This is a genomic window from Streptomyces wuyuanensis (assembly GCF_900103455.1).
In the GTDB taxonomy this organism is placed as follows: Bacteria; Actinomycetota; Actinomycetes; order Streptomycetales; family Streptomycetaceae; genus Streptomyces; species Streptomyces wuyuanensis.
The window spans coordinates 1-115,343 of record NZ_FNHI01000025.1 but is presented as its reverse complement, the minus strand read 5'-3'; the positions used below and the strand labels follow the sequence as shown (position 1 = coordinate 115,343).

The 115,343-nt window shown below is 72.1% G+C and carries 97 protein-coding genes, 2 tRNA genes, 1 other RNA gene and 1 pseudogene (1 of these 101 running past the window's edge); 34 read left to right on the top strand and 67 right to left on the bottom strand.

The window, feature by feature from the left end; translation table 11 throughout:
- From BLT82_RS30040 to BLT82_RS30010, 7 genes are all read left to right on the top strand, one after another.
- Positions 1-117 carry the end of an ABC transporter permease gene (locus BLT82_RS30040; protein WP_093660509.1) on the top strand. Its footprint begins 684 nt before the window's first position, so the window shows 117 of its 801 coding nt (coding positions 685-801); its start codon lies off the left edge, out of view; it ends in the stop codon at positions 115-117.
- Positions 118-301: 184 nt separating this feature from the next.
- Positions 302-1,114, top strand: coding sequence for an ABC transporter permease (locus BLT82_RS30035; protein WP_244529748.1), 813 nt, complete (start codon positions 302-304; stop codon positions 1,112-1,114).
- 3 nt (positions 1,115-1,117) lie between these two features.
- Entirely contained in the window at positions 1,118-2,122 is a 1,005-nt protein-coding gene (locus BLT82_RS30030; protein WP_093660507.1) for an ABC transporter ATP-binding protein, read from the top strand.
- A 26-nt stretch (positions 2,123-2,148) separates the two neighbouring features.
- A complete protein-coding gene (locus BLT82_RS30025; protein WP_093660505.1) occupies positions 2,149-2,859 on the top strand; it encodes a DUF1707 SHOCT-like domain-containing protein in 711 nt (236 codons plus the stop codon).
- Between the two features lie 104 nt (positions 2,860-2,963).
- Positions 2,964-3,614, top strand: coding sequence for an HNH endonuclease signature motif containing protein (locus BLT82_RS30020; RefSeq protein WP_093660503.1), 651 nt, complete (start codon positions 2,964-2,966; stop codon positions 3,612-3,614).
- Positions 3,611-4,147, top strand: coding sequence for an HNH endonuclease signature motif containing protein (locus tag BLT82_RS30015; protein WP_167746128.1), 537 nt, complete (start codon positions 3,611-3,613; stop codon positions 4,145-4,147). Before BLT82_RS30020 ends, BLT82_RS30015 begins: the two co-directional genes overlap by 4 nt.
- A gap of 55 nt (positions 4,148-4,202) precedes the next feature.
- Positions 4,203-4,275: transfer RNA gene (locus BLT82_RS30010), tRNA-Leu, on the top strand.
- Positions 4,276-4,331: 56 nt separating this feature from the next.
- On the opposite strand, the gene rdgB is transcribed toward BLT82_RS30010, so the two are convergent.
- The 4 genes from rdgB to BLT82_RS29990 form a co-directional block, all read right to left on the bottom strand.
- Positions 4,332-4,934: an RdgB/HAM1 family non-canonical purine NTP pyrophosphatase gene (gene rdgB, locus BLT82_RS30005; RefSeq protein WP_093660501.1), complete on the bottom strand. Its 603-nt coding sequence runs from the start codon at positions 4,932-4,934 to the stop codon at positions 4,332-4,334.
- A 256-nt stretch (positions 4,935-5,190) separates the two neighbouring features.
- Positions 5,191-5,568 carry a hypothetical protein gene (locus tag BLT82_RS30000; protein WP_093660499.1) on the bottom strand — a complete coding sequence of 126 codons (378 nt, stop codon included), beginning with the start codon at positions 5,566-5,568 and terminating at the stop codon, positions 5,191-5,193.
- A gap of 163 nt (positions 5,569-5,731) precedes the next feature.
- A complete protein-coding gene (gene rph, locus BLT82_RS29995; protein ID WP_093660497.1) occupies positions 5,732-6,469 on the bottom strand; it encodes a ribonuclease PH in 738 nt (245 codons plus the stop codon).
- 145 nt (positions 6,470-6,614) lie between these two features.
- On the bottom strand, positions 6,615-6,848 hold the full coding sequence (locus tag BLT82_RS29990) for a PTS sugar transporter subunit IIB (protein WP_093660495.1): 234 nt from the start codon (positions 6,846-6,848) through the stop codon (positions 6,615-6,617).
- Between the two features lie 273 nt (positions 6,849-7,121).
- On the opposite strand from BLT82_RS29990, the gene BLT82_RS29985 reads away from it, so the two are divergent.
- A complete protein-coding gene (locus BLT82_RS29985; RefSeq protein WP_093660493.1) occupies positions 7,122-8,417 on the top strand; it encodes a PTS transporter subunit EIIC in 1,296 nt (431 codons plus the stop codon).
- 480 nt (positions 8,418-8,897) lie between these two features.
- On the top strand, positions 8,898-10,172 hold the full coding sequence (locus tag BLT82_RS29980; RefSeq protein WP_093660491.1) for a PTS transporter subunit EIIC: 1,275 nt from the start codon (positions 8,898-8,900) through the stop codon (positions 10,170-10,172).
- An 81-nt stretch (positions 10,173-10,253) separates the two neighbouring features.
- On the opposite strand, the gene BLT82_RS29975 is transcribed toward BLT82_RS29980, so the two are convergent.
- The 3 genes from BLT82_RS29975 to BLT82_RS29965 all read right to left on the bottom strand — a co-directional run bounded on the left by BLT82_RS29975 (position 10,254) and on the right by BLT82_RS29965 (position 13,295).
- Positions 10,254-10,673 carry a universal stress protein gene (locus BLT82_RS29975; protein WP_093660489.1) on the bottom strand — a complete coding sequence of 140 codons (420 nt, stop codon included), beginning with the start codon at positions 10,671-10,673 and terminating at the stop codon, positions 10,254-10,256.
- 1 nt (position 10,674) lies between these two features.
- The gene (locus BLT82_RS29970; RefSeq protein ID WP_244529737.1) at positions 10,675-12,258 is read right to left on the bottom strand and encodes an APC family permease; all 1,584 of its coding nucleotides are present in this window, start codon (positions 12,256-12,258) and stop codon (positions 10,675-10,677) included.
- Positions 12,259-12,542: 284 nt separating this feature from the next.
- Positions 12,543-13,295 (bottom strand): MBL fold metallo-hydrolase, encoded by a 753-nt coding sequence (locus tag BLT82_RS29965; protein WP_093660487.1) that lies wholly within the window; start codon positions 13,293-13,295, stop codon positions 12,543-12,545.
- A 243-nt stretch (positions 13,296-13,538) separates the two neighbouring features.
- On the opposite strand from BLT82_RS29965, the gene BLT82_RS29960 reads away from it, so the two are divergent.
- A complete protein-coding gene (locus tag BLT82_RS29960; RefSeq protein ID WP_208868087.1) occupies positions 13,539-14,045 on the top strand; it encodes a type II toxin-antitoxin system PemK/MazF family toxin in 507 nt (168 codons plus the stop codon).
- A 310-nt stretch (positions 14,046-14,355) separates the two neighbouring features.
- On the opposite strand, the gene BLT82_RS29955 is transcribed toward BLT82_RS29960, so the two are convergent.
- From BLT82_RS29955 to BLT82_RS29940, 5 genes are all read right to left on the bottom strand, one after another.
- Positions 14,356-15,306 (bottom strand): PLP-dependent cysteine synthase family protein, encoded by a 951-nt coding sequence (locus BLT82_RS29955; protein WP_093660485.1) that lies wholly within the window; start codon positions 15,304-15,306, stop codon positions 14,356-14,358.
- A 15-nt stretch (positions 15,307-15,321) separates the two neighbouring features.
- On the bottom strand, positions 15,322-15,609 hold the full coding sequence (locus tag BLT82_RS29950) for a MoaD/ThiS family protein (RefSeq protein ID WP_093660483.1): 288 nt from the start codon (positions 15,607-15,609) through the stop codon (positions 15,322-15,324).
- Positions 15,610-15,714: 105 nt separating this feature from the next.
- Positions 15,715-15,840, bottom strand: a complete 126-nt coding sequence (locus BLT82_RS38615) for a putative leader peptide (protein ID WP_280142509.1) — start codon at positions 15,838-15,840, stop codon at positions 15,715-15,717.
- Between the two features lie 87 nt (positions 15,841-15,927).
- Positions 15,928-16,350 (bottom strand): M67 family metallopeptidase, encoded by a 423-nt coding sequence (locus BLT82_RS29945; protein ID WP_093660481.1) that lies wholly within the window; start codon positions 16,348-16,350, stop codon positions 15,928-15,930.
- A gap of 58 nt (positions 16,351-16,408) precedes the next feature.
- Entirely contained in the window at positions 16,409-17,158 is a 750-nt protein-coding gene (locus tag BLT82_RS29940) for a TetR/AcrR family transcriptional regulator (RefSeq protein WP_107490282.1), read from the bottom strand.
- Between the two features lie 149 nt (positions 17,159-17,307).
- Here BLT82_RS29940 and BLT82_RS29935 point away from each other — a divergent pair, with 149 nt between their 5' ends.
- Complete coding sequence (locus BLT82_RS29935) at positions 17,308-19,791, top strand: MMPL family transporter (RefSeq protein ID WP_093660479.1); 2,484 nt, start codon at positions 17,308-17,310, stop codon at positions 19,789-19,791.
- Positions 19,788-20,474 carry an LmeA family phospholipid-binding protein gene (locus BLT82_RS29930; RefSeq protein WP_244529727.1) on the top strand — a complete coding sequence of 229 codons (687 nt, stop codon included), beginning with the start codon at positions 19,788-19,790 and terminating at the stop codon, positions 20,472-20,474. Before BLT82_RS29935 ends, BLT82_RS29930 begins: the two co-directional genes overlap by 4 nt.
- Before the next feature lie 95 nt (positions 20,475-20,569).
- Here BLT82_RS29930 and BLT82_RS29925 read toward each other — a convergent pair whose 3' ends face one another.
- From BLT82_RS29925 to clpS, 3 genes are all read right to left on the bottom strand, one after another.
- Entirely contained in the window at positions 20,570-22,009 is a 1,440-nt protein-coding gene (locus tag BLT82_RS29925; protein ID WP_093660477.1) for an amino acid permease, read from the bottom strand.
- Positions 22,010-22,474: 465 nt separating this feature from the next.
- Complete coding sequence (locus BLT82_RS29920) at positions 22,475-23,071, bottom strand: DUF2017 domain-containing protein (protein WP_093660475.1); 597 nt, start codon at positions 23,069-23,071, stop codon at positions 22,475-22,477.
- Entirely contained in the window at positions 23,071-23,382 is a 312-nt protein-coding gene (gene clpS, locus BLT82_RS29915) for an ATP-dependent Clp protease adapter ClpS (protein ID WP_093660473.1), read from the bottom strand. Before clpS ends, BLT82_RS29920 begins: the two co-directional genes overlap by 1 nt.
- A gap of 92 nt (positions 23,383-23,474) precedes the next feature.
- On the opposite strand from clpS, the gene BLT82_RS29910 reads away from it, so the two are divergent.
- Positions 23,475-24,806 carry a nicotinate phosphoribosyltransferase gene (locus BLT82_RS29910; RefSeq protein WP_093660471.1) on the top strand — a complete coding sequence of 444 codons (1,332 nt, stop codon included), beginning with the start codon at positions 23,475-23,477 and terminating at the stop codon, positions 24,804-24,806.
- 148 nt (positions 24,807-24,954) lie between these two features.
- Positions 24,955-25,539 (top strand): nicotinamidase, encoded by a 585-nt coding sequence (locus BLT82_RS29905; RefSeq protein WP_093660469.1) that lies wholly within the window; start codon positions 24,955-24,957, stop codon positions 25,537-25,539.
- Positions 25,540-25,661: 122 nt separating this feature from the next.
- Here the strand turns inward: BLT82_RS29905 and BLT82_RS29900 are convergent, their stop codons facing one another.
- Positions 25,662-25,976, bottom strand: coding sequence for a hypothetical protein (locus BLT82_RS29900; RefSeq protein ID WP_093660467.1), 315 nt, complete (start codon positions 25,974-25,976; stop codon positions 25,662-25,664).
- Between the two features lie 340 nt (positions 25,977-26,316).
- Positions 26,317-28,749: an immune inhibitor A domain-containing protein gene (locus BLT82_RS29895; protein ID WP_093660465.1), complete on the bottom strand. Its 2,433-nt coding sequence runs from the start codon at positions 28,747-28,749 to the stop codon at positions 26,317-26,319.
- 428 nt (positions 28,750-29,177) lie between these two features.
- On the opposite strand from BLT82_RS29895, the gene BLT82_RS29890 reads away from it, so the two are divergent.
- Entirely contained in the window at positions 29,178-29,492 is a 315-nt protein-coding gene (locus BLT82_RS29890) for a hypothetical protein (RefSeq protein ID WP_093660463.1), read from the top strand.
- On the opposite strand, the gene BLT82_RS37630 is transcribed toward BLT82_RS29890, so the two are convergent.
- Positions 29,478-30,275, bottom strand: a complete 798-nt coding sequence (locus BLT82_RS37630) for an RDD family protein (protein WP_208868086.1) — start codon at positions 30,273-30,275, stop codon at positions 29,478-29,480. The genes BLT82_RS29890 and BLT82_RS37630 overlap by 15 nt on opposite strands.
- Positions 30,276-30,361: 86 nt before the next feature.
- On the bottom strand, positions 30,362-31,924 hold the full coding sequence (locus tag BLT82_RS29880; RefSeq protein WP_093660459.1) for an RDD family protein: 1,563 nt from the start codon (positions 31,922-31,924) through the stop codon (positions 30,362-30,364).
- Positions 31,925-32,189: 265 nt separating this feature from the next.
- Between BLT82_RS29880 and BLT82_RS29875 the strand changes: the two genes are divergently transcribed.
- Entirely contained in the window at positions 32,190-32,693 is a 504-nt protein-coding gene (locus BLT82_RS29875; RefSeq protein ID WP_093660457.1) for an SsgA family sporulation/cell division regulator, read from the top strand.
- Between the two features lie 117 nt (positions 32,694-32,810).
- Here BLT82_RS29875 and BLT82_RS29870 read toward each other — a convergent pair whose 3' ends face one another.
- Together BLT82_RS29870 and BLT82_RS29865 are read right to left on the bottom strand one after the other, a co-directional pair.
- Entirely contained in the window at positions 32,811-33,200 is a 390-nt protein-coding gene (locus BLT82_RS29870) for a VOC family protein (protein ID WP_093660455.1), read from the bottom strand.
- A 127-nt stretch (positions 33,201-33,327) separates the two neighbouring features.
- Entirely contained in the window at positions 33,328-34,695 is a 1,368-nt protein-coding gene (locus tag BLT82_RS29865; protein WP_093660575.1) for an FAD-binding oxidoreductase, read from the bottom strand.
- 109 nt (positions 34,696-34,804) lie between these two features.
- On the opposite strand from BLT82_RS29865, the gene BLT82_RS29860 reads away from it, so the two are divergent.
- Positions 34,805-36,490, top strand: coding sequence for a tetratricopeptide repeat protein (locus BLT82_RS29860; protein ID WP_244529726.1), 1,686 nt, complete (start codon positions 34,805-34,807; stop codon positions 36,488-36,490).
- Positions 36,491-36,594: 104 nt separating this feature from the next.
- On the opposite strand, the gene nthA is transcribed toward BLT82_RS29860, so the two are convergent.
- The 4 genes from nthA to hppD form a co-directional block, all read right to left on the bottom strand.
- Entirely contained in the window at positions 36,595-37,182 is a 588-nt protein-coding gene (gene nthA, locus BLT82_RS29855; protein ID WP_093660451.1) for a nitrile hydratase subunit alpha, read from the bottom strand.
- Positions 37,179-37,529 (bottom strand): SH3-like domain-containing protein, encoded by a 351-nt coding sequence (locus BLT82_RS38730; protein WP_093660449.1) that lies wholly within the window; start codon positions 37,527-37,529, stop codon positions 37,179-37,181. Before BLT82_RS38730 ends, nthA begins: the two co-directional genes overlap by 4 nt.
- Positions 37,522-37,803, bottom strand: a complete 282-nt coding sequence (locus BLT82_RS38725) for an SH3-like domain-containing protein (RefSeq protein ID WP_093660447.1) — start codon at positions 37,801-37,803, stop codon at positions 37,522-37,524. Before BLT82_RS38725 ends, BLT82_RS38730 begins: the two co-directional genes overlap by 8 nt.
- Positions 37,804-37,893: 90 nt before the next feature.
- A complete protein-coding gene (hppD, locus tag BLT82_RS29840) occupies positions 37,894-39,039 on the bottom strand; it encodes a 4-hydroxyphenylpyruvate dioxygenase (RefSeq protein ID WP_093660445.1) in 1,146 nt (381 codons plus the stop codon).
- Between the two features lie 122 nt (positions 39,040-39,161).
- Between hppD and BLT82_RS29835 the strand changes: the two genes are divergently transcribed.
- Positions 39,162-39,635, top strand: coding sequence for an Lrp/AsnC family transcriptional regulator (locus BLT82_RS29835; RefSeq protein WP_093660443.1), 474 nt, complete (start codon positions 39,162-39,164; stop codon positions 39,633-39,635).
- A gap of 145 nt (positions 39,636-39,780) precedes the next feature.
- Here BLT82_RS29835 and BLT82_RS29830 read toward each other — a convergent pair whose 3' ends face one another.
- The 6 genes from BLT82_RS29830 to BLT82_RS29805 all read right to left on the bottom strand — a co-directional run bounded on the left by BLT82_RS29830 (position 39,781) and on the right by BLT82_RS29805 (position 46,438).
- On the bottom strand, positions 39,781-40,578 hold the full coding sequence (locus BLT82_RS29830; protein ID WP_093660441.1) for a S16 family serine protease: 798 nt from the start codon (positions 40,576-40,578) through the stop codon (positions 39,781-39,783).
- Between the two features lie 325 nt (positions 40,579-40,903).
- On the bottom strand, positions 40,904-41,545 hold the full coding sequence (locus BLT82_RS29825) for an IclR family transcriptional regulator (RefSeq protein WP_093660439.1): 642 nt from the start codon (positions 41,543-41,545) through the stop codon (positions 40,904-40,906).
- Positions 41,546-42,139: 594 nt separating this feature from the next.
- Positions 42,140-43,924, bottom strand: a complete 1,785-nt coding sequence (locus BLT82_RS29820) for a DEAD/DEAH box helicase (protein ID WP_093660437.1) — start codon at positions 43,922-43,924, stop codon at positions 42,140-42,142.
- A gap of 160 nt (positions 43,925-44,084) precedes the next feature.
- On the bottom strand, positions 44,085-44,480 hold the full coding sequence (locus tag BLT82_RS29815) for a type II toxin-antitoxin system death-on-curing family toxin (RefSeq protein ID WP_093660435.1): 396 nt from the start codon (positions 44,478-44,480) through the stop codon (positions 44,085-44,087).
- Positions 44,477-44,677 carry a hypothetical protein gene (locus BLT82_RS29810; RefSeq protein ID WP_093660433.1) on the bottom strand — a complete coding sequence of 67 codons (201 nt, stop codon included), beginning with the start codon at positions 44,675-44,677 and terminating at the stop codon, positions 44,477-44,479. The genes BLT82_RS29815 and BLT82_RS29810 overlap by 4 nt, the downstream gene beginning before the upstream one ends.
- Positions 44,678-44,923: 246 nt before the next feature.
- On the bottom strand, positions 44,924-46,438 hold the full coding sequence (locus tag BLT82_RS29805; protein WP_093660431.1) for an MFS transporter: 1,515 nt from the start codon (positions 46,436-46,438) through the stop codon (positions 44,924-44,926).
- A gap of 312 nt (positions 46,439-46,750) precedes the next feature.
- On the opposite strand from BLT82_RS29805, the gene BLT82_RS29800 reads away from it, so the two are divergent.
- Positions 46,751-46,825, top strand: a tRNA-Cys gene (locus BLT82_RS29800).
- 158 nt (positions 46,826-46,983) lie between these two features.
- Here BLT82_RS29800 and BLT82_RS29795 read toward each other — a convergent pair.
- Positions 46,984-47,376: a hypothetical protein gene (locus BLT82_RS29795; protein WP_093660429.1), complete on the bottom strand. Its 393-nt coding sequence runs from the start codon at positions 47,374-47,376 to the stop codon at positions 46,984-46,986.
- A gap of 210 nt (positions 47,377-47,586) precedes the next feature.
- Between BLT82_RS29795 and BLT82_RS29790 the strand changes: the two genes are divergently transcribed.
- The 3 genes from BLT82_RS29790 (at position 47,587) to BLT82_RS29780 (ending at position 52,819) form a co-directional block, all read left to right on the top strand.
- Positions 47,587-48,459 carry a protein kinase family protein gene (locus BLT82_RS29790; protein ID WP_244529725.1) on the top strand — a complete coding sequence of 291 codons (873 nt, stop codon included), beginning with the start codon at positions 47,587-47,589 and terminating at the stop codon, positions 48,457-48,459.
- 2 nt (positions 48,460-48,461) lie between these two features.
- Positions 48,462-50,648 (top strand): serine/threonine-protein kinase, encoded by a 2,187-nt coding sequence (locus tag BLT82_RS29785; RefSeq protein WP_093660425.1) that lies wholly within the window; start codon positions 48,462-48,464, stop codon positions 50,646-50,648.
- 161 nt (positions 50,649-50,809) lie between these two features.
- Positions 50,810-52,819 carry a protein kinase domain-containing protein gene (locus BLT82_RS29780; RefSeq protein ID WP_093660423.1) on the top strand — a complete coding sequence of 670 codons (2,010 nt, stop codon included), beginning with the start codon at positions 50,810-50,812 and terminating at the stop codon, positions 52,817-52,819.
- A gap of 57 nt (positions 52,820-52,876) precedes the next feature.
- Here BLT82_RS29780 and BLT82_RS29775 read toward each other — a convergent pair whose 3' ends face one another.
- The 9 genes from BLT82_RS29775 to BLT82_RS29735 all read right to left on the bottom strand — a co-directional run bounded on the left by BLT82_RS29775 (position 52,877) and on the right by BLT82_RS29735 (position 64,370).
- Positions 52,877-55,180 carry a xanthine dehydrogenase family protein molybdopterin-binding subunit gene (locus BLT82_RS29775; RefSeq protein ID WP_093660421.1) on the bottom strand — a complete coding sequence of 768 codons (2,304 nt, stop codon included), beginning with the start codon at positions 55,178-55,180 and terminating at the stop codon, positions 52,877-52,879.
- Positions 55,177-57,042, bottom strand: a complete 1,866-nt coding sequence (locus BLT82_RS29770; protein ID WP_093660419.1) for a 2Fe-2S iron-sulfur cluster-binding protein — start codon at positions 57,040-57,042, stop codon at positions 55,177-55,179. The genes BLT82_RS29775 and BLT82_RS29770 overlap by 4 nt, the downstream gene beginning before the upstream one ends.
- On the bottom strand, positions 57,039-57,917 hold the full coding sequence (locus BLT82_RS29765) for an FAD binding domain-containing protein (RefSeq protein WP_093660417.1): 879 nt from the start codon (positions 57,915-57,917) through the stop codon (positions 57,039-57,041). Before BLT82_RS29765 ends, BLT82_RS29770 begins: the two co-directional genes overlap by 4 nt.
- A 286-nt stretch (positions 57,918-58,203) precedes the next feature.
- Entirely contained in the window at positions 58,204-59,901 is a 1,698-nt protein-coding gene (locus BLT82_RS29760; protein WP_093660415.1) for a beta-N-acetylhexosaminidase, read from the bottom strand.
- Positions 59,902-59,905: 4 nt separating this feature from the next.
- The gene (locus tag BLT82_RS29755; protein WP_093660573.1) at positions 59,906-60,757 is read right to left on the bottom strand and encodes a carbohydrate ABC transporter permease; all 852 of its coding nucleotides are present in this window, start codon (positions 60,755-60,757) and stop codon (positions 59,906-59,908) included.
- Positions 60,758-60,798: 41 nt separating this feature from the next.
- Positions 60,799-61,899, bottom strand: coding sequence for a carbohydrate ABC transporter permease (locus tag BLT82_RS29750; protein WP_244529723.1), 1,101 nt, complete (start codon positions 61,897-61,899; stop codon positions 60,799-60,801).
- A 5-nt stretch (positions 61,900-61,904) separates the two neighbouring features.
- The gene (locus BLT82_RS29745) at positions 61,905-63,209 is read right to left on the bottom strand and encodes an extracellular solute-binding protein (protein ID WP_093660413.1); all 1,305 of its coding nucleotides are present in this window, start codon (positions 63,207-63,209) and stop codon (positions 61,905-61,907) included.
- A gap of 282 nt (positions 63,210-63,491) precedes the next feature.
- Positions 63,492-63,779, bottom strand: coding sequence for a DUF3039 domain-containing protein (locus BLT82_RS29740; RefSeq protein WP_063835429.1), 288 nt, complete (start codon positions 63,777-63,779; stop codon positions 63,492-63,494).
- Between the two features lie 30 nt (positions 63,780-63,809).
- On the bottom strand, positions 63,810-64,370 hold the full coding sequence (locus BLT82_RS29735; protein WP_093660411.1) for a YqgE/AlgH family protein: 561 nt from the start codon (positions 64,368-64,370) through the stop codon (positions 63,810-63,812).
- Between the two features lie 287 nt (positions 64,371-64,657).
- On the opposite strand from BLT82_RS29735, the gene murA reads away from it, so the two are divergent.
- Positions 64,658-65,998 (top strand): UDP-N-acetylglucosamine 1-carboxyvinyltransferase, encoded by a 1,341-nt coding sequence (gene murA / locus BLT82_RS29730; protein WP_093660409.1) that lies wholly within the window; start codon positions 64,658-64,660, stop codon positions 65,996-65,998.
- Between the two features lie 505 nt (positions 65,999-66,503).
- Here murA and BLT82_RS29725 read toward each other — a convergent pair.
- From BLT82_RS29725 to BLT82_RS29670, 12 genes are all read right to left on the bottom strand, one after another.
- Positions 66,504-66,785 (bottom strand): HU family DNA-binding protein, encoded by a 282-nt coding sequence (locus BLT82_RS29725; RefSeq protein ID WP_093660571.1) that lies wholly within the window; start codon positions 66,783-66,785, stop codon positions 66,504-66,506.
- A 354-nt stretch (positions 66,786-67,139) separates the two neighbouring features.
- Complete coding sequence (locus tag BLT82_RS29720; RefSeq protein ID WP_093660407.1) at positions 67,140-68,573, bottom strand: NAD-dependent malic enzyme; 1,434 nt, start codon at positions 68,571-68,573, stop codon at positions 67,140-67,142.
- A 523-nt stretch (positions 68,574-69,096) separates the two neighbouring features.
- Positions 69,097-71,382, bottom strand: coding sequence for a HelD family protein (locus BLT82_RS29715; RefSeq protein WP_093660405.1), 2,286 nt, complete (start codon positions 71,380-71,382; stop codon positions 69,097-69,099).
- A gap of 103 nt (positions 71,383-71,485) precedes the next feature.
- Positions 71,486-72,340 carry an anti-sigma factor family protein gene (locus BLT82_RS29710; protein ID WP_093660403.1) on the bottom strand — a complete coding sequence of 285 codons (855 nt, stop codon included), beginning with the start codon at positions 72,338-72,340 and terminating at the stop codon, positions 71,486-71,488.
- Positions 72,337-72,924 carry a sigma-70 family RNA polymerase sigma factor gene (locus tag BLT82_RS29705; RefSeq protein ID WP_093660401.1) on the bottom strand — a complete coding sequence of 196 codons (588 nt, stop codon included), beginning with the start codon at positions 72,922-72,924 and terminating at the stop codon, positions 72,337-72,339. Before BLT82_RS29705 ends, BLT82_RS29710 begins: the two co-directional genes overlap by 4 nt.
- Positions 72,925-73,108: 184 nt before the next feature.
- Complete coding sequence (locus BLT82_RS29700; protein WP_093660399.1) at positions 73,109-73,732, bottom strand: CGNR zinc finger domain-containing protein; 624 nt, start codon at positions 73,730-73,732, stop codon at positions 73,109-73,111.
- A gap of 197 nt (positions 73,733-73,929) precedes the next feature.
- Positions 73,930-75,084, bottom strand: coding sequence for a uroporphyrinogen-III synthase (locus tag BLT82_RS29695; RefSeq protein WP_093660397.1), 1,155 nt, complete (start codon positions 75,082-75,084; stop codon positions 73,930-73,932).
- A gap of 75 nt (positions 75,085-75,159) precedes the next feature.
- Positions 75,160-76,512 carry a nitrate/nitrite transporter gene (locus tag BLT82_RS29690; protein WP_093660395.1) on the bottom strand — a complete coding sequence of 451 codons (1,353 nt, stop codon included), beginning with the start codon at positions 76,510-76,512 and terminating at the stop codon, positions 75,160-75,162.
- Between the two features lie 107 nt (positions 76,513-76,619).
- Positions 76,620-77,888 carry an acyltransferase family protein gene (locus tag BLT82_RS29685; RefSeq protein WP_093660393.1) on the bottom strand — a complete coding sequence of 423 codons (1,269 nt, stop codon included), beginning with the start codon at positions 77,886-77,888 and terminating at the stop codon, positions 76,620-76,622.
- Positions 77,885-80,008 carry a bifunctional polysaccharide deacetylase/glycosyltransferase family 2 protein gene (locus tag BLT82_RS29680; RefSeq protein WP_093660391.1) on the bottom strand — a complete coding sequence of 708 codons (2,124 nt, stop codon included), beginning with the start codon at positions 80,006-80,008 and terminating at the stop codon, positions 77,885-77,887. The genes BLT82_RS29685 and BLT82_RS29680 overlap by 4 nt, the downstream gene beginning before the upstream one ends.
- Positions 80,009-80,083: 75 nt before the next feature.
- Positions 80,084-80,800, bottom strand: a complete 717-nt coding sequence (locus BLT82_RS29675) for a hypothetical protein (RefSeq protein ID WP_244529752.1) — start codon at positions 80,798-80,800, stop codon at positions 80,084-80,086.
- A gap of 160 nt (positions 80,801-80,960) precedes the next feature.
- Positions 80,961-81,926: a LysR family transcriptional regulator gene (locus tag BLT82_RS29670; protein ID WP_093660389.1), complete on the bottom strand. Its 966-nt coding sequence runs from the start codon at positions 81,924-81,926 to the stop codon at positions 80,961-80,963.
- Positions 81,927-82,008: 82 nt separating this feature from the next.
- Here BLT82_RS29670 and BLT82_RS29665 point away from each other — a divergent pair, with 82 nt between their 5' ends.
- Entirely contained in the window at positions 82,009-83,286 is a 1,278-nt protein-coding gene (locus BLT82_RS29665; RefSeq protein ID WP_404205518.1) for an MFS transporter, read from the top strand.
- A gap of 60 nt (positions 83,287-83,346) precedes the next feature.
- Here BLT82_RS29665 and ssrA read toward each other — a convergent pair.
- From ssrA to ftsE, 5 genes are all read right to left on the bottom strand, one after another.
- Positions 83,347-83,716: a transfer-messenger RNA gene (gene ssrA / locus BLT82_RS29660) on the bottom strand.
- A gap of 93 nt (positions 83,717-83,809) precedes the next feature.
- Positions 83,810-84,289: an SsrA-binding protein SmpB gene (smpB, locus tag BLT82_RS29655; protein WP_093660385.1), complete on the bottom strand. Its 480-nt coding sequence runs from the start codon at positions 84,287-84,289 to the stop codon at positions 83,810-83,812.
- 18 nt (positions 84,290-84,307) lie between these two features.
- On the bottom strand, positions 84,308-85,477 hold the full coding sequence (locus tag BLT82_RS29650; protein ID WP_208868085.1) for a S41 family peptidase: 1,170 nt from the start codon (positions 85,475-85,477) through the stop codon (positions 84,308-84,310).
- A gap of 68 nt (positions 85,478-85,545) precedes the next feature.
- Complete coding sequence (gene ftsX, locus BLT82_RS29645) at positions 85,546-86,463, bottom strand: permease-like cell division protein FtsX (protein ID WP_093660381.1); 918 nt, start codon at positions 86,461-86,463, stop codon at positions 85,546-85,548.
- A 41-nt stretch (positions 86,464-86,504) separates the two neighbouring features.
- On the bottom strand, positions 86,505-87,194 hold the full coding sequence (gene ftsE / locus BLT82_RS29640; RefSeq protein WP_093660379.1) for a cell division ATP-binding protein FtsE: 690 nt from the start codon (positions 87,192-87,194) through the stop codon (positions 86,505-86,507).
- 305 nt (positions 87,195-87,499) lie between these two features.
- Between ftsE and BLT82_RS29635 the strand changes: the two genes are divergently transcribed.
- Entirely contained in the window at positions 87,500-87,691 is a 192-nt protein-coding gene (locus tag BLT82_RS29635; RefSeq protein WP_093660377.1) for a hypothetical protein, read from the top strand.
- Positions 87,692-87,855: 164 nt separating this feature from the next.
- Here BLT82_RS29635 and BLT82_RS29630 read toward each other — a convergent pair whose 3' ends face one another.
- From BLT82_RS29630 to BLT82_RS29605, 6 genes are all read right to left on the bottom strand, one after another.
- Complete coding sequence (locus BLT82_RS29630) at positions 87,856-88,833, bottom strand: hypothetical protein (protein ID WP_093660376.1); 978 nt, start codon at positions 88,831-88,833, stop codon at positions 87,856-87,858.
- A 322-nt stretch (positions 88,834-89,155) separates the two neighbouring features.
- Positions 89,156-89,380, bottom strand: a complete 225-nt coding sequence (locus BLT82_RS29625; protein ID WP_093660374.1) for a DUF397 domain-containing protein — start codon at positions 89,378-89,380, stop codon at positions 89,156-89,158.
- Positions 89,367-90,191: a helix-turn-helix domain-containing protein gene (locus BLT82_RS29620; RefSeq protein ID WP_093660372.1), complete on the bottom strand. Its 825-nt coding sequence runs from the start codon at positions 90,189-90,191 to the stop codon at positions 89,367-89,369. The genes BLT82_RS29625 and BLT82_RS29620 overlap by 14 nt, the downstream gene beginning before the upstream one ends.
- A 181-nt stretch (positions 90,192-90,372) precedes the next feature.
- Positions 90,373-91,479 carry a peptide chain release factor 2 gene (gene prfB, locus BLT82_RS29615; RefSeq protein ID WP_093660370.1) on the bottom strand — a complete coding sequence of 369 codons (1,107 nt, stop codon included), beginning with the start codon at positions 91,477-91,479 and terminating at the stop codon, positions 90,373-90,375.
- 69 nt (positions 91,480-91,548) lie between these two features.
- Positions 91,549-92,784 carry a serine/threonine-protein kinase gene (locus tag BLT82_RS29610; RefSeq protein ID WP_093660368.1) on the bottom strand — a complete coding sequence of 412 codons (1,236 nt, stop codon included), beginning with the start codon at positions 92,782-92,784 and terminating at the stop codon, positions 91,549-91,551.
- A gap of 147 nt (positions 92,785-92,931) precedes the next feature.
- The gene (locus tag BLT82_RS29605) at positions 92,932-94,653 is read right to left on the bottom strand and encodes a serine/threonine-protein kinase (RefSeq protein ID WP_093660366.1); all 1,722 of its coding nucleotides are present in this window, start codon (positions 94,651-94,653) and stop codon (positions 92,932-92,934) included.
- A 409-nt stretch (positions 94,654-95,062) separates the two neighbouring features.
- On the opposite strand from BLT82_RS29605, the gene BLT82_RS29600 reads away from it, so the two are divergent.
- The 5 genes from BLT82_RS29600 to BLT82_RS29580 all read left to right on the top strand — a co-directional run bounded on the left by BLT82_RS29600 (position 95,063) and on the right by BLT82_RS29580 (position 103,913).
- Positions 95,063-98,755 (top strand): FtsK/SpoIIIE domain-containing protein, encoded by a 3,693-nt coding sequence (locus BLT82_RS29600; RefSeq protein ID WP_093660364.1) that lies wholly within the window; start codon positions 95,063-95,065, stop codon positions 98,753-98,755.
- Positions 98,756-98,960: 205 nt separating this feature from the next.
- Entirely contained in the window at positions 98,961-100,337 is a 1,377-nt protein-coding gene (locus BLT82_RS29595; protein WP_208868084.1) for an ABC transporter substrate-binding protein, read from the top strand.
- Between the two features lie 7 nt (positions 100,338-100,344).
- On the top strand, positions 100,345-101,712 hold the full coding sequence (locus BLT82_RS29590; protein WP_093660363.1) for a carbohydrate ABC transporter permease: 1,368 nt from the start codon (positions 100,345-100,347) through the stop codon (positions 101,710-101,712).
- Between the two features lie 203 nt (positions 101,713-101,915).
- Positions 101,916-102,719, top strand: a complete 804-nt coding sequence (locus tag BLT82_RS29585; RefSeq protein ID WP_244529747.1) for a carbohydrate ABC transporter permease — start codon at positions 101,916-101,918, stop codon at positions 102,717-102,719.
- Between the two features lie 216 nt (positions 102,720-102,935).
- Positions 102,936-103,913 carry a class I SAM-dependent methyltransferase gene (locus tag BLT82_RS29580; RefSeq protein ID WP_208868083.1) on the top strand — a complete coding sequence of 326 codons (978 nt, stop codon included), beginning with the start codon at positions 102,936-102,938 and terminating at the stop codon, positions 103,911-103,913.
- A 105-nt stretch (positions 103,914-104,018) separates the two neighbouring features.
- On the opposite strand, the gene BLT82_RS29575 is transcribed toward BLT82_RS29580, so the two are convergent.
- Both BLT82_RS29575 and BLT82_RS29570 read right to left on the bottom strand, forming a co-directional pair.
- A complete protein-coding gene (locus tag BLT82_RS29575) occupies positions 104,019-105,617 on the bottom strand; it encodes a glycosyltransferase (protein WP_107490281.1) in 1,599 nt (532 codons plus the stop codon).
- A gap of 292 nt (positions 105,618-105,909) precedes the next feature.
- Positions 105,910-106,527 carry a TetR/AcrR family transcriptional regulator gene (locus BLT82_RS29570; protein ID WP_208868082.1) on the bottom strand — a complete coding sequence of 206 codons (618 nt, stop codon included), beginning with the start codon at positions 106,525-106,527 and terminating at the stop codon, positions 105,910-105,912.
- A 135-nt stretch (positions 106,528-106,662) separates the two neighbouring features.
- Between BLT82_RS29570 and BLT82_RS29565 the strand changes: the two genes are divergently transcribed.
- The 3 genes and pseudogenes from BLT82_RS29565 (at position 106,663) to BLT82_RS29555 (ending at position 109,661) form a co-directional block, all read left to right on the top strand.
- A complete protein-coding gene (locus BLT82_RS29565) occupies positions 106,663-107,577 on the top strand; it encodes an ABC transporter permease (RefSeq protein WP_404205511.1) in 915 nt (304 codons plus the stop codon).
- Positions 107,578-107,584: 7 nt separating this feature from the next.
- The gene (locus BLT82_RS29560) at positions 107,585-108,403 is read left to right on the top strand and encodes an ABC transporter ATP-binding protein (protein ID WP_404205543.1); all 819 of its coding nucleotides are present in this window, start codon (positions 107,585-107,587) and stop codon (positions 108,401-108,403) included.
- Positions 108,404-108,459: 56 nt separating this feature from the next.
- Positions 108,460-109,661: pseudogene (locus BLT82_RS29555) on the top strand (glycosyltransferase 87 family protein).
- Between the two features lie 60 nt (positions 109,662-109,721).
- Here the strand turns inward: BLT82_RS29555 and BLT82_RS29550 are convergent.
- Positions 109,722-114,665, bottom strand: coding sequence for an NAD-glutamate dehydrogenase (locus BLT82_RS29550; RefSeq protein WP_093660359.1), 4,944 nt, complete (start codon positions 114,663-114,665; stop codon positions 109,722-109,724).
- Between the two features lie 481 nt (positions 114,666-115,146).
- Between BLT82_RS29550 and BLT82_RS29545 the strand changes: the two genes are divergently transcribed.
- A partial coding sequence (locus BLT82_RS29545) for a DJ-1/PfpI family protein (protein ID WP_208868081.1) occupies positions 115,147-115,343 on the top strand: 197 nt, incomplete at its 3' end.

The window sequence follows — 115,343 nt, the reverse complement described above, 5'->3', positions numbered from 1 at the left end:
GGCTGGGGGCTCGTCCACGCCTACGCCTTCCAGGTGGGCTGGGCCGCCGCGCTCCTCGGCGCCGGCCGGCTCGTGCAGTCGGCCGCGACGCGGAGGGTGGTGGTCCAGGGTGGATGAACGACCGCGGACCGGCGGCAGCCCCGACCCCGGCACCCCGCCGCGAACGGCCGGCGGACGCCCGTACGCCGACGGCCCCGGCACGGCCGGACCACCCCCGCCCACCGGACACCTCCGACAGGCCGACGGCCCGCGCCCCGCCGAACACCAGCGGCCCACCGAGCACCCGCGCCCCGCCGACCGCCTGCGCACCCTTCGGTCCGGGCTGCGCGTCTACGGACTCATCGCCGCCATGTGGATGCGCTCCACCATGACCTACCGCGCGTCCTTCGCCATAACCGCCCTCGGGAACCTCGCCGCCACGTCCTTCGACTTCGTCGTCATCCTGCTGATGTTCACGCACGTCGACAGCCTCGCCGGATACAGCCTGCCGGAGATCGCCCTCCTCTACGGAGCGGCCGGAACCGCCTTCGGCCTCGCCGACCTCGCCATGGGCTCCATGGACAGGCTCGGACGACGCGTACGCGACGGAACGCTCGACACCCTCCTCGTGCGGCCCGCCCCCGTACTCGCCCAGGTCGCCGCCGACCGCTTCGCCCTCCGCCGCCTCGGCCGCATCACCCAGGGCCTGCTGGTCCTCGGCTACGCCCTCCTCACCCTCGACATCGCATGGACCCCGCTGAAGGCCGCCATGGTGCCGATGATGCTGCTCAGCGGGGCGGCGATCTTCGCATCCATGTTCGTCGCCGGAGCGGCCTTCCAGTTCGTCGCACAGGACGCCGCCGAAGTGCAGAACTCCTTCACCTACGGCGGCAACACCCTGCTCCAGTACCCGCCCACGGTCTTCGCGAAGGACCTCGTGCGGGGCGTCACCTTCGTCGTACCGCTCGCCTTCGTCAACTGGCTGCCCGCGCTCCACGTCCTCGGCCGCCCCTATCCGCTCGACCTGCCCCACTGGCTCGCCTTCACGCCCCCGCTCGTCGCCGCCCTGTGCTGCGCGCTCGCCGGAGCGGCGTGGCGGGCCGGTCTCCGTACGTACCGCAGCACCGGGAGCTGAACCGTGACCGAGGAAGCCACCGACACCGCAGAGCCCGTCCGGACCGCGGACCTGATCGAGCTGGAAGGCGTGGAGAAGGTCTTCGACGTACGCCGCAGAACGGGCCTGGTGCGCCGCGAGAAGACACGGGTACGGGCCGTCGACGGCATCAGCTTCACCGTGCCGCGCGGCGAGATGGTCGGCTACATCGGCCCCAACGGCGCCGGGAAGTCCACCACCATCAAGATGCTGACGGGCATTCTGACCCCCAGCGGAGGACGGCTGCGCGTCGCCGGGATCGACCCCTCACGCGAACGCACCCGCCTCGCCCGGCGCATCGGCGTCGTCTTCGGACAGCGCACGACACTCTGGTGGGACCTGCCGCTCATCGACTCGTACCGGCTCGTGCACCGCATGTACCGGATCCCGGACGCCCGCTACCGGCAGAACCTGGAACGCTGCGTCGAACTGCTGGACCTCGGCGCCCTGCTGGACGTCCCCGTGCGGCAACTCTCCCTCGGGCAGCGCATGCGCGGCGACATCGCCGCGGCCCTCCTGCACGACCCCGAGGTGCTCTACCTCGACGAACCCACCATCGGTCTCGACGTCGTCTCCAAGGCCAAGGTGCGCGAGTTCCTGCGCGACCTCAACACCGAACGCGCGACGACCGTCCTGCTCACCACCCACGACCTCACCGACATCGAGCAACTCTGCAAGCGCGTCATGGTCATCGACCACGGACGGCTCGTCTACGACGGCACCCTCGCCGGACTCCACGAGGTCGCGCCGGGCGAACGCACCCTCGTCGTCGACCTCGATCGCCGGCTCCCGCCCATCGAGGTCGCGGGCGCGCGGCCGGTACGGGTCGAGGGCCCGCGCCAGTGGCTCGCGTTCCCCGCCTCCGCGTCGGCGGCACCGATCGTCGCCGCCCTCGCCGCCGACTACCCGCTGGTGGACCTGTCGGTGCGGGAGCCCGACATCGAGTCCGTGATCGCGAAGATGTACGCGGAGCGTCCGACGGCGCCGTGAGCGCCCCGATTGACTAGGCTGATCGTATGACGAGCGACCTTCCGGACATGCGGGCCTCCGACGCCGAGCGGGAGCGGATCGCCGAACGGCTGCGGGACGCCGTCGCCGAGGGCCGCCTCGACATGGAAGAGTTCGAGGAACGGCTCGACGCCGCCTACCGGGCCCGTACGCACGGGGAACTGGAACCTCTCGTACGCGATCTCCCGGTACCCGGCGGCAGCCCGGCACCACTCGCCGCCCCGCCGGCCACCGCCGCGGCCGGCACCGTCGACTACACCCGGCGCACCGGCCAACCTCCCACCTCGAAGGGCGCGTTCGCGTTCTGGAGCGGCTTCGGCCGCAAGGGCACCTGGACCGTGGCCCGCAGGTTCACCGCCGTCGTCCTGCAAGGCGGCGGCGAGATCGACCTGCGGGACGCCAACTTCGAGGACCGCGACATCGTCATCCGCTGCTTCACCGTCATGGGCGGCATCCAGGTCACCGTGCCCCCGGACATGCACGTCGACGTCAGGGGCTTCGGCTTCATGGGCGGCTTCGGCGAGGCGGGCTCCGGCGGCGACCCGGACGACATCGCCCCCGGCTCCCCCCGCGTGACCGTCACCGGCTTCGCCCTCATGGGCGGCGTCGGCGTCGAACGCAAGCTCCGCAAGGCCGACAAGCAGCGCCTGAAGGAGGCCCGGCGCCGGGAGCGCCTGGAGAAGCGCGAGAGCGGTGGGACGAAGGACGAGCTGGAGTAGCCGTCCACTCCCTGGAGGCGAACACCCGCGTGACCGTCCGATCGCCGGTTCGTTACTCCGTACGAGGCAACGAACACACGGCCGGTACGGAGGGGGCGCTGCGCATGCCGGTGAGCCCGTACACACGAGAACGCCTGTCGGAGGCGGCAAGGACGTCGCGGACGCTGTCGGAGGCGCTGGGGAAGCTGGGGGTGGAGGCGAGGGGGGCTTCGCGGTCGTACATCCGAGCCCGTATGAAGCGGATGGGCGTGGACACCTCGCACTTCGAGCGGGAGGGAGTGCGGTGGACGAAGGACGTCCTCGAACCCGTGGTCCGGGCGTCGACCAGCGTGACCGAAGTCCTGCGCCGGCTCGGCCTGGACGTGGTCGGCGGCCACCACACGAACATCGGTCGGCGCATCCGCGCCTACGGCATAGACACCTCGCACTTCGGGGCGCCGTCGAGGGCGGGCGCGGGCCGGGGCCCGGCGGCGCCCGGAGGGCTTCTCGTGGAGCAGCCTCCAGAGCATTCCCGGCGGACGGCCGGCCGCCGTCTGCGTCGAGCCCTGGTCGAGTCGGGCGTGCCTGAGCGGTGCGCGCTATGCGGGACCGGACCCGAGTGGTGCGGCCGCCCGCTGCCGCTGGAGGTCGACCACATGGACGGCAACTGGCGCGACAACCGACCCCATAACCTGCGACTGCTCTGCCCCAACTGCCACTCGGTGACGGACACCTACCGGGGACGCGGCAAAGCCCGGCGCCCGGTGCCCTCATGAATCGGGAAGCCCGCGGCATCGGCGTGCCGGATCCACCGCGACGCGCCTACCGCAGGGCGGACGACCGGCCCACGGCGGCGGACCTGGCCACAGCTGTCAGCGCCTCGTGCTCGATGGCCGCGGTGCTGCGCCGCCTGTCGCGGCCCGACAACACCAGTCAGCGCACGAACCTGAAGCGGTGGATCGCCGACGACGGTCTCAGTACCGCCCACTTCCTCGGCCAGGCGCACATGAAGGGCAGACCCGGAACCGTCCCCGCACGACGTGCCGCGGACGTCCTGGTGAAGAGGGAAACGGGGCGGCGCACCAGAACCGCGCACCTGCGGCGCGCGCTCCGGGAGATCGGGGTACCCGACGAGTGCGCCGGGTGCGGCTCCGGCCCCGAATGGCTCGGCCGGCCCTTGACCCTCGAGGTCGATCACATCAACGGCGACCGGCTGGACGATCGCGCCGACAACCTGCGGCTGCTGTGCCCCAACTGCCACGCGACCACCGCCACATGGTGCCGGGGCGGCCGACGCCCCGGCCTCTGAAGGGCCTCTCCGCACCGGATACCGACTGTGCCCAGTACAGTGGGCGCGGAGACGGGCGCCCGTACGCCAAGGGCTGAGCGGCGATCTTTAGGTGGTCGTGTTTGTCGGTTCGAATCCGACCGGGCGCACCTCGACCGAGGGCCCGGCTCGCACCCCGCGAGTCGGGCCTTCGTCCTTGCGGAGCTCAGGCCAGCAGCTCCCGGACCACCGGCACCAGGGCCCGGAACGCCTTCCCGCGGTGGCTGATCGCGTTCTTCTCCTCCGGGCTCAGCTGCGCGCACGTCCGCGTCTCGCCGTCCGGCTGGAGGATCGGGTCGTAGCCGAAGCCGTTCGTGCCGGCCGGGGCGTGGCGCAGGGTGCCTCGCAGGCGCCCCTCGACGACGCGTTCCGTGCCGTCGGGGAGGGCCAGGGCTGCCGCGCAGGCGAAGTGCGCGGCGCGGTGTTCCTCGGCGATGTCGGAGAGCTGGGCGAGGAGCAGTTCGAGGTTGGCCGTGTCGTCGCCGTGGGTGCCGGACCAGCGGGCGGAGAAGATGCCCGGGGCGCCTCCCAGGACGTCGACGCAGAGGCCGGAGTCGTCGGCGACGGCCGGGAGGCCGGTGGCCTGGGCCAGGGCGTGTGCCTTGAGCAGGGCGTTCTCGGCGAAGGTGACGCCGGTTTCCTTGACGTCGGGGATGTCGGGGTAGGCGTCGGCGCCGACGAGTTCGTGGCTGAGGCCTGCGTCGGCGAGGATCGCGTGGAGCTCGGTGATCTTCCCGGGATTGCGGGTGGCGAGGATCAGGCGGGTCATGCGCCCAGTATCGCCGCGCCGGTGAGGGCGAGGGCGCCGTGGGTGGTGTCCACGGCGCCCGGTGGGGGCTCGGCGCCCGCTGGGGAGGTGCGGACCTCGCCGGTTCGGCGCCCGGTGGAGGGTTCGGCCCCCGATGGGGGTTCGGCGCCCGCTCGGGAAGTGCGGAGGCCGCCCGCGTCGGTCGCGGCCCGGGGTGGGCGGAGGCCGCCCGGGTCGGTCGCCCGGGGTGGGCGGAGACCGCCGGATCGGCGTCGGCTCAGGAGGTGCAGACCTTGCCGAGTTCGGTGGCGGCGTCGGTGACCGGCTTGATGTCCGGGGTGGCGTCGCCGTTCTCGACGGACGTGCGGACGTTCTCGACTCCCTTGGAGAGGTCGTCGACGGCCTTGGAGAGGTCGGCGTTGTCCGTGGTGTCCTTGAGGTTGCCGAGTTCCTTGTCGATGTCGTTGAGGGCTTCGGTCAGCTGTGTGGGGTCATCGGAGGCGGTGCCGACGGCCTGGGAGAGCCTGTCGACGCTGGTGGCTATGGCGTCGGCGGTCTTGACGCAGTCCAGAGCCTTGTCGACGGCACCGCAGCCGACGGCTCCGGTGAGCGCGACGGCGGTGACGACGGCGAGTGCGATACGGCGGCTGCGCATGGAGCAGTCCCTCCCCTGTTCTCGGACGGGCGTACGGTTCGGCCCGTACGCCCGTACCTGCTGTGACGCCGGCAGTGGCGTTCTTGGTTGCTTCTTTACCTTCGGAGGACGGCGACGCCCCGGGCCCCTCGCCGAGGGTGCGTCTCTCGGCGGGGGTCGCGGCTCACTCGCCGGCGCTGGTGGCGAGGGCGGCGGTCTGGAGAGCGGCGAGGTCGGCGCAGCCGCCGGTGGCGAGGTCGAGGAGGGCGTTGAGTTCCTTGCGGTCGAAGGGCTCGGCCTCGGCGGTGCCCTGGACCTCGACGAAGCGGCCGTCGCCGGTGCAGACGACGTTCATGTCGGTCTCGGCGCGGACGTCCTCCTCGTAGCAGAGGTCGAGGAGGGGGGTGCCGTCGACGATGCCGACGGAGACGGCGGCGACGGTGCCGGTGAGGGGCTTGCGGCCGGCCTTGACGAGCTTGTTCGCCTGGGCCCATGCGACGGCGTCGGCGAGGGCGACGTAGGCGCCGGTGATGGCGGCGGTGCGGGTGCCGCCGTCGGCCTGGAGGACGTCGCAGTCGAGGACGATGGTGTTCTCGCCGAGGGCCTTGTAGTCGATGACGGCTCGCAGGGACCGGCCGATGAGGCGGGAGATCTCGTGGGTGCGGCCGCCGATCTTGCCGCGGACGGATTCGCGGTCGCCGCGGGTGTTGGTGGAGCGGGGCAGCATGGAGTACTCGGCGGTGACCCAGCCTTCGCCGCTGCCCTTGCGCCAGCGCGGGACGCCTTCGGTGACCGAGGCGGTGCAGAAGACCTTGGTGTCGCCGAAGGAGATGAGGACGGAGCCCTCTGCGTGCTTGCTCCATCCGCGTTCGATGGTGACGGGGCGGAGCTGTTCGGGGGTGCGGCCGTCGATACGAGACATGTGGGGAGCCTATCCGTACGCGCGTGAGGGGCCCGTTCCGGTGTGGAAAGGGCCCCTCACGGGTGAGACCTTCCGGGGTGGACCGGGGTCCGCCGTCAGTGGTGCGGTCTCTCGCGGGTGAGCGGGGAGGCGGCTCGCGCGGGGGTCACATCATGTCTTCGATGTCGGCGGCGATGGGGTCGGCGTCGGTGCCGATGACGACCTGGATGGCGGTGCCCATCTTGACGACGCCGTGGGCGCCGGCGGCCTTCAGCGCGGCCTCGTCGACCTTGCTCGGGTCCACGACCTCGGTGCGGAGGCGGGTGATGCAGCCCTCGACTTCTTCGATGTTGTCGATACCGCCGAGCCCGGCGACGATCTTCTCAGCCTTGCTGGCCATGTCCTTCTCCCTGCTTTCGAGAGGCCCGTTCGGGGCGCTCAGCGCTGCCTCGGCCCACCATCGGTCCGTTTCGTCACGGTAATGCACGGTTGGCCCATCTTCATGGGCGAGTGACCGCCACCTGTCGAATGATGACGATCACCGGCGACCCGCTTCCACGACGGACCTCGGTCGGACCACGGGGGGAAATCCGGGTCGACCCGAGCCGTACGAAAACTGGTCTACACCAGTCTGCAACACCTGCCAAACCAGGCGACTTCCGGGAGGACGCCGATGAGCACCGAGAGCGCGGCCGTACCGCGGCCGTCATGGCGGCACAGGTCGTTCCAGGGGCTCCAGAAGATGGGGCGCAGCCTGCAGCTCCCCATCGCCGTGCTGCCCGCGGCCGGCATCCTCAACCGGCTCGGCCAGCCGGACGTCTTCGGTGACCAGGGGCTCGGCTGGACGAACCTCGCCAAGGTGATGGACGGCGCCGGCGGCGCGTTGCTGGACTCCGGCCTCGGGCTGCCGATGCTCTTCTGCGTGGGTGTCGCGATCGGCATGGCGAAGAAGGCGGACGGCTCGACGGCGCTCGCCGCGGTGGCGGGTTTCCTCGTGTACTACGGCGTGATCCGGGAGTTCCCGGAGGAGTGCATCGACCCCACGACCCCCGTGGCCACCGGCTGCCAGGCGGTGGACGGTTCGATCACGGCCTTCACGTACCAGAATCCCGGGGTCTTCGGCGGGATCGTGATGGGTCTGATGACCGCCTACATCTGGCAGCGCTACCACCGCACGAAGCTGGTGGACTGGCTCGGCTTCTTCAACGGCCGCCGGCTGGTCCCGATCATCATGTCGTTCGTCGCGATCGCGTTCGCGGCGATCTGCCTGTGGGTCTGGCCGCCGATCGGCGGGGCGCTGGAGAGCTTCAGCAACTGGCTGCAGGACCTGGGGTCGTGGGGCGCCGGCATCTTCGGGGTGGCGAACCGTGCGCTGCTGGTGGTGGGGCTGCACCAGTTCCTGAACGTGCCGCTGTGGTTCCAGTTCGGCTCGTACACCAAGCCGGACGGCACGGTGGTGCACGGTGACATCAACATGTTCCTGAACGGGGACCCGAACGCGGGCCTGTTCACCACGGGCTTCTTCCCCATCATGATGTTCGCGCTGCCGGCCGCGGCGCTGGCGATCACGCACTGTGCGAAGCCGCACCGGCGCGCCGAGGTGGGCGGTCTCATGATGTCGGCGGCGCTGACGTCGTTCGTCACGGGCATCACGGAGCCGCTGGAGTACTCGTTCATGTTCGTCGCCCCCGTGCTGTACGCGATCCACGCGGTGCTCACGGGCGTCTCGATGGCCGTGACCTGGACGCTGGGCGTGAAGGACGGCTTCTCGTTCTCGGCGGGCTTCATCGACTACGTGATCAACTGGGGTCTGGCGACGAAACCGTGGCTGATCGTCCCGATCGGCCTGGGCTTCGCGGCGGTGTACTACGCGATCTTCCGCTTCGCGATCACCAAGTTCGACATCAGGACGCCGGGGCGCGAGCCGGACGAGATCGGAGACGAGCTGGAGCGCGAGGTCACCAAGTAGCGGGCGCGGGGCGGAGCGCCGCCCCGCCCACGACCTCGCCCACCGCGGCCGGAGCCGCCGACCGCACGGCGGGCGACGCGCGGCGGGCGAAGGCAGCCGCCCACGGACGCCGGGGGACCGGCGGCGGCACACGGACACGGCGCACCGGCCGGCGGGCGCCCGAGGGGCCGGGGCCGGGCGGCGGCCGCCCGCGGGGGCCCGGACCGGGCGGCGCGCGTCGGGCGGCGGGGGCTTCCGGGCGGCGCCGACGGGGCTCCGACCGGGGCTCCTACGGGGGCTCCGGCAGGGGTGACACGGAGGGCTCTCGGCCCATGACCGAGACCTCGAGAATCGCAGGTTCCTTATCTTTCCCTCACGTGCTACAACTGGTCTACACCTCTGACTGGTGTAGACCATGCGGTCCATACCACCGCATCCCCTGAGACGCCGCCGTCCCCCTCTTCCCCCGGCCGGGCGGCGCCTTGCCCACTGGAGGAAGTTGTGACCACGGCCACCGTCGACACGGCGCCACCCGCCAAGAAATGGGGCTCCGGCCTGTTCCAGGGCCTGCAGAAGGTGGGCCGCAGCCTGCAGCTGCCCATCGCCGTGCTGCCGGCGGCGGGCATCCTGCTGCGCCTCGGCCAGCCCGATGTCTTCGGCAAGGACGGCCTCGGCTGGGACAAGGTCGCCTCGGTGTTCGCCACCGCCGGTGACGCCGTCTTCGCCAACCTGCCCCTGCTGTTCTGCATAGGCGTCGCGATCGGCTTCGCCAAGAAGTCGGACGGGTCCACCGCGCTGGCGGCCCTCGTCGGCTTCCTCGTCTACAAGAACGTCCTCACCGCGTTCCCGGTGACCGAGGCCGTGGTCAACACCACCGCCAACAAGGGCGTCGACGTCGCCGCGACCTACAACAACCCCGGCGTCCTCGGCGGCATCATCATGGGTCTGCTCTCCGCGGTCCTGTGGCAGCGCTACCACCGCACGAAGCTGGTGGACTGGCTCGGCTTCTTCAACGGCCGGCGCCTCGTGCCGATCATCATGGCCTTCGTCGGCGTCATCGTCGGCGTGTTCTTCGGCCTCGTCTGGGAGCCGATCGGCAACGTCATCTCCGACTTCGGCGCGTGGATGACCGGCCTGGGCGCCGGCGGCGCCGGACTGTTCGGCCTCATCAACCGCGCGCTGATCCCGATCGGCATGCACCAGTTCGTGAACACCGTCGCCTGGTTCCAGATCGGCGACTTCACGAACGCCGCCGGCGAGGTCGTCCACGGCGACCTGCACCGCTTCTTCGCCGGTGACCCGGAGGCCGGTCTGTTCATGACGGGCTTCTTCCCGATCATGATGTTCGGTCTCCCGGCCGCCGCTCTGGCCATCGCACACACGGCACGCCCGGAGCGCCGCAAGGCCGTCACCGGCATGATGCTCTCGCTCGCCCTGACGTCGTTCGTCACCGGTGTGACCGAGCCGATCGAGTTCTCGTTCATGTTCATCGCGCCGCTGCTGTACGCGATCCACGCTCTTCTCACCGCCATCTCGATGGCCGTGACCTGGGCGTTCGGCGTCCACGCGGGCTTCACCTTCTCCGCCGGCCTGATCGACCTGGGCCTGGGCTGGAACAAGGCGACGAGTCCATGGCTGATCATCCCGATCGGCCTGTGCTTCGCGGTCGTCTACTACGTGGTCTTCCGCTTCGCGATCACCAAGTTCAACCTGCCGACGCCGGGCCGCGAGTCCGACGAGGAGCTGGCCGAACTCGAGAAGGCCGAGGCGAAGTAGCCCGCCGCGGCCGATGCGCCCGCAGGCCCCCGCTCTCCCGTCCGGAGCGCGGGGGCCTGCGGCCGTTCACCGGCCCGCCGCTCAGCCGTCCTCCGCCGGCACGCACAGCACCGGGACCCGCGAGATGTGCAGCAGCTTGTGCGGGGTCGAGCCCAGGAGGGCGCCGCGCAGCGGGCTCTCGCCGTAACTGCCGACGACGATGACGCGGGCGTCGTGGCGGTCGGCCGCGTCGAGCAGTGCCTCCGCCGGCTTCCGGTCGAGGATCTCCACCGCCGTGGGTACGCCCGCGTCGTCGGCCGCAGCGACCGCGTGCGCGAGGGCGGCCCTGCCGGACTGGCGGATGGCCTCCAGATGCGTGCGGTACTCCTCGCCGAGCGCGCCCGGGGGCGCCGCGCCGAAGACCAGGACGAGCGGCTCGCCGAAGGCGGCGGCCACCTCGATGGCCACCCGCAGCGCCCGCACCGAGCCGGGTGACTCGTCGTATCCGAGGACGACGGCCATCTCACGGCCCTCCGGATCCGTTCCGGTCGGCGCCCGCGCCGGTGCCGGGACCGGTGCCCGAGCGTGAGCCGGTGCCGCGCGCGAGGTCGGGGTCGCAGACGCCGGGGCGCTCGTGCCAGAAGCCGTCGCTCGTCAGCCGGCGCGCGAACATGATCAGCAGTCCCACCACGACGATGAAGATGCCGATGACGAGCGGCGGGCCGAGCCCGAACCACGAGACGCCGCTGTACGAGTTGGCCGGGTCGGACATGTCGATGACGGATTCGACCAGCAGCCACAGCAGCAGCACCGCACCGATCACCGGTCCGACGCCGATGAGCAGGAAGTTGCGCACGCTCTCGGTGAGATGGCGGCGGTAGTAGACGGCGCAGGCGATGCCGGTGAGCGCGTAGTAGAACGCGATGAGCAGTGAGAGCGCGGTGAGCGAGTCGAGCAGGGCGTTCTCGCTGATCTGGCTGACGACGAGGTACCAGACGATGGCGACGATCGCGACGGCCCAGGTGCTGACGTGCGGCGTGTGGAAGCGGGGGTGGATGCGGGCCAGGGCGGCGGGCAGCGCTCCGCGCCTGGCCATGGAGAGCCCGGTGCGGGATGCCGGGATGATCGTCGTCTGGGTCGAGGCGAGCGCGGACGTGGAAACGGCCAGCAGGACGAGCCAGTCCCAGCCCCCGAGGACCTGCCCGGCGAGGGAGGCGAAGATGAACTCCTCCTCGGAGGCGTTCTCTGCGAGGTAGGCGGGCCCGGCGAAGGCGACGACGGCGATGGTGACCGAGAGGTACGTGCCGAGCAGGATGACCGTCGACCAGATGCCGGCCCGTCCGGGGGCGCTGGCGGAGTTCTTGACCTCTTCGGTGAGGTTGACCGCCGACTCCCAGCCCCAGTACATGAAGACGCCCAGCAGCAGGCCCGCGGTCAGTGCGCCGCCGCCCGCCCCGAGGGGATTCAGCCAGCCGATCTGCGGTTCGACGCCGCCGAGCGAGCTGGTGCCCGCGTACACGCGGTGGACCGCCACGACGGCGAACGCGAGGAGCGATGCGACCTGGGCGAGGATGAGCACGTTCTGGACGTGTGCCGAGGCCTCGGTGCCGATGACGCAGATGGCGGTCATGACGAGGATGACCAGCACGGCGAGCAGCTGGCGTACGAAGTCGTTGGACGCCCAGCTGTCGAGGCCCACGGTGAGCAGCCCGAAGCCGACGGCCACGTCGGCGAGGGAGCCGACGACGAGCACACCGGTCATCATGATCGCCCAGCCGCCGAACCAGCCGGCCCAGGGGCCCATGGCGCGGGTCACCCAGGAGAAGGTCGTGCCGCAGTCCTGGTCGACCCGGTTGAGGTAGAAGAAGGCCGATGCGATGAGCAGCATCGGCACGAAGGAGGCGAGGACGACGCCGGGAGCGTAGACGCCGACGAGTGCCACGACCGAGCCGATGACCGCGGCCAGCGAGTACGCGGGTGAGGTCGAGTTGATGCCGATGACGAGCGCGTCGAGGAATCCGATCGCGTTGTGCTTCAGCTCTCCGGGCCCTTCGCGGCTGTGCGAACTGGGCGGCGGAGGGAGCGTGTCCTTGACGTCATCGGCCATGTTTCCTCGCAGATCAGGACGATGTGTCGCTTTTAGGCGAGTTTAGCGGTGTGCGCCGTTCCCGGCCTGCGGAGTGGATCTCCCGCGTCGCGGCGAGATCGCGGTACGGGGCCGAGCCGGCCCCGGCCGGGTCCCCGCCGACCGGGCCAACCGCGGCGGGAAAGGCCGGGTCGGTGCCGGCCGGGGCGAAGGGGGCTGTGCGCGCGGGTGCCGCGACCGCCGCCCCGTGCCGGGCCGGTACCGCACGGCCGTGAAACGGGTCCGGGGCTACGGCCCGAAGCGCCTCACAGCTCGTAGACCGCGCCCGGGGCCGCCAGTTCGACGGGCCCGTCGAAGACCTCCCGCGCGTCCGCAAGATTGCGCTCGGCGTCCGTCCACGGCGGGATGTGGGTCAGCACCAGACGGCCGACCCGTGCGCGGGCGGCGTGTGCGCCGGCCTCGCGGCCGTTGAGGTGGAGGTCCGGGATGTCCTCTTTGCCGTGGGTGAAGGCCGCCTCGCAGAGGAAGAGGTCGGTGCCGTCGGCGAGGTCGACCAGGGGGTCGCAGACGCCGGTGTCCCCGGAGTAGGTCAGGGAGCGGCCGCCGTGCTCGACCCGGATGCCGAAGGTGTCGACGGGATGCGCGACCTTCTCGGCGCGCACGGAGAACGGCCCGATCTCGAAGGCGCCCGGCTTGAGGGTGTGGAAGTCGAAGACCTCGCTCATCGACTTGTCGGACGGGGTGTCGGCGTATGCGGTGGTGAGCCGCTGCTCCGCGCCTTCCGGCGCGTACACCGGGATGGCGTCGCAGCGACCGCCGTCGTGGCGGTAGTAGCGGGCCACGAAGTATCCGCACATGTCGATGCAGTGGTCCGCATGCAGATGACTGAGGAAGATGGCGTCGAGGTCGTAGAGACCGATGTGGCGCTGCAGCTCGCCGAGGGCGCCGTTGCCCATGTCGAGGAGCAGCCGGAAGCCGTCGGCCTCTACGAGATAGCTCGAGCAGGCCGATTCCGCGGACGGGAACGACCCCGAGCAGCCGACGACGGTGAGCTTCATGGAGCTTGAACCTCCGTGGACGGTCGTCCGGTGGACGGGAACGTGGGCGGGTGGCAGGAGTGCCGAGGCGTGCGCAGGGGAGGTCGTGCGGTGCGTCGAGCGTAAGGCGCGAAAGGGTAGAGCGCTCCTTCGCACGTACCCGTTGTGGGGGAACTCACCTGCCCTGTCACCGGATAGGACGACGCGTGACCGGCGAGGGCCCGGCGCGCGCGGCCCGGGATGCGCGCCGGTACCGTCTGGGGTATGGACACGTCGTGGTGGCTCGCGCTCGGCGCAGTGGTGGCGGTCGCGCTGCTGGCGGCCGTGACACGGGTGCGGCCGGGTGCCCGTACCGGGAGGCCCGGCGGGAGACCGCCGCGCAGGGTGCCGACGCGGCCGCGGGGCCGTGCCCCGGGCGGCCGGCCCGGCGGGCCGGCGGAGGGCGCGGCGCGTCCCGGGCCGGCGCGGAGGCCGCAGCCGGGCGAGATCTGGTGGGCGGACGTTCCGTTCGAGGACGGGCCCGGTTCGAAGGACCGTCCGTGCCTGGTCCTGGCCGTGCACGGCGGCGCTGCGCGCGTCGCCAAGATCACCAGCCGCTATCACGACGAGCGTCCGGGCGTGATCCCGCTTCCGCCGGGCACCGTCGGCGACGCACACGGGCGCCCGAGCTTCCTGGAGACGGACGAACTGCGCGATGTCCGGGTCCGGGACTTCCGCCGGCGGGTGGGTGCGGTGGACCCGCTGCTGTGGGACCAGTTGCGTCATCTGTGAGGCGTGTTCGGGACCGCTCCGCCCTGTCGTGTCCCGAGTCGAATGGTCGCCTCACCGTCCCGGGTGCCGCCCGCGCCAGGGTTCCTCGCCCGTCCCGGCGCCGGTACGTCCTCGGCGCCCGGAGTCCGGAGCGGTGCCACCCGGGATCCGGGCGCACCCTGCTCCGGCACCCTGCTCCGGGTTGATCCGCCCGGCCCGGTCCGACCGGATCGGGCTCCGGACCCGTCCCGCGCACGAAGCGCGCCGCGGTCCCGGCGGCCGGCGGCGGCCGTCCTCTCCGGCCCGTGGCCGGCGCCGGCCGCTCGGGGAGTCAGGCCCAGAGCTGGCCCTGGAGGGTTTCGATCGCCGCCTCGGTCGTGGGAGCCGTGTACACGCCGGTGGACAGGTACTTCCAGCCGCCGTCGGCCACGATGAAGACGATGTCCGCCGATTCCCCGGCCTTCAGCGCCTTCTTGCCCACGCCGATCGCCGCGTGCAGGGACGCGCCGGTGGAGACGCCCGCGAAGATGCCCTCCTGCTGGAGGAGCTCCCGGGTGCGGGTGACGGCGTCGGCCGAGCCGACCGAGAAGCGGGTGGTGAGGACGGACGCGTCGTACAGCTCGGGGACGAAGCCCTCGTCGAGGTTGCGCAGTCCGTAGACGAGGTCGTCGTACCGGGGCTCCGCGGCGACGATCTTCACGTCGGGCTTGTGCTCGCGCAGGAAGCGTCCGACGCCCATGAGGGTGCCGGTCGTGCCGAGGCCCGCCACGAAGTGGGTGATCGAGGGCAGGTCGGCAAGGACCTCCGGGCCGGTGGTGGCGTAGTGGGCGCCCGCGTTGTCCGGGTTGCCGTACTGGTAGAGCATCACCCACGACGGATTCTGCGCGGCGAGTTCCTTCGCCACCCGCACGGCCGTGTTGGAGCCGCCCGCCGCGGGCGACGAGATGATCTCGGCGCCCCACATGGCCAGGAGCTGCCGCCGCTCGTGGCTTGTGTTCTCCGGCATCACGCAGACGATCCGGTAGCCCTTGAGCCTGGCCGCCATGGCCAGCGAGATGCCGGTGTTGCCGCTGGTCGGCTCGAGGATCGTGCAGCCGGGCGTGAGGCGCCCGTCCTTCTCCGCCTGCTCGATCATGAAGAGCGCGGGGCGGTCCTTGATCGAGCCGGTCGGGTTGCGGTCCTCCAGCTTGGCCCAGATGCGGACGTCCTCGGAGGGGGACAGCCGGGGCAGCCGGACGAGCGGGGTATTGCCGACCGCGGCGAGCGGGGAGTCGTAGCGCATGGGTTGTCCGGCCGATCAGGCCATACCGCCGGCCACGGCCGGCAGGATCGTCACGCTGTCACCGTCGGACAGCTTGGTGGAGATGCCGTCGAGGAAGCGGACGTCCTCGTCGTTCAGGTAGACGTTCACGAAGCGGCGCAGCTGCTCGCCGTTCGCCTCGTCCACGATCCGGGCCAGGATTCCGGGGTGCCGGGTCTCGAGGTCGGTGAACAGCTCGGCGAGCGTGTCCCCGCTGCCCTCGACGGCCTTGGCGCCGTCGGTGTAGGTGCGGAGGATGGTCGGGATGCGGACCTCGATGGCCATGGCGTGGGCTCCTGTCGGGAGGGACGTAAGTGCGTTGCGTACGGGCGCGCGGCTCGGCCCCCGCGCAGGGGCTTGTGCAGGCTGCCGTGTTCGTCGGCCGTGGGCTCAGGCCGTGCGGCCGGCCGCGCAGCGCGTACAGATGGCGCTGGCCAGGCGGCACAGGTCGACGTGCAGCCGCGCCACGAGCAGCGGCGTGCCCGGCGTCTTCTCGCTCACGTCGTGGGGAACCATGCGGTCATCGTAACGATTCCCGATCCGGCCCCAGGTATGTGATCTCGCATCGTGGACCTGATCCGTTCGCCTGGTGGACGAAATGCCTCAGTACGCCTCGACGACCTCGACGTCCTCCTCGGTGACCTCGCCGTCGACGATCCGGAAGGAGCGGAACTGGAACGGCCCTGCGTCGTCGGTGTCCGCGGTGGAAACGAGCACGTAGTGGGCGCCGGGCTCGTTGGCGTACGAGATGTCGGTGCGGGACGGGTACGCCTCGGTCGCCGTGTGGGAGTGGTAGATGACCACCGGCTCCTCGTCCCGGTCGTCCATCTCCCGGTAGAGCTTGAGCAGGTCCGACGAGTCGAACTCGTAGAACGTGGGCGAGCGGGCGGCGTTGAGCATGGGGATGAAGCGCTCGGGACGCCCCTCGCCGGCGGGCCCCGCGACCACGCCGCACGCCTCGTCGGGGTGGTCCTCGCGGGCGTGGGCGACGATCTGCTCGTACAGGGCCTGGGTGATGGTCAGCATGAGGACGAGAATAGGCGGACGTTCCCCGGATCTGAGATCCGGGGACCATTGCGTGAGATCAGCGGGCCGGAGGCGGTGCGGGGGCGCCGGCCGGCGGCGATGACGGGCCGTCGCCCGCCGCCCGGCCGGCCGGGTCCGGCGCGGGCGCCCGGTCGGTCACGGCGAGCAGCGCGTGCACCGTGGCCTCCATCGTGCGGCGGGCGGCGTCCTGGTCGAGGCCGCTGCTGCGCCAGTGGTACCAGGCACCCCATGTGGTCACCGCGTCCAGGCCGTTGAGCAGGTCCGCACGGCGTTCCCCGGGCAGCCGGTCCAGCTCCTCGGCGAAGACCTCGGCGAGCCGTCGGCGGGCGAAGTCGAGCACCTGACGGGTGGCGAACTCGACCCTCTCGGTCGGGTTCTCCAGCCGCATCATCGTCAGTCGCGCGGGGGTGATCCATTCCAGGATCCGCGCCCGCTGCTCGACGAGCGCGGCCACCCTCGTCTCCCTCGACCCCTCGGCGGGCAGGGGCCCGATGCGCGCGGCCAGCTGGTCGAGCCGCCGGGCGATGGCGGTGTCCTGGAGCTGCCCCATGTCGGCGAAGTGGTGGAACACCAGGCGGCGCGACACCCCGGCCCGCTCGGCCACCCGGTCCGCGGGGAACTGCGTCTCCCCGTCGTCGAGCAGCGAGAGCATCGCGTCGGCGATCTTCTCCCGGGTCCGGCGTCCGCGCTCGGTGCGGCCGTCCCGCGGCGGTCCGCCGCCGGTGCCGGGTTGTGCGTCCGCGGTCTCCGGGGCGCGATCCGGCGCCCGCCGGTCCGACTGGTTCACGTCGGTTCCTCCCATCCCTGCGTTGACATTGTTGCACTCGTGATGCAACCGTGCCGCTTGCACACGGAGTGCAATAACTTCGAGCCCGTTCCGGGCCGCCGCACGAGAGGGCCCACCCCGGCCCGCCGCACGAGAGGGACGGGTTCCTCATGCTCCTGGCCGCAGGGCGCTGGTGCGCCCGCAGACCGAAACGGACCGTGGCCGCCTGGCTGCTGCTGCTCATCTCCCTGGCCGCGGCGGTCGGGGCCTTCGGCAGGGTCACCAGCGAGGCCGTGACCATCCCGGGCAGCGACAGCCAGGCGGCGCGCGACACGGCAGGGGCCTTCGCCGACGCGGCCTCGGGCCGGCAGCCCGTCGTCCTGTACGCACCGGCCGACGCCGCACCGCTCACCTCTTCCGGGCAGCGCAGGGCCGTCGAGGAGGCGGCGCGGGCCATCGAGGGCGTCGACCACGTCGTGGCCGTCACCACCCCGTACGAACCCGCCGGCGGCGGCCTCGGCGCGGACGGCCGCACGGGCCGGCTGACGGTCGAACTCGACGTCGGCGGACGGGACATCACCCCGGAGACCACCCGCGCCATCACGGACGCGGCCGCCCCGGCCGCCCGTGCGGGGATCGAGGTGACGGCCGGCGGGGACCTCGCCGCCGCGGAGGACAAGGGTTCCACCGGGCACAGCGAGGTCATCGGCCTCGCGGCCGCGTTCGTCGTCCTCGCCCTCGGGTTCGGGAGTCTGGTCGCGGCCGGGGTGCCGCTGCTCACGGGAGCGGTCGGGCTGGGCGTGTCCCTGTGCCTGATCGGCCTGGCGGGCCATCTGATGGACATGCCCTCCTCCGGTGCGACCATCGCGGCGATGATCGGCCTCGGCGTCGGCATCGACTACACGCTCTTCTGTCTGACCCGGTTCCGTGAGCTGCTGACGGCCGGGGTGGACGTCGAGGAAGCGGCCGCACGCACCACGGCCGGGTCCGGCAAGGCGGTCGTGTTCGCGGGCAGCGCGGTCGTCGCCGCCCTCGCCGGGCTCGCGTTCGGCGGCCTCCCGCTGCTGCACGCGCTGGCACTCGCGCCGGGCATCGCCGTGCTGGTCGCCATGGCGGCGACGCTCACCCTGCTGCCCGCCGTGCTCTCACTGCTCGGGCCGCGACTCGCGCCCACGGCGCGGGGCGACCGGAAGGCGCGGAACGAGCGCAAGGCGCGGGAGCGGGTCGTACGGCAGGAGCCGGGCGGACGCCAGGAGCCGGACGACCGGGGCGAGCCGGAGGGGGCGGGCACGGCGGCCTCCGGGGCCGGTCGCGCGGAAGCCGCCACTGGCGTACCCGGCCCGGTGCGTCTCCGAGTCCCCGGCGCCGGTAGCGGCACGGACCGTCGCGAAGAGCCCGCGGCCCGGACCGGAGCGGAACGGCCCGAAACCCTCGCGGCCCGCTCGCGGCCGGTGGACGCGCACCCCGGCGCCGGGCCCGCTCCGGCCGGCTGGGGCCGGATCGCCGCGTTCGTCGCCTCCCGGCCGTGGCGCTGCCTCCTGGCCGCGCTCGCTCTGACCGGTGTACTCGCCGTCCCGGCAACTCAGTTGACGTACGGTCAGCTGGACGCGGGCGACAAGGCCGCCGGTACGGCGAGCCGCACCTCGTACGACCGGCTGGCCGACGCCTTCGGTCCCGGCGCCAACGGTCCGCTCCAGGTCGTGTCCACGCTGCCCGACCCCGCCTCCGGCCCGGACGACGCCCGGATCACGGCCGTCTCCGCCGCTCTGCGAACGACCGGCGGCGTCGCGTCCGTCGGGCCCGCGCAGCTGGACGCGAGCGGCACTCGTGTGCGCTGGCAGGTCACGCCCACCACCGCGCCGTCCGACCCGGACACGGTCGAGCTGGTGCACCGGCTGCGGGACGAGACCCTGCCCCGGGCCGGCGCGGACGCCGGCCTGGTGACCCATGTGGGCGGGGCGACGGCCGCCCAGGCCGATCTGAACGAACGGCTCACCGAGCGGATGCCCCTGGTCGTCGGCTTCGTGCTCGCCGTCGCCGCACTGCTTCTGCTCGTCGCCTTCCGCTCGCCGGTCGTCGCGGTGAAGGCGGCGCTGATGAACCTGGTCTCGGTCGCCGCCTCCTACGGGGTGCTCACCGCGGTCTTCCAGTGGGGGTGGGGCGCGACGCTGATCGGGCTCGAAGGGCCGGTGCCGATCCCGGGTTACGTCCCACTGCTGATGTTCGCCGTGCTGTTCGGTCTCGCGATGGACTACGAGGTCTTCCTGCTCAGTGCCGTGCGTGCGGCGTATCTGCGCGACGGTGACAACCGGGGCGCGGTCATCACCGGCCTGGCCGCAACGGGCCGGATCATCACCTCGGCGGCACTGATCATGGTCAGCGTCTTCCTCGGCTACCTGCTGTCCGACGACCCCGTGGTGAAGATGTTCGGCATCGGCCTGGCCACGGCGGTCGCGCTGGACGCCACCGTCGTCCGCGGCGTCCTCGTGCCGGCCACGATGGTCCTGCTCGGCCGGGCGAACTGGTGGCTGCCCGACGCGCTGGACCGGCTGCTTCCGCGGCTGGCGATCGAGGACGACGGCCACGACGACGCGGAGCCGCCCTCCCCCGCGACCGGCGGCGCGCCCCTGGCCGGCACCCGGAGCGCGTCGTGACGCGGCGCCGGGCGGACTGCCGCCGGCGGCTGCTGTGGACGTCCCTCGTGGCGGCCGTGCCGCTCGTGGCGTTGCCGGCGGTCGACCGCGTCTCCGCGAGCGTCGCCGAGAACCGGCTCGCGGAGCGGATCGCCGCGCGGCAGAAGGCGCTGGTCGGCACTCCGCGCGTGAGCATCGACGGCTTCCCGTTCCTGCTGAGCGCGGCGCGGGGGGCCTTTCCGAGCGTGGACGTACGGGCGGACGCCGTGACCGGGGAAGGCCGGCCGGTGCGGGCGTCGGTCGAGCTGCGCGACGTCGCCGAGGGCGGCGGCGGTTACACGGCCGCGTCCGCGGACGCCCGGTTCACGGCGCCGTTCGACTCCCTGGGCGCGGGTCTCGGGGAGGGCGCCATACTCTCGGCGGACGGGGACGGCCGGCTTCGGATCGACCGTGAGGTCCTGGGCCTGCCCCTGACCGTCGTGGCCGAACCGCGGCTGACCGGGCGCACGATCACCGTCGTGCCGGTCGCGGCGTCGTTCGCGGGCCGGCCGGTCGATCCGTCCGGACCTCGCATCTCGGCGGCCTTCACCGCCGCGGAGGTCGTCGTCCCGGATCTGCCGGGCGGTCTCGCGCCGACCCGGGTGTCGGTCGGTGATGCGGGGGTGACGCTCCACGCCGGGGGCAAGAACGTCCGGCTCGCGTGAACGGCGGCCGGCCGGCGTCCCCGAACGGCATCAGGGCCATGCCGGGCGTTCTCCGCCCGCATGGCCCTGATGACCGGTGAGGAGCGAGCCGCTCGCTACTTGACGGCGTCCGCGTACTCGGGGGTGCGCTCGGTCAGCTGCGGGTTGCGCTTCTTGAGGAGCGCCCAGCCGACGGCCAGGCCGATCCCCCAGACCGCGCCCACGACCAGGGAGATCCTGGAGTCCTTGTCGTAGGCGATCATGCCGGTCACGCCGATCAGGAACAGCAGGGCGACCCAGCTGAACTTGGCTCCGCCGGGGGCCGGGAAGGACGAGGCGGGCAGACTGCCGGCCTCGACCGCGCGGCGGTAGCGGATGTGGCTGACGAGGATCATCATCCACGTCCAGATACCGGCCGCGGTGGCCACCGAGACGACGTAGCCGAACGCCTTCTCCGGGACGACGTAGTTGAGGACGACGCCGATGCCCATGAGCGCGACGGAGACGGCGATGCCCACGGCCGGGGTCTTGCGGGCGTTCAGGCGGCCGAAGGCCTTCGGGGCCTCGCCGTTGGACGCCAGGTCGCGCAGCATGCGGCCGGTGGAGTACATGCCGGAGTTGCACGAGGAGAGCGCGGCGGTCAGCACCACGAAGTTGACGATGCCGGCGGCGAGCGGGATGCCGATCTTGTCGAAGGCGTGGACGAACGGGCTCTCGCCCGCGGAGAACTCGGTCCACTTCACGACGGAGAGGATCACCACGAGGGCGCCGACGTAGAAGATGATGATGCGCCAGGGCAGCGTGTTGATGGCCTTGGGGAGCGTCTTCTCGGGGTTCTCGGACTCGCCGGCGGTGACGCCGACCAGTTCGACGGCGAGATAGGCGAACATCACGCCCTGGAGGGTCATCAGGCTGGAGCCGATGCCGTTCGGGAAGATCCCGTCGTGCGCCCAGAGGTTGGAGACCGCGGCGGTGTCACCGGCGTCGGAGAAGCCGAGCGTGAGCACGCCGAGACCGATCACGATCATGCCGATGATCGCGGTGACCTTGACCATCGAGAACCAGAACTCGACCTCGCCGAAGATCTTCACCGAGATCAGGTTGACGCCGAAGAGCACCACCAGGAAGACCAGGGCGCTGACCCACTGTGGGATCTCCGGGAACCAGAAGTGCATGTAGATGGCCGCGGCGGTGAGTTCCGCCATGCCGGTGACGACCCACATGAGCCAGTACGTCCAGCCGGTGACGAACCCGAAGAACGGGCCGAGGAATTCGCGGGCGTACTCCGCGAAGGAACCCGAGACGGGCCGGTACAGCAGCAGTTCGCCCAGCGCGCGCATGATGAAGAAGATGACCACGCCGGCCAGGGCGTACATCAGGATGATGCTGGGGCCGGCCTTGGCGATGTTCGCTCCGGCGCCCATGAAGAGGCCCACGCCGATGGCGCCGCCGATGGCGATCATCTGGACCTGCCGGCTGCCGAGCCCTCGCTCGTAGCCTTCCTGCGGAGTGCCCCCGGCCTCGCCGGCGTGCTTGTCGACCTGCAACGAGGTCATGGTTGATGCGCCTTTCTCCATGCTGATCCGCGCCGACTGGACTCGGCCGCGGACCAGGTCCTGATCCCCCCGGATACCGATGGAGTGCCGCCGGCGGTCTGCCGGTCGAAGCGCCTCCGGGGACATGGGTGGCGTCCCCGGCAGGTCGTGAAGATCTATCACGGCGGCAGCATTGATCGACCCACGGCAATGTGGCGCACACCACTGAAAGAAGCGGACAATTCACACTTGGCGCGGCAAAGACGGGTGACCAAGTGACGTGATCGTTATCCGGATTTGAGTGTCCGTTGAGCGAACACGCGGTGTCCGGGAGGCGTTCACCGGCTACGGCTCGTGACGCATTCCGCGTCCCCGGCACGCCATCCGCTACGGGACGTGACGACATGGCGTCAGGGCCTCGCCTGATTCACGCCGACGCCCGCACCCCGGCCGCCGAACCCCGGGCACCCGCCCGGAATACGGCCGTTACGGCATCAGCGTCTCGACCAGCGTCTCCTGGAGCGCCCCGAGCCAGAGGTACGCCATGACCATCGGCTTGCGCGGATCGGAGTCCGGCAGCCGGTAGAGGTCGCCGGTCTCGTCGTCGTCGGTGACCTCGAGCCGGGTGCCGATGGTCAGCCGCAGGTCGTTGAGCGCTCCGAGCCAGTGCAGCGAGTCCTCGGCGGTGAGTTTGAGAATCGCCCCGCCCTCGCCCGCCGCGGTCAGCGCGTCGAGGTTGCGGACGACGGCGAGGGCGTCGTCGCGCTTGCGGGCGCGCAGGTCGTTCTCCGTGAAACGGCGGAACTCGGCCGAGAACTCCCGGAGTTCCCCGTCCTCGCCCCGATCGGCCTCGGGCTCCCCGTAGGCGTCCGGGAAGAGCCGCGCGAGCGCGGGGTCGGACGGCGGCTCGCTCGGCCCCTCCGCGAAGAGCGCGGCAAGCGGGTCCGCGCCCTCGGCGGGCTCGTCACCGGGGCCGATGAGCTCCAGCAGCTGGACGGCGAGCGAGCGCAGGATGGAGATCTCGACCTCGTCGAGCGCGACGGCGGCGCCGCCGCCCGGCAGTGCTTCGAACTGTCCCGCCATCACTGACGTTCCTGGGAGAGCGTCGCCCACAGCCCGTAGCCGTGCATCGCCTGCACGTCGCGTTCCATTTCCTCGCGGGTGCCGCTGGAGACGACCGCGCGTCCCTTGTGATGGACGTCGAGCATCAGCTTGTGGGCCTTGTCCTTGGGGTAGCCGAAGTACGCCTGGAAAACGTAGGTGACATAGCTCATCAGATTGACCGGATCGTTGTGGACGATCGTCACCCACGGAACGTCGGGTTCGGGTACGGCGAACGTCTCCTCGGCCGACTGGGTCTGCTCGATCTCTAGGGGCACAGTCACTCCACCCATGCTGCCACCCGAGGGGCCCGGTCGCACAAACGCCCCCGCCCGATCCGACGACATCTCGTCACTCTGACGAAATCTGCGCTAGCATCGCTCGTATGAACACTGCGGATCTGGGTCTGCCGGTCTCCGTGCCGTCGACCGCGCTCTTCACCGACCAGTACGAGTTCACGATGCTGCAGGCCGCCCTCAAGGCGGGCACCGCGGACCGCCGGTCGGTCTTCGAGGTCTTCACCCGCCGGCTGCCCGAGGGCCGCCGCTACGGCGTGGTCGCCGGCACCGGACGCGTCCTGGACGCCGTGGAGAACTTCCGCTTCGACGAGGGCGTGCTCGGGTACCTCCGGGACCGCGGCATCGTGGACGAGCCGACGCTGCGGTGGCTGGCCGGCTACCGCTTCAGCGGCGACATCCACGGCTACCCGGAGGGCGAGGTCTACTTCCCCGGCTCGCCGATCCTGCGCGTGGAGGGTTCCTTCGCGGAGTGCGTGCTGCTGGAGACCGTGATCCTCTCGGTCCTCAACCACGACTCGGCGATCGCGGCCGCGGCCTCGCGGATGTCGGCGGCCGCCGTGGGCCGCCGGCTCATCGAGATGGGCGCCCGGCGCACCCATGAGCTCGCCGCAGTCGCCTCCGCGCGCTCGGCGTACGTCGGAGGCTTCGACTCCACCTCCGATCTCGCCGCCGGCTTCCGCTACGGCATCCCCACGGTGGGCACCAGCGCGCACGCCTTCACCCTTCTGCATGACACGGAGCGGGACGCTTTCCGGGCCCAGGTCGATTCGCTCGGGCGCGGCACGACCCTGCTCGTCGACACCTACGACGTAGGCGAGGCCGTCCGTACGGCCGTGGAGATCGCCGGCACCGATCTGGGGGCCGTGCGCATCGACTCCGGGGACCTGCTGATGGTCGCCCACCGGGTGCGCAGGCAGCTCGACGACCTCGGCGCCCGTGACACGAAGATCGTCGTGACGTCCGACCTGGACGAGTACGCGATCGCGTCGCTGGCCGCCGCGCCCGTGGACGCCTACGGCGTGGGTACGCAGCTGGTCACCGGAAGCGGTCACCCGACCTGTTCCATGGTCTACAAGCTGGTCGCCCGCGCCGGCTCGGCCGACCCGGACGCGCCGCTGGTGCCGGTGGCGAAGAAGTCGACCGGCGGGAAACTGTCCGTGGGCGGGCGCAAGTGGGCCGCCCGCCGGCAGGACGAGTACGGCGTCGCCGAGGCCGAGGTGCTCGGCACCGGCCCGGTGCCCGAGTCCCTGGTGGACCGGCAGCTGCTGACGCAGCTGGTCAAGGGCGGTGAGGTCGTCGCCCGTGAACCGTTGGACGCGGCGCGCGAGCGGCACATCGCGGCGCGCGCCGCGCTGCCGATCTCCGCGACCCAGCTGTCCCGCGGCGAGCCGGTGCTTCCCACGGAGTACCTCATGTGAGCCGTATGGACACCAGGTGACCCGAGAGACGACGGCAGCGCAGTTAGCAGGCAAAGGCCCTCTCCCGCAAGGCGATCGAAGTCTCTACCCTCGAAACGTTGCCGCCCGACCGTTCCCCGCCCGCCGCACCCACCGAAGGACACCCGCCATGCACCGCGCATTGATCGTCGTCGACGTTCAGAACGACTTCTGCGAGGGGGGCAGCCTCGCGGTGTCCGGGGGCGCGGACGTCGCCGCCGCCATCACCGACTACATCGGACAGGCCCAGCCCGGCTACCGCCACGTGGTGGCCACCCGCGACCACCACATCGACCCGGGCGGCCACTTCTCCGAGCAGCCCGACTACGTGGACTCGTGGCCGGCGCACTGCGTCGCCGGGACTGAGGGCGTGGGCTTCCACCCGAACTTCGCGCCCGCGGTTGCCTGCGGCTCGGTCGAGGCGGTCTTCGACAAGGGCGCCTACGAGGCGGCGTACAGCGGCTTCGAGGGCACCGACGAGAACGGTGCGACGCTCGCCGAGTGGCTGCGCTCCAGGGACGTGACCGAGGTCGACGTCGTGGGCATCGCCACCGACCATTGTGTGCGCGCCACCTCGCTGGACGCCGTCCGCGAGGGCTTCCGCACGCATGTGCTACTCGACCTCACCGCCGGGGTCTCCGAGGAGACGACGGACCGGGCCCTCGAGCAGATGCGGCAGGCGGGCGTGGAGCTCTCCGGCAAGCCGGTGGTCTGACGCGCGGCGGTCCGTCGCACGGCCGCGGAACGTGCCCCCGGGAGGCTCGCGGCGCGCGCGGCGGGGCGCCGGGCACCGAGGGGCCCGGCGGCGTTCCCCGCCTCCTCCGGCGGGGCCCGGCGCTACGCCCCGCGTGCCGGGCGCAGCAGGGCGCGGATGGGGTGCCAGAGCTCCTGGGAGAGCGGCTCGTGCGTGCGCCAGAGCAGGCCGTCCGGATGGTGCAGCACCGCCGTGATCTCGTCCGGCGTCGGTGGCTCCGCGTTACCGCGCAGATACACCGCCCGCAGCCCCAGGTTCCGCAGTCGCGTCAGGGCGCGCGCACGGTTCGCCGCGTGCACCAGCACACGCACCGTACGACCGCCGCCTGCCGGGTCGGGCAGGCCTATCGCGACCACGACACTGCCTCCTGGCAGCTTGCAGAAACCTCCGCCGGGCACGCCGCATCACTCCCCCGTGAGCTCGCTGTCAATAAGAACTTCGTCAGACGCACCTAAACACGATCGGCCGCCGCCCGCTAGAGGGCATCGGCCGATCATGCTTTGACCTGCAATTTTATTGATCGACATTCGAGGAGGGGCTCTCCTCGGGCTCCCCTTTGGGACATCTCGCCCGCTCCGGGTCCGGGCGAGCGTCAACAAACGGACACCCCGGCGCAAGCTGCTCTCCGGGCACCGGACACCGTCACCGATCATCGCGGGCTCAGAGGCCCGCCGCGACGAAGCGGGGTGCCCGCGCGACGAGCGCGCGGACACCCCGCTCCTTGTGACGTGCTACGTCCTACTTGGCCGAGCGGCCGACCTGGACCGTGATCGTCTGGCCGTTCTTCGGCTCCTTGACGATCGAGATCTTGGTGTTGGTGTTCGGGACCTGAACACCGGCGGTCGGGTTCTCCTCGAACCAGTAGACGCCCTTGCGGTCGTCGAAGACCGAGTTGCCCTTGTGGGCGGCGATCCTCACGGGGACGTCGGCCTTGTGCAGCGTGAGCGCGTCCGAGCGGAAGGTGCTGAACGTGGAGTCGAACGCCTGGATGCGGTTGCGCATCAGCGTGCCGTCGGCCCACTTGAGGGCCTTGGGGTTGGCGTCGATCGGGAGGATCAGACCCTTGCCCGGGTGCTGGCTGGTGTTGTTGTCCTTCTGCGAGGTGTCCCACAGCCAGACCAGCAGGCCGTTCTGGTAGGGGTAGTGCTCCACCCAGCCGTCCTTCGGCGCCTTGAAGCCGAAGTTGTACGGGCCGACCTTGAGGGTCTGGTCGTACGAGACGTACTGGCGGTTCTCGGCGAGGTAGTACTGCTCGTACTCGTCCGTGAAGGACTCACCGATGCGGGAGAAGCCCTTGGCGGTCCAGCCGGCCGCCTCGGTCTCGGCGTTGTCGCTGAAGACCGGGGCGCCGTCCGCGGAGACCACGATGCCGTCCGCCGCGAAGCCCTTGCCCGCCACGCCGCCGTCCGTCTGGTAGCGGAAGCGGACGTCGACCTTCTTGCCGGCGTACGCGTCGAGCGAGTACACGAGCTTCTTGTGCGCGCCCGACGGACCGGTCAGCGCCGGCTTGTCCGAGGCGTCGCGGGTGATCGGGGCGCCGTCGGCGGTGCCGTCCACGGCGTCCCAGTTGGCGCCGCCGTCCGTCGACACCTCGGTGTAGAGGTAGTCGTAGTCGGCCTCGATGTCCCACCAGCCGGTGAGCTCCAGGGACGCCTTGGACTTGCCCGTGAGGTCGACGGAGCGGGTGAGGGTGTTCTTGAGGTCGTCACCCATGTCGCTCCACCACTGCATCGAGCCCTCGGCGGGCTTCACGATGCTGGTGGTGACCTTCTTCTTCGGCAGCTCGACGACGAGGGCCTGCGGGTTCTTGGTGTTGTACTCCGCCACACCCAGCTTGTGGGTGGACTTCGTCGCCGCCTTGGCCTTCGTGTAGTTGAGCCAGCCGAGCTGCAGCTTGTCCCAGGCGTTCATGTCGCCGGGCAGGTCGCCGATGGAGTCCTGGCCGGTGCCGAGCCAGGAGCCGGAGGACATCAGGGACCAGAAGCCGGTGGAGTTCTCGCCGCCGCCGGAGGTGTCGTACAGGTCCGGCAGACCGAGGTCGTGACCGTACTCGTGGGCGAACACGCCCAGGCCGCCGTTCTCCGGCTGCATGGTGTAGTCGCCGACCCAGATTCCGGTGTTGCCGATCTGGGTGCCGCCGGCCTTGTTGTTCGCCGGGCCGGTCTTGCCGGCGTCGGTGCCGTAGGCGTACCAGCGGTGGGCCCACAGGGCGTTCGGGCCCTCGGCGCCGCCGCCGGCCGACTCGTCCTCGCCCGCGTGGACGATCTGGAAGTGGTCGATGTAGCCGTCGGCCTCGTTGAAGTTGCCGTCGGCGTCGAAGTCGTAGCGGTCCCACTGGTCGTACTGCGCCAGGTCGGCCTTGATCTGGGCGTCGGTACGGCCCTTGGCCTTCTGGTCGGCGGTCCAGGCGGTGACGCCGTCACGGACCGTGTCCCAGACGTTGTTGCAGTTGGACTGGCCGCAGTAGTTGGAGCCGTAGCGGGCCTCGTTCCAGTCGACCTTGACCCAGTCCGAGACGGTTCCCTCGACCGAGTACCGGCCGGAGGAGGTGCGCTCGTAGTAGGTCTTCAGCGAGTGCTTGGGGTTCCCCTTCTTGTCCTTGCCCTCGCCGAAGTACAGGTCCTGGAAGTGCTGCCGGTTGTAGTCCTTCTGCCAGGCGGTCGAGTTGTCCACCTTGCGGTCCGGCTGCGCGATCTTGTTGTGCAGCGGGCCCGGGGTGCCGCCGTACTTCTTGACGGGCGGCTTCGGGCCGTCGCCGTCCGGGTCGAACATCGTGGTGTCGTCGACCTTGTCGCCGAACTCCACCAGGATCGTGAAGATCTTGTCGGTCTTCTCCCGGCCGAGCTCGACGTACTTCTTGTCGTCGAGCTTCACGACCTTGGACGCGCCGCGCTTCTGCACGGTCGCGTCCCCGGATATGACCTGCTCCAGCGCCGCCTGGCGCTGCTGCTCCTGCTGCTTGCTGAACGGACCCTCGAGATCGTGGTCCACGTGGCCCTTCTGGGCCTTGTTGTGGTCGGAGCCGGGCGCCGGATCGTGGCGCTCGACCCCGGGGGCCCCGGAGGGCCGGTTCTCGGCCTGGGCCGTGGTGAGTGCCGCGGCCGTTGCCCCTGTCGTGGCCAGTGCCACGAGCACCGCGGACGCTCTGATCGCCCGTCGCTTGCCTGTCACTTGAAGGTGTCCTCCCCCGCGCGCCGGCGTACCGCGGGTCCAAGGAATGTGGGGTGGATCCGCTCGCGGCAGCGCGTCACAAGTGACGACATTCGACCGGAGTTGACGGAGAAAAAACAGACCTTGACTTGAACAGGCCAACTGCACTATGCAGTAGTGCAGTTCCGGATAACGGACGCGCTACGCGCGTTCACGGCCGGGTCCGCTGCGGCGGCCCTCTCGCGACCTGGCCGTCCGGTCAACAGGCGCATCCGCACGGTCAGTTCCTGAGACACGTGACTCGATGCGCCCCCAGTGCACCGGTACCGTGGGTTAGGTCACGCTTACTGCCGGTTCCTCTCGGGCATCCACCCTCGTAGGGTCCCCGGACAGGGCGACTCGCTGCGACACACCACCGACATCGATGCCTTCGAGGGACGGAAACCGTCATGCCGCGTCCGACTGCCGCACAGCTCGCCTACGGTTCGGCCACCGTCGTCGTCTCGACCGTCGCCATGCTCCTGCTCTCCCGCGCGACGACGGCGCTCGGAGTCGCCGTCGTCGGGGTCACCGCTCTCGCCCTGGGCCTGCTCGTCGCCGTGAGCGTGCCGGTGCCGGACAGGGCGAAGGCGGCGCGCACGGCCGGTCGAAGCCGTGCGGCCGCCATCGAGGACCGCTCCCTCCCTGCGGAGTCCGCCGCCCGGATGCCCGTCGCCCACGCGACGGCGGAGCACCGCGTCGGCCAGCATTCAGGGCGCCGTTGACACCACCACCGTCTTGGCGGCCTTGTCGTGCAGACCCTGTTTGTACGGCTTGTCCACCAGAATCAGGATCAGCAGGATCAGCGGCCACAGGCACGGGCAGCAGATCAGCTGCGGCAGCCAGAGCACCACGGCGCGCGTCAGGGACGAGCCGGTGTCGGGCGTGCTCCCGTCGTTGAGCATCGCCACACGCATCTTCATGAGCTTCTTGCCCAGCGTCTGACCCGACTTGCGCACCATCAGGGTGTCGTAGCCGACGTACGCGATGATCGAGATGAGCTGGAACACCCACTGTCCGCCGGTGTTGCTGTTCGCCACCCAGTCGTCGAAGTCGTCGCCCGAGGCGACCCTGTTGTAGATCCCGAACGGGATGCCGATGATCAGCAGGGGAATGGCGACGATCAGCCAGTCGATGATGCGCGCGAGGATGCGCTTGCCGGAGTCGGCGAGCGGGGGCATCCCGTGCAGCGGATCGCCGCCTCCGTAGGGGTCGCCGCCGTACGCGTGCGGATCGTACGGCGGAGGCGGGGCACCGTAGGGCGAGCCGGACCCGGGCGGCGGAGGACCGCCGGGAGGTGGAGCCCCGTGCGGGCCGCCGCCGGGCGGCGGGGTGCCGTAGGGACCGCCGCCGCCCGGCGGCGGCGCACCGTAGGGCCCCTCACTCGGCGGAGGACCACCGGGAGGAGGCTGCCCGCCCGGCGGTGGACCGCCCGGGGGCACGGGCCCCTGCGGCTCCTGGGGCCTCTTGCGGAACGGGTCGTCCTCGGGCGGCTGGTCGTTGCTCATGGGGGCAGTGCACCCCGCCCCGCCGGGCCCCGCAACGGCTCACGAGCCGTTCGGGGGACGGCAGGGCCAACGGGACGAACGGACCGTCAGCCGGCCACGAACGTGTGCGCCGCCTTGTCGTGCCAGCACTGCCGCCACGGGCGGTCGAAGACGCACCACAGCACGTTGAGGACGCCGACGACGAGCACGCCGAGGACGCCGTGCACCAGCCAGCGCAGCAGGGCCGCGACGAACGACGGCGGCTCGTGCGACTCGATGTCGCGCACCTGGAGCCCCAGCAGCTTCTTGCCGAGGGTGCGTCCCCACCTGGTGGTCGGCAGCGCCTCGTAGAGCGTGCCGAGCACGAGCATCGTGATGAGCGAGAGCCCGAGGTGGAAGGCGGTCGTACCGTCGATCAGCCAGACGGTGACCGTCTCCCCGGACAGCTTCGCCGCCTGGATCTTCTCGTCGATGTGCGCCAGCGCGGCGGACACGAACGGGTACGTCGCGGCGCCGACGAGCGCCCCCAGCACGGCGGTGTCGATCAGCCGGGCCGCGAAGCGCCTGCCGAGCGCGGCGGGCCGGGCCGAGGCCTGGGCCTGGGCGGCCAGCAGGAAGGGATCGCTGACCGGTGGCTTCCAGGGGACGACCGGCGGCTCTTCCTCCGGCGTCTGCGCCAGTCGGTGGACCTGCTGTGCCCAGGAGGCGGACCCGCCGCCCGACCCCGCGGACACGGGCGGCTGCTGCGGCCCCGGCTGCTGCGACTGCCGGGTCGACGGCTGCTGGGGCTGCTGCGCGGGCGACGCCGGCTGCTGGGCGGGAACCTGCGGCTGCGCCGGCGCCTGGACGGGCGCCTGTGCCTGTGCCTGTGCCGCACGCTGCTGGGCGGGCTGCTGCTGGGAAGGCGTCATCGCACGCACCGTCATGGTGCCCTCGGCGGGCGGCGTGCCGGGCTGCGGACGCTGGGCGCGGATCGTGACGGTGCCGTCGGCCACCGGCTGCTCCGGCTCCTCGGCGGGCCCGCCGACGCTGCGCACACCGGGCAGGGCGCCACCGGTCGGGTCCGCCCCGGTGCCCGCCGGCTCCGGGGCGCCGTCGGCGAGGGCGGCCCTGCCGGCCGCCCGGTCGAACCGGACTCCCGAGGGTCCGTTGCCGTCGCCGCGGTCCGCTCCCGCCGAGCCTCCCGTACGCGGGTCCTGTGCCGTGGCGCCCGGCTGGTCCCAGGCCTGCCCGGCGACCGGCGCCGAGGCGTCCGCACCGGAGCCCGGCAGCCCTCCGCCGCGCGGGTCCTGGGCCGCGGAGCCCCAGGAGACGCGGCGGTCGCGGTCGCCGCCGAAGCCCGTCTGGCGCGAGGTGTCGGCCTGCCAGGCGGAGAAAGGCTCCGGGCGGCCGCCGGGGGCCGGGTCCGGGTCCTCGTCCAGGAAGACGGGACCCGTCTCCTCGACCGCGGGTACGGCCGGGGCGGCCGGTACCGCCGCCGGGGGCGCGAAGGTCGCGTGTGCCGAGGGCGGGGACGCCGGCATCGTCTCGCCGTCCTTGGGCGCCGGACGGCTCGTGCCCGGCACCCATGCCGTGCCGTTCCAGTACCGGACGTAACCCGGAATGGACGGATCGGGGTAGTAGCCAGGCGTGGGGCTGCCGTCGCCGGTTGCCGGGGTGGGGGCGCTCATCACCGTGGTCCCGTATCTCCTGGAAGACATCGAGGGTATCGAGGGGGTCGATTCAAGGGTCCACATCTATCAGACCGCCGCACCGCGCCGGGCCCGTCCCGGCGTAAGGCCCACTTTCCGGTAACGCTGTGCCGCACTGCCGGGACCGTGCGCCGGGAGACTGAGAAGTTGGTGGCGGAAGTCGCGTAATAGTCGGCGGGGATGGCGCTCTCCCCCTGTGTGGCCCGCTCCAGGGTCCCGTACCGGGAAAGGAAGTCGCAGTCTCATGCACACCGTGGTGGAACGCGAGCTGGAGCTCAAGCTGGTCCTGTCGCCGGAGCGCAGTGTCCCCGTGCCGGCCAGGCTCACCTACCGGGGAGATGACGCGTATGCCGTGCACATCACCTTTCACATCGGGTCCGAGCATCCCGTGCACTGGACGTTCGCCCGTGAACTCCTGGTGGAGGGGGTCTTCCGGGCCTGCGGCGAGGGCGACGTCAGGGTCTGGCCGACGAAGGACGACGGGCGGAGCGTCATCCACATAGCGCTGAGTTCGCCCGACGGCGAGGCCCTGCTGGAGGCCCCCTTTTCGCAGGTGTCGGCGTGGCTGGAGCGGACGCTGCGGGCCGTGCCGCCGGGGACCGAGTCCGAACACCTCGGGTTCGAGACCGAGCTGGCGGAGCTGCTCGCGCCCGCCCCGGCGGACGGCCTGCACGGACGCGGTCCCTCTGCCGCCCTCGGCGGCGACGGCCCCCGGCCCGTCGAGGAGACGAAGGACGGTGAGGCGTAGCCGGAGTGGCCGCGGGACCGCCGGCCCGGCGGGTTCCGGCACGGACGGGCCCGGCGCGCCCGTTCCGGGGGCCTGGGCGGGCCCGTGGACGCGCGAGAACCACGGGAACGACAAGAACTACGGGGACTGGACGTAGGTGTGGGTGATGAACTCGAGGGAATGGCCGTCGGGATCGTCGATGTAGACCCCGCGGCCGCCGAAGTTGTGGTTGATCCGCTGCGGTTCGGCGTGCGCCGGGTCCGCCCAGTAGGAGAGCTCGCGCTCCTTGATCCGGTCGAAGATCTCGTCGAACTCCTCGTCGGTGACGAGGAAGGCGAGGTGCTGCGAGACGATCGGCGAGCCCGGCTGCCCGTCGAGGTAGTCGAGGGTGACGCCGTTGGCGAGCGGGACGCTCGCGAACGGGCCGAAGGGCTTGGGCTCCGGCGCGTCGAGGAGCTCGGTGAGGAAACGGGCCGCGGCGAAGCGATCGCGGCTGTGGACGATGGTGTGGTCGAGACGTGCGGGCACGACTCCTCCTTCTCCTGCTTCTTCATCCTTCTTCCCGTCCGGTCACGCTATGTGGGGAGCCGTACCTCTTTCATCCGGCTCCGGTCCCGGCCCTTGTGGTCCTTCGGACCTAGTTCCGTATCAGGCACTAGAACAACTTGCCGGGATTGAGGATGCCGAGCGGGTCGAAGGTCTTCTTGATGCCCTGCTGCAACTCCACTCCCACCGGGCCGAGTTCGCGCGCGAGCCACTCCTTCTTCAGGACGCCCACGCCGTGTTCGCCGGTGATCGTGCCGCCGAGCTCGAGCCCGAGGGCCATGATCTCGTCGAACGACTCGCGGGCGCGGGCGGATTCGCCGGGGTCGTGGTGGTCGAAGCAGACGACGGGGTGGGTGTTGCCGTCCCCCGCGTGGGCGCAGACACCGATCGTGAGGTCGTACTTCTCCGCGATGGCCGCGGTGCCGTCGAGCATCGCGGCGAGCTGCGAGCGCGGTACGCAGACGTCGTCGATCATCGTCGCGGTCTTGACGGCCTCCAGGGCGGTCAGCGACAGCCGGCGGGCCTGGAGCAGCAGCTCCGACTCGGCCGCGTCCTCGGCGGGGACGACCTGGGTGGCACCCGCCGCCGCGCACAGTTCCCCGACGGCGGCGAGGTCCGGGCCGGGGTCGGGGGTGTCGAACGCGGCGAGGAGCAGCGCCTCGGTGGTGTCCGGGAGGCCCATCTGCGCCATCTCGTTGACGGCCCGGATGGTCGTACGGTCCATGATCTCCAGCAGCGACGGCGTGTGACCGCGCTCCATGATCGCGCAGACGGCGTCGCACGCCGTGGCGGCCGAGGGGAACTCGGCGGCGAGTACGAGCTGCCGGGGCGGCTTGGGCCGGAGTGCGAGCACGGCTTTGACAACGATGCCCAGGCTCCCCTCCGAGCCGACGAAGAGCCGGGTGAGGTCGTATCCGGCGACTCCCTTGGCCGTGCGGCGGCCGGTGCTGAGGAGCCGGCCGTCTGCCAGGACGACCTCGAGTCCGAGGACGTACTCGGCGGTGACGCCGTACTTCACGCAGCACAGTCCGCCGGACGCGGTGCCGATGTTGCCGCCGATGGTGCACATCTCCCAGCTGGACGGATCCGGCGGGTAGTACAGCCCGTGCTCGCCGACGGCGCGCGACAGCACGGCGTTGACGACACCGGGCTCCACCACGGCGATCCGGTCGACCGGGCTGATCTCCAGGATGCGGTCCATCTTGACCAGGGAGAGGACGATGCAGCCGTCGGAGGCGTTGGCCGCGCCGGACAGGCCGGTGCGGGCTCCTTGCGGCACGACGGGGACGCGCAGCTCGGTCGCGGTGCGCATGACGTGCTGGACCTGTTCGACGGTGCGGGGCAGCACCACGACGGCCGGGGTGCCCGCGTCACAGAAGCTCGCCATGTCGTTGCTGTACGAGACCGTGACGTCGGGGTCGGTGATCAGGGCTTCGGGCGGGAGGTTCTCGCTGAGCCGGGAGAGTAGATCGTCCATGATCCCAGATTCGCACCGGGGGCCATCGGTGTGAACCCGTCTGCGATCCGCGTCGCTCCGCCGGGTGTGCACTTCGTGCGGGAGCGGAGGGTGGCGCACAGTGATCGCCATGAAGAAGCGATACGCGCCACTTGCCAGGAATGCCGTGATCGCCTCGCTGGTCGCCGGGGCGGTCGCCACCGGGATCGTGGTCGTCTGGACGGGCGGGGACGACGGGCCGCCGCCGCCCGCACCGGGCCCCGCGGCCCGCACCGTGCTGGCCGAGGGCCCCGGTGCGGCCCTGTCCGCGGCCGAACTGTCGTCGCTGATCGCAGGGCAGGAGCACCGGCTGGCCGGGAATCCCGGCGACCATCTGTCCTGGGCGGTGCTGGGCTCGGCCTACCTGGCACAAGGGGCCCTCCTCGGTGACCGTACGGATTTCCGCCGGGCGGAGAAGGCGCTGCGGCGATCGCTGGAGGCGCTGCCGGGCGAGAAGGGCAACGCGGACGCCCAGCTGGGAATGGCGGCGCTGGCGAACGCCCGGCGGGACTTCGCCACGGCGAGGCGCTGGGCCGAGAGCGTCCGGGCGCGGTCGCCGGAGCAGTGGACCGCGTACCCGGTGCTGATCGACGCCTACAGCGGGCTCGGCTCGTACGGGGCCGCCGCCAAGGCCCTGCGCACGCTGGAGGAGCTGCGCCCCCGCACCGTGCAGACCCTGATGCGGGGCTCCCGGGTCCACCACGACAACGGGCACCACGAGGACGCCGAGGCGCTGGCGGACGAGGCGTCGTCCCGGTCGGGCGGCAAGGCGGAGCGCGCCGCGGCGCAGTACCGGCTCGGCGAGCTGGCCTGGGATCGGGGCGAGCCGAAGGAGGCGGCGGCGTACTTCGACACGGCGCTGCAACTGGAGCCCGGCCACCATCCGTCCCTGGCGGGGCGCGGACGGGCCGCGGCGGCGCTCGGCCGCACGGACGACGCACTGCGGGACTACAGGGCGGCCATCGAACGGGCGCCGATGCCCGAGTACGCACTGCAGGCCGGAGAGCTGTACGAGTCGCTGGGGATGGCCGGTGAGGCGCGGGCGCACTACGAGAAGGTCCGCCGGCTGGCCGCGAAGGCCCGGAAGTACGGCGTGAGCGAGGAGCTGACGCTCGCGCGGTACGAGGCGGACCACGGCCTGGCGAAGGCCGCGGTGCAGCGTCTCGCGCAGGAGTGGAAGCGGGGGCACCGCAGCGCGCACGTCTCGGACGCGCTGGGGTGGGCGCTGTACCGGGCGGGGCGGGCGCAGGAGGGACTGAAGTATCTGAAGCGCGCGACGACGCCGGGGCTCCGCAGTGCGCTGTCCCTGTACCACCAGGGCGAGATCGAGCGCTCACTCGGCCTGCACGGCCCGGCCCGGCGGCACCTGCGGGAGGCGCTGCGCCTCAACCCGTACTTCTCGCCGCTCCTGGTACCGCGTGCGAAGCGCGCTGTCTCGGTCCTGGGCAACCCTCCTCCGGGCGGTCCCGTCGACGTCGAGGGCGAGCCGTGGACGGACGAGGAGCTGCCGCCGGAGGACGAGTCGGCGGAGGACGAAGAGCCGGTGGAGGACCGCGACGACCCGTCCCGCCGCCCGGACGGGGACGCCTCCCGCCAACCCCGCGACTCCGGGTCCGCCCGGCCCCGCGAGCGGGACTCCCGGGAGGCGCGGGAGTCGGGCGAGGCACGGGAGTCGGGAGGAGCACGGGAAACGGGAGAGCCGCGGCAGTCGGGAGAGGCGCGGCCCGGGGAGTCGTCCACGGCGGGTTCGCGCAGGCCGTCACCGTCCGGAACCTGAGGACCGCTGGACCCGCCGCTTCCTGGCGGCGCGCGGCCGTGGCCGGCCGGAACCGCGCTCCGGGCCGGGGCCTCGCCGGGCCGCGGCCGGTCGGCGCCGGAGGCTCAGAGCACCGCCGTCCCGATCAGGGCGTTGCGCGGGACCAGGCGGGCGAGGGCCGGCTCGTCGAGGTGGGAGGTACCGGACGGACGCATCGGGAGGACCATGTAGCGCGTCTCGGAGGTGGAGTCCCAGACCGTGATGCGGGTGGCGTCCGGGAGGCGGACGCCGAACTCCTCCAGGACCGCGCGGGGTTCGCGGACGACGCGGGAGCGGTACGCCTCGCTCTTGTACCAGCTGGGGGACGGCCCCAGGAGGCGTACGGGGTAGCAGGAGCAGAGCGTGCAGACCACGACGTTGTGCGTGTCGGGCGTGTTCTCGACGACGCGCAGCCGCTGCGGCTGGACCCCGCCGGCGGACAGGCCCAGTTCGGCGACGGCGGAGGTGCCGTCGGCGAGGAGCCGGGTGCGGAAGTCCGCGTCGGTCCAGGCTCGTGCGACGACCCGCGCGCCGTTCGCCGGGGAGGCTCCCGACAGGAAGGCGTCCAGGGTCTCGTCGAGCGCCGCGCCGGCCACGATCCCGCGGTCCTCCAGCAGCGTCTCGAGGCGGCGTACCCGCCGGCTGATGTCGGCGTCGGTGTGCCCGCCGGTCATGGCTTCCCGTCCTTTCCACCGGTCTGCGCCCGGGACGTCCCGGGCGCCGCGGCGGCCTCGGCCCGGTCGCCCGGGTCGTCGTCCTCCAGATAGCTCTCGAACAGGTCCAGGACGACGTCGTGGTCGCCCTCGCCCCACAGTTCGCGGGCCGGGAAGCTCACCGCGTACACCTGCTCCAGCGGCGCGTCCCCACGCCCCTGTGCGTTGCGGTCAGCGAGCAGTGCCCGGCCCTCGGGCTCGACGACGGTGCCGCGCTTGCCCCGGGCGTAGCGCGGCAGCCGGGTGTGGTGCGGCGGGTCGTGGTGCACGGTGCGCACACGGGCCCCGGCGGAGAAGCGGTCAGACATCGAGTTCGCCCGCCTCGATCACGCCCTTGCGCTCCAGGAGCGTACGGATCGCGAAGAACCAGCGTTCGTAGTAGGACGCCGCCAGGTAGTCGGCGGGCGCCATGGACTCGATCGCGTCGCGGAACTCGTCGAGGTTGTAGACCTTGCCCGCGATCAGCGCGGAGTTCAGTGCGAAGACCCGGGCCTCCCAGTCGGCGTGGAAGGGCTCCGTGTCGTCGGCGGTGTCGATGGGCCCGAAGCCCTGCAGACCGCCGACGTCGTTGATCCTGGCCATGAGCCGACCATAGCCCCGCACCGAACGCCGCGCGGCCCCACGGGTCAGGTTCCGTGGGGCCGCGGGGACGGAGCCGGACTCCGTACGGGCTTAGAGGTTTCCGCGCTTTTCCTGCTCGCGCTCGATCGCCTCGAAGAGCGCCTTGAAGTTGCCCTTGCCGAAGCCCATCGAACCGTGTCGTTCGATGAGTTCGAAGAAGACCGTCGGCCGGTCCTGCACGGGCTTGGTGAAGATCTGGAGCAGGTAGCCGTCCTCGTCGCGGTCGGCGAGGATCTTCAGCTCACGCAGGGTCTCGATCGGCACCCGGGTGTCGCCGACCCACTCGCCGAGCGTGTCGTAGTACGAGTCGGGCGAGTCCAGGAACCGCACGCCGGCCGCGCGCATCGCACGCACGGTGGAGACGATGTCGTTCGTGGCGAGCGCGATGTGCTGGACGCCGGCCCCGCCGTAGAACTCGAGGTACTCGTCGATCTGCGACTTCTTCTTCGCGATCGCCGGCTCGTTGATCGGGAACTTCACCTTCAGCGTGCCGTCGGCGACGACCTTGGACATCAGCGCCGAGTACTCGGTCGCGATGTCGTCGCCGACGAACTCCTTCATGTTGGTGAAGCCCATGACCTTGTTGTAGAAGGCCACCCACTCGTTCATCTTGCCGAGTTCGACATTGCCCACACAGTGGTCGACGGCCTGGAAGGTCCGCTTGGCCGGGGGCTCGACGATCGGGTCGGCGGCCGAGAAGCCCGGGAGGTACGGGCCGCTGTAGCCGGACCGGTCCACAAGGGTGTGGCGGGTCTTGCCGTACGTGGCGATGGCCGCGAGGACGACGGTGCCGTGCTCGTCCTTGAGCTCGTAGGGCTCCTGGATGCCGCGCGCGCCGTGCTCGGTGGCGTAGGCGTAGGCGGCCCGGGCGTCCGGCACCTCGATGGCCAGGTCGACGACGCCGTCACCGTGCTCGGCGACGTGCTCGGCGAGGAACCGGCCCCAGTCGGAGGACGCCTTGATGACGGAGGTGAACACGAAGCGGGCGGAGCCGTTGGTCAGGACGTAGGAGGCGGTCTCCCGGCTGCCCGTCTCCGGTCCCGCGTAGGCGACCAGCTTCATGCCGAAGGCCGTGGAGTAGTAGTGCGCGGCCTGCTTGGCGTTGCCGACGGCGAAGACGACCGCGTCCATTCCCTTCACCGGGAAGGGGTCGGCCTGCCTGCCGGTCTCAGGGGTGTGATCCAGGGTCTCAGTCATGGCGGCAGACTCCCGCCGATCCACAAGCTGCGCAATAGTTCGTGTATCCGCTGCGCAATATGCTTAGTCGGCGTCCGGTTTGTTCGGGCGACCTGTACAGGATGACCACTCAGGAGGCTGGTGTGGCGATCGATCATCTGGACGGCAGGCTCATCGTGCTGCTCGCACGGGAACCGAGGATCGGGGTCCTGGAGGCGTCCCGCCGGCTGGGCGTCGCGCGCGGAACCGTCCAGGCACGACTGGACCGGCTCCAGTCTCACGGTGTCATCCGCGGTTTCGGCCCGGACGTCGACCCGTCCGCCCTGGGCTACCCGGTGACCGCGTTCGCGACGCTGGAGATCAAGCAGGGGCAGGGCGCCGACGTGCGGGCGCATCTCGCCACGGTTCCCGAGGTGCTCGAACTGCACACGACGACCGGCCACGGCGACATGCTGTGCCGGCTGGTCGCCCGGTCCAACGCTGACCTGCAGCGGGTGATCGACCGCGTCGTCGGGTTCGAGGGCATCGTGCGGGCGTCCACGGCGATCGTGATGGAGAACCCGGTACCGCTGCGGATCATCCCGCTCGTGGAACAGGCCGCGGAGGACGCCCGCTGACGCCGGGGGGCGGGTGAGGGCTCAGGGCCGGAAGGCTCAGGGGCGCGGGTCGAGGGCTCGGGGGCAGGGGGCGCGGGTCGAGGGCTCCGAACCGGAAAGCTCCGGGGGCGCCGGTCGGGGGCTCGGGGGCACCCGCACCGGCCCGTCAGCACTTCGGGACGTCGCCGCCCTTCTGCAGGGTCTTGAGCGACGACACCGCGTCCGTCAGTTCGGTGACCGGGATCAGCGTCATGCCTTCGGGCAGCTGCTCCTCCGCGATGGCGCACTCGGCCTTCGGGACGAGGAACACGGTCGCGCCGTCGCGCGCCGCGGCCTGCGTCTTCAGGGCGACTCCGCCGACCGCGCCGACCTTTCCGTCGGCGTCGATGGTGCCCGTACCGGCGACGTTCCTGCCGCCGGTGAGATCGCCGCCCGCGCCGTCGCCGGCGAGCTTGTCCACGATGCCGAGGGAGAAGAGGAGCCCGGCGCTCGGGCCGCCGACGTCGGCGAGATCAAGGGTGACCTTCACCTTCGCCGGGTCCTTCTTGAGGTAGCCCAGGGCCGCGTCGACCGCGCTGTTCTGGGACTTCCGCATCTCGGCGGTGTTGTGCTTCTCGACCTCCTCGTCGGACTGCCCGGAGGGGTAGACGGAGTCGTGCGGCAGCACGGCCCGGTCCTTGCGGACCCACGCGTCCGCCACGTCGCCGAGATCCACGTCGACCGAGGGTCCGGTCGCCACGATGGTCGTCATCCGCAACTGGCCCTGCGTCTGGCGCACGGGAGCTCCGGTGATCGTGATCACCGGCTTCCCCCGGTCGTTCCCGAGCACGTTCGTGGTCTGCCCGGGCTGGGCCACGGTGAACGGCAGTGGCGCGAGCGCCGCCACCGCGAGCAGCGCGGCGACGGGCACGGCGCAGACGGCGAGGGCCCGGGGACGGGAGAGGCGCGAGAGGCGAGAGAACACGCTGTCAATGTATCGGTCCGCCCAGGGCCCCCGGACCGGGGCCGGGACCCGCCCGGCAGCACGACCGCTCCCGGTTGGGGCCCGGGGCCCGCAGTTGCGAGCCCGGGCCTGCCAGGCGGTCGCGGGACCGGGTGCTCCCGGCAGCTTCCGGGACCGGGAGGTCCGGGCCCAGGCCCGCCCCGCGGCTCCGGGACCGAGTGCTCCCGGCAGCTTCCGGGACCGGCAGGTCCCGACCCAGGCCCGCCCCGCGGCTCCGGGTACTCCCGGCGGCTCCGGAACCGGCAGTTCCCGGCCGGGCCCGCCCGGCGGCTCCGGGACCGGGCGCTCAGCGCAGCGCGTCCGCGACCTCGCGAGCCGCGTCGACGACACGGGGACCCACACGTTCCGGAACCGCGTCCGCCAGCATGACGACGCCGACGCTGCCCTCTATGCCGGTCACCCCGATGAGCGCCGCGGCGGCACCGCTCGCGCCCGCCTCCAGCTCGCCGTGCGTGAGGGTGTACGCGGGCTCGGTGAGACCTCCCTGGCGGGCGGCGAGGATCGCCTTGCCCGCGGCGCCCCGGTCCAGCGGGTGGCGGAACCCGGCCCGGTACGCCACGTGGTAGTCCGTCCACGTCGGCTCGACGACCGCCACCGCAAGCGCCTCCGCCCCGTCGACCAGCGTGAGATGGGCGGTGGCGCCTATGTCCTCGGCGAGGGAGCGCAGCGCCGGCAGCGCCGCCTCCCGTACCAGCGGATGCACCTGACGGCCGAGGCGGAGGACGCCGAGTCCCACCCGGGCCCGGCCGCCCAGGTCGCGGCGGACCAGGGCGTGCTGTTCGAGTGTCGCGAGCAGACGGTAGACGACGGTCCTGTTGACGCCGAGACGGTTGGACAGCTCGGTCACGGTGAGCCCGTGGTCGGTGTCGGCGAGCAGCTTGAGGACACGCAGTCCTCTGTCGAGCGTCTGGGAGGTCTCCGCGGTCACGACGCCCTCTCCTTCGAGGTGAGTGCGGCGACGCTCTCGCGGCTAGCGGCACCGGTCCCATCGGCGACGCACGGAGAGGCCGCCGGCAGGCCATGGCACACCGGCTGCGCTCCGCGGCGGCGCTGCCACGGGGCGTTTCATTTGCGGGGACAGTAGCGAGCCGGTTCGCTCAGCGGAAGACCTCGTCCAGAATCCGGGCGCCGAAGACCCATGCCGCCCGCTATCGATATGCAAGTCGGGACGACCAGCGACTTCACGGGATACATCCCTCTTCGGCCTCGGCCGAAGAGGGCTCCGCCGACGCACGGCAACACGGCCCGGACGACGGACCGGAGGGGCCGCGGCCGACGAACTCGGTCCGCACGGGACGGACTTACGGGATTCACAGGGCGGATGTGCCGGGTGTGGTGCGCGCCCCCACGGTGGACCGGCGCACCGCGACTCCCGTCCACTGCGGCGGCGCCCACCGCAGCGGCACCGACCGCATTGACGCCGGTCCGCGGCGCTGCGGCGCTGGGGCACCGTCCACCCGGCGCACGGAAGCGCGAAGGGGCCCGGGCCGTCCCGCCCGAGCCCCTCGGCCCCTCCGTACGCTCACCGCATACGCGTGGCCCACTCCTGCACCTTCTTGATCCGCTCCCGGATCTGCCCCGCCGTCGCCTCCGCGCTCGGCGGCCCTCCGCACACCCGCCGCAGCTCGGTGTGGATCACCCCGTGCGGCTTGCCGCTCTGGTGGACGTACGCACCCACCATCGTGTTCAGCTGCTTCCGCAGCTCCAGCAGTTCCTTGTGCGAGACCACCGGACGACGTTCGGCGGGCAGTTCCAGCAGATCCGCCTCCGCGTCCGGCTTCTTGCGGCTGTGCGCGATCTGCCGCGCCTGCCGCTTCTGCAGCAGCAGTTGCACCTGGTCCGGTTCCAGCAGGCCCGGGATGCCCAGGTAGTCCTGCTCCTCCTCGCTGCCCGGGTGGGCCTGCATGCCGAACTCGGCGCCGTTGTACATCACCCGGTCGAAGACGGCGTCGGACTCCAGCGCCTCGAAGGGCAGCATGTCCTGTTCGCCGGTGTCCTCGTCCTGCTGCTTGTTCGCCTCGTCCATCTCCTGCTCGGACTCGGCGTAGGGGTCCTCCTCCCCCTCCTTCTTCGGCCGGTCGAGCGCGTGGTCCCGCTCGACCTCCATCTCGTTCGCGAAGCTCAGCAGCATCGGGATCGTCGGCAGGAACACCGACGCCGTCTCGCCGCGCCGCCGCGAGCGGACGAAACGGCCGACGGCCTGGGCGAAGAAGAGGGGGGTGGAGATGGTCGTGGCGTACACGCCGACAGCGAGCCGCGGGACGTCGACGCCCTCGGACACCATCCGGACGGCGACCATCCAGCGGTCCTGGTTTTCGCTGAACTCGTCGATGCGCTTCGACGCTCCCGCGTCGTCGGACAGCACGACGGTCGCCTTCGTGCCGGTGATCTCCCGGATCAGCTTGGCGTAGGCGCGCGCCGAGTCCTGGTCGGAGGCGATGACGAGACCGCCCGCGTCCGGAATCGCCTTCCTGACCTCGCTCAGCCGCTGGTCGGCCGCGCGGAGCACGTTCGGCATCCAGTCGCCGCGCGGGTCGAGTGCGGTGCGCCACGCCTGCGAGACGGCGTCCTTGGTCATCGGCTCGCCGAGCCTGGCGGCCACCTCGTCACCGGCCTTGGTGCGCCAGCGCATGTTGCCGCTGTAGGACAGGAAGATCACGGGGCGGACGACACCGTCGCCGAGGGCGTTGCCGTAGCCGTACGTGTAGTCGGCGGCCGAGCGGCGGATGCCGTCGTTCCCCTCCTCGTACGTGACGAAGGGAATGGGGTTCGTGTCGGAGCGGAAGGGCGTACCGGTGAGGGCGAGACGGCGGGTGGCCGGTTCGAACGCCTCCAGGCACGCCTCTCCCCACGACTTGGAGTCGCCGGCGTGGTGGATCTCGTCGAGGATGACCAGGGTCTTGCGCTGCTCGCTGCGGTTGCGGTGCAGCATCGGGCGCACGCCGACGCCGGCGTAGGTGACGGCGACCCCGTCGTACTCCTTGCTCAGCGGACCGGCGCTGTAGTCCGGGTCCAGCTTGATGCCTATGCGCGCGGCCGCGGCCGCCCACTGCTTCTTCAGATGCTCGGTCGGCGCGACCACGGTGATCTGCTGCACGACGTGGTGGTGCAGCAGCCAGGAGGCGAGGGTGAGCGCGAACGTCGTCTTGCCGGCGCCGGGCGTCGCCACCGCGAGGAAGTCGCGGGGCTGTTCCTGGATGTACTTCTCCATGGCGCCCTGCTGCCAGGCGCGCAGCTTGTTGGCCGTACCCCAGGGAGCACGGCCGGGAAAGGCGGGTGAGAGGTGGTGGGAGGCGGTAGTAGACACGGTCTCCGGTTCGAGGCAGGGCTACGGCGTTACGTACGACAACCGGGCCACCCTACCGGTGCCGCCGCTCCCGGGCGGGCCTCACCGGGCCGCCCCGGGGCGGGGTGAGACCCGCCTCACAGAGCCGGGCCGCCCCGCCGGGCCGGTCGTCCACCGCGGTTCACAGAGTGCGCAGCACGGCCCCGATCAGGGCCGGATCGGTCATCTCGCCGGCCGCGACGGAGACGACCAGGTCGTACGCCCGGTCCTGGTCGACGTTGACGGGGTCGGCGCCGTTGAGGGCGAGGAAGACCGCCGTCGACAGCCACGCCGTGCGCTTGTTGCCGTCGACGAACGGGTGGTTCGAGGCGATGGCGTGCAGCAGGGCGCCTGCCTGCTCCCACAGGTCCGGGTAGGCGGCCACCCCGTACATCCGGGAGCGGGGCCGGTGCACGGCGGACTCCAGGAGACCGCCGGCGCGCAGTTCCGGCGGGTGGCCGCCGAAGGCGAACCGGGCGATCGCCGTCACCTCGGCGACGGTGAGGTGACGCGTCTGGGTCGTGGTCTGGTGGGTCATTCGCCGAGCCTCCTCAGCAGGCCCGCGTGCTGCTGGGCCAGTCGCCCGGCCAGCGCGGCCAGCCGCTCGCTCTGCACCCGCAGATGGTGGTGCACCGCATCGTGCGCGAGCTCCTCCGGAGTCCGGCCCTGGGCGTCCGCGAGGTCGTGCAGTTCGTCGCGTTCCGCGTCCGTGAGGATGATCGTGAGCTCGTGCATGGCCCGATGCTATGCGCGGCCCGTTCCGGCCGCGCGGTGAATCCGGGCCCCGGGGGCACCCCGAGCGCCGTTCCCGTCCGCCCGTGTTCGTCCGCCCGTTCCCGTCCGTTCGTTCCCGTCCGCCTGCCCGTTCCCGTCCGTTCGTTCACGTGCCGCCCAGGGCGGACGTCCGGGGCGCGGCGGGCGGCGGCTGCCCGGCGCCGACCCGGCCGCCGACCGGGCGACCCGGCCTCAGGCGACCCGGCCTCAGGCGGGGCGGCGCTGGTGCAGGCGGGTGGCGACCCAGGCACCGAGCAGCGCGACCGCCGCCATGGGCAGGAAGACGGCGGCGAAGGCGGCCGGGTGGGCGACGCTCTCCGCCCCCGCAGCCGCGACCGCACCGTGGCCGCCCGCCGCTCCCCCGCCCAGCGCGGCGAAGGCGGCGCCGCCCGCGGCCAGCAGCAGGACGTTCGACAGCCCGTCGGAGATCTGGAGCGCGGCGGAGTTGGTACCGGCTTCCGCGGGGGCGGACAGCTTCAGCAGCAGCACGCTGGTCGAGGAGATGACCAGGCCCATGCCGAAGCAGCCCCAGCCCCAGGCGACCCCGACGACCCACACCGGCACGGACGGGATCAGCACGCTCGGTGCCGCCGCGATCGCCGCCGCCACGAGCACCATGCCCGCCACGGTCAGCCGCTCCCGGTACGGCTCCAGCCGCGGCCGGGACTGGACGAACGAGCCCAGCGCCCACGTCGCCCCGCCCACCGCGAGCGACAGGCCCGCCAGCGTCGGCGACAACCCGCGCTGGGTCACGAGCATCAGCGGTACGAAGGACTCCGCCGCGATGAACGACCCGGCGGCCACGCCGCGGAGCAGCACCACCGACGGCAGCCCGCGCGCCGAGCGGAACGTGCCGCGCGGCAGCAGCCCGAGCGCGGCCGGCACGAGCAGCGCGGCACCCGCGGCGGCCGGGGCGAGGGAGAGCCACCGCAGGTCCTGGGCCGCGTACTGGAGCACTCCCGCGCCGAGGGAGATTCCGAACGCCAGCCGGATCCTGCGCCGGTCCAGCGCAGGGACGGGCGCCTCCGGATCCACCGGACCCGACGCCCGCCGCCGTATCGCGGGAGCGGCGAGGGCGAGCGGGACGACGACGAGGACGGGGATGCCGACGAAGACCCAGCGCCAGCCGAGGTGTTCGGTGACCGTCCCGGCCGCGAGCGGACCGACGACGGAGGGGATCACCCAGCTCGCGGCGAACGCGGCCATGATCGTCGGCCGCAGGTGCTCGGGGTAGGCCCGGCCGACGACGACGTACAGGGCGACGATCACCAGGCCGCCGCCGAGCCCCTGGACCGCCCGGCCGGCGATGAACCACCACATCGTCGCGGCGGTGCCGGACAGCAGGAGACCCACGCCGAAGGCGGCGATCCCGGCGGTCAGCGGCCCGAGCGGGCCTCGGCGGTCGGCCCACTGCCCGGACAGCACCATGCCGAACAGGCTGGTCGTGAAGTACGCGGAGAAGGCGAACGCGTACAGCGGCACCCCGTCCAGCTCCCGCGCCGCAACGGGCATGGCCGTACCGACGGCGGTCGCCTCGAACGCGATCAGCAGGACGACGGAGACGATGCCGACACTGAGGGCGCGGAGGCTGCTCCCGAGCACCCCGCCCGTTCCGGCCTCGTCCGTACCGGCAGCGGTGCCGGTCCCGCCGAGGCCGTCACGGGCCTCCTTGACCGCCGCGTCGCCGGTACCGGCCGCGTCACGAGGTTCGAGCGCTGTCATGCGCTCCAGAGTAAGGGGCATGGTCGGGCATGGCCCCTGTCGTGGGGCGGGGTTCGGATCGGCCGTTGGTCCTAGGCCCCGGAGGGGCGGGCCGGTAGCCGGGCTCGCGGGTCCCCGCCCGTCCCGTTCCGGTCAGGCGGCCGGGCGGTGGGCGATCGGCGCGGACACCGCGTCACGCACCGCCCGGGCCCGACGCCCGGCTCCTCCCGCGGGCCGTTCGTGAACGCCGTGTGGCAGTCGCATTGCAGCCCCCGCCCAGGCCTTGAGCGCCCTCTCCGCCGCCGCCTACGGTCGACGCATCGAGAAACACAGGACCGTGTGCCCGAGTGGTTGAGGGGCTCGCCTGCAAAGCGAGTTACGTGGGTTCGAATCCCGCCACGGTCTCCACGCTGACGCGCGATCACGACCGCGCAGTGCCCCGGGACGGACGGCGACGGTCCGGGAGCGACGAGGGCCGGCCACGGCGCCGTCGTAGCGGGTGGCACATCCGGGTGTACTCGCCGAGCCCCGGATCACTTTCCCGCCGTCCGGGCCACAGCCTCGGATCACGCGGCCGGCAGCCGGGGCAGTTCCTTCGGAAAGGTCCGCGACTCCTGGCAGTCGGCAGCCTCATACGTGTGCCGAGCGAGCTGGTAGGCGAAGTCGATGAGGACCTGCCTCAACTCGTTCCCGTGAACGCGTGTCTCACCAATGGTGCGCGCGTCGACAGTCAGTGCGTAGGCTTCCCGCGCCCCGCCGGGCTTCTTGCCGGGAGGAGTGCAAGGGACGTACAAAAGCGTCTCCCGGTCCACCGCGCCGGAGCAGGGCTTGTCCGGCAGCCGGTCGATCCCCGTGGTGAAGATCTCCAGGTACCCGAAGACCGCGCCGGCCGCCACCAGGCAACCGAGGCCCAGGGTCGTGACGCGCTTCTTCCGACTTGGCCGCATCTGAATGCTCACCTCACCTCTTGGCCACGTGGCCGACCCGGCTCACGGTGGGTGCAGACGAGGCTCTCCCGGTCGGGGCCCTGAGGCCATGCTCTCGCTGTGCTTCTGTTCACTCGCACACGGGGCCGTCCAGCACTCACCGCCCTCCCCCTGCCCCGCCCGTGCCCGGCCCTCCGTCCCCTCAGTAGGCTCCTGTTGATCACACACAGGGGGGATGTGCACGTGGAAAGCCCGGGTCCGTCGCGCCGGTTGGGTCCCTTCGCGCTCATCGCGCGTCTGGATCCCCCGGGTTACCCCGTCCCGCACCGGCGTTTCGTCGCACGCCGGGCCGGCGACGGCGACCGCACCGTGCTGCTCGGGGCGCCGCTGCCGGGTGCGGACGCGGCGCGGTTCGCGGACGAGGCCGGCGGCGCGCGGCGGCTGACCGGTCCGTGGGTGTCGCCGGTGACCGAGATCGCTCCGGCGGGTGCCGTCCGCTGGTACGCGTCGCCGTACCTGCCCGCGTTGCCGCTCCCGGTGGCCCTCGCGGTGCACGGCGGGCCGCTGCCCGAACCGTCGGTGCGGGCGATCGGCGCCGCAGTGGCGGAGACCCTCGTCGCCGCGCACGCCCAAGGGCTCGCCCACGCCGGGCTGTCACCCGCCTCGGTGCTGCTGACGGGGGACGGGCCCCGGCTGACGTGCTTCGGCGCCGTGCGGGCCGCCGGGCCGGACGGCGCATCGCGGTCCGGGATTCCGGGGCTGGAACCGGGCAGCCTCGCCCCGGAGCAGGCGGCGGGCGGCCGCCCTCGGCCGCCCGGGGACCTGTACGCGCTGGGCTCGGTGCTCGCGTACGCCGCCACGGGCCACACCACACCGGAGGGCTCCGAACTCCCCTCCACGCTGCGCCCCTTGGTGGCGATGTGCCTGACGCGCGACCCGGCGAACCGCCCCACCGCGGCCGCCGCCCTCGCCGCCCTCGCACCCCCGACGCCGCACGCGACCGTGCTCTCGACCGCCGGCCCGCTGCTGCTGCCCGGCTGGCTCCCGGGCCGTGTCGTCGCCGCGCTCGCCCGCCAGTCCGCCGAAGTGCTCTCCGCAGAGATCAGGACGCCCTGACCATGCTCTCCCCGCTCACCCACGACGACCCCGAACTCCTCGCCCGGTACCGGCTCCAGGCGCGCCTCGGCAGTGGCGGAATGGGCACGGTCTATCTGGCCCGGACACCCGGCGGCCGCACCGTGGCCCTGAAGACCATGCACCAGGCGATCGCCGCCGACCCCGCCGCACGGACCCGGTTCCGGCTGGAGACCGACGCCGCCCGGATCATCGGGTCGCAGCACGGTGCCGCCGTCGTCGACGCCGATCCGCTGGCCGAGACCCCCTGGCTGGCAACCGAGTACGTCCTCGGCCCGCCGCTGGACGACGCCGTCGAGCTGTGCGGACCGCTGCCCGAGTCCGGGGTCCGCGCCCTGGGCGCGGCACTCGCGGGTGCCCTCGGTCAGCTGCACTCCTCCGATGTGGTGCACCGTGACCTCAAGCCGTCGAATGTCATGATCACGGCGTACGGGCCCAAGATCATCGACTTCGGCATCGCCCGCGCCGACGGGGACGAGCGGCTGACCCGGGTGGGTGTCGCGGCCGGTACCCCCGCGTTCATGTCGCCGGAGCAGGCGACCGGCCAGGACCACACACCCGCGGGCGACGTCTTCGCCCTCGCCGGAGTGCTGGTGTACGCGGCCTCGGGCCACGGCCCCTTCGGCACCGGCCAGGCAGCCGACCTCCTCTACCGCGTCCGCTACGCCGAGCCGGACCTGACCGGGGTCCCCGCGGCGCTCGTCCCCGTCCTGTCCCGCTGCCTGGCCAAGCAGTCCGGCGAGCGGCCCACCACCGCACAGCTCGTCGGGGAACTCCACGACGGGCGGGGCGACTTCGCCGACCACCTCCCGGACACCGTCCTCATGGAGATCGCCCGCCGGGCGACCGAGGTGTGGCAGTACACGCCGTACCGGCTCCCGGCGCCGACAGGCGCACCGCTCCCCCGGACCGTCCCGGACTCCGGATCGCGGTCCCGGACGAGCCGCCGCAGGCTGCTGGGGCTCTCCGGAGCGTCGGCCCTCGCGGTCGCGTGCGCCGGCGCAGGGGCCTGGGCGTGGCTGCGGGATCCCGACGCCGGAACGACCGGCGGGGCCGGCGGCCGCGGTGCGACCCCGCCGCCGGTCACCGGGCCCACAGTCGAGGGCCAGGCGTGGCTCAAGAACGTCATCCCCGCGAAGGCGGACACGGCGGCCCTGCTCGCACCCCTCCCCGTCGGGGAGGTCGCCGTGCTGGCGACCGGTGAGGGGCTGCTGGGGCTCGCGGCCCTCAACGGGGAGCGCCGTTGGCTCGTGCGGGACGTACGGGAGTCCCGGCACGTGCACACGGACGGCAAGCAGATCCACGTCCTGCTCCGCGAGGAGCCCCATCGCTCGCGGGCGGTGCTGCACACCGTCGACCCGCGGGACGGGCGGCTCTCCCCGCCGGTCGTGTTCAAGCCGCTCGTCCGCCGGGTCGCACTGCTGCGGGTCGGCGGCGGCACGGCGTACGTCGCGGCGGAGGAACCGGGCGGCTTCCTCTGGCACCTCAGGGCCCTCGACGCCCGGACGGGCCAGGAGAAGTGGAGCACACCGCTGCGCGCCGCCGACGTCGGCGGCCCCGACGACCTCGTCGTCACCGCCCTCGCCGTTGGCAGGCTGATCCTCCACAGGCCGGCGAGCGGCGGCAGCGGACACGAGGTCAGCGCCCTGGACGTCCGCAACGGCAGGCAACTGTGGCGGACCACCCTGCCCGGCGAGAAGCACGGCATCCCCTCGCTCGCGCCGAACTCGCTCGTCACGGACGACCGGCATGTGTACGTCGGCGGGCAGCGGCTCCAGGCCCTGCGGCTGACCGACGGCAAGGCGGCCTGGACGTTCGGGGCGGGTCGGCCGGCGGGCGCGTACGGCACCCCCGCCCTGCGTGACGGCATCGTCCACGCGGCGGAGCGGGACAAGGGCGTGGTGGCCGTGGCCGCCGCGGACGGCCGGCTGCGGTGGGAGGCGGAGACCGGGGGCCGGCCCGACCTCACGGTACCCGTGGTCGTGAACGACAGGTTCGTGTACGTCATGACCGGCGGCAGCGTGTACTCCGTCGGCCGGGAGTCCAAACGCCAGGAGTGGGTGTTCCGGCGGCGTTCACGGACCATGAGCCTCCACGAACGCGTCCCGCGCCTCGTCCTCACGGACGGCACGGACGTCGCCGCGGTCAATCTCGCCTTCGACTACGGCTGAGCGCCGGGCCGCGTGCGGGCAACCGGGCACCGCCCGCGCGCTCCCACGTGCTCCGCCCCCGCACCCCGACGCACCTCCCCCTGACGCACTCACCCTGACGCACCTCACCCGAACCCCCGCTCCACCGCACCGCACCCGCAGACCAGAGGACGACCACCCCGATGAACCCCCTCGGCCCCGGCGACCCGCTCCGGCTCGGCCCCTACCGTCTCGTCGGCGTGCTCGGCGCCGGCGGCATGGGCAAGGTGTACTTCGGCCACGACGACCAGGGCCGGCCCGCCGCTGTGAAGGTCCTGCTGCCGCAACTCTCCAACGACCGGCACATGGTGCAGCGCTTCCTGCGTGAGGCCGAGGCCGCCAGGACCGTCACCGGCCGTGGTGTCGCCCGGGTCCTCGCCGCCCAGACCGAGGGCGGGCGCCTCTGGATCGCCTCGGAGTTCCTCGCGGGCCCGACCCTGGAAGAGGCAGTCACCGGCCAGGGGCCGCTGCCGGAGCAGGCCGTGCGAGCGCTCGCCGCCTCCCTCGCCGACACCCTCGGGACCATTCACCGGGCCGGCTTGGTCCATCGCGACCTCAAGCCCGCGAACATCGTGCTGACCTCCTCCGGCCCGCGTGTCATCGACTTCGGCATCGCCCGGCCCGAGCACGGGCTCACCCTCACGACCACGGGACAGGTACCGGTCACCCCGGGATACGGCGCGCCCGAGCAGGTGCTGGGCCAGCGGGTCGGCCCGGCCGCCGACGTGTTCTCGCTGGGCGCGGTCCTGGCCTACGCGGCGAGCGGCGTACGGGCGTACACGGGCGGCCATGTGGCGGCGGTCCAGTACGAAGTGGTGCACGGGGAGCCGGATCTGAGCCGGGTGCCCGGGCCGCTGAGCGCACTCATCGGGCCCTGCCTGGCGAAGGACCCGGCCGCCCGGCCCACCCCCGACCTGATCCGCACGGCGTTCGCCGCGCCGCGGCGGGCCGAGCGGATCTGGCGTCAGGGCCCGCTGGCCGAGGACATCCGGGCGCGCGAGACCGGTGCGCAGCAGTGGTCCACCCTGCCCGGCACGGTCGTCGCGTCGCCGCCGGGCCGCCGCCGTCTGCTGGCCGGGCTCGCGGTGGGCGCCGCCGTCCTCGGCGCCGGAGGGGGCACCGCCGCATGGCTGCTGGGCGGCCGGGAAGCGGAGGGCGCATCCGGCCGGAAGGGTGCGAAGGCGGGCGCCCGCACATGGGGCCCGCTCGCGGTCGCCGACCCCTTCAGCCCTCCCGCGGTCGTCGTCGACGGCACCGTCGTCTTCGGGGCCAAGGACGGCGGACTCGTCGCCTACGGGGCCGAGGACGGCAGACAGAAGTGGCGGGCGCCGAACGTCACCGCGTCCGCCGAACTCGTGGCGCTGCCCGGGGGGCTGATCGCGGCCGCGGACGGCGGCGGTACGGTGCACGCCCTCGACGCCGCCTCGGGCAAGGAGAAGTGGGCTGCCGAAATGGAGGCCGCCCTCCTGCTGGCTGGGAACGGCGACTGCCTGTTCGCGGTGACGCACGACGGCGACATCCGCGCCCTCGACACCAGGACCCGCAAGCCGCGCTGGACCGCCCGTACCGAGTTCGGCAGCGGATACGCCCGCGCGAGCGAGGACCATCTGGTCCTTCAGTCCGACGCGGGCGCCATCACCGCACTGGAACTCCGCACCGGGGCGCTCGCCCTGTTCCGGGCCAAGGGGAACCGCTTCGGCTCCATCCCGGCGGTCCACGAGGGCCTCGCCGTCGTGGGCGGTGGCTCGCTGATCGCCATCCGGATCGAGGACGACGAGGACGTGTGGACTCTCGCCCCGGAATCCGGCCAGGACTGGGGTTCGCCCACCGTCGACGGGGGCCATGTGTACGTGGTGGCGGGGACGACGCTGCACTGCCGCCGGCTCAGCGACGGCGCCAAGGTCTGGGCGACCGACATCCAGAGCGTGCCGATCCCCAGTACGCGGCCCCAGGTCCTCGGCGACCTCGTCTGCGACGTCACCGGCAAGGACCCCGATTCCTTCGACGCGATCGCGCTCCGCAAGGACACGGGCAGGCCCGCCTGGAACCACCCGCAGGGCAGTCAGAAGTCACTGAAGCTGACGTCCGACGGAAAGCGCCTGTTCCTGCTGCAGAACGAGACCGCCACGGCGGTGTGGGGCGGCACGGACTGACCGGCTTCGCCCCGGCAGGCCCAGCGGTGCACGTCCTCTTCCCGCTGCACCCCGCTCCTACGGCGTGGCCACCGCCGCCTGCGGCCGGATCGGGAGGCGGTTGACCGGGCGGCCCGTGGCCGCGCGGACCGCCGAGGCGACGGCCGCCGGGGAGGTGACGACCGGGACGGCGCTGGCCGCCTTGGCGCCGAAGGGGGCCACCACGTCGCGTTCCTCGACGAGTTTGACGATGCGGATGTCGGGGGCGTCGAGGGCCGTCGGCAGCGCGTAGCCCGTCAGGTCGGGGTGGCGGACCAGACCGCGGGCCGTGCGGAGGTTCTCGGTGAGCGCCGCACCGATGCCCTGGGTGACGCCCGCCTCGATCCGGGTGGCGAGCTGGGCGGGGTTGAGGATGCGGCCCACGTCCTGGGCGACGGCCATCTCCACGACGCGCACGGAGCCGAGTTCGATGTCGACGTCGACGACCGCGCGGATCGCGCAGAAGGCGAGGCCGACGAAGGCGTCGCCCTGGCCGTGGTCGTCGAGGGGTTCGGTGGGGTGCGGGCGGCACTGGGCGGTGGCCCAGAGCTCCTTGCCGTCCATGGCCTCGGTGACCGTAGTGGACAGCACGCCGTCGTACGAGGTGATCTTGCCGTCGGTGATCTGCAGCAGCTCGGTGGACATGCCGAACTTGTGGGCCAGCGGCTGCAGCAGCTGCGTACGGACCATCTTGGCCGCACGCTCGACCGCGCCGCCGGAGACCCAGGTGTGCCGCCCGTGTGCGGCCGGGCCCGCCGGTGGCTGGTCGGTGTCGACGGAGGCGACGTGCACCTCCTCGATGCCGAGCGTCTCCTGCACGATCTGCCGGGCGAGGGTGGAGAAGCCCTGCCCGGTCTCGACGGCCGCGCAGATGACCGTGGCCACGCCGTCGTGGACCTTCACCGTGGCCGTGGACACCTCGTCGGTGCCTTCCGCGCCGAGCATGTGGACCATGCCCAGCGCGTAGCCCACGCCGCGCCGCACCGCACCGGGCTCGCCCGCTCCCTCGGGTCCGCCGGGCAGCAGCCAGGCCTCCTCTGGGGTGTCCTTGGGCAGCGGCGGGAGCGGGAAGTCGCGGACGGCCTGGAGCAGTTCGGCGACCGGGGCCGGGCAGGTGACGGTCTGGCCGGTGGGCAGGATGTCGCCGGTGGCGAGCACGTTGCGGAGGCGGATGTCGGCCGGGTCCTGGCCCAGCTTCGCGGCCAGCTTGTCCATCTGGGCCTCGTACGCGGCGCAGACCTGCAGCGCGCCCTCTCCGCGGACGTGGCCGGAGGGCGGGTTGTTGGTGCGGACGGCCCAGCCCTCGATGAAGGCGTGCGGCACGACGTACGGGCCGCAGGCGAAGGCGACGGCGGCGGCGAGGGATTCGGAGGAGGCGTCGGCGTACGCGCCGGCGTCCAGCAGGATCTGCGCCTCGACCTTCAGCAGCTTGCCGTCGGCGTCGGCGTGGTGGCGGTAGCGCAGCAGCGTGGGGTGGCGGTGGGCATGGCCGAGGAAGGATTCCTCGCGGGTGGCGGCGAGCTTGACCGGGCAGCCGGTCCGCAGGGCGAGCAGCCCGAGGGGGATCTGGAAGCCCGGGTCCTCCCGGTCGCCGGTCGCGCCGGGCACGCCGGTGACGACGACCTTCACGCGCTCCTTGTCCAGGCCGAAGCAGGCGGCGGCGAGGTCGCGGTCGGTGTGCGGGTCGGTGGAGGCGGTGTAGAGCTCGACGCCGCCGTCGGGGCGCGGCACGGCGAGGCCGGCCTCGGCTCCGATGGGGGCGGGGTCCTGGCGGCCGATGCGGTAGAGCCCCTCGACGACGACCTCCCCGTTGACCTCCGGGTCACCGTAGCTCAGCGGGATGTGGCGGATGAGGTTGCCGTCGGGGTGCAGCGGCTCGGCGGCGAAGGCCTTCTCCGGGTCGGTGACCGGTTCGAGGACCTCGTACTCGACGGTGATCGCCGCGGCGGCGAGCCGGGCCGTGTCGGGGTGGTCCGCGGCGACCGCCGCGATCGCCTCGCCGTGGTGCCGGACGACGTCGGAGGCGAAGACGGGCCGGTCGGCGACCCCGCGTCCGTAGGCGGTGTCGCCGGGCACGTCGGCGTGGGTGACGACGGCCCGTACGCCGGGCATCTCGGCGGCGGCGGAGGTGTCGACGGAGACGATCCGGGCGTGGGGGTGCGGGGAGCGCAGGATCGCCGCCCACAGCAGGCCCTCGGCCCACAGGTCCGAGGCGTACGGGAAGGTGCCCTCGGTCTTGGCGCGGGCGTCCGCCTGCGGGAGGGAGGCTCCGAGGCCGTGAGCGGGGGGTTCCTGCTCGGGATCGTCGACCGCCGGGGCCGCGATGGCCGCGTCGTTGCTCACACCATGCCTCCGTCGTGCGGGTGGGGCTGCACACTACCGCCGCCCGGGGGCGCCTGGTGCGGGATGCGGGCCCCGTCCTGGGTCCCTTCGCGGGCCTCGTCGCCGGCCTCGGCGGCCGCGGCGGCGCTCGCCTCGCGTTCGGCGACGACCTCGCGCACGGCGTCGAGGACGCCCCGGTAGCCGGAGCAGCGGCAGAGGTTGCCGGAGAGGGCCTGGCGGGTCTCGAGCTCCGTGGGGGCGTGGTTGCCCTCCAGCAGGTCGTGCACGGTCATGGCCATGCCGGGGATGCAGAAACCGCACTGGACGGCTCCGCACACGGCGAGGGCTCGCTGGACGTCGGAGGGTTCGCCGTCGGCGGCCAGGCCCTCGACGGTACGGACCTCGGACCCGGCCGCGGTCGCCGCCGGCACCAGGCAGGAGGCCACGAGCCGGCCGTCGACCTGGACGTTGCAGGCGCCGCACTCGCCCTGCGAGCAGCCGTCCTTGGCGCCCGCGAGGCCGAGGCGCTCGCGCAGCACGTAGAGCAGGGACTCGCCGATCCACGCGTCGGTGACGGGCCGGTCGCCGCCGTTCACGCGCAGGACGTACGAGGTGTGCGGGTGTTCGTCGCTCACCGCGGCGGGGGCGTCGGCGAGGGCTTCCTCGGCACCGGACGCGTCCGGGCCGGCTGCGGCTTCGACATCGGGCGTCCCCGCCGGGTCCTGCCGGGCCGTGCCGGCGCCGGTGGCTCCGGGGTCGTCGGAGTCCTCGGCGGGGCCGGTCTCGCGGCCTGCCCGGGGCCCGTCCTGAGGCGCCTCGGCGCTCCGCTCCGGGTCGGCTGCGGCATCGGGAGCGTCGCCCGCGGCTTCCGGGTGCGCCTCGTCCTCCCGCGGGCCGTGCGGCTCGCCGGAAGGCCCTTCGGCGTGGGGCTCGGTGGTGGACCCGGCCTGCTCGTCGTGGGCGGGATACCCCTCGGTCGCCCAGGGGGCGGGAGCGCCGCCGGGGAGGGTGGCGGGGTAGCCGGCTCCGGCCACCGGCGTACCGGCGGCGGGCGTGCCGCCCGCGGGGGTGCCCTCGGCCGGGGTGCCGCCGTCGGGGATCGTGGCCCACGGGGCGGGCGCGCCGCCCGGCAGGGTGGCCGGCGGGGTGCGGCCGCCCCACTGGGACGCGAGCGCGGACGTCGTGAACTCGCCCGATTCCTCCGGGATGTCCCCCTGGGCGACGGGGATGGTCCACTGGCCGGTGAGGTCTCCCGTCGCGGGCGCCTCTGCGCGGCCCGACGACGGTTCGTCCGCCTCCGGGAACGTCCACTGGCCCGTCGCGTGCGGGTCGTGGCCGCCCTGTGGGCCGCGGGGGCCCTCCGCGCCGTGGCCGGTCCGGGGGTCCCCGCCCTGCGGGCCGCGGTCGGGCCGCGCCTCGTGCCCGGCGCGCGGGTCCGGCGGAGCGCCCTGGACGCCCTGCGGGCCGTACGAGTCGTGTGGCTCATGGCCGTCGCGGGGGCCCTGCCCGCCCTGCGGGCCGGGGCCGGCGTACGGCTCGTGGCCGGCGTAGGGCTGGTGGCCCGCGTACGGCTCGTAGGGGTTCTGCGGCTGCTGCGCGCCCGGCGCGGCGCAGTGGTGCGGCCGGTCGGCGTCCGACGCCTGCTGCGGCACGGTCCAGCCGCCCGCGCCCGCCGGGCCGGACGGGTCGTCCGGGTTCACGGGCGGGATCTGCGGGGGCACGTAGCCGTGACCGGGCGCGGCGAGCGGTGCGTCGAGCATGTCCTCGGGCGGCAGCCGGACGAAGGCCGTGGCCTCGGCGTCGTACTCGCCGCCCTGCGGGATCGGCTGCCAGCCGCCGCCGTGCGGGGCGGTGTCCCGGGACTCGTTCTCCTCGGAGCTCACGACAGTGCCCTCCCCAGCGCTCGTCGGGCCAGCGCGGCGACCACGCGCCGCAGGTGCAGGACCGCGGGCGGCAGCTGCTCGTCGCCCTCCTGGTCCGGGATGCAGGCGGCCGCCACGTACTCGCCGAAGGCCGCCAGGGCCTCGGGGGCGAGGCCGCGCTCGCCGTCCCAGTCGATCAGCGAGGCGATCCAGCGCTCCGCCTCCAGCGGGCGCAGTGGCATCGGGGCGATCGCGCCGACCGCGCAGCGCACGCCGCGCCGCGCCGGGTCGAGGACGACGGCGACGGACGCCGTTGCCCGGCCCGGCCCGGTGCGCCCGGTGGCCTTGAGGAACACCTGGGGGGCGTGCAGGAGCGGCACGCGCACGAAACCGATCAGCTCGGCGGGGCCGAGCATTTCGCGGCCGGCCAGCAGATGGGAGACGGGAATCTCGCGGGTCGCCCCGTCCGGTCCGGCGATCACCAGGTCCGCCTCCAGGGCGGCCAGCACCGGGAGGGTGTCGCCGGTGGGGGCGGCGGTGGCGATGTTGCCGCCGAGGGTGCCCGCGTTGCGGATCTGCGGCGGTCCGGCGGCCCGGGCGGAGGCGGCGAGCGCCGGGATGAGCGCGGCGAAGTCGGGCCGGCCCATCCGGGAGTGGGTGAGTCCGGCACCGAGCAGGGCGTGGCCGTCCTGGTACTGCCAGCCGCGGATCTCGTTGATCCGGCCGAGGCCGACGAGGCCGGCGGGCCTGAGCCGGCCCTTGTTGACGGCCGCCATCAGGTCCGTGCCTCCTGCGACCGGCACGGCGGCGGGCATGGCGGTGAGCGCCGCCACGGCCTCGTCGAGCGAGGCCGGCAGCGTCACGGACTGCGCCGCCTGCGGTGCGTGCGTGGTCAACCCAGCTGCCCCTTCCCGGTGTCCCGGCTGTCCGCCTGTGTTGCCGTACCGTACGTGCTCACAGCCCGGACGTGGCAACTCTGGCACATCTTCCGAGCGGTCCGACGCGGGGGTCCACGAAGCACGCATCCGTCCCGGACCTCCCCGGACAGGGGAAATGCCCGAATTGCTACGGCATTGCCGTCACAAGCGGATTGCCGGTTCAAGGCATTCCTTGTACGACTTTTCCCCGTGGACGTCCACGGTCCCAGGGAGCCGTATCCGGAACACCCCGTTGCGGCAGGGCTCACACGTTTGGGGGCGCCCCCTCGATCGGGCGTCCGAGCACACCCGGTCGCCTCTGCCACGGCAACGGGCCCCCTGGCGGCCGGTAGTCGACGCCGAGTGCGTCAAGGCGGGCGTAGTGGACGGACATTCGCCGCTCGAAATCCGCGAAGTCCCGGTCGGCGGGGGCGGGCAGGGCGGACCAGGCGGTCTCCGCGAACGCGGCGAGGCGCGGAAAGACCTGGTAGTCGACGCGGGCGCGGTCCTGCATCACCTCGGTCCAGACGTTTGCCTGGGCGCCGAGGACGCGAGCGGCCTCGGGCGTACCGGCGAGCTGCGGCGGAACGGGCTCGAAGCGGAAGACGTCCTCCAGGGTGCGCACGTACCCGATGGGCATCGGCTCGTCCTCGCCGGCGGCCTGCCGGTGGTCGAGATAGACCTGCTGTTCGGGGCACATGACGACGTCGTGGCCGGCGCGGGCGGCGGCGATCCCGCCCGAGTAGCCGCGCCAGGAGGACACCGCGGCGCCGGGGGTCAGGCCCCGTTCCGCCGTCCCGCCCTCCAGGATCTCGTCCCAGCCGATGAGGCGGCGGCCGCGGTCGGCGAGCCAGCGGTCGAAGTGGCGGATGAACCACGACTGGAGCTCGTCCTCTCCGGTGAGCCCCAGCTCCGCGACACGGGCACGGGCGGCCGGGGACGCCTTCCACTGGTCCTTGGGGCATTCGTCGCCGCCGATGTGGACGAACGGGGAGACCGCGGCGGGGAAGAGCTCCAGGACCTCCTCGAAGACCCCTTCGTAGAAGCGGAGGGTGGTCTCGGTGGGGGCCAGGACGTTCGGGCTGACGCCCCAGCTGTCCCAGACGGAGAGGGCCGTCGTGCCGACCACGTCGGTGTTCCCGAGTTCCGGGTACGCGGCGACGGCGGCCTGCGAGTGGCCGGGGATGTCGACTTCCGGAACGACGGTGATGTGCCGCTCGGCGGCGTACGCGACGATCTCGCGGATGTCGTCCTGCGTGTAGTAGCCGCCGTGCGGGGTCTCGTCCCAGAGCTCCGACGCGCGGTGCCCCCACTTCGTACGCGAACGCCAGGCGCCGACCTCGGTGAGGCGCGGGTGACGCTTGATCTCGATGCGCCAGCCCTGGTCGTCGGTGAGATGGAAGTGGAGCGTGTTGAGCTTGTGGGCCGCGAGCAGGTCCAGCATCCGCAGGACGTCGTCCTTGGGGCGGAAGTGCCGGGCCACGTCGAGCATCAGACCCCGCCAGCGGAAGCGCGGCGCGTCGTGGACGGTGACGGCGGGCACCTCCCACTCGCGCTTCCCGGCCGCGGGAGCACGGCGGAAGGCGTCGGGGCCGAGCAGTTGCCGGAGCGTCTGGGCCCCCCAGAACACCCCCGCCTCGCTCGCCCCGTCGATGGCGACGACGAGGCCGTCTGCCGTGAAGCGGTACGCCTCCGGGCTGCCGAGTTCATCGGCGAGCGAGGGCACGATGCGCAGCAGGACCCGGTTCCCGTTGTCCGTGTGCGGCGGGAAGGGGTAACCGGTGGCCGCGCCGAGGGTCGAGCGCAGCCAGCGCGCGACCCCCTCGGTGCCGGGGTGCGCCTCGATCTCGGTCTCCGCGTCGATGACGTACCCGGTGCCTCCGCCCGGCAGCGAGGCCGAGACGCGTACCGGAGCAGGAATCAGTTCCACCCGGGGATTCGGGAAGTGGGAACGCTCGCTCATGGCCTCAGTCCTTCACCGCGCCGCCCAGTCCGGAGACCAGACGCCGCTGTACGAGTACGAAGAAGACGAGTACCGGGATCGTCATCACGGTCGACGCCGCCATGATGCCGCCCCAGTCGTTCTCGTCCGGTTTGAAGAAGACCAGCAGCGCCATCGGCAGGGTGGACTGCGAGGTGTCGCTGATGATGAAGGACTTCGCGAACAGGAAGTCGTTCCAGGTCGAGATGAACGAGAAGACGCTCGTCGCCACGAGGCCCGGGAAGACCAGCGGGAAGAGGATCTGCCAGAGGAACCGGGTGCGGCTCGCGCCGTCGATGTACGCGGCCTCCTCCAGTGCCTCCGGCACCGCCCTGACGAAGCCGCGCAGCATCCAGATCGCGAACGGCAGCGAGAAGGCGATGTGCGGGAGGATCAGCGCCCCGAGGGTGTTGAGCTGACCGAAGTCCCGCATCAGGAAGAACAGCGGGATGGTCAGCGCCTCGATCGGCACCATCTGCGCCACGAGGAACATGACGAGCAGGGTCGTACGGAACCGGAAGCGGAACCGGGTCACCGCAGTCGCGGCGAGAAACGCGATGAGCGCGGAGGCGATCACGACGGTTCCGGCGACGAAGAGGCTGTTGAGGAAGTAGCGGCCGAATTCCTGCTGTTCGAAGACGCGGCGGAACGAGTCCAGGGACGGGGCGAAGGTCCACGGCCGTGCCTCGGTGGACTGGATCTCACCTGCGGGTTTGAAGGCGGAGAGGACCATCCAGTAGAGCGGGAGGGCGACGGCGGCGGCGACGAGAAGGGCGGTCGCCTCCGCCGCGAGCCGCCACGGCCGGCGAATGCGGATCCGGCGTGCGAGCGGGTGCAGAGGGCTCCGCCGGGCCGCGGGAACGCGCTGGGACTGCGGACTCACAGTTCCTCCCCCTGGCGGCGCAGCAGCCGCAGATAGACGAGTGTGACGGCGAGCAGGATCAACAGCATCACGACGCCGATCGCCGATCCGAGGCCGTACTGCGAGGAGGCGAACGCCTTCTGGTACGCGTAGACGTTGAGGACGAGATTCTGGCCGGCGATTCCGCCGCCGTTCGTCATGACGTAGATCTGGGTGAAGACCTTGAAGTCCCAGATGACGGACTGGATGGTCACCACGACCAGGATCGGGCGGAGCATCGGGGCCGTGACGGAACGCCAGGTGCGCCATTGCGAGGCACCGTCGAGCGAGGCCGCTTCGAGGACCTCCGAGGGGATCGCCCTGATGCCCGCGTACACGGTCACCATCACGAACGGGAACGAGCACCAGACGACTTCGAAGAGGACGAGGGCGAAGGCGCTGTACCGGCCGTAGGTCCAGGAGAAGTCGCCGAGCCCGAGCACCTTGTTGACGGGGCCGAAGTCCGGGTCGAAGAGGAACACCCAGACGGTCGACCCCGTGACCGCGGGCGTCGCCCACGCGCCCAGAGCGGCGAGCATCAGCGCGAGCCGCGGCAGGGCGCGGACGCGCGTGAGCAGCACGGCGAGGGCGCACCCGACGGCGAGGGTGGCGAGGACGCACGTGGCGGCGAAGACGACGGTCGCGAGGAGGACCTGCCAGAACTGGCCGTCGGAGAACAGGGCCGTGTAGTTGGCGAAGCCCTGGAAGGACGTCGGCTCACCACCGCTGACCTGGGCCTGGGTGTACTCCAGGAACGAGATGAGTCCCAGTTGGTAGATCGGGTACACCAGCAGCCCGCCGAGCACGACGAGCGCGGGCGCGAGGTAGATCCACGGGGTCCGTCCCCCGTGGGCCCCCGGGCGACGCGGTGGTTTGCGGCCGGCCGCCCGCCCGGTCTCCGTGCCTGCGTCGAGTCCGGCGCCCGGCCGCGGGGCGGGGACCCGGGCGGTCGCCGATCCGCCGCCCTCGGGGTCGGACGCGGACGGGTCGGGGCAGGACGCGGACGAGGACGCCGGCTCGGCGCCGGCCCGGTCGGCGGCGGGTTCGGGGGTCTGCGGACCGGACGCGGTGCGCTTCACCGGGATCAGCCCGCGGACGCGAAGGCCGCGTCCATCTTCTTCGCGGCGTCGTCCGCGGCGGTGGCCGCGTCCTTCTTGCCGCTGACGATCTCCTGGAACATCGTCGGCAGGACGAGCGAGGCGTCGATCTGCCCCCACCCGGGTGAGGCGGGGACGAACTTGGTTTCGGCGGCAAGGGTGTCGATGAACGGCTTGACGAAGGGCTCCTTCGTCGCCGCACGCGCCCGGACGTCCGTGTACGTCGGCAGGAAGCCCATCGCGTCGAACAGCTTGCCCTGGGTCTCCTTGCCGGCCAGTGACTTCATCAGGTCCACCGCGAGCGTGCGGTGCGAACTGCTCTTCAGCACACCGATGTTGTTTCCTCCGGCGAAGGCCGGGGCGATCGAACCGGCGGTGACGCCGGGCAGGGGAACGACCGCGTACCTGCCCTTCACCTTGCCCGCCTCGACCGCCGCGTGGCTGAAGTCGCCGCCGATCGCCATCGCGGCCTTGCCGGAGGCGAACGCCGTGACGGTGGCGTTGCCGCCCATCGAAGCGCACTTCGCCGCCGGGCAGTTGTCGTCCCCGAACAGCGAGGTGTACGCCTCGATGCCCTCGAGTGCCTGCGGGCTGTTGACGGCCGCCTTGTACGTGCCGCCGCTCTCCGTCGCCAGCTCACCGCCGTTCGCCCAGAGGAACGGCATGGCGCCGTAGGTGTACGCGCCGCCGACGGCGAGCCCGTACAGCCCGGGCCGCGCCTTGCGCACCTTCTTCGCCGTGGAGACGAGTTCGGCCTGGGTCTTGGGCGGCCGGATGCCGAGTTCCTCGAACACGTCCGTGCGGTAGTACAGGGCGCGGACGCCGACGAAGAACGGGGCACCGTACACCTTGCCGTCCACCGTCACCGACTCCCTCGCGGTCGGGTCGGCGTCCTTGGCCTCCGCCCAGGCCCCGAACTCCTCGGTGATGTCGGCGAGTCCGCCGTCCTTGACGTAGCCGGCCGTGTCCGTGTTGCCGTACTCGATCAGGTCCGGCGCGCTCCCGGGGTCGTTGAAGGCCGCCTTGATCCGCTGAGCGCGGGTGTCGACGGGGATGTACTCGACCTTCACGTCGGCCTCCTTGTGCTCGGCCCGGAACGACGCGACGGCCTCCTCGACGACCTGCTCCTTCGGCTTGTTGTTGACCTCCTGGAACAGCCAGACGCGGAGCGTGCCGCTCTTGTCGTCGGTCCGGGCGCCGGTGTCGGACGTCTGTGGGGCACAGCCGGTGGCGGTCAGCCCCGCCAGGGCAAGTGCGGTGACCGGGGCGGCTATTCGGGCAGGAAGCTTCATGACGGGGTCCCCTCCGGCAAGGTGTTGCAACATACGCAACGCACGTTTCGCGGTGCACAACACGCAGGAGGTTAGGGCTGCCCCAACGGAGCGACAAGAGGTCTCAACCACTCTGTGACCGGCCGACGCACTCCGTGCAACGGAACGTCGCGGGAGCGTGTACGAAGGGGCGCCGCACACGCCCCGGAGAACGCGAACGGCCCCCGGTGCGCACAGTGGTGCGCCCCGGGGGCCGTTCCCGAGCCGGAAGGAAGCCCGAAGGCCGGCGGACCGGCCGTCCGGCTACTTCTTGTCCTTGCCGCCCTTGTCCTTGTCCCCGCCGGCACCCATGGACTCGTAGATCTCCTTGCACATCGGGCACACCGGGTACTTCTTGGGGTCGCGCCCCGGCACCCAGACCTTGCCGCACAGTGCCACCACGGGAGTGCCGTCGAGGGCGCTCGCCATGATCTTGTCCTTCTGGACGTAATGGGCGAAGCGCTCGTGGTCGCCGTCGCCGTGCGACACCTGGGGTGTCGGCTCCACGAGGGTGCCCGTACCTGCCCCGCGCTCGGGCTCGAGAGTGCTCATAGGTGCCAAGGGTACTCAAGCCGCAGGGATTCAGTTCAGCGACGGGTCGTCCGGATAGGTGGCCACCATCGCGAGTTCGTTGCGCTGCCGGCGCAGCACGGACCGCCACAGCGCCTCCGGCCGCGGGGAGGACACGTCGCCGGGCTCGGACTCCACGACGTACCAGGCGCCCTCACTCAGCTCCTCCTCCAGCTGGCCCGGGCCCCAGCCCGCATAGCCGGCGAAGATCCGCAGCGAGCCGAGCGAGGCGGCGAGCAGTTCCGGCGGGGCCTCGAGGTCGACGAGGCCGATCGCCCCGTGGACCCTGCGCCAGCCGAGGGGCCCCTCCTCGCCGGGGATGACGGCGAGGCCGAGCGCCGAGTCGAGGGAGACGGGGCCGCCCTGGAAGACCACGCCGGGTTCGCCGGCCAGCCCCGCCCAGGTTTCCAGGATGTCGCCGACGCCGACGGGAGTGGGCCGGTTGAGGACCACGCCGAGGGATCCCTCCTCGTCGTGGTCGAGCAGGAGCACCACCGCGCGGTCGAAGTTCGGGTCCGCGAGGGCCGGAGTGGCGACGAGCAGCCGCCCTGTGAGGGAGGACACCTCGGTCATGGGAGACATGATCCCGCATCTTCGTCCTCCGCGGGGAGCGGAAGTCCCGGTCCGGACCGACGCAGCTCAGGGCGCACCGCGGCAGCGGGAGGGCGCGCCCGCGGGAACAACCGGATGGTGACCCTCCGGAGGCACGCCGAAACAGAACGTATTGTGCCGAATTCATTACACCTGCGGGCCGCCCTTGGCCTTACGAGACAGGGGTAGGAGGGCCTTAACCTTTTCTCTGGCCCCTGCCCGACCTCCTCCCCGGCTCCACTGGGAGGACCCTCCGGAACGCGAGATTCATGACCGGCACAGACGATGTACTGCTTGTCCACGGCGGAACCCCGCTGGAGGGCGAGATCCGCGTCCGCGGCGCCAAGAACCTGGTGCCGAAGGCTATGGTCGCCGCGCTGCTCGGCAGCGAGCCGAGCCGGCTGCGCAATGTGCCCGACATCCGCGACGTGCGGGTGGTACGAGGGCTGCTGCAGCTGCACGGTGTGACGGTGCGGCCCGGGGACGAGCCCGGCGAACTGGTGCTCGACCCGACGCACGTCGAAAGCGCGAACGTCGCGGACATCGACGCCCACGCCGGTTCCTCGCGCATCCCGATCCTGTTCTGCGGCCCGCTGCTGCACCGGCTCGGGCACGCCTTCATCCCCGGTCTGGGCGGCTGCGACATCGGCGGCCGGCCCATCGACTTCCACTTCGACGTGCTCCGGCAGTTCGGCGCCAAGATCGAGAAGCGGGCGGACGGGCAGTACCTGGAGGCCACGCAGCGGCTTCGCGGATGCAGGATCCGCCTGCCGTACCCGTCGGTCGGCTCCACCGAGCAGGTACTGCTGACCGCGGTGCTGGCCGAGGGCGTCACGGAGCTGTCGAACGCGGCGGTCGAGCCGGAGATCGAGGACCTGATCTGCGTCCTGCAGAAAATGGGCGCGATCATTTCCATGGACACCGACCGGACGATCCGGATCACCGGTGTCGACCGCCTCGGCGGCTACACCCACCGGGCGCTCCCGGACCGTCTGGAGGCGGCGTCCTGGGCGTCGGCGGCGCTCGCGACCGAGGGCAACATCTACGTGCGCGGCGCCCAGCAGCGTTCGATGATGACCTTCCTCAACACGTACCGGAAGGTCGGCGGGGCCTTCGAGATCGACGACGAGGGCATCCGCTTCTGGCACCCGGGCGGCTCCCTCAACGCGATCGCCCTGGAGACGGACGTGCACCCCGGCTTCCAGACGGACTGGCAGCAGCCCCTGGTGGTGGCCCTGACGCAGGCGGCGGGCCTGTCGATCGTGCACGAGACGGTCTACGAGTCGCGCCTCGGCTTCACGTCGGCGCTCAACCAGATGGGTGCGCACATCCAGCTGTACCGGGAGTGCCTGGGCGGCTCGGACTGCCGCTTCGGCCAGCGCAACTTCCTGCACTCGGCCGTCGTGTCCGGGCCGACGAAGCTCCAGGGCGCGGATCTGGTGATCCCCGACCTGCGCGGCGGTTTCTCCTACCTGATCGCGGCGCTGGCGGCTCAGGGGACGTCCCGGGTGCACGGGATCGACCTGATCAACCGCGGCTACGAGAACTTCATGGAGAAGCTCGTGGAACTCGGCGCGAAGGTCGAGCTGCCGCGCGGCGCGGTCGTCTGACCCCACCCGCCCCTCCGAGCGCCGGTCCGGCCGCCCTGCGGCCCGGGTCCGGCGCTCGGTGCGTTCCCGCACGCGACGCAAACGTGCGCGGCGTCACGGCGCCGCCGAGGCACCCGCCTCCCGGCATGCCGTTCCCGTACGCGACGGAACGGATCACAGCGTCCCGGTGCGGCCGAGGCACCCGCCTCCCCCACGCGACCGCGGGCACGCACCTCCGTGCGCGGCCTTGGACGCGCCACGGCCGGCGGCGCACCGCCCGGGAGCCCGCGCACGGGCGACACGGCGTGCACGCGTGGCGAAGCCCGCGTGCCTCGGCACGGCGGGCCGCCAGGGGGCCCGTACACCTGCCCGCCGCTCTCCTGCCCGCCGCTTGGCGGGCAACGCACCGTCCCGGCGGACGGGGCCCGGCGCGGGAGGCCGTGGGGGCGCCGGGGACGCCCCGGCCCCGGACAGCACAAGGGCGGCCACCCCCCGACGGGAGGTGGCCGCCCTCGCGCTCTGAGGCTTACTTGCCCTTCGCGGCTTCCTTGAGCTTGGAGCCCGCGGAGACCTTCACGCTGTAGCCGGCCGGGATCTGGATCGGGTCGCCGGTCTGCGGGTTACGAGCGGTGCGAGCGGCACGGTGGGTGCGCTCGAAGGTCAGGAAACCGGGGATGGTGACCTTCTCGTCGCCCTTGGCGACGACCTCGCCGACGACCTCGGCGAAGGCGGCCAGCACAGCGTCGGCGTCCTTGCGGGTCACCTCGGCACGGTCGGCCAGGGCGGCCACCAGCTCACTGCGGTTCATGTTCTTACTCCCGTGTTCTTCTTGCCTGTGAGGCGTGAGATCGAAGCCGATGCTGCCAGGGCCCTCGGACAGTTCCCCGGACCCGGGTCTGCCGTCAGACCCTCGCGCCCAATTGAGCATCCTGCCCCCACCAGCGGCGGGAAAGCCAATCCGGCACCCTCCGGAGTCACACGAAAAGCGCCACTGGCTCGTTCCGGTGACGTTCCGTCGACTCCGTGCGGACTCCACGGAACCGAAACGGCCCGAAGGAGCCCCCGGAGGAAGCATCCTCCGAAGTCGTGCGGCCCGTCGCGGGCTCATGGTCCGCCACCCTAAGGGCGGTTTTCCGGGCCCGCGACTCGCGACGCGCCGGACTCAGGACGGGGTGGGGCCCGTCACAGCCGCACCAGCCGCCCTCGCGGCATCCCGGACGGCCCCCGCGACCGCGCCCGCGACCTTGTCGTTGAAGACGGACGGGATGATGTAGTTCGGGTTGAGTTCGTCCTCGGTGACGACGTCCGCCAGCGCCGTGGCCGCGGCGAGCATCATCTCCGTGTTGACCGTGCGCGACTGCGCGTCCAGGAGTCCGCGGAAGACACCCGGGAAGACCAGCACGTTGTTGATCTGGTTCGGGAAGTCGCTGCGGCCGGTGGCCACAACTGCCGCGGTCTGGCGGGCGATTGCCGGGTCCACCTCGGGGTCGGGGTTCGCGAGCGCGAACACGATCGCGTCGTCCGCCATTCCCGCGACGTCCTGTGCGCCGAGCACGTTCGGGGCGGAGACGCCGATGAACACGTCGGCGCCGCGGACCGCCTCCCTCAGAGTGCCGGTGACGCCCTCGGGGTTGGTGTTGTCGGCGATCCAGCGCAGCGCCGACCCGGGGGCCGCGTCCACGAGGTCCTCGCGGCCCGCGTGCACGACTCCGTGGATGTCGGCGACCACGGCGTGCTTGACGCCCGCCGCGATGAGCAGCTTCAGGATGGCCGTACCGGCCGCGCCGGCGCCGGACATGACGACTCTGACGTCCCCAACCGCCTTGCCCACCACGCGCAGTGCGTTGGTGAGGGCGGCGAGCACGACGATCGCGGTGCCGTGCTGGTCGTCGTGGAACACGGGGATGTCGAGTGCCTCGCGCAGCCGTGCCTCGATCTCGAAGCAACGGGGTGCGGAGATGTCCTCCAGGTTGATGCCGGCGAAGCCGGGGGCGATCGCCTTGACGATCTCGACGATGGCGTCGGTGTCCTGGGTGTCCAGGCAGATCGGCCAGGCGTCGATGCCGGCGAAGCGCTTGAAGAGGGCCGCCTTGCCCTCCATGACGGGCAGGGCTGCCTTCGGGCCGATGTTGCCGAGGCCGAGGACGGCGGAGCCGTCCGTCACGACTGCGACGGAATTGCGCTTGATGGTGAGACGGCGGGCGTCCTCGGGGTTCTCGGCGATGGCCATGCAGACGCGGGCAACACCCGGGGTGTAGACCATGGAGAGGTCGTCACGGTTGCGGATGGGATGCTTGGACTGCATCTCGATCTTGCCGCCGAGGTGCATGAGGAAGGTCCGGTCGGACACCTTGCCGAGGGTGACGCCCTCGATGCCGCGCAGTTTCTCGACGATCTCGTCCGCGTGCGTCGTGGAGGTCGCCGCGATGGTGACGTCGATCCGGAGCTTCTCGTGGCCGGACGCGGTGACGTCGAGACCGGTGACCGATCCGCCGGAGGACTCCACGGCCGTGGTGAGCTGCGAGACTGCGGTTCCGCTCGCGGGCACCTCCAGCCGGACCGTCATCGAGTACGAGACGCTGGGCGCCGTTGCCATGGCCGAGTTCCTCTGCTTTCCCTAGCTTCGTTGCCGCACCGCCCGGTGATGACCGGGCGGGGCCATCCGATGGTCGCACCTACCTGCCAGTAGCAGGTAATACTGGTCGTTTTGATTTCGGAAAACTTTTTCCACCATACGAGAAGTCGTGGAAAAACAGAAGAACGGACCGGGCGAAACGGAAGAAGTCCGCGTCACCGTGGTGACGCGGACCTCTCCGATGCTCTGGTGACACCGACCCGCCATGCTCGCCTCGCGGCAAGTGGTCCCTCTGAGGGACGAAGGTTGGGCCCGGGGGCTTGGATCGAGCCGGTGCCACACACAGGCTAACAAAGAGTCCCAGAAGGTGATTCCCCGCTCGGCGAGTTGACCCCCGTTCGGCCGTCCGACCGCCCCGTCCGGCCCCGCGACGCCCCGGAGATCGCCGGTCGGCGGGTCACCCGCCGACCGCGGCACCTCCGTCACCCGGTCCCTCGGTTCGCCCGGCCCCCTCAGTCCCTCAGCTCCCCAGTTCCTGGGTCTCTCAGTCCCTGAGCAGGTCCGGGACCCCGTCCGCGTCCGGCTCGTCGCGCCGGCCCGAGACCACGGTGAGCTGCTGGGTGGCACGGGTGAGCGCCACGTACAGCACCCGCAGCCCCGCCGGCGACTCGTCGGCGATCTCCGCCGGAGAGACGACCACCGTCGCGTCGTACTCGAGCCCTTTCGCCTCCAGCGAACCGAGGGCGACCGCGCGGTCGCCGAGGCCGTCGAGCCAGCGGGCGGCCTCCTCGCGCCGGTCCATCGCGACCACGACGCCGACGGTGCCGTCGACCTCGTCCAGGAGGCGCTGGGTCTCCTGCCGCACGGTCCGCTCGAGGTCGTCACGGGCCACCGCGAACCGGGGCCGCAGACCCGTCGAGCGGACGGCGCGGGGCGCCACCATCCCCGGCATGGCCAGCGTCAGCACCCGGGCGGCGAGCTCGGCGACCTCGGAGGGGTTGCGGTAGTTCACGGTGAGCTCGAAACGGCGGCGCGGCCGGGTGCCGAGGGCGTCGTCGCGGGCCTCGGCGGCCTCGTCCGGGTCGGACCAGGACGACTGGGCGGGGTCGCCCACGATCGTCCAGGTGGCGTGCCGTCCGCGGCGGCCGACCATCCGCCACTGCATGGGCGTGAGGTCCTGGGCCTCGTCGACGATGACGTGGGCGTACTCGGTGCGCTCCGCCGCCAGCCGCTCGGCCCGCTCGCGCTGGGACTCCTCGCGCTGCGGCATCAGTTCCTCCAGCCCGGTGAGCTGGTCCAGCGGATGGGCCTCGCGCTTCTTCCTCGGGCGTACGGGGACGCCGAGGATCGCCTGAAGCTCGTCGAGGACGGCCACGTCGTGCACGGACAGACCGTCGCGTCTCAGGCTGCGGGCGAGTCTTCGCACCTCGCCGGGGTTGAGGACGCGGCGCGCCCAGCGGCCCAGCCGCCGCTCGTCGGCCATGGCGGCGAGCACCCCCCGCGGGTTCAGCTCGGGCCACCAGGCGTCCAGGAAGTCGATGAACGAGTCCTCCGAGCTGACGTCGTCGTCGAAGGAGGAGCGCAGCTCGGCGGCGAGCTCCGGGTCGGTGTGCCGGCCGGCCGCCCCCGACTTGGCGTACAGGGCGTCCAGGAGCAGTCTGCGGGCGCGCGGCCGCAGCAGGTTGACGGGCGCGGTGCCGCCGAGGACGTTGTGGCGGATGCGTCGGAGCTCGTCGTTCTCCAGCTCCAGCCGGCGGCCGAAGGCCACGACCCGCAGCCGGGCGGGGGTGTCGCCGAGCTCCAGGGCGCCGCGGGCCGCCTTCCGCAGCACCTTCAGCATCCGCAGGGAGCCCTTGACGCGGGCGACGGCCGGATCGTCGTACGTGGTGGCCTCGGCGCCGTCCACCAGGGAGCCGACCGCCCGGATCGCGACCTGCCCCTCCTCGCCCAGCGAGGGCAGCACGCCCTCGGTGTAGGCGACCAGCAGCGGGGTGGGCGAGACGACGAGGATGCCGCCCGCGTACCGGCGCCGGTCCTGGTAGAGCAGGTACGCGGCCCGGTGCAGCGCGACGGCGGTCTTTCCGGTGCCGGGACCGCCGGAGACCTCCGTGACCGAGGCGGCGGGTGCCCTGATCACGAGGTCCTGCTCGGCCTGGATGGAGGACACGATGTCGCGCATGGTGTGGGTGCGGGCCTGGCCGAGCGCGGCCATCAGGGCACCGTCGCCGATCACCGGCAGCATGGCGCCGCCGAGGCGTGCGGTCAGCTCGGGGCGCATCAGGTCGTCCTCGACGCCGAGGACCCGGCGGCCCTTGGAGCGGATGACCCGGCGGCGTACGACACGGCCGGGGTCGACCGGCGTGGAGCGGTAGAAGGGCGCCGCGGCCGGGGCGCGCCAGTCGATGACCAGGGGCGCGTAGTCGGAGTCGAGCACGCCGATTCGGCCGATGTGCAGCGTCTCGGCGATGTCGGCGTACTGCCCCGTCTCGTCCGTCCGTACGGCGTCCTCGGCCGGTTCGACGGAGGTGTAGGCCCCGTCGGGCCCCTTCTTGCCGTCCTTGCCGAGCAGCAGGTCGATCCGGCCGAAGAGGAAGTCCTCGAACTCGCTGTTGAGCCGGTTGAGGTGGATCCCGGCGCGGAACACCTGGGCGTCCCGCTCGGCGAGCGCGCCGGGCGTGCCCACCTGGCCGCGTTTGGCGGCGTCGTCCATCAGGAACTCCGCCTCGTGGATCTTCTCCTCGAGGCGGCGGTACACCTGGTCCAGATGGTCCTGTTCGACAAGGATCTCGCGGTCCCGGACCGAGTCGACAGCGGCTTCCTGCGCGGCCACCGTGGCCCCCTTCTTACGTGCACTGGGCAGCCGTCAACCGTACGCGAAGGGGGGCCGTTGTGTCAGGCGGAAGGTCCGCTGTCGTGGTCCGGGAGTCCGTGACTCAGGCGCCGACCTCCACGAGGCGCTTCCCGTCGAAGGTGCGGACCTCGAAGTGATCGATCTCGTTGCGGTCCATGGCCGCGCCGCCGTGGATGTACAGCGGCTTCTTGGCCTCCTTGTTCGTGCTGTCCTCGATGCCGTACCCCCGCTCGGGGACGGACCAGGAGGTCACGACCTCCTCCTCACCGCTCTTGGAGACGGCGACGAGACTGCACTTCAGCGGACCCTTGACGTTCTTGAGCTCCAGCACCGCGTGGGTGCCCCAGCCCTTCTCCTCCAGGCCGACGGTGGCGGTGACCCTGGTCAGCGCGTCCGTCGCCTCGACCTTCTCGGTCATGCCGTCGAAGAACTCGTTCTCCGCGGGGCTGGTCGGGTGCGGCGCCGCGACGTTGCCCGCCGTGGCGTCGTCCTGGCTGACGACCACCGCGACGGCGGGGCCACCGAGGATCAGCACGGCCGATGCCGCGATCATGTACATGCTGCGGCGGCGCTTCCTGGAGCGCTTCACCGCGACCTCGTCCACGAGCCGGTCGAGCAGCTGCGGGCTCGGCGCCGTCGGGACCGTGACGGCGGCGGGCCGGGGCGGCGGCTGCATGATCCTGCTGTCGAAGGGCAGCGCGGTCGGCTGCTGGGGAACGGCCGGCTGCGCCGGAGCCTCGGCGAGCATCGCCAGCATCGGCTCCATGCCCGCGAACTCCTCGAGGTGGGCGGCACAGATGTCGCAGCCGGCCAGATGCGCCTCGAACGCGGTGGCTTCCGCGTCGTCGAGGATGCCGAGGACGTACGCCCCCACCGTCTCGTGGACCGACCCCTCTTCGGACTGTCCGAACTGCCCGAACTGGTCCTGCCTGTTCATGCCGTGACCCCCCTCTCCTCCAGAGCGAGCTTCATGGAACGCAGTGCATAGAACACACGGGACCGCACGGTCCCGCTGGGTATGCCGAGTGTCTCGGCCGCCTCATTGACCGTACGCCCTTTGAAATACGTCTCGACGAGTACTTCCCTGTGAGCAGGGGTCAAATCATCGAGCGCATCGGATAGCGTCATCAGCCACAACGCCTTGTCGATCTCGTCCTCCGCGGGCATGACCTCCAGCGGCGACGGATCGACCTCCTGCGGCCGGGCCTGCCGGCTGCGGTGACCGTCGATGACGATACGCCGTGCGACCGTCACCAGCCAGGGTCGGACAGAGCCGGTGGCCCGATTGAGCTGACCGGCGTTCTTCCAGGCACGGATGAGCGTCTCCTGTACCACGTCCTCGGCGCGCTGGCGGTCGCCGGCCACGAGTCGGAGCACATAGGCAAGGAGGGGTCCGGCGTGCTCCTGATACAGCACGCGCATCAGCTCCTCGTCAGGGACGGATGTGCTGGTGCGCGACGAGTCGGCGCGATGCCGGGCCCTGCCTGAACGGTCATCGGCCACGGCGGCATCCTTGCGCACCTGAACCTCCCGGTCGAGACCCTGTCTGATGTCTGACTGCTTGTCTGTCGTCCATCACTACGGAGGGGCTCGCCGATCGACTCAACGCGACGGGGAAATTCTTTCAAGATCTTTTGGAGGGCGGCCGGACAGCGCGGCGAACCGGCTCGCAATCCCGGCCATAGCGCCTCGAAATGACCCGCTTTCAGGCGCGCGAGAGAGCGGCCCGCCGCCGGTGGCGGGCGACCCGCTCCCGATTGCCGCACACCTCACTGGAGCACCAGCGGCGACGGCGTCCCCGGGATGTGTCGAGATACACACGGCGGCAGTTGTCGCCCTCGCAGCGACGGAGCCGGGTACGGGCCACGGAATCGGTGAGCAGCTCCACGGCGTCGCGGGCGACGGCGGCGAGCAGCGCGGCGCACTCGGGGCGGGCGAGCGGGGCCCGGACGAGTTCGCCCTCGTCGTCGCGCACGGCGGTGACGGCGGGCGGGGCGGAGGCGGAAGCGAAGGAGTTGAGCCGTGCGAGGGCGAGGTCCGGACCGCCGTGGCGCCCGGGAACGGCGGCGGGGCCGCCTCGGCTTCCCGTACCGGGTGCGGCCCGGTGGCGGTCGATCTCGGCGTCGACCAGACCCTCGACGCAGACGCGGAGTTCGTGGAACGGCACCACCCACCGGGCGGTCACCGCGCCCAACGGGGTGCCCGGAGGCAGCAGTCCGGCCGCCGTGAGCCACCGTCCGAGCCCTTCGGCGCCCTGCGGCGCCGCCGCCACGAGATCCAGGCAGACGCGCCCGGAGTCGAACCGCCCGTCGTACGAGCCGATGCCCATGAACTCAGGGTGCCCCCGCGAGCGCGCGCCGGGAACCCCCCGTGCGCGACCCCTCGTTCCCGTAAAGCGTGACGTCCGGGACACCGTGCCCGGCGCCCGCTCCCTCGGGCCCGCCGGGCCGTCCCCCGCGTCTGTCCGGACAGAGGCGTCTCCCGGGGTACGAACGGTCCGCCGGCCTCCCCGCCCCCGCGATCCGGTCAGGTGTCCGCGTACTTGGTGTCGACCGCCGGGTCGAGTGCCAGCCGGTAGCCGCGCTTCACCACGGTCTGGATGAGGTTGGGGACGCCGAGGGCCGTGCGCAGACGGGCCATCGCCGTCTCCACGGCGTGCTCGTCACGGCCTGCGCCGGGCAGGGCGCGGAGCAGGTCGGCGCGGGAGACGACCCAACCGGGGCGCCGGGCCAGCGTGTTGAGCAGCGACATACCGGCCGGTGGCACGGGGCGGACCTCGCCGTCGACGAGGACGGCATGGCCGCGGATCTCGACCCGGCGGCCGGCCACCGGCAAGGTCCGTGCCCGGGAGGGAAGTTCGACGCAGAGCAGCTGGACGAGCGGACCCAGCCGGAACCGGTCGGGCTGGACCGTGTCCAGCCCGACGGCCTGGAGCGGAAGTGCCGTGACCGGTCCCACGCAGGCCGGCAACACGTCGTGGGCGAGCGCGTCGAGCAGCTCCGGCAGCATCCCGCGGTCCTCGGCCCGGGAGAACAGCGACGCCGCGGCGGGGGCGCTGGTGAACGTCACCGCGTCCAGCGACCGCCCCACCGCCGCGTCGAGCAGGCGGTCCAGCGGAGCGAGGTCCTCCGGCGGCATCCACCGGTAGACGGGGACGACGACGACCTCGGCTCCCCCGACCCGCAACGCCTCCACGAACCCGGGCAGCGGCTCGCCGTGCAGCTGCAGCGCCACCCGGCGGTCCGCCACGCCTTCGCCGAGGAGCCGGTCGAGCACCTCGGCCATCGACTCGGACGTGGGCGACCACTCCTCCGTCAGCCCGGCCGCCCGGATCGCGCCCTTCACCTTCGGCCCGCGGGCCAGGAGTTCGACGCCCCGCAGGCAGGCGAGCAGCTCCTCGCCGAAGCCCCAGCCGTCGGCGGCCTCCACCCAGCCCCGGAAGCCGATCGCGGTGGTGGCGACCACCACGTCCGGGGGGTTGTCGATGAGTTCCTTCGTGGCGGCGAGCAACTCGCCGTCGTCCGCGAGCGGCACGATCCGCAGGGCGGGCGCGTGGAGCACCGCCGCCCCGCGGCGCTGCAGCAGCGCGCCCAGTTCGTCCGCGCGCCGGGCCGCCGTGACTCCGACCGTGAAGCCCGCGAGCGGGGCGACCGCGGGAGCGCCGTGCTGTTCGTGGTACATGCCGGCCGAGCCTGGCAAGAGAGCGTGACAGGCTCGGTTCGGCTGCGTTTCCCCGTGGTTACGAGGCACTCCTGCTCACACCTCGGCGTAGCTGAGCTGCGGCTTCGTCTCGGTCGTGGCGGCCGGCGCGGCGGTGCGGGCGGGCCTGCGAAGGTATACCGCCCAGGTGACCGTGAAGCACACCGCGTAGCAGGCGAGGAAGGCGACGAAGGCGCCCGTCCCCGTCCCGGCCGTGAGGAACGACTGCCGGAAGGCCAGGTTGATCGCGAGCCCGCCGAGCGCGCCCACCGCGCCGATGAGCCCCATCGACGCGCCCGAGAGCCGCCGCCCGTACGCTTCGGCGGCCTCGCCCGTCATGCCCTTCGCCAGGGCCTTGGCCTGGAAGATGCCGGGGATCATCTTGTACGTGGAGCCGTTGCCGAGCCCGCTGAGGACGAACAGGGCGATGAAGCCGACCAGGAAGACCGGCAGCGATTCGGACACGGAGGCGAATACGACGACGCCGGTGGCCGCGGCCATCGCGGCGAAGGTCCACAGGGTGATCCTGGCCCCGCCGAAGCGGTCGGCGAGCGAGCCGCCGACGGGCCGGATGAGGGAGCCGAGCAGCGGTCCGACGAAGGTGAGCGACGCCGCCTGGAGCGGGGTGCGCCCGAACTGGGTCTGGAGCACGAGGCCGAAGGCGAAGCTGTAACCGATGAAGGAGCCGAACGTCCCGATGTAGAGGAACGACATGATCCAGGTGTGCGGGTCCCTGACCGCCTCCTTCGCGGCGCCGGTGTCGTTCTTCACGGGCGCCAGGTTGTCCATGAACAGCGCGGCGCACAGCGCGGAGACCACGATCAGCGGGATGTAGACGCCGAGCACGATCCTGGGATGTGCGGCGCCCGCCAGTCCGATGACCAGCAGGCCGACGAGCTGCACCACGGGCACGCCGATGTTGCCGCCGCCGGCGTTCAGGCCGAGCGCCCAGCCCTTCTTGCGCAGCGGGAAGAAGGAGTTGATGTTGGTCATCGAGGAGGCGAAGTTGCCGCCGCCGACGCCGGTGAGGGCGGCCACCGCGAGGAACGTCCCGTAGGACGTCCCCGGCTCCATGACCAGGAACGCGGCGCCGGTCGGCAGCAGCAGCATCAGTGCGCTGAAGATCGTCCAGTTGCGGCCGCCGAAGCGGGCCACGGCGAACGTGTACGGCACCCTGATCACGGCCCCGACCAGGGTCGCGGTCGCGATCAGGAAGAACTTTCCGGCCGGGTCGACCCCGTACTCGGGCCCCATGAACAGGACCATCACGGACCACAGCGTCCAGATGGAGAAGCCGATGTGCTCGGACAGGACGGAGAAGAGGAGATTCCGCCGGGCGATCCGCTCCCCCTTCTCCCTCCAGAAGGTCTCGTCCTCCGGGTCCCACTGCTCGATCCACCTGCCGGCCATGGCGCGCCTCCACTGATGCTCCGGGTAGTGGATCCGACGCTAGGCATCGCGGGTTTCAGGCCCGTGGCACGAGATGACCGGGATGGAACCTTGCTCTCACCCGGTGCTCAGGCACGGTGTGAGCGCCCCCGTCCGCGCGCTGCCCCCGCCCGCGACGCCTTCTCGCTCGTCGCGCCGTTCGGCCACAGCCGGGGCCGGCGCTTGGCGGCGACGTCCTCCAGCCAGCCGACGGCCATGATCATCAGACCGATCAGCGGGAAGACGACGATCAGCATGAGCACGGGGTACGCCCGCTCCAGGTAGCCCGAGTACGTCGGCCAGACGCCCGGGATCTTCCAGAGCAGGTCGACGACCGGGATCGTCGCCATGATCAGCAGGTTGTGCCAGAGGTAGATCGTCACCGCGCGGTTGTTGGACAGCGTGATCAGGCTGTCGAAGTGCGCGAGCCTCCCCGGGAGCCGCTGCCAGGACGGCGAGTACGCGAGCAGGATCACGCAGAAGCCGAACGACCAGGTGGCCTGGGCGAGCGGGATGTCGTTGAGGTCCCAGCCGTCCGGGCCCAGATGCCACGACGCCCACCACAGGCCGAAGGCCATGATCAGAGAGGACACCGACACGAAGACGTACCGCGGGAGCTTCTCGAACACGCCCTCCTGGTGGGCGAAGCCGAGCACCCAGCAGGATCCGTAGGTGGCGAAGTCGGTGATGACGTTGCCGGTCTCGCCGGGGATCTTGAACAGCCCGGAGCCGACGACCGCCGTGAGCGCGAGCGGGGCGAAGAGCGTCGCCCACGGCAGCCTGCGGAAGGCCCACAGGAGCAGCGGCGAGGCGATGACGAACCACAGATAGGCGCGGATGTACCAGAGCGGACCCGCCGCCTGGACCGCCCAGGTGTCCTCGAGCAGGCCCGAGGCGTCACCGCTGTGCCAGGGGTACGGCGGCGCGCCGACCGGGACGATGTACCAGGCCAGTTTGACGAACCACCAGATCCCCTCCTCCTTCACCGGCTTCCAGCCGAAGTAGAAGATCACGGGCAGGACGAAGGCCGAGAACGCCCACATCGGCGGCAGCAGCCGCCGGACGCGGCCCCGGATGACGCCCCACGCGGGCCGCGCCAGCGAGCGCGCCATCAGCGAGCCGGCGAGCGCGAACATCACGCCCATGGACGGGAAGAGCACCGTCAGCCAGGCCCAGCCGAAGATGTGGTAGACGATGACGCGGAGCAGGGCGATGGAGCGCAGCAGGTCGAGATAGCGGTCCCGGCCGGGCCGCTTCGGCGCGGCGGCGGGAGCCGCCGTCGCCGTCGCCGTGGTGTCGGCACGGTGCCGGGCCCCGGCACGGGGAGCGCCGCCCGTGTCGAGCGAGGGCGAGGTCATCCGACCGGCCTCCGCTCGTCACTGCCCTGGCGCTGGGTGGGTATCGAGCCCGGCGCCTCCACCACTCCGGTGCGCCGCAGCTTCTGCCAGCGGAGGCGGCCGCCGGTGAGGGCGGTGATCCAGGACTGCAGCAGCACGACGTACATGAGCTGCCGGTACAGCAGCTGCTGGAGGGGCAGGGAGATCAGGTGCACCATGCGTTCCTTGTCGAGGCGGAACGCGTACGCGGCGCACACGGCCTGGATGGCGAGGACGCCGAGCCAGGCGACGATCGTCTTCTGCGTGGGGCCGAAGACGAGTCCGTAGAGCAGGAAGACGTCGATCAGCGGGGCGAGCAGCGGGAACAGCACCATGAACAGGGAGACGAGCGGCAGGCCGACCCGGCCGAAGCGGCCGGAGGGACCGCTGTCGATCACGGAGCGGCGGTGCTTCCAGATCGCCTGCATCGTGCCGTACGACCACCGGTAGCGCTGGGACCACAGCTGCTGCACCGACTCCGGGGCCTCGGTCCACGCCCGGGCCCGCTCGGCGTACACCACGCGCCAGCCGTCGCGGTGGATGGCCATGGTGATGTCGGTGTCCTCGGCGAGGGTGTCGTCGCTCATGCCGCCGACCCGCTCCAGGGCCTGGCGGCGGAAGGCGCCGACCGCGCCGGGGATCGTGGGCATGCACCGCAGCACGTCGTACATGCGGCGGTCGAGGTTGAAGCCCATGACGTACTCGATGTGCTGCCAGGCACCGATCAGGCTGTCCCGGTTGCCGACCTTGGCGTTGCCCGCGACGGCGCCGACGCGCGGGTCGCCGAAGGGCTGGACGAGTTCGCGGACGGTGGACGGCTCGAAGACGGTGTCCCCGTCCATCATCACGATGATGTCGTGGCGGGCGTTGCGGATGCCGTTGTTGAGGGCTTCCGGCTTGCCCGCGTTGGCCTGTCGGACGACCCTGACGTTGGGCAGCCACATGTCGTCGACGATGTCGGCGGTGCCGTCCGACGAGCCGTCGTCGATGACGATGACCTCGATCGGGTGGTCGCTCTCCATCAGCGAGCGCACCGTGTTCTCGATGCACTCCTTCTCGTTGTAGGCGGGGACCAGCACCGTCACGGGTTCGGTGACGGCCGGGCCCCAGCGGAAGCGGCGGCGGCGCACCTTGCGGGCATGGCCGAAGGAGAGCAGCAGCATGAGGCCGAAGCGGAGGAAGACCAGGACACCGATGACGGCGAGGCCGACGGTCAGGGCCGAGGTGGTCTTCTCGGAGACGGCGACGGCGCCGACCCACGCCTTGCCCTTCCACAGGTCCGGTCCCGTGACCGGTGTGTGGGCGCTGGGCGCGCCGAGGGCCTCGGTGAGGTTGGCGAACCGGTAGCCGCGCTCCTTCATGTCGGGCAGGAAGCGGCTCAGGGCGGCCACGGTCTGGGAGCGGTCACCGCCGGAGTCGTGCATCAGCACGATGGAGCCCTTGGTGCCCTTGGGGGTGGCGCGCTTGATGATCGCCTCGACGCCCGGGCGCTTCCAGTCCTCGCTGTCGGTGTCGTTGAAGGCGGTGATGTAGCCGCGGCTGCCGATGTACTCGGTGACCGGCCAGGACTTGTCGTCCAGGGCGGCCGAGAACGACGAGTACGGCGGCCGGAACAGCGAGGTGCGGATGCCGGCGGCGCCGGCGAGCGCCAGCTGGTTCTGGGACAGCTCCCAGTCGATCCGGCTCTGCGTCTGGAGGGCCAGGTCCGGGTGGTTGAAGGTGTGCAGGCCGAGCTCGTGGCCCTCCGCGACCATCCGCTGCACCAGCTCCGGGTGGCGGGAGGCCATGGTGCCGGTCACGAAGAACACCGCGTGGGCGTCGTACTGCTTCAGCTTGTCGAGGACCTTCGGCGTCCACACCGGGTCGGGGCCGTCGTCGAAGGTCAGCACCAGGTTCTTGTCCGGGACCCTGAGCGCCTTGGGCGCGCCCGGGGTGCGGGCGTCGATGACCGGACCGCCGTTCAGGACGTCCTTGGGCACCTGGCCGCTGGAGACCGGGGGGCGTACGCGGTGGTCGGCGAGGATCTCGCTGTGCACGTAGCCGCGCAGCATGAGCATCGCGAGGAGCGCGACGAGGAAGAGCGTGGGCAGCAGATAGCGCATGGGCAGCCTGCGCCGAATCGCGGACCGCCTGACGCTCTTCTGGCGTCGGGCCGCCCGCCTGCCGGAGGCGGTCATCTAGCGGGCACCTTCCCCGGCCAGTTGCCGGCCCTGCGCCACCGGCTCGCCGGTGGGTTCCTCCGTCGCGGTCTCGGTGGGGGTCGTCGGATCGACCGGGTCCGGCGGCGGCTCCTCGCCGCCCGTGCCGCCGGCGCCACCGGGCGGCGTGGACACGGTGGGCTTCGGGTCGGCCGTGGCACCGCCGGCGCCACCGGCACCGCCGGTGGTGGTGGCCGCGCCCGTGCCGGAGGCGCCGGCCGGGCTGCTGCTCCGGTCGCCGCCCGGCTCGCCGGCGGACCCGGCGGGCTGCCGCGGCACGGCGGCCGGGCTGCCGGAGGGCGAGGGGACGCCGGCGACGACCTCGGCGCCGGCGGGCGCGGGGGCGGACGGGGCGTCGGAGGGCCCGGGGGTCTCCTCGGCGGTGTCCGCCTTGTCGTCGGCGGGCCCCGGTATGAGAAGCGACGGCGCGTTGGAGTTGCCGCCGATGAGGGCGACCACGAGGGTCACCGCGTAGCCGGCGCAGACCAGCGCCAGCACCCATCCGATACGGCGGAACTTCTTGCTGCGACGGCCGCTCTCGTCGACGAACACCGGTCCGTCGGCGCTTTCCCGAGGGGCCTCAGGGGTCATCTGGGCAGCCTGGAGTCGTCTGAACTCCACGCTGTCGATCTGGATGGTGACCTCGTTGGGGTCATGGGTGTGCCCTATTCGGGACTTTTCTCGCCTGTTTTCCACTGCTGTACGCTCTTCCCCCACTGAACGGAGAGGTGGGAGCGCCGGCGGAACCGGACGCCTGCCGTCGGACCGAGCCCCCTAAACCCGGACCGAGCACCCCCTACCACGTTGCACCCGGACCATGAATGTAGCGCACGGCGGGGACGGCCGGGCCGCGGAGTCAGGTGTTCCGCGCCATAGCGGCCCGGTCCTCGTCCGGCAGCCAGCCGTCAGGCGGCACGTCCAGCCACCCCTCCGACGCGGCGAGTTCGGCCATGACGGAACGCAGGACGCCGAGGCCGGGGTGGCTCAGGCCCCGCCGCCAGACGAGCGAGACCGGGGACAGCGGCACGGGGTCGACGAGCGGCCGGACGACCATGCCCGGCACGGGGATGAACTCGGTGCTCGCCAGCACCGACCAGCCCTGCTTGCGCACCACCCGGACGAACTCCTCCTGCCCGGCGATCTCGGGGAAGGGGGCGGCCATGCGGATTCCGCGGCCGGCGAAGAGCCGGCCGGCGAGGTCGGTCCACTCCGCGGTGGCCGCGTTGCCCGCGCCCGCGTAAAGGGTCTCCCCCGCCAGTGCGTCCAACGGCACCTCGGGGAGCTCCGCGAGGGGATGGCCGTCGCGGAGCAGTACGGCCATCCGCTCGTACCGCACCGGCTCGTGGGCCAGTTCGGAGCGCAGGGCCGGGTCGATCCCGGCGATCCTGCCGGAGGAGACGTCGAGCCGGCCGGCGACGATCTCCGCCGCCGCACCCGTGAGTCCGCTCAGGTAGCGGGCCACGAACTCCAGGCCGGGGGCCGCGCGGCGGGCCTCGTCGAGCATCCGGTAGGCCGTGCCCACCGGGGCGCCCACGTCGACGAGCAGCGGCCGCTCCGTGTCGGCGAGGGCCGAGGCCAGCGCATCGTGGGCGTCCATCACCCGCCGCGCGTACGGCAGCAGCCGCTCGCCCTCGGCGGTGAGCCGCACCTGCCGGGTGGTCCGGACGAACAGCTCCGCCCCCAACGTCCGCTCCAGCCGCCGGATGTCGCGGCTGAGCGCCTGCTGGGCCACGTACAGCCGGGCCGCGGCCCTGGTGAAGTGCAGTTCGGCCGCGACGGCGAGGAAGGCGCGGAGCAGACGGGGTTCGAGGTCCTGGGGCACCCCGAGAACTTACAACAGGAGTGCGTCAATGAGCCTCGAACAGGTGTTGGACCCCCGAGAGCCCCGCCGCGACCCTTGATCCATGCCGCAATCGACTTCTCCCCAGATGACCACGTCCGGCGGGACGCTGGTCCTGGCGCCCCGGGACCGGGAGCCGGGACCCTCCCGTCCGCCGGGCCCCTCCCGTCCGCCGGGCCCCTACCGCCGGCTCTTCGCCGTCCCCGGGGCACGTGCCTTCACCGCGGGGAACCTCCTTGCCCGACTGCCCATGGGCATGTTCAGCGTCAGCGCCGTGATCATGATCGCCGGGCAGCGCGGTTCGTACGCCCTCGCGGGCGCCGTCACGGCGACCGGTCTGGCCGCCACCGCGATCGTCGCCCCGTGGACCGCGAGGCTGGTCGACCGGTACGGCCAGGCCCGCGTCGCCGTACCGGCCACCGCGCTGGCCGTGCTCGGCTCACTCGCCCTGGTGCTGTGCGTCCGTCACGGCACCCCCGACTGGACGCTCTTCGCCGCGTACGCCGCCACCGCCACGACACCCAACACGGGCGGGATGTCACGCGCCCGCTGGGCACATCTGCTGAAGGACGACGCGGCCGCCCGGCACACCGCGAACTCCTTCGAGCAGGCGGTCGACGAGCTGTGCTTCATGCTCGGGCCCGTGCTCGCCGCCTGGCTCTGCGCGGGGTTCTTCCCGGAGGCCGGGACCCTCGTCGGAGCGGGGCTGCTGCTGACGGGCGTGGTCCTGTTCGCGGCCCAGCGGTCCACCGAACCGCCGGTCTCCGGCGGGACCGCGGGGCGCCGCTCCCCGCTGCGCACGCCCGGCATGGTCCCGATGCTCGCCGTCTTCCTCGCCACGGGAGCCGTCTTCGGTGCGATGGAGGTCGTCACGCTCGCTTTCGCGGACGGCCCGGCGGCGGGTGCGGTGCTGGCCCTCCAGGCCGCCGGCTCCTGTCTCGCGGGCCTGGCGTACGGCCGGGCCCGCCGTACCGCCCGGCTGCGGACCTGCCTGGCCGCGATGACGGTCCTCATGGCCCTGCCGCTGCTCGCCGCGGCGGGCACGGGCTCCCTGCTCGCCGTCGCGGGTGGGCTTCTGCTCGCCGGGATGGCGACGGCACCCACGATGGTGACCGGCATGACCGAGATCCAGCGCCTCACCCCGGAGGGGCAGCTGAACGAGGGCATGACCCTGGCCGTGACGGCGCTGCTCGGCGGCATCGCCGCCGGTTCGGCGGCGGGCGGCTGGACGGTGGAGCACGCCGGCGCCTCCCACGGCTACGCGATCCCGGTCACGGCGGCGGCCCTGGCACTGGCGCTGTCGCTGCTGCCGGCACGTACGACGAAGGCCCGGCTGTCATGACAGCCGGGCCTCGCCCACATGGGGTGCGGTGCCTGGGGGCGGTGCCCCCAGATCGTCCACTGGTGGAGATGGCGGGAATCGAACCCGCGTCCAACGGTGCGGAATCAGGGCTTCTCCGTGTGCAGTCCGCTGCGATTTTCTCGGCCCCGGAGATCACGCGGACAAGTCTCCGACGGGCTCAGTCACTGTTTGATTTCCCTCCAGACCCCGTGACCGGGTCTAGAGGTTTAGTCCCCTAGCTGATGCCAGGATCCGGGTCGGGAACAGCCCCGGGCTGACACTTCGCAAGTCGCTACTTAGGCAGCGAGGGCGAAGGAATCGCGCTTGGTGTTGGCGATTATTGGTTGCGACATATGGTTTACGAGATCATTGCCGCTTCCTCGACACGCTTCCCCTGCTTCGACAGCCGCTGTCGAAACCGATCATCCCCATGTTGATTTTTCAAACCTGCCCCCTCGGGGAGGGCAGGAGCCATCGTACGTGACCAACGCACGACCGTGCCAGCGTATTCCGCGCGTCCGGCTCAGGCCCGCTGCCGCCGGCGCGCCGCGGACATGGCACGGTCGGCCTCACGGCGGTCCTGCTTCTCCCGCAGGGTCTGCCGCTTGTCGTACTCCTTCTTGCCCCTCGCGAGGGCGATCTCGACCTTGGCCCGGCCGTCCTTGAAGTACAGGGCGAGCGGCACGATCGTGTGACCCGTCTCCTGGGACTTCGACTCCAGCTTGTCGATCTCCACCCGGTGCAGCAGCAGCTTCCGCTTCCGCCGGGCGCTGTGGTTGGTCCAGGTGCCCTGGCTGTACTCCGGCACGTGGACGTTGTGCAGCCACGCCTCGTGGTCGTCGATCTGGACGAACCCGTCCGCCAGCGAGGCCCGCCCCTGACGCAGCGACTTCACCTCGGTACCCGTCAGCACGAGACCGCACTCGTAGGTGTCGAGGATGTGGTAGTCGTGCCGCGCCTTCTTGTTCTGCGCGATCAGCTTGCGCCCTTTTTCCTTAGCCATAGTGCGGTCATTTTCGCACTACGACCCCGCCCCGAGGCCACTCAATACCGTCTGCGCCCGCTCCTCGGCCCGCTCGCTCACGGCGAGGTCCGGGGTGATGCCCCGGCCGTCGACATCGTGACCGGACGGAGTGCGGTAGTGGCCGACGGTGAGCTCCGCGACGGACCCGTCGGGCAGCCGCTCGGGCATCTGCACCGACCCCTTGCCGAAGGTGCGGGTACCGACGGTAACGGCACGGCCCCGGTCCTTGAGGGCGCCCGTGACCAGCTCCGCCGCGCTCATCGTCCCGCCGTCCACCAGGGCCACGACCGGCCGCGCGGTGTCCCCGCCAGGCTTGGCGTAGAGAGCCTTCTGCTCACCGCGCACGTCGTACGTGGCGACCAGCCCACCGTCGAGGAACGCGGACGCCGCCGACACGGCCTCGGAAACCAGGCCGCCGCTGTTGCCCCGCAGGTCCAGCAGGACTCCGGCGCCCTCGGGCGCGGACTCGACCGCCTGCCGCACCTGCTCGCCCGCGCCCCGGGTGAAGGCCGCCACCTTGATCAACACGGCCTTGCCCTCGAGCCTCCGCACGGTGACCGCCTCGGTGGCGAGCCGGGCCCGCTGCAGCGTCCGGCTCCAGGCGTGGTCGCCGCGCTGGAGGCCCAGCACGACGGACGAGCCGGCCCCGGCGCTCTTGCCGTCACCACGCAGCAGCCGGACGACCTCGCTGACGGGGCGCCCGTCTATACGGGCGCCGTCGACCGTGCGCAGCTGGTCGCCGACGCGGATACCGGCCCTCTCGGCGGGACCGCCGCGCTGGAGGCGGGCGACCTCGACCCGGCCGTCGGCCCCGCGCCTGGCCCACAGGCCGACCCCGGTGTACGAACCGTCGAGGGCACGCGCGAACTCCTCGTACTCGCCCTTGTCGTACACGGCGCCCCAGCGGTCCCCGCTGCGGCTCACGACCTCTTCGGCGGCCTTGGCGCCGGATTTGCCGTCCGCGGCGGCCTCGGCGGCGGCCCGTGCGATCTCGTCGCGGTCGACCGTGGCGGCGGCGGCCCGCACGCGGGGCTCGGGCGGTTCGCCCTCGCCGCTGGGCAGCAGGCCCGTCGTGGAACCGGTGACGAGGGCGCCCGCGAACACCAGCGTCAGGACCGCCCCGTGGCGCAGGCCACGGGGCACCTTGGGTGATTCGGGGCCCAACATGGCGCCCACTCTAGGACAAGCGAAGGGCGCCGTAGGGTCGTTGACCCGTACGGCGCCCGGGGCGCTCGTCACACCTTCAGGTACTTGCGCAACGCGATGAAAGCGGCCATGGAGGGCATCAGCAGCCCGATCACGAGGACGAGCGGGAGTACCGCTATCACGGCGTCCCAGCCGATGAAGTTGACCAGCGGCATCTTCTCGGAGAGCGCCAGACCGCCGTCGATGAGGAAGTACCGGCCCACCAGCAGCATCACACAGGCGACCAGACCGCCCAGCAGACCGGCGAATGCGGCCTCCATGATGAACGGCATCTGGATGTAGAAGCTGGACGCCCCGACGAGCCGCATGATCCCCGTCTCACGCCGACGGCTGAACGCGGACACCCGCACGGTGTTGACGATCAGCATCAGCGCGATGACGAGCATCAGCCCCATGATGAAGAGGGCGGCGACGTTCATGCCCCGCATCATGTTGAAGAGGTTCTCCAGGATGCCGCGCTGGTCCTGGATGGACTGGACCCCGTCCCGGCCGGCGAAGGCGGTCGCCACCACCTTGTACTTCTCCGGGTCCTTCAACTTGACCCGGAACGACTCCTGCATCTGGTCGGGCGTGATGACCGTGGCGATGGCGGTGTCGCTGTACTGCTCGCGGTAGTGCTTGTAGGCCTCGTCCGCGGACTCGTGGTGGACCTTCTCGACGATGTTCATGTCTTCGAGGTCGGATTTGATCTGGTCACGCTGCTCGGCGGTGACGGCACCCTTCGAGCACTTCTCGTCCGTCTCCGCGTCGTTCTTGTTGCAGAGGTAGATGGAGACGTTGACCTTGTCGTACCAGAAGTCCTTCATGGTGCTGACCTGTTCACGCATGAGCAGGGCGCCACCGAAGAGGGCGAGCGACAGGGCCACGGAGACGATCACCGCGAAGGTCATCGTCAGATTGCGGCGGAGACCGACGCCGATCTCCGACAGTACGAACTGGGCGCGCATGGCGAGTGTTTCAGCCTTTCCTCTACCTGCTCAGTGCCGGCTCAGTGCTGGTAGCCGTAGACACCGCGCGCCTGGTCGCGTACGAGCCGGCCCTGTTCGAGCTCGATGACGCGCTTGCGCATCTGGTCGACGATGTTCTGGTCGTGGGTCGCCATCACCACTGTGGTGCCGGTCCTGTTGATCCGGTCCAGCAGCTTCATGATGCCGACGGAGGTCTGGGGGTCGAGGTTTCCGGTCGGCTCGTCCGCGATCAGCAGCATGGGGCGGTTGACGAAGGCGCGGGCGATCGCCACGCGCTGCTGCTCACCACCGGAGAGCTCGCCGGGCATCCGGTCCTCCTTGCCGCCGAGGCCGACGAGGTCGAGGACCTGGGGAACAGCCTTGCGGATCTCGCCGCGGGGCTTGCCGATGACCTCCTGCGCGAAGGCCACGTTCTCGGCGACGGTCTTGTTCGGCAGCAGACGGAAGTCCTGGAAGACGGTGCCGAGCTGCCGGCGCATGTGCGGCACCTTCCAGTTGGACAGGCGCGCCAGGTCCTTGCCGAGGACGTGCACCTGGCCGTGGCTGGTGCGCTCCTCGCGGAGGATCAGCCGCAGGAAGGTCGACTTGCCGGAACCGGACGAGCCCACGAGGAAGACGAACTCCCCCTTCTCGATCTCCAGGGAGACGTCGCGCAGGGCTGGACGGTTCTGCTTGGGATAGCTCTTGGAGACGTTGTCGAATCGGATCACGAGTGCACCACGGTCGGCCGGGAGTATGTGTGCGTGACCATACGCGAACGAGGATGGCGCGTGCAGTCACCGCCCGGAGTTGCGCGATTTGTCGGATTGATACCCCTCTCTTGCCCCTCTCTCCAGCCTCCCGGAACGGGTGTAACCCGACGGGGCGCGCCGAATCGCTCGCGAGCTGGCACAGTGGTACCGGGAACGGATGCGGTTCCCGGAGCGTTGCGCGGAGAGACACGCGGAGAACCACCGAGGAACGCCGAGAGAAGGATCTCCGCGGGCGGCTCCGCCGCGCGGGAGGAGGAGAGCGCATGACCTACGACCGACTGGTGTGCGCCAACTGCGCCGCGCCCGTCGCGGAGGGCCGCTGCCCCGTCTGCCGGGCCAACCGCGAGCGCCTGCAGCAGGAGGGCCCCTTCGCGGGCCTGAACCCCGCGGCGCTGCTGGCGCTGCTGGTGGTCCTCGTGGCCGCGCTGGCACTCCTGGCGCACCAGACCGCCTGACGGGCCGGCCGGAGCCGGACACAGGCGCCCGAAACCCCACGGGATCGCACGGGAACGCACAGGGGCCCGGAGAGCTTCACGGCTCTCCGGGCCCCTGTTGCTTGCTGTGACGGACCGCTACCGCGGGTCACATCCGATCAGGCGGATCGGACGGGACAGGGCGGTCAGGCAGCGGTACGGCCGCTGACGAGGCGGGGCAGCATACGGAAGCCGATGCCACCGGCGATCATCGTCGCGGCACCGACCAGCAGGAACGTGGTCTCGGCGGCGCCGGTCTCGGCCAGCTCCTCCTTGGCCTTGCCCTGCTCGACCGGCTGCGAGCCGGCGGAGTCGGTGTCGGTGTTGTCGGCGCACTCGGCACCCTCGACGTTCACGGTGCAGCCGTCGGAGCCGCCGTCGCCGCCACCGGTCGCGGCGGAACCGCCGGTGGTGGAGGAGCCGCCGGTGGTGGAGGAGCCGCCGGTGGAGCCGCCCTGGTCACCGCCGGTGGCGTTGCCACCGGAGTTGCCGTTGCCGCCGTTGTTGCCATTGCCGCCCGAGTTGCCGTTGCCACCCGAGTTGCCGTTACCGCCGGAGTTGCCGTTGCCGCCCGAGTTGGCCGGGTCACCAGTGGTGGAACCGGTCGTCGCCGGGTCACCGGTCGTCGAACCCGTGGTGGCCGGGTCACCCGTGGTGGAACCGGTCGTCGCCGGGTCGCCGGTCGTCGAACCCGTGGTGGCCGGGTCACCCGTGGTGGAACCGGTCGTCGCCGGGTCGCCGGTGGTGGAACCCGTGGTGGCCGGGTCACCCGTGGTGGAACCGGTCGTCGCCGGGTCGCCGGTGGTGGAACCCGTGGTGGCCGGGTCACCCGTGGTGGAACCGGTCGTCGCCGGGTCACCGGTCGTCGAACCTGTGGTGGCCGGGTCACCGGTCGTGGAGCCGGTCGTCTGACCGAGGCTCGTGTCGCCGGTGGTCTCGCCGTCACGAATACCGAGGCCGATGTCGACACCGTTCTTGTCGACCTCAGCGCTGGCGCTCAGGCCACCGACGCCGACATCGATGCCGACGGCCTGGGCTGCGCCCGCGGCGGTCAGGGAAGCCCCGGCGGCGATCACCGCGCCGGCGGCTATCCGCGCGACGCGGACACGCGTCTTCTTGGTCATCTGCTGCTACCCCCAGTAGCTCATTCGTTTGTAGGGCAGCGTCAGGGGCGGCGACCGCTCGGGGCTGCGCTTCCGCTTCCCCGCTCACACCCGTCCCACATGTACGCATGCCGCGCGCCAGCCTTCCCACTTTCCGCGGACGCGTCAAGTTTCATTGCGCGTGCGATGCCCGAAATAAGGCCAGTTGCCCAAGCCGGGAGCACATAACTGTGACGTAAGAACGGAACTGCCGCCTGATCGACGGCAGTTCCCTTGTCGACAAAGCGAGCCGACCTGGTGCTTTTCGCTTCCCGGCAGCGAATCGCGGCTACGGGCGCCGAGTTCAGGATCGTTCGAGCGAGTGCGCTTTGAGGGCACCGACGAAGGCCGTCCAGGCCGAGGGGCCGAAGACGAGGGCGGGGCCATGGGGGTTCTTGCTGTCCCTGACCGGGACGCGGGCGGCGCCGGACTCACCGACTTCCAGGCAGTCGCCGCTGCTGCCGCCGCTGTAGCTGGACTTGCGCCAGACGGGGGCGGTATCGGGGACGATGTGCTCACTGCTGCGCATGCTCGTACTCCTCCGCAACGGACCTGATCAGAGCCAGGGATTCGCGATGCGAGAGCGCGTCTCCCAGGGCGTGATCGTATGCGACCTGGCAATCGCGCACCGCGGAAGGGACTTCAAGCACGCGGCCCGTCTTCAGCCCCTCCACATACGCGACCGGCGGCAGGTCCTCGAACCACATGAGCGAGACGAAGCCCTCCACCAAGGCGTGGAAGCCGGCCGAGAAGGGGAGTACATGCACGCGGATCCGATGGCTCTCGCCCAAGTCCGCGATGTGCCTGAGCTGTTCGCACATGGCCTCCGGACCGCCGATGGGACGACGTAGCACCGCCTCGTCGAGCAGTGCCCAGAACACCGGAGCGTGGAAGTCGGCCAGGATGCCGGAGCGTTCAAGACGTGTCGCGAGCAGCCGGTCGCGCTCCTCTGCCGTCTTGGCCGGGAAACCGGAGCCGAGGACCTCCCGGGCGTACGCGGCCGTCTGAAGGACGCCCGGGACCAGCTTCGGCGCGTACTCCCGGATCACCTTCGCCCGGCGCTCCAGCTCCAGCGCCTCCGCGAAGTGCTCCGCGACCTTGCCCTCCTTCAGCGACGGCAGGAACCGCTCGAAGAACCCGCCGCTGTCCAGCACGCCGTCCAGCCGTCGCGCGTCCTCCACGTCCGGTCTGCGCCTGCCCGCCTCGATGTGCGCGATGTGGGTCCGCGACATGACCACGCGCCGGCTCAGCTCCTCCTGAGTGAGACCGGCGGCCTCCCGGCGCCGCCTGAGCTCCAGCCCGTACGTCTCACGGGACTGCGGGTTGTCCTCGATCGCCATGCCCAACTCCCCCGGTACGCGGCCGCCGTTGCGGGGCTGCCGCTACCGAGCGTAGCGGACTTGGTATCGGTCCGTGATCAGAACCGGGTGGGAGGGGACACCTGCTCCGGCTCAGGATCCGGGCATGCGTGACGGCGCCGCGCCCTTCGGGGCGCGGCGCCGTCACGGAACTACCGAGTGGTTACTTCTCCTGCTGCTTCCGCCAGCGGATGCCCGCCTCCAGGAAGCCGTCGATCTCGCCGTCGAGCACCGACTGCGGGTTGCCGACCTCGAACTCCGTCCGCAGGTCCTTGACCATCTGGTACGGGTGGAGGACGTACGACCGCATCTGGTTGCCCCAGGAGTTGCCGCCGTCGCCCTTGAGGGCGTCCATCTTGGCCTGCTCCTCCTGGCGGCGGCGCTCGAGGAGCTTCGCCTGGAGGACGTTCATCGCGCTCGCCTTGTTCTGGATCTGGGAGCGCTCGTTCTGGCAGGAGACCACGATGCCGGTCGGGATGTGGGTGATGCGGACCGCGGAGTCGGTCGTGTTGACGCCCTGGCCGCCGGGACCGGAGGCGCGGTAGACGTCGACGCGCAGCTCGGACTCGTCGATCTCGACGTGGTCCGACTGCTCGACGACGGGAAGGACCTCGACGCCCGCGAAGGACGTCTGGCGGCGGCCCTGGTTGTCGAACGGGGAGATGCGGACCAGGCGGTGCGTGCCCTGCTCGACCGACAGCGTGCCGTAGGCGTACGGCGCCTTCACGACGAAGGTGGTCGACTTGATGCCGGCCTCCTCCGCGTACGAGGTCTCGTAGACCTCCGTGCCGTAGCCGTGGCGCTCGGCCCAGCGCATGTACATGCGCTGGAGCTGCTCGGCGAAGTCGGCGGCGTCCACGCCACCGGCCTCGGCCCTGATGTTGACCAGCGCCTCGCGCTCGTCGTACTCGCCGGACAGGAGCGTGCGGACCTCCATCTCGTCCAGCGCCTTGCGGACGGCCTCCAGCTCGGCCTCGGCCTCCGCCCGGGTGTCCGGGTCGTCCTCGGCCTCGGCGAGCTCGAAGAGCACCTCGAGGTCGTCGATCCGCCCGCGGAGCGCCTCCGCCTTGCGGACCTCGGCCTGCAGGTGCGAGAGCTTGCTGGTGATCTTCTGCGCCGCCTCGGGGTCGTCCCAGAGCGACGGCGCCGCCGCCTGCTCCTCGAGCACGGCGATGTCTGCCCTCAGCCTGTCGAGGTCCAGGACGGCCTCGATCGACCCCATGGTCGAGGAGAGGGACTTCAGCTCTTCGGATACATCGACGACTGCCACGCGTCCAAGAGTAACGGCATCGCGCGACACGCCCGCCGCGCCTGTGGACGTCCGGCCGTCCTGAGGGGGCTAGGGCTGGGCCGGGGCCGACTGCTTCGAGTCCTCGGGGGGTGCAGAGCTGTCGTCCCCGCTCGTCGCGAGCCAGCCGCCGACACCGGCCGCCACGGCCAGCACCAGGGCCGCGACGCCCAGTGTGATCCGGCGTCTGCGCACCGCCTCCGCCTTGTGCCGGGCCGAGCCGGGACGGCGCTGGCCGGGTGTGCGCGGGGCGCGGGCCGTACCGCGGGCGCCGCCCGCCAGCTCGTCCGGGCCGGGGACCCGCATGGAGGTGTGGGTGTCGCGGTTGGAGTCCGTGGCCGAGCCGCGGACCAGCGGGACGGCCCCGCGGCGGCGCGGTTCCGCCGGCCGCGCCGCGTACTCGGGCTCCTCGTACGCCTCCGCGGGTTCGGCGTCCGGCTCGTCCACGTCCAGCGGGGGCATCCCCGCCAGCAGCGGCAGCAGGTCGTGCAGCCGCGCCGCCAGCTCGGAGGCGCGCAGCCGGGAGGCGGGCGCCTTGGCCAGGCACTGGACGATCAGCTGCCACAGCTCGTCGGGGATGCCGGGGAGCGGGACGACGGTCTCCGTCACGTGGCGGCGCAGTACGGCCCCGGGGTGCCCGCCGCCGAACGGGGTGAAGCCGGCGAGCAGCTCGTACAGCACGGTCGCGAGGGCGTAGATGTCCACGGCGGCGCGCGGCGGAAGACCCTCGACGATCTCCGGGGCCAGGTAGTCCGGCGTACCGATGATCTTCGTGGCCTTGGTGCGGCGCGGAGTGTCGATCAGCTTGGCGACGCCGAAGTCGGTGAGCAGTGCGGGGTGTGCGCCGCCGGGGCCGAGGGGACCCTCCATGTCCAGCAGGATGTTCTCCGGCTTGACGTCACGGTGGACGACACCGGCCGCGTGGGCCGCGGCCAGGCCCTCGGCGACGTCCGCGACGATCGCGACGGCGGCCGCGGGGGCGAGCCGGCGCTCTCGGTCGAGCCTGGTCCGCAGGTCGGTACCGCGGACGAGGTCCATCACGAGGGCCAGGTCGTTGCCGTCCACGACGAGGTCGCGCACTCCGACGACGCGGGGGTGGTCGAGTCCGAGGAGGGCCGTGCGCTCCTGGACGAAGCGCCCGACCAGTTCCTGGTCCGAGGCGAGGTCCTCGCGCAACAGCTTGACGGCGACGGGGCCCTCGGGCCCTTCGCCGAGCCACACCGTGCCCGCACTGCCCCGGCCGAGAATCTGATGGGCCGTGTACCGGCTGCCGATATTCCGTGCCAAGACTGCTCCCTCAGCGGCTGGCGTTGCCCATCAAAGTACGCGGCTGTCGGGGTGCCTCGTGCCCAGGATGGCGCCAACCGTCACTTCTGCGGGGCTTTTTCCCCCGCAGAAGTCGACATAACGACAGAGTGATCGTGTGCCGGGGCGCTACTGGCCGGCGCCGGCGCCCGTTCCGGTCCCGGTTCCGGGGTCGGGCGTGCTGCCGCCGAGCTCCGAGATCCAGTCCGTCACGCTCGACACCGCGTCGCCGATGGCCTGCCAGTAGCTCTTGCCCTGGGCGATCCAGTCCTGGAGCGGCGTCAGCTCCCAGATCAGCCAGCCCGCCACGAAGAACAGGACCAGCGTGAACAGGCAGCCCTTGAGGCAACCGAGGCCCGGGATGCGCATCGGGCTGGAGCTCCGCTGCCGGGGCGGGCGCGGCTCGCGCGGCGGACGCTGGGCCGGCTGCTGCCGGGGCGGCGGCTGCTGCGGCGGCGCGTTCCGGCGCTGGGGCTGCGGGGCGTACTGCTGCTGCGGGGCGTAGGGCTGCGGCTGCTGCTGTGGGCGGCGGCCCTGCTGCTGGTACGGCTGCTGGTAGGGCTGCGGCTGCGGCGCCGGGCGGCGCTGCGGACGGCGGCGCAGGGGGTCCTGGCTCGGGTCGAGGTACTGGACCTGGGTCTGCTCGTTGCGGTCCCGTGCCGCCTGCAGCTGGGACTGCCAGGGGTGCGGTCCGTCGGACTGCGGCGGGCCGTCGGGGCGCGGGGGCACGGGCGGCATCATCGCCGTCGGGTCCCCCGCCGCGCCGCGCGGCAGCACGCTGGTCGGATCCGCGGCACCGGCGGGGCCGGACTGCGGGAACACGCTGGTCGCGGCGTTCGGGTCGTACGAGCCGTCGCCGCCCTGGTTGTAGGAGGCGGCGTTGCTCGGCAGCACCTGGGTGGGGTCGGCCGCGCCCGGCATGCCGGGGACGGTGGCCGGCGACGGGTCGGGCGCCAGCAGGGCGCCCACGCCCTCCGCCGCCTCGATCTGCGCGGGCGTGGAGTGCACTCCGATGCCGGCGGCGACGGCCCGCAGGCCACGGGCCAGGTTCTCGGCGCTCGGCCGCTCCCCCGGCTCCTTGCGCAGACAGCGCTCGATGACCGTCCACAGCGGGCCGGGGACGGTGGACGGCCGCCGGGGCTCCTCGCTGAGATGGCGGTGGAGCACTTCGAGCGCCGTGCCGCCGGCGAACGGCGGACGGCCGGTGACCAGCTCGTACAGCATGATGCCGGCGCCGTAGACGTCCACCGCGGACGTCTGCGGGCGGCCCTCGGCGGACTCGGGCGCGACGTACGCGGGCGTGCCCACGAACTCGTGCGTACGGGTCAGGCCCGGGGAGTCCGCGAGGCGGGCGATGCCGAAGTCGGTGAGCATCGGGTGCATCTCGCCGTTGCGCTCCGCGAGCAGCACGTTGGCGGGCTTGAGGTCGCGGTGGACCACGCCGTCGTCGTGGCTGGAGGCGAGCGCGTCCGCGATCTGCGCCGTGAGCAGAGCGGCCGCGACCGGGCTGAACGGCCCGTTGTCACGGATGTAGCGGTGCAGGTCCGGGCCGTCGACGAGGTCCATGACCAGGGCCAGGACGTCGCCCTCGACGACCAGGTCGCGGGTGCGCACGATGTTCGGGTGCGTCAGCCGGAGCAGGACGGACCGCTCGCGCAGGAAGCGCATCACGACGTCCGCGTCGTTCGCGAGCTCCTCCTTGAGGACCTTGATCGCGACGGTCTCGCCGGGCTGGCCGGGCACGGCCGCCTCGGCGCCCGCGGTCTCACGCTGGCGGGCTCGCCAGACGGTGCCCGTGGCGCCGCGGCCGAGCGGCTCCTCGAGCAGGTACTTGCTCCCTACCGGCCGCACGTCACTCCCTGCTGATCGTCGGTGGAACGTCGTTCCTCATGGTTCCGCTTCCCCGGTCCATGGTTGGCTCCGTCCGGGTGTCCGACCCACTGTAGTGCCGCCGATCGGGTCACCGGAGTGATCAGCGGATCGGCGGTTAAGACGTCCGGAACGCCCCGTTGGTTGCCGAACGGCACCCCGGTGGGCGGCAGAGGCGATCCCAAGCAGGCACTTTTGGGCCCAGAGCCGACCAATCAAGATCACTTGCGGGTGGGCCCCGGGCGCGGTGTCGGTGGCGGATGCGAGGATGCCCCCAGCACGGAGCCGTGGGGTCGGGAGAGCCCTCCGGCCGTGCCGACCTGCCGGGTGGGGGGAATCACAGGGCGGCTCCCCTGCCGGGCACCCCGCGCAGAAGGGACCGCTGACGGCGATGCAGATCCGGCTGACCGTCCTCGCGCCGCGCAGCGGCCAGTCCTCACAGGGCGCCGCACGCGCGTGCGACGTGCTCGTCACGGCCCCGGCGGGTACCGCGCTGGCGGCGGTCGCCTCGGCACTGGCCGCGGCCGCCTCGGGGGCGGAGGCGCCGCCGTCGGGGACGGTCGTGCTCTACGCGGGCCGGGAGCGGCTCGACGCCCAGCGGTGCGCGCTCGGCGAGCCGCCGCTCGTCGACGGGGCGGTGCTGTCGCTCCAGACGCCCGCCGAGGACGAGGCGGGCGACCACGAGGGCGCGGCGGCGCGGACGCAGCTCCACGTGATCGCGGGCCCGGACGCGGGCGGGGTCCATCTGCTGCACGAGGGCCGCATCCGGATCGGGCGCGCGGCGGAGGCCGACGTACCGCTCGACGACCCGGACGTCTCGCGGCTGCACTGCGAGGTCACGGTCGCGGAGGACGGCGGCGTCACCATCGCGGACCTCGGCTCCACGAACGGCACCACGCTGGACGGCGCGGAGGTCGGACGGCAGGCGGTCCGGCTGGGCCCGGGCGCGCTGCTGCGCATCGGCGAGTCCACGCTCCGGCTGGCGGCTTCCCCGGCGGCTGCGGGTTCCGGTTCTTCCGGCCCGCCGGCTTCCGGTTCTGCGGCCCACGGGGTGGGTCCGGTGACCGCGCCGGACGGCGAGGGCCATCTGCGGGTGCGCCGCCCCGCGCCGGATCCCGCACCCGCCGGCGACCGCGCGGACCGGGTCCCGTCCTGGGCCCGCGAGCGCGAGGCGGACGGGCAGCGGCCGGCGGCTCGCGGTGCGGCCCCGTCACCGGCCCCGTCACCGGACGGCGACGTCCCCTTCCACGGACGGGCGGACGGGCGCGGTCCGGGCTCCACGACCGGAGGACCGGGCGACCGCGCCGGAGCGCACCCGGACGGACCGGGCGCGGACGGGGCCGCACGGACCGGCCTCCCGGGCGCCTCCCCCACCGCGTACGGAAGCGGCATCGCCCACCCCGGCCGACCGGGCCCGGACGCGCCCGGGGCCGCCGGGCGCGGCGCCGGTGCCGGCGACGGGTACACCCGGGACACGCCGGGCCGCCCGGCCCCCGGCCACCCCGGCGCCGCGGCCGGCAGCCCGTACGGCGCGAGTCCCGGCGCGGACCCCGGGAGACACGGCGGGCACGGCCTTGCCCCGGCGGGACACGGCGGAGGCCGCGACGGGGACCCGGCGGGACGCGGCGCCGGTGCCCGTGGCGCGGGTCCGGCGGCAGACGTTCCGCACGGCGCCGGGTCCGGCACCGGCCCGGGGCAGGGCGCCCGGGGCGCGGGCGGCGTGCCGCACGCCCGGGATCACGCGTCCGACGAAGCCCGGCTCGGCGTGCGCCCGCCGGGCGCCGGCGCCCCCGCCCGTACGCCCGCCGTGGACGGCGCCACCACCCACGGCACGGGAGTGGCGGACGGCTTCGGGTCCGCCGTGAGCGGCCCGGAGGGCGGGCGCGGCAGGCGAAGGCGCGGCATAGGCGCCTGGGCCCGGCGGCTCGCCGGGGGCCGGGAGGAGTCCGGCGCCCCGGAGGCAGGCGGCGAGAGCGTGCCCGCCATCGCCGAGTCGACCGCCGACACCTGGCCCGATCCCGCCGCCGTGCTGCTCACCGCCCTCGGTCCCGGACCTCGGCTGTGGGAGCGCGACGCCGGCCATCCCGAGTCCCTCGTCGTCCGCCTCGGCACTGCCGACCGCGCGGACACCCCCGCCGTGCCCGTCACCGTCGGCCTGCGCGAGGCGGGGTCCCTCGGGCTCGCCGGCCCGCGGGCCCGGCTCATGGGGCTGGCCCGTTCCGTCGTCGCCCAGGCCGCCGCGCTCCACTCGCCGGCGGACCTGGAGATCGTGCTGATCAGCACCGACCGCGCCAGACCGCTGGAGGAGCGCAAGGAGGCCTGGAGCTGGCTGGGCTGGCTGCCGCACGTGCGGCCCGGCCACGGGCAGGACTGCAGGCTGCTCCTCGCCTACGACCGCGACCAGGCCACCGCCAGGACCGCCGAGCTGACCCGGCGGCTGGACGAAGGGCCGCTCGGTTCCGGCTGGCCGAGCGCGGACCGCGCCGCCGTCGAACAGGCAGCCGCGCGCCACACGGGACCGCGCACGCTCGTCGTGCTCGACGGAGACCCCGGTTCCGCCGCGCTGCGCGAGACGACGGCACGCCTCGCCGGGGGCGGCGCGGCCGCCGGCATCCATCTCGTCTGCCTCGCCGAGACCCCGCCCGCCTCGCCGCTGTCCCCGGTGGCGGCGACGTACGAGGAGGCCTGCGCGGCGTCGCCGGCCTTCCGGGAGTGCGGCGCCGCCGGACTGCTCAGCGGAGACGTGGCGACGGCGCTGCGCCTGCTGCGTACGGCCGCGGGACACCCGGCGGGCCATGGCACGGTGGCGGCGGTGGACGCGGTGTCGGCGGCGTGGGCCGAGCGGTTCGGCCGCGCGCTGGCACCGCTGCGGGCCGACGGGGACGCCCCGGCGCACGGCCGGGCGGTGGCGGCCCCGCTGCCGCGGTCGGCGCGGCTGCTGGACGAGTTGGGCCTCGCCCGGGCCACCCCCGCCTCGTTGATGACCCGCTGGGCGTCGGCCACCGCCGGCACGGCCGTGCTGGGCGCCGGACCCGGCGGACCGGTCGCCGTCGACCTCACCTCGGAAGACCCGCACCTGATCATCGAGGGCCCCGCGGGGAGCGGCCGTACGGAACTGCTCCGTGCCATCGCGGCCTCGCTGGCGGCCGGCGGCCGGCCGGACCGGCTCGGGCTGCTGCTCGTGGACGGGGCGGGGGGCGAGCGCGGTGAGGGCCTGGCGGCGCTGACCGACCTCCCCCACGTCACCGAGCATCTGGTCGCCTCCGAGCCGCTGCGGATGCGTGAATTCGCCCAGGCACTCGGCGCGGAGCTCAAACGGCGGGCGGAGCTGCTGGGCCGGGAGGCGTTCGAGGAGTGGCACACGCGCCGCGAGGTCTCGGAGCGGCTGGTCGGCCAGCGCCCGCCGAGCGCCGCGGAATCCCGCCCGGAGGCCCGGGCCGACGCCCGGCCGGACGCCCTCGGCGACCTGGACCCGCCGCCCAGCGGCACGCTCCGACTCCGGGCTTCCGGCGGCCGTACGAGGGCGGGGGCAGCGGGCGCGGGAGCGCCCGGGCCGCTGCCGAGGCTCGTCGTCCTCGTCGACGACTACGACGCCCTGGTCGCCCCCGCGCTCGGCAGTCCGGGCCGCCCCGCTGCGGGCTCCGTCGTCAGGGCGCTGGAGGCGGTGGCCCGGGACGGCCGGCGCCTCGGCGTCCATCTGGTCGCGACGTCCGCCCGCCCGGACCGCACTGCCGACACGGAGCTGGCCCGCAGCACCCGGCTGAGGGTCGTTCTGGACACGCCGGTCGTGGCGCCCGGTCCGGAGGACCCGGCACCGGGGCGCGGCAGACTCGGTCATCCGGACGGGAGGGTGACGCCCTTCCAGAGCGGCCGGGTGACGGGCCGTATCCCTCGCACGGCGACCCTGCGGCCCACCGTCGTGGAGCTGGCATGGGAGCGGATGGGCGACCCTCCGGCCCGCAGGCCCGTGCGCGAACTGGGCAACGGGCCCACGGACCTGGCCCTGCTCGCCAGCGCCCTGGACCGTGCCGCGCGTTCCGTCGACGCCGTGCCGGTCCCGCCGCTGACCCCCGCCCGCCCCTGACTCCGGTGATCGCGGCAGCCCGGGGCGCAGGGCCGCCACGACCGCCCTGACGGCACGTCACGAGGCGATCACGATCACCCAGTTGACGGCGGAGGCGGTATTGCCTCGCCCCTCCCCCGGGCGTAGACCTGAGCGCACGGACGGATCGGGCGTGGCCTGCGTCACAGCTGCGCCCCTTCGCAGGCGCGGGAGAGACGGGGCAGTGATGCGCACAACTCGCAAAGCTCGTACGGCTCGGACGACTCGCAGCTCCGCCCTGGTGGCCCTGGCCGCACTGGGCGCACTCACCCTGGCCGGCTGCGGTGGCGACGGCGACGGGGGCGCGGCGGACGCGACCCCGGGCTCCGAGTCCTCGGCGACCGTCGAGCTGCCGAGGCTGGACGGCCAGAAGATCGAGGTGGCTGCGGTCTGGACGGGACCCGAGCAGGAGAACTTCACCAAGGTCCTCGACGAGTTCGAGAAACGCACCGGCGCGACGGTCACCTTCGTGCCCGCGCAGGACCCGATCGTGAACTTCCTCGGCACGAAGATCGCCGGCGGCAGTCCGCCGGATGTCGCGATGCTGCCCCAGGTCGGCGCCGTCAAGCAGGCCGTCGACCAGAAGTGGGCCAAGCCCCTGGGCCCCGAGGCCAAGGCCGAGCTGGCCAAGAACTACGCCAAGGGCTGGCAGGACCTCGGTTCGGTCGACGGCACTCCGTACGGCGTGTACTTCAAGGCCGCCAACAAGTCGCTGATCTGGTACAACAACGCGGTCTTCGAGAACGCCGGCGCGTCGGTGCCGAAGACCTGGAAGGACTTCCTGACGACGGCGGAGACCATCTCCGCGTCCGGCGTCACCCCGGTCTCGGTCGGCGGTGCGGACGGCTGGACGCTCACCGACTGGTTCGAGAACGTCTACCTCTCGCAGGCCGGTCCGGAGAAGTACGACCAGCTGGCCAGGCACGAGATCAAATGGACGGACCCGTCCGTCGCACAGGCCCTGACGACGCTCGGCGAGCTGTTCGGCAAGCCGGAGCTGATCGCGGGCGGGGCGAACGGCGCGCTGCAGACGGAGTTCCCCAAGTCTGTGACGCAGACCTTCACCGGCGGCGACCAGCCCAAGGGCGCGATGGTTTTCGAGGGCGACTTCGTGACCGTCAACATCGCGCAGACCGACGCGAAGATCGGTACGGACGCCAAGGTCTTCCCGTTCCCGGCGGTCGGCGACCGGGCCCCCGTGGTGACGGGCGGGGACGCGGCGGTGGCGCTGAAGGACACCAAGGGCGCCCAGGCGCTGCTGACGTTCCTCGCCTCACCCGACGCGGCCAGGATCTGGGCCGGGTCCGGCGGCTTCATCTCGCCGAACAAGTCCCTGGACGTGGCGGCGTACCCGAACGACGTGCAGCGGGACATCGCCAAGGCGCTCATCGCCGCGGGCGACGACTTCCGCTTCGACATGTCGGACCAGATGCCGCAGTCCTTCGGCGGAACGCCCGGCAAGGGCGAGTGGAAGGCCCTCCAGGACTTCCTGAAGAACCCCAAGGACGTCGCCGGCACGCAGGCGCGGCTGGAGGCCGACGCGGCCAAGGCGTACAAGAACTGACGCCGCGATGACGTCCCCGAAGACGTCCCCCGGAGCAGCGGAGGGCCCCTCGGTGCCCTCCACCGCCGGGGGCGGCGTGCGCAGGAGCGTGACCGGCACCAGGGGTCTCGTCGCGGCCGGCTTTCTGCTGCCCGCGCTGGTGCTCCTCGGCGCGCTCGTGGTCTACCCGATCGGGTACTCGGTGTACCGGTCGTTCTTCGACCGGTCCGGCGACGGCTTCGCCGGTCTGGGCAACTACGTGGAGATCTTCACCGACGACACCATCCTCACCGCCGTGGAGAACAACGCGATCTGGGTGGTCGTGGCGCCGACCGTGGCGACGGCCCTGGGCCTGATGTTCGCGGTGCTGACCGAGCGGGTCCGCTGGGGCACGGCGTTCAAGCTGGTCGTCTTCATGCCGATGGCGATCTCGATGCTGGCCGCGGGCATCATCTTCCGGCTGGTGTACGAGCAGGACCCGGAACGCGGTGTCGCCAACGCGGTCTGGGTGGGCGTGCACGACACCTTCGCCGAGTCGGCCGGCTTCCCCAAGGCCCGTCCGGCACCCGCCCATCCACTGAAGCCGGCGGGCGGCGGGGCGTTCGTCACCGAGCGGCCCGTCCGCGCGGGCAGTCCGGTGCTGCTCCCGCTGGTCGGGGTCCCGGCCGACAAGATGCCGTCCGACGCCCGGCCCGCGAAATCGGCGCCGCCCTCGACCGACGGCCGGATCACCGGAACCGCCTGGCTCGACTTCACCAGGGGCGGCGGCGGCACGGTGAACGCCGTCGACGCCGCGGAACTGGGCCTGAAGGGGCTCGCGATCGAGGCGGTCAAGGACGGCAGGGTCGTCGCCGAGGCCACCGCGGCGGCCGACGGCACGTTCTCGCTGCCGAAGGAGGCCGACGGCGCCGTCCTCCGGCTTCCCGAGAGCAACTTCCGAGAGCCGTACAACGGCGTCGACTGGCTGGGCCCGTCCCTCGTCACCCCGGCCATCATCGGCAGCTACCTCTGGATGTGGGCGGGCTTCGCCATGGTGCTGATCGCGGCGGGACTGGCGGCCGTGCCGCGCGAACTCCTCGAGGCGGCACGGGTGGACGGCGCGAACGAGTGGCAGGTCTTCCGGAGGGTGACCGTGCCGCTGCTCGCACCGGTCCTGGCCGTCGTGCTCGTCACCCTGATGATCAACGTGCTGAAGATCTTCGACCTGGTGTTCATCATCGCGCCGGGCTCGGCGCAGGACGACGCCAACGTACTGGCGCTCCAGCTGTACCGCTCGTCGTTCGGCACGGACGCGCACCTGGGCGTCGGCAGCGCCATCGCCGTACTGCTCCTGCTGCTGGTGATCCCGGTGATGGCCTTCAACATCCGGCGGATGCGAAGGGAGACGCGCCGATGAGCACCGACAGCGCCAACGGCCCCGACAGCACCGCCGGCCGCGCAGGTCCGGCCGGCCCCGACCCGCGGGCCGGCGCCGTGAGCGAAGCCGGATCCGTGAGCGAAGCCGCCGCCAGCGGAGCCGGATCCGTGACCGAACACGGCCCCGTCAGGGCGAGGCCGTCGCTCGCCTCCCGGATCGCCGCCCGCACGGGCGGCGGGGTGATGCGGGTGTTCCTCGTCCTGGTGGGCCTGTTCTGGCTGATGCCGACGGTGGGGCTGCTGCTCTCCTCGCTGCGCTCACCGGCCGACATCAGCGCGAGCGGCTGGTGGGAGGTGTTCACGGCACCGGCGCAGCTCACCACCGAGAACTACGAGCGGCTGCTGCAGAACGAGACCGTCACCGACTCGCTGCTCTCCACGGTCATGATCACCGTGCCCGCGACGGTTCTGGTGGTGGTGATCGGGTCGCTCGCCGGATACGCCTTCGCCTGGATGGAGTTCCCGGGCCGCGACTGGTGGTTCCTGGCCGTGGTCGGGCTGCTCGTCGTACCCGTGCAGGTGGCGCTCGTACCCGTGTCGAAACTGTTCGGCACGATCGGCATCTTCGAGACCACGACGGGCGTCGTGCTCTTCCACGTCGCCTTCGGACTGCCGTTCGCGATCTTCCTGCTGAGGAACTTCTTCGCGGAGATCCCGAGGGAGTTGCTGGAGGCGGCGCGGCTGGACGGTGCCGGTGAGGTCCGGCTGTTCACCCGCGTCGTCCTGCCGCTCGGCGGGCCGGCGATCGCCTCGCTGGGCATCTTCCAGTTCCTCTGGGTGTGGAACGACATGCTGGTCGCGCTGATCTTCGCCGACTCCGAGTCGCCGCCGATCACGGTGGCGCTCCAGCAGCAGGTACGGCAGTTCGGCAACAACATCGACGTCCTGGCGCCTGGGGCGTTCGTGTCGATGCTCATCCCGCTCGCGGTGTTCTTCGCCTTCCAGCGCCAGTTCGTCTCGGGGGTGATGGCGGGCGCGGTGAAGTGACCGCGAGCGCACAGCGCAAAGGGTGCGCACCGGGATCTCCCGCACCGGGCCCGCACACACGGTCGCCGCATCGGCCAGGTGTGCGGGTCCTCTCGCGCGGGCCGTCCGCACCACATCCGCGCCCCACCCGCTCCACATCTGCCGGCAAACACCCCGACACCTTCGGGGACTAGGACCGGGGTGGCAGCCTTCGTCGTTCCGAGAGAGAAGACACTCATGTCGCAGACGAGCGCACAGGTGCAGTTCCCCGACCGGCCCACGACGCCCGCCGGGGACGAGCTGCCCCGGCCCACCCGGCTCGACGACGTGAAGGGGTGGTTTCGGCCGGTCGACCAGCTGCTCTTCGACTGGTTCCTGACGCACCAGCAGGACCGCGAGCAAACGGGCGACCTGCTGGAGCTCGGCGCCTACCTGGGCAAGAGCGCGATCTTCATGGGCTCCTATCTGCGGCCCGGCGAGGAGTTCACGGTCTGCGACCTCTGGGACTCGCCGGCGCCGGACGCGTCCAACAGCGCCGAGATGGACCGCTCCTACGCCACGCTCACCCGCCGGGCCTTCGAGGCCAACTACCTGTCCTTCCACGACCGGCTGCCGCACCTCGTCCAGGCCCCCACCTCGGTCATCACCTCACACGTCCGCCCGGCCGGCTGCCGCTTCGTCCACATCGACGCCTCGCATCTGTACGAGCACGTCCAGGGCGACATCCGGTCCGCCGAACGGCTCCTCACACCCGGGGGCATCGTCGTCTTCGACGACTTCCGGGCCGAGCACTGTCCCGGGGTCGCGGCCGCCGTCTGGGGCGCGGTGGCCACTGCCGGCCTCACGCCGCTCTGCATCACGGGGACCAAGCTGTACGGCACCTGGGGCGATCCGGAGGAGGTACGCGGGGAACTGCTCGGCTGGCTGGAGACCCGGGCGGACCTCTGGCACGGGGTGGAGGACGTCGCCGGCGCCCCGCTGATCCGCATCGACGGCCGCAAGGCCAAGGCCCCGGCGCATCCGCCCTCCCGCCATCGGGCGGAGCCGGTCGCCGACGAGCCTGCGGACGCACCGGCGCCCGCATCGGCCACGGTCCCGGCTCCCGCCTCCCCGGCCCGCCGGAGCGGCTCGCCGCGCGTCCGCGGGCTCGTCCGGGATCTGCTGCCGCCCCTGCTGACCCGCGCGCTGGTACGGACGTTCCGCCGCGACCGGTAGCCGGAGACCGCGGGGGCAGCGAGCGCCTGGCGGCCCTCGCCCGGCAGGTACCGCGCCGGGTCCCGAAGGCCGGAGCGAGACCGAACGGCAGTGCGGAGAGAGCGCTCAGGCGTGCTCGGTCGGGTGAACGGCACGGCGGAGGAGGCCCGGTGGCCGGGAACGTTCGGCGCGACGCGATCCGAAGGGGATCACGGCGACGACGAGTCCACCGGTGCCGTCGGGGCCGACGCCCAGCCGGTACGGGCGCAGCCCCCGCAGGCCGCGGGCCTGCCTCGGCACGGTTCCCGGCGCCACGGCGGCCGCGTGCTCGGTGCCGAGCAGCACGGTGCTCAGCCCGATCCGGGTACGGCCCGGCGGGAACGCCTCGGCGGGGACCCGCACCTCGATCTCCGTACCGTCCCCGTCGGGGGCCGGCCGCAGGAACACGCGGCCGGCCTCCGGACAGCCGGTGAGCCGGACCGGGCCCGCACCGAAAGCCCCGAGGTGGGGCAGCGGGGTACGGGCGGTGACGACGAGGGTGTGACGGGCGGGGCCGGTGCGCCGCCAGTCCGCGGAGACGAGGTCGGTGCGCAGGGGCGGCACGCCGTGCCCCGCCTCGTACCGGAGCACCGACACCAACCCGGCCTCGTCCCCGGCGCGCACGTACGAGAGCCGGAGCCTGAGCCCCGGTCGCAGGGCGGCGAGTACGGCGTCTCCGAGGTGGTCGGCGACCAGCCGGCGAACCCCGGCGAACACCCGGCGGCGCACCGGTTCCGGCGCCTTGAGGAAGGCAGGGCCGGTCAGCACGTCCCCCTCGTGGGCGAAGTGCCGGACGCGGAAGCCGTCGCCGAGCGGTCCGGGCCCGGTGAACCGCGCGGTGACGGCCATCGCCGCGGCCGTCCCGCGCAGCAGGTCCTCCAGGCCGCCCGGCGCCCCGGCGGCGGCCGCCAGCACAGCCGAGGAGTCCCGTGCGGGGCGGGAGCGGCGGCCGGGGCCGGGTCCCGCGTCCCCGGTGAAGCGGTAGTCGTAGTCGGCCAGCACGGCGACACCGCTCGACCGGAAGAGCGCTTCGAGGGTGAAGGCCTGCTCGGCGAGACCGGCCGGCACGTCCTCGGCGAACCGCACTCCGAGACGCAGCAGCGGCTCGCGGCGGAAGAGCTTGGCGGCGGACAGCTCCCACGGCAGCCCCGGCTCGTCGAGGGGGACGCGGTGACGGGTGCGGGCGAAGACTGCCGCGCCCGAGGCCGCGGACTTGGCGTAGACGACGTCGGAGCCCCGGCTGTCGGCCGCGTCGACCAGCCGGGAGAGGGCTTCCCGGCCGAGGAAGTCGCACGCGTCGAGGACGAACAGATAGCGGCCGCGCGCACGGTCGAGGGCCTGGTTCAGCGTGCCGGTGCGCTCGACGGAGAGCGGTTCCGTCAGCGCCCCGGTCCGTGTCCGCGACCGGGCGTCACCGGACGGGGCGAGGGGCGGATCGTCCGGCGGCATCCCGTACGCACCGTCCGGCGACGGTGCGACCGCACCGGCCGGTGAGCGCTCCACCGCGCCCGCGACCAGCACCTCGATCCGGGCCGCGCCGATGGTCTGCCCCGCGAGGGAGTCCAGACACCGTCCGAGACTCCGGTCGTCCTCGCGGACCGCGACGACGACCGTGACGTCCGGTGCGCCCGGACCGTCCGGACCCTCGGGAACGACCGGGATGCCGGCCGTACTCGATGAGCTCATCGCGCGTCCCTCCACACCCGCGGGGCGCCTCACCGCCCGCCCGCCACAGCAACGACCCTTTCCCGGCGGGGGCTACGCGCGGCGGGGCCGATCACCCGCCCGGTGGAGCGCATGCTCCGGCGCGCGGCAGGCGGTGCGGTGCGGCTCACGCGTGGGCCCCGGCCCCGCAGCCGGCGCGTCAGCCGCGAGGAGCCCGTCGGATATACGCCGCCCGGACGCCGGTCGCGGGTGCCGGTCGCCTGGACGCCTGGACGCCTGGACGCCTCACGCGTGGACCCCGGCCGCCGGCGCGTCAGCCGCGGGTCAGCGCCGCGACCACGGATGCGGCGAGATCGTCCAGATACCCCTTGGGCAGATCGCCGCGGACGACCACGAGGCGCCAGTAGAGCGGGCCGAGGATCAGGTCCAGGGCGCGGTCGGGGTCGGCGGTCTCCGCAAGCTCGCCCCGGGTCACGGCGTCCCGGACGACGAGCGCGGCGACGCCCTGCTGGCTGTCGAACAGCGCGGACTTGATCGTGTCGGCGATCTCCGGGTTGCGGGCCGCCTCGACCAGCAGGTCGGGGATGACCTGGGAGGCGACGGGGTGGCGCAGCGCGTGCGACGCCACTTCGAGGAGCGCGCGGACGTCCCCGTACAGCGAGCCCGTGGCGGGGGCGGGCAGGCCCTGGGCGGCGAAGGCCGAGACCAGGTCGAGGACGAGGGAGAGCTTGGACTTCCAGCGCCGGTAGACGGCGGTCTTCCCGACCCCGGCCCGGCGGGCGATGCCCTCGATCGACATCCGGGCGAAGCCGACCGTGGCGAGCTCCTCGAAGACGGCGGCGCGGATCGCCTCGGTCACGTCCTCCCGGAGCACTGCGGCTCCCGCGGGGACGCGTCGGGTGCGGGGGTCCGTGGTCATGGCCAGGAGCATACCCGTGACGACGAGACGGTTGCGTTGCGACGTGGATCGCCCTAGTCTCCCCGTAGCGACGATACGGGTCCGTCCCAACGTTGCCGTTTCGGCCGCACCTCCCCAGGCCCCGGCGAAAGCGAGCGAGTGACCAGCGTGAGCAGCCAGACGACCACCCTGCCGACAGCACCACCGGCGGACTCCCTCAGCCTCGGCGAACTCGCCGCCCGGCACGGGCTGACCGTGAGCGGCGCGCGGCCGCCGCTCGGCACGTACATCACCCAGCTCTGGTCCCGGCGGCACTTCATCACCGCCTTCGCCACCGCGCGGCTGACCGCCCAGTACAGCCAGGCGAAGCTCGGCCAGGTCTGGCAGCTGATGACCCCGCTGCTCAACGCGACCGTCTACTTCTTCATCTTCGGCATCCTCATGGACACCGCGAAGCACGTCCCGGACTTCGTGCCGTTCCTGGTGACGGGCGTGTTCATCTGGACCTTCACGGCCAACTCCATCACAGCCGGCACCCGCGCCGTCTCGGGCAACATCGGGCTCGTACGCGCCCTGCACTTCCCGCGCGCCGCCCTCCCCATCGGTCTAGCCCTGCAGCAGCTCCAGCAGCTGATGTTCTCCATGGGCGCCCTGGCCGTGATCCTCATGTGCTTCGGCGAGTTCCCGAAGCCCTCCTGGCTGCTGGCCGTGCCCGCCCTCGCGCTCCAGGCCGTCTTCAGCACCGGGATCGCGATGGCCGTGGCCCGCCTCGCGGCCCGCACCCCCGACATCGCCCAGCTGACGCCCTTCCTGCTGCGCACCTGGATGTACGTGTCCGGCGTGATGTGGAGCATCCCCGTGGTGCTCAAGCGCATGGAGCTGCCCGAGGCGGTCGTCCTGGCCCTGCGGTGCAATCCCGTGGCCGTCTACATCGACCTCGTGCGCTTCGCGCTCATCGACAGCTACACCAGGGCCCAGTTGCCGCCGCACGTCTGGGCACTCGCCCTCGGCTGGGCCGTGCTCTTCGGAGTGGGCGGCTTCGTGTACTTCTGGAAGGCGGAGGAGCAGTACGGCCGTGGCTGAGACAACGATCGACCGGCCGGCGCGACCGGCGGACCCGACCCGGGCAGGGGACACCGCGGCCGGCAGGACCCCGACCGTCGTGGTGGACGACGTCCACATCACCTACAAGGTCAACGGCGCGAAGACCGGCCGCGGCGCCGCCACCGCCGCGCTGAGCCGCATCCTCTCCCGCCGCCCCCGCAAGGACGGCGGCCGTGAGGTCCACGCCGTCAGGGGCGTCAGTTTCGCCGCCTACAAGGGCGAGGCGATCGGGCTGATCGGCTCCAACGGGTCGGGCAAGTCCACTCTGCTGAAGGCGATCGCCGGTCTGCTGCCGACGGCCCGGGGCCGGATCTACACCCACGGCCAGCCCTCGCTGCTCGGGGTCAACGCGGCGCTGATGGGCGATCTGACCGGCGAGCGCAACGTCGTCCTCGGCGGCCTCGCGATGGGCATGACCCGCGACGAGGTCCACGCCCGCTACGACGAGATCGTGGACTTCTCGGGGATCAACGAGAAGGGCGACTTCATCTCGCTGCCCATGCGGACGTACTCCTCCGGGATGGGCGCCAGGCTGCGCTTCTCCATCGCCGCCGCCAAGAGCCATGACGTGCTGCTGATCGACGAGGCGCTGGCCACGGGCGACGCCGGGTTCCAGCGGCGGAGCCAGGAGCGGATCGCCGAACTGCGCGAGGAGGCCGGCACGGTCTTCCTCGTCAGCCACAGCAACTCCGCGATCACCACCACCTGCGACCGGGCGCTGTGGCTGGAGTCCGGGACGCTGCGGATGGACGGCCCGGCCAAGGAGGTCGTCGCGGCGTACGAGGCCTTCACCAGGAAGAAGTAGCGAGACCCCCGGGCAAACCAAAGAAATCACTACAAAAAGGGCTAGGGTGCGGGTCGATGACGACCCAGCAGGCCCCCTCCCTCGCCCCGGCAGGCCCCCGGGTCGCCGTACTCCCCCTCCTCGCCCTCTGCGGGGTCTGGCTCGCGACCCGGCTCGGGATGGCCGCCCTGCTCGTGACGGACGACATCGGCATCGGGGGCGTCTCCACCGAGGTGTACGTCCTCTACGCACGCTGGTACGGCCAACTCCTCGGCGGCGCCTTCCCCCGGACGATCCGACCTGGCAGTACCCGCCCGGCGCGGGGGCGGTGATCCTGGCCCCCGCCCTCTTCCCGTGGCTGACCTACTTCCAGGCCTTCGCCGCACTGGCGCTGCTCGCCGACGCCGTGGTCACCGCGGCCCTGGCCCGGGCCGGCGGCCCCGGCGGCCCCGGCGTCTGGATGTGGACGGGTGGGCTGCCGCTGCTGATGCACATCCCGCTCGCCCGCTACGACGTCCAGGTCACCGCGCTCGCCGTACCGGCCCTGCTCGCAGTGCACCGCAGGCCCCGGCTCGGCGGGGCGCTCGCCGGGCTCGGCGCGGCGGTCAAACTGTGGCCAGCCCTGACCCTGCTCGGCACACCGCGCGGCAGGACGACCCGACTGGCCTGGGCCTCGGCGGCGGCAGCGGCAATCGGCGCGGTCGCCGCCCTCGCGCTCGGCCTCGCCGGTCCGCTCGGTTTCCTGCGGCAGCAGGGCGACCGGGGCGTCCAGGTCGAGTCGCTCGGCGGCTCCGTGCTCGCGCTGAACAGGCTGCTGGGCGGCGAGGGCCGGATCGAATACCGTTACGGCGCCTTCGAGTTCACCGGCCCGTACGTCACGCCCGTGGCCCGGGCCAGTCTGCTGCTGACGGCCGCCGCCTTCCTCCTGCTGCTGCTCTGGCGGCTGCGGGCGAGGCGCCGGTCGGACGCCACGCCCTTCGACGCAGCGCTGTGCGCCGTCCTCCTCTTCACCGTCACGAGCCGCGTCATCAGCCCGCAGTACCTGATCTGGCTGCTCGGCCTGGCCGCGGTCTGCCTCACCTCCCGGCACACGAGCCAGCGCCCGGTCGCGCTCCTGCTGCTGCCCGCGACCGCGCTGAGCACGCTCGCGTACCCGGTGCTGTACCAGGACGTCATCGACGTCACCCCGGTCGGCGGCGGGGTCGTCCTCGTCCGCAACCTCCTGCTCCTCGCCGCCGCGGTGCTGTCGGCCCGCAGACTGTGGGCGGCCACGGTCTGACGCGGCAGGGGGCGCCCACCACGACGGTGGACGCCCCCTTCACCCGCTCGGGGAGGCCGGTCAGCTGGGCGTACGCAGCAGCTGGCGCATCGTCCGCATGGCGACCGAGAGGTTCGCCAGGTCGAACGTGTCCGATCCCTGGATCTCCTCCAGCGTCATCCGGGCGCGGCCCAGGATCGACGCGTTCTTCTCCTCCCACGCCTTGAAGCGCTGCTCGGGCGTGGAGGCCCCGTTGCCCACGGCGAGGACGTCCGCGGTGAGCGCGGCGTGCGCGGCGTAGAGGTCCTCGCGGATGGAGGCACGGGCCATGGACTGCCAGCGGTCGGCCCGCGGCAGCTCGATGATCCGGTCCATCAGCTCGGTGATCCGCAGCCGGTCGGCCAGGTCGTAGTACACCTCGGCGACGGCGAGCGGGTCCTTGCCCATCCGGTCGGCGATGGCCACGATGTCGAGCGTCGGGAAGGCCGACGAGAATCCGGCGACCCGCGTGGCCAGCTCCTCCGGGACACCCGCGGTCGTGAACTCCTCCAGCAGCCCCTCGTACCACTCGAGGTCGGCGCCGCTGAGCATCTTCGGCAGCTCGGCCCACACCTGCTCGACCCGGGAGGCGAAGAACTCGATCGTCTCCGTCAACTCCAGCGGCTGCGGCCGGTTGCCGAGCAGCCAGCGGGTGCCGCGCTCGACGAGGCGGCGCGAGTGCAGCCGCATCCGGGTCTGGACATCGGCGGCCACCCTGGTGTCGAGCGCCTCGACGGCGTCCCACACCTCACCGAGGCCGAAGATCGCGCGGGCCGCGGTCTGCGCCCGGACGATCTCCTCGATCGACGCCCCGGTCTCCTCGCGGAGCCGGTGCAGGAAGGTCGAACCGCCGGTGTTGACGGTGTCGTTGACCAGGACGGTCGTGACGATCTCGCGGCGCAGCGCGTGACCGTCGACGGCCTCGGCGAACTGCTCCCGCAGCGGCTTCGGGAAGTACGCGTGCAGCAGCCCCCGCAGGTACGGGTCGTCCGGGAGCGAGGTGCCGATCAGCTCCTCCGCCACCGTGATCTTGGTGTAGGCGAGCAGGACGGCGAGCTCGGGCTGGGACAGGCCGTGCCGGTTGTTGAGCAGCTCGCGGATCTGCCGGTCGTTCGGCAGGAACTCCAGCGCCCGGTCCAGCGCGCCCTCCCGGCCCAGCCGGCGCATGAAGCGCTGGTGGGCGTGGAGCAGGCTGGGCGACTGCGCGACGGCGTTGGTCAGGGCGACGTTCTGCGCGTAGTTGTTGCGCAGGACAAGCTTGCCGACCTCGTCCGTCATCTCGGCGAGCAGCTTGTTGCGCTGCTTCACGGTCATGTCGCCCTCGGCGACCAGGCCGTTCAGCAGGATCTTGATGTTCACCTCGTGGTCGGAGGTGTCCACGCCGGCGCTGTTGTCGATGGCGTCGGTGTTGACCCGGCCGCCGCCGCGCGCGAACTCGATGCGGCCGAGCTGGGTCAGGCCCAGGTTGCCGCCCTCGCCGACGACCTTGACCCGCAGGTCCTCCCCGTTGACGCGGATGGCGTCGTTCGCCTTGTCGCCGACGTCGGCGTTGGACTCGCTCGACGCCTTGACGTACGTGCCGATGCCGCCGTTCCACAGCAGGTCCACCGGCGCCTGGAGGATGGCCTTCATCAGCTCGGCCGGCGTCAGCTTCGTGACCCCGGGTTCGATGCCGAGGGCCTCGCGGACATGCGCGTTGACCGGGATCGACTTGGCGGTCCTGGGGTGGATGCCGCCGCCCGGCGACAGCAGCTCGGTGTCGTAGTCGGCCCACGAGGACCGGGGCAGCTCGAACAGCCGGCGGCGCTCGGCGTACGAGACGGCCGCGTCCGGGTCGGGGTCGATGAAGATGTGACGGTGGTCGAAGGCCGCGACCAGCCGGATGTGCTCCGAGAGCAGCATGCCGTTGCCGAACACGTCACCCGACATGTCGCCGACGCCGACCACGGTGAAGTCCTGGGTCTGCGTGTCGTGGCCGAGCTCGCGGAAGTGCCGCTTGACGGACTCCCAGGCTCCGCGGGCGGTGATGCCCATGCCCTTGTGGTCGTAACCGGCCGAGCCACCGGAGGCGAAGGCGTCGCCCAGCCAGAAGTTGTAGGCGATCGCCACCTCGTTGGCGATGTCGGAGAACGTCGCCGTGCCCTTGTCGGCCGCGACGACCAGGTACGTGTCGTCGCCGTCGTGGCGCACCACCTCGTGCGGCGGCACGACCTCGCCGCCCACCATGTTGTCGGTGATGTCGAGCAGCGCCGAGATGAACGTCCGGTAGGAGGCGATGCCCTCCGCCAGCCATGCCTCGCGGTCCACGGACGGGTCGGGGAGCTGCTTGGCGACGAATCCGCCCTTGGCGCCGACCGGCACGATGACGGTGTTCTTCACCATCTGCGCCTTGACCAGGCCGAGGATCTCGGTGCGGAAGTCCTCGCGCCGGTCGGACCAGCGCAGACCGCCGCGGGCGACCTTGCCGTACCGCAGGTGCACGCCCTCGACCCGCGGCGAGTACACCCAGATCTCGTACGCCGGGCGCGGCGCCGGCAGGTCGGGGATGGCCTGCGGGTCGAACTTCATCGACACGTAGCTGTGCCAGGTGCCGCCGCCCGCCTCCTGGAAGAAGTTGGTGCGCAGCGTGGCCTTGATGAGGGTGAGGAAGGAGCGCAGGATGCGGTCCTCGTCGAGCGAGGCGACCTGGTCCAGCGCGGCGTCCAGCTCCTCCAGCAGGGCGTCCGTCAGCTCCGTGCCGGCCCGCTGGCGGTCCGGGGCCATCCGGGCCTCGAACAGGTTGATCAGCAGCCGCGTGGTGTGGACGTTGTTGAGGAGCGTGTCCTCCATGTAGTCCTGGCTGAAGGTGGAGCCGGCCTGCCGCAGGTACTTGGCGTAGGCGCGCAGCACCATCGCCTCGCGCCAGGTGAGCCCGGCGCGCAGCACCAGCGAGTTGAACATGTCGTTCTCGGCGGCCCCGGTCCACACGGCCGAGAAGGCCTCCTGGAACCGCTCGCGGGCGTCGTCGCCCAGGTACTCCCCGCCGTTGCCGGACGCGGTCGGCATCCGCAGCCCGAAGTCGTAGACCCAGCCGTGGGTGCGGTCCGCGCAGCGCAGTTCGTACGGCCGCTCGTCGATGACCTCGACGCCGAGGCGGTTGAGGACCGGCAGCACGGCCGAGAGGGAGACCTGCTCCCCGAAGCGGTAGATCTTGAAGCGGCGCTCGCCGGGCGCGGCGCCGACCGGCTCGTACAGGGACAGCGAGAAGTCCTTGCCGGACCGGGTCAGCTGCTCCAGGTGCACCAGGTCGGAGACCGCGGCGCGCGGCGAGTGGTCGGCCTTGTAGCCCTCCGGGAAGGCGCTGGCGTACTTGCGGGCCAGCTCGGCGGCGCGCTCCTCGCCCAGTTCGGCGTTCAGCGCCTCGGTGAAGCCGTCGGCCCAGGAGCGGGCGGCCTCGGCCAGCCGCGACTCCAGGCGCTCCTTGTCCGCGTCGGTGAGATGGGTCAGCTCGGTGCCGGACGGGACGCGGACGACGAAGTGCAGCCGAGTGAGCACCGACTCGGTGCTCATCAGGGTGAAGTCGACGCTGGTGCCGCCGAGCTCCTCCTTCAGGATCCCGGTCAGCCGCTCGCGGACGGTGGTGTTGAAGCGGTCGCGCGGCAGGTAGACGAGGGCCGAGTAGTAGCGGCCGTACTCCTCCTGGCGCAGGTACAGCCGCAGCCGGCGCCGCTCCTGCAGGTAGAGGACGGACGTGACGATCGAGCGCAGCTCGTCGACGGGCGTCTGGAACAGCTCGTCGCGCGGGTACGTCTCCAGGATCTGCAGCAGATCGCGGCCGTCGTGGCTGTGGGGCGAGAAGCCCGCGCCGTCGAGGACCTCGGTCACCTTGCGGCGGATGACCGGGACCCGGCGCACGGACTCGGTGTACGCGGCAGACGAGAACAGGCCGAGGAAGCGGCGCTCGCCGATGACGTTGCCCTCGGCGTCGAACTTCTTCACCCCGACGTAGTCGAGGTAGCTGGGGCGGTGCACGGTGGCGCGGCTGTTGGCCTTGGTCAGGATCAGCAGCTTGTGCTCGCGGGCCTTGGCCCGGGCGTCGGCGGGCAGCCGGTTGAACGAGGGGCTCACCGGGTGGCCGTGGGCGTCGTCGCCGGTGTGGTGCGGGTCGGAGCGGAGAATGCCGAGACCGGTGCCGGGGACGGCGGACAGGGCGTCGCCGTCGACCAGGTTGTACTCGCGGTAGCCGAGGAACGTGAAGTGGTCGTCGGAGAGCCAGCGCAGCAGCTCCCGTGCCTCGTCGACCTCCTCCTCGCGCAGATCGTCCGCGATGGGCTCCCGCGGCAGCTCCTCGGAGATCCGCAGCGCCGCCTCGCGCATCTTCTCCCAGTCCTCGACGGCCTCGCGCACGTCGGACAGGACGCGCAGCAGGTCGGCGGTGATCTGCTTGAGGTCGGCCCGGTCGGTCTCACGGTCGATCTCGACGTGGATCCAGGACTCGACGAGCGCGTCGTGCGGCATTGCGGCAGCGTTCGGCTCGCCGCTGAGGACCTCGATCATCTTCCCGGTGACGTCGCGGCGGACCACGATCTGCGGGTGGATCACCACGTGGATGCCGCGGCCCTGGCGGGACAGCTCGTTGGTGACCGAGTCGACGAGGAAGGGCATGTCGTCGGTGACGACCTCGACGACCGAGTGGCTGGACGTCCAGCCGTTCTCCTCGACGGTCGGGGTGTGCACCCGGACGTTGGCCGTGCCCTGCGGACGGTTCCCCGCGAGGCGGTAGTGCGAGACGGCTGCTCCGAAGACGTCGACGGGGTCGCGGTCGGTGAGGTCCTCGGGTGCGGTGTGCAGGTAGTAGCGCTGGAGAAACGCGAGGATGTGGTCCCGGTCAGGGCGCTCCCCGCTGTCGGACCCAGTCGGAAGTTGCCCCCCGCCCGGGCTGTGCTCAGCTACCCGGGCCGCCCTGTCGAGCAGCTCGGCCTTGGCTTCGTCCAGCTTGGTCTGCATGTCCTCTGGCTCCTGTCGCGCGCCGTTGCGTGACGTAGGTGGAAAAGATGACACAACGCCACGACGCGGGGTCTCCGCTCGGTATCGACGCTATGCCGGGATGAGAGATGTCCGGACCGAAATCGGCCGATGTGGGCGTCCGGCCCGGGAGGTGACCACGCGGGCCCCGAGCGAACTCGGGTCCGCAGGGAAGATCAGCTCGCACCCGGCCACTGTGGCGTACCGGGCGCGGTCCCCCAGCTGCCGCTGGGCGGTGCCTCCAGGGGGCTTCGCTGCCCCCTCGGCGTATCGCGCTGATCACGCGTCCAAGGCTATCGCCCCTCACCCCGGACCCGTCATGAGCCGTATGTGTACAAAAGCGGGGCCGGAAGTTTGACAGTCTGGACAGCGACACGTGGCCTCTTGGCAAACTGCCGCGCGGGGGGCAGGTTGGCCCTTGAAGGGCCCAAGGCCGACAAATCCATACAGGGGAGCAGTAGCCATGAGCGTGAAGATCCTGATCGTCACCGGCGACGCAGCCGAGTCCCTGGAGGTCCTGTACCCGTACCAGCGGCTGCGCGAGGAGGGCTACGAGGTCCACATCGCGGCCCCCGAACGCAAGAAGCTCCGGTTCGTCGTCCACGACTTCGAACCCGGTTTCGACACGTACACCGAGAAGCCGGGCTACACGTGGCCGGC

Excerpts from the sequence above, each read along its gene's own strand:
- ftsX (WP_093660381.1), bottom strand. The coding sequence starts at position 86,463 with ATGCGCGCCCAGTTCGTACTGTCGGAGATCGGCGTCGGTCTCCGCCGC.
- BLT82_RS29780 (WP_093660423.1), top strand. The coding sequence starts at position 50,810 with ATGAACCCCCTCGGCCCCGGCGACCCGCTCCGGCTCGGCCCCTACCGT.
- BLT82_RS29710 (WP_093660403.1), bottom strand. The coding sequence starts at position 72,340 with ATGAACAGGCAGGACCAGTTCGGGCAGTTCGGACAGTCCGAAGAGGGG.
- BLT82_RS29785 (WP_093660425.1), top strand. The coding sequence starts at position 48,462 with ATGCTCTCCCCGCTCACCCACGACGACCCCGAACTCCTCGCCCGGTAC.
- BLT82_RS29945 (WP_093660481.1), bottom strand. The coding sequence starts at position 16,350 with ATGCTGACCATCACCCAGGCCCTGTACGAGCAGATCGTCGCCCACGCC.
- BLT82_RS29620 (WP_093660372.1), bottom strand. The coding sequence starts at position 90,191 with ATGGCGATCGAGGACAACCCGCAGTCCCGTGAGACGTACGGGCTGGAG.
- BLT82_RS37630 (WP_208868086.1), bottom strand. The coding sequence starts at position 30,275 with ATGAGCAACGACCAGCCGCCCGAGGACGACCCGTTCCGCAAGAGGCCC.
- BLT82_RS29580 (WP_208868083.1), top strand. The coding sequence starts at position 102,936 with ATGTCGCAGACGAGCGCACAGGTGCAGTTCCCCGACCGGCCCACGACG.
- BLT82_RS29665 (WP_404205518.1), top strand. The coding sequence starts at position 82,009 with ATGCCGCAATCGACTTCTCCCCAGATGACCACGTCCGGCGGGACGCTG.
- clpS (WP_093660473.1), bottom strand. The coding sequence starts at position 23,382 with ATGGGTGGAGTGACTGTGCCCCTAGAGATCGAGCAGACCCAGTCGGCC.
- BLT82_RS29875 (WP_093660457.1), top strand. The coding sequence starts at position 32,190 with ATGCACACCGTGGTGGAACGCGAGCTGGAGCTCAAGCTGGTCCTGTCG.
- BLT82_RS30000 (WP_093660499.1), bottom strand. The coding sequence starts at position 5,568 with ATGCGCAGCCGCCGTATCGCACTCGCCGTCGTCACCGCCGTCGCGCTC.
- BLT82_RS29595 (WP_208868084.1), top strand. The coding sequence starts at position 98,961 with ATGCGCACAACTCGCAAAGCTCGTACGGCTCGGACGACTCGCAGCTCC.
- BLT82_RS29860 (WP_244529726.1), top strand. The coding sequence starts at position 34,805 with ATGAAGAAGCGATACGCGCCACTTGCCAGGAATGCCGTGATCGCCTCG.
- BLT82_RS29680 (WP_093660391.1), bottom strand. The coding sequence starts at position 80,008 with ATGCGCTATCTGCTGCCCACGCTCTTCCTCGTCGCGCTCCTCGCGATG.
- BLT82_RS29700 (WP_093660399.1), bottom strand. The coding sequence starts at position 73,732 with ATGGGCATCGGCTCGTACGACGGGCGGTTCGACTCCGGGCGCGTCTGC.
- BLT82_RS30015 (WP_167746128.1), top strand. The coding sequence starts at position 3,611 with ATGAATCGGGAAGCCCGCGGCATCGGCGTGCCGGATCCACCGCGACGC.
- BLT82_RS29865 (WP_093660575.1), bottom strand. The coding sequence starts at position 34,695 with ATGGACGATCTACTCTCCCGGCTCAGCGAGAACCTCCCGCCCGAAGCC.
- BLT82_RS29965 (WP_093660487.1), bottom strand. The coding sequence starts at position 13,295 with ATGAAGCTCACCGTCGTCGGCTGCTCGGGGTCGTTCCCGTCCGCGGAA.
- BLT82_RS38730 (WP_093660449.1), bottom strand. The coding sequence starts at position 37,529 with ATGTCTGACCGCTTCTCCGCCGGGGCCCGTGTGCGCACCGTGCACCAC.
- BLT82_RS29950 (WP_093660483.1), bottom strand. The coding sequence starts at position 15,609 with ATGGCCATCGAGGTCCGCATCCCGACCATCCTCCGCACCTACACCGAC.
- BLT82_RS29575 (WP_107490281.1), bottom strand. The coding sequence starts at position 105,617 with ATGAGCTCATCGAGTACGGCCGGCATCCCGGTCGTTCCCGAGGGTCCG.
- BLT82_RS29955 (WP_093660485.1), bottom strand. The coding sequence starts at position 15,306 with ATGCGCTACGACTCCCCGCTCGCCGCGGTCGGCAATACCCCGCTCGTC.
- BLT82_RS29740 (WP_063835429.1), bottom strand. The coding sequence starts at position 63,779 with ATGAGCACTCTCGAGCCCGAGCGCGGGGCAGGTACGGGCACCCTCGTG.
- BLT82_RS29805 (WP_093660431.1), bottom strand. The coding sequence starts at position 46,438 with ATGACAGCGCTCGAACCTCGTGACGCGGCCGGTACCGGCGACGCGGCG.
- BLT82_RS30025 (WP_093660505.1), top strand. The coding sequence starts at position 2,149 with ATGACGAGCGACCTTCCGGACATGCGGGCCTCCGACGCCGAGCGGGAG.
- BLT82_RS29590 (WP_093660363.1), top strand. The coding sequence starts at position 100,345 with ATGACGTCCCCGAAGACGTCCCCCGGAGCAGCGGAGGGCCCCTCGGTG.
- BLT82_RS29960 (WP_208868087.1), top strand. The coding sequence starts at position 13,539 with ATGGACACGTCGTGGTGGCTCGCGCTCGGCGCAGTGGTGGCGGTCGCG.
- BLT82_RS29625 (WP_093660374.1), bottom strand. The coding sequence starts at position 89,380 with ATGCGCAGCAGTGAGCACATCGTCCCCGATACCGCCCCCGTCTGGCGC.
- BLT82_RS29905 (WP_093660469.1), top strand. The coding sequence starts at position 24,955 with ATGCACCGCGCATTGATCGTCGTCGACGTTCAGAACGACTTCTGCGAG.
- BLT82_RS29890 (WP_093660463.1), top strand. The coding sequence starts at position 29,178 with ATGCCGCGTCCGACTGCCGCACAGCTCGCCTACGGTTCGGCCACCGTC.
- BLT82_RS29570 (WP_208868082.1), bottom strand. The coding sequence starts at position 106,527 with ATGCTCCTGGCCATGACCACGGACCCCCGCACCCGACGCGTCCCCGCG.
- BLT82_RS29975 (WP_093660489.1), bottom strand. The coding sequence starts at position 10,673 with ATGGCCGTCGTCCTCGGATACGACGAGTCACCCGGCTCGGTGCGGGCG.
- BLT82_RS30020 (WP_093660503.1), top strand. The coding sequence starts at position 2,964 with ATGCCGGTGAGCCCGTACACACGAGAACGCCTGTCGGAGGCGGCAAGG.
- BLT82_RS29550 (WP_093660359.1), bottom strand. The coding sequence starts at position 114,665 with ATGCAGACCAAGCTGGACGAAGCCAAGGCCGAGCTGCTCGACAGGGCG.
- BLT82_RS29735 (WP_093660411.1), bottom strand. The coding sequence starts at position 64,370 with ATGACCGAGGTGTCCTCCCTCACAGGGCGGCTGCTCGTCGCCACTCCG.
- BLT82_RS29910 (WP_093660471.1), top strand. The coding sequence starts at position 23,475 with ATGAACACTGCGGATCTGGGTCTGCCGGTCTCCGTGCCGTCGACCGCG.
- BLT82_RS29635 (WP_093660377.1), top strand. The coding sequence starts at position 87,500 with ATGACCTACGACCGACTGGTGTGCGCCAACTGCGCCGCGCCCGTCGCG.
- BLT82_RS29600 (WP_093660364.1), top strand. The coding sequence starts at position 95,063 with ATGCAGATCCGGCTGACCGTCCTCGCGCCGCGCAGCGGCCAGTCCTCA.
- BLT82_RS29990 (WP_093660495.1), bottom strand. The coding sequence starts at position 6,848 with ATGGCCAGCAAGGCTGAGAAGATCGTCGCCGGGCTCGGCGGTATCGAC.
- BLT82_RS29725 (WP_093660571.1), bottom strand. The coding sequence starts at position 66,785 with ATGAACCGCAGTGAGCTGGTGGCCGCCCTGGCCGACCGTGCCGAGGTG.
- BLT82_RS29720 (WP_093660407.1), bottom strand. The coding sequence starts at position 68,573 with ATGGCAACGGCGCCCAGCGTCTCGTACTCGATGACGGTCCGGCTGGAG.
- nthA (WP_093660451.1), bottom strand. The coding sequence starts at position 37,182 with ATGACCGGCGGGCACACCGACGCCGACATCAGCCGGCGGGTACGCCGC.
- BLT82_RS29810 (WP_093660433.1), bottom strand. The coding sequence starts at position 44,677 with ATGCACGAGCTCACGATCATCCTCACGGACGCGGAACGCGACGAACTG.
- BLT82_RS29880 (WP_093660459.1), bottom strand. The coding sequence starts at position 31,924 with ATGAGCGCCCCCACCCCGGCAACCGGCGACGGCAGCCCCACGCCTGGC.
- hppD (WP_093660445.1), bottom strand. The coding sequence starts at position 39,039 with ATGACTGAGACCCTGGATCACACCCCTGAGACCGGCAGGCAGGCCGAC.
- BLT82_RS29970 (WP_244529737.1), bottom strand. The coding sequence starts at position 12,258 with ATGGCCGATGACGTCAAGGACACGCTCCCTCCGCCGCCCAGTTCGCAC.
- smpB (WP_093660385.1), bottom strand. The coding sequence starts at position 84,289 with ATGGCTAAGGAAAAAGGGCGCAAGCTGATCGCGCAGAACAAGAAGGCG.
- murA (WP_093660409.1), top strand. The coding sequence starts at position 64,658 with ATGACCGGCACAGACGATGTACTGCTTGTCCACGGCGGAACCCCGCTG.
- BLT82_RS29925 (WP_093660477.1), bottom strand. The coding sequence starts at position 22,009 with ATGACCTCGTTGCAGGTCGACAAGCACGCCGGCGAGGCCGGGGGCACT.
- BLT82_RS29690 (WP_093660395.1), bottom strand. The coding sequence starts at position 76,512 with ATGGCCGGCAGGTGGATCGAGCAGTGGGACCCGGAGGACGAGACCTTC.
- BLT82_RS29650 (WP_208868085.1), bottom strand. The coding sequence starts at position 85,477 with ATGTTGGGCCCCGAATCACCCAAGGTGCCCCGTGGCCTGCGCCACGGG.
- BLT82_RS38725 (WP_093660447.1), bottom strand. The coding sequence starts at position 37,803 with ATGGCCAGGATCAACGACGTCGGCGGTCTGCAGGGCTTCGGGCCCATC.
- BLT82_RS29685 (WP_093660393.1), bottom strand. The coding sequence starts at position 77,888 with ATGACCTCGCCCTCGCTCGACACGGGCGGCGCTCCCCGTGCCGGGGCC.
- BLT82_RS29760 (WP_093660415.1), bottom strand. The coding sequence starts at position 59,901 with ATGAGCGAGCGTTCCCACTTCCCGAATCCCCGGGTGGAACTGATTCCT.
- rdgB (WP_093660501.1), bottom strand. The coding sequence starts at position 4,934 with ATGACCCGCCTGATCCTCGCCACCCGCAATCCCGGGAAGATCACCGAG.
- BLT82_RS29815 (WP_093660435.1), bottom strand. The coding sequence starts at position 44,480 with ATGACCCACCAGACCACGACCCAGACGCGTCACCTCACCGTCGCCGAG.
- BLT82_RS29920 (WP_093660475.1), bottom strand. The coding sequence starts at position 23,071 with ATGGCGGGACAGTTCGAAGCACTGCCGGGCGGCGGCGCCGCCGTCGCG.
- BLT82_RS29630 (WP_093660376.1), bottom strand. The coding sequence starts at position 88,833 with ATGACCAAGAAGACGCGTGTCCGCGTCGCGCGGATAGCCGCCGGCGCG.
- BLT82_RS29985 (WP_093660493.1), top strand. The coding sequence starts at position 7,122 with ATGAGCACCGAGAGCGCGGCCGTACCGCGGCCGTCATGGCGGCACAGG.
- BLT82_RS38615 (WP_280142509.1), bottom strand. The coding sequence starts at position 15,840 with ATGGTTCCCCACGACGTGAGCGAGAAGACGCCGGGCACGCCGCTGCTC.
- rph (WP_093660497.1), bottom strand. The coding sequence starts at position 6,469 with ATGTCTCGTATCGACGGCCGCACCCCCGAACAGCTCCGCCCCGTCACC.
- BLT82_RS29585 (WP_244529747.1), top strand. The coding sequence starts at position 101,916 with ATGCGGGTGTTCCTCGTCCTGGTGGGCCTGTTCTGGCTGATGCCGACG.
- BLT82_RS29935 (WP_093660479.1), top strand. The coding sequence starts at position 17,308 with ATGCTCCTGGCCGCAGGGCGCTGGTGCGCCCGCAGACCGAAACGGACC.
- BLT82_RS29745 (WP_093660413.1), bottom strand. The coding sequence starts at position 63,209 with ATGAAGCTTCCTGCCCGAATAGCCGCCCCGGTCACCGCACTTGCCCTG.
- BLT82_RS29695 (WP_093660397.1), bottom strand. The coding sequence starts at position 75,084 with ATGTACCACGAACAGCACGGCGCTCCCGCGGTCGCCCCGCTCGCGGGC.